The 109543-nt window shown below is 69.1% G+C and carries 109 protein-coding genes and 1 tRNA gene (2 of these 110 running past the window's edge); 54 read left to right on the forward strand and 56 right to left on the reverse strand.

Annotation, left to right across the window (positions count from 1 at the left end; genetic code table 11):
• The 4 genes from msrA to BLW27_RS06860 all read left to right on the forward strand — a co-directional run.
• A protein-coding gene (gene msrA, locus BLW27_RS06845) for a peptide-methionine (S)-S-oxide reductase MsrA (RefSeq protein WP_089881320.1) crosses the window boundary here: on the forward strand, positions 1 to 221 show its 3' portion. The gene continues 289 nt to the left of window position 1, outside the view; only the last 221 of its 510 coding nucleotides appear in the window; its start codon lies off the left edge, out of view; it ends in the stop codon at positions 219 to 221.
• 223 nt (positions 222 to 444) lie between these two features.
• On the forward strand, positions 445 to 2457 hold the full coding sequence (locus BLW27_RS06850; protein WP_089881325.1) for an NADPH-dependent 2,4-dienoyl-CoA reductase: 2013 nt from the start codon (positions 445 to 447) through the stop codon (positions 2455 to 2457).
• Positions 2458 to 2576: 119 nt separating this feature from the next.
• The gene (locus BLW27_RS06855) at positions 2577 to 3137 is read left to right on the forward strand and encodes a type 1 glutamine amidotransferase domain-containing protein (RefSeq protein ID WP_089881328.1); all 561 of its coding nucleotides are present in this window, start codon (positions 2577 to 2579) and stop codon (positions 3135 to 3137) included.
• A gap of 225 nt (positions 3138 to 3362) precedes the next feature.
• Positions 3363 to 4268: a LysR family transcriptional regulator gene (locus BLW27_RS06860; RefSeq protein ID WP_089881330.1), complete on the forward strand. Its 906-nt coding sequence runs from the start codon at positions 3363 to 3365 to the stop codon at positions 4266 to 4268.
• Positions 4269 to 4319: 51 nt separating this feature from the next.
• Here the strand turns inward: BLW27_RS06860 and BLW27_RS06865 are convergent, their stop codons facing one another.
• The 4 genes from BLW27_RS06865 to BLW27_RS06880 all read right to left on the reverse strand — a co-directional run bounded on the left by BLW27_RS06865 (position 4320) and on the right by BLW27_RS06880 (position 7339).
• The gene (locus BLW27_RS06865) at positions 4320 to 5237 is read right to left on the reverse strand and encodes an OmpA family protein (protein WP_245710803.1); all 918 of its coding nucleotides are present in this window, start codon (positions 5235 to 5237) and stop codon (positions 4320 to 4322) included.
• Complete coding sequence (locus BLW27_RS06870; RefSeq protein ID WP_089881338.1) at positions 5227 to 5796, reverse strand: peroxidase-related enzyme; 570 nt, start codon at positions 5794 to 5796, stop codon at positions 5227 to 5229. The genes BLW27_RS06865 and BLW27_RS06870 overlap by 11 nt, the downstream gene beginning before the upstream one ends.
• Before the next feature lie 68 nt (positions 5797 to 5864).
• Positions 5865 to 6620 (reverse strand): GNAT family N-acetyltransferase, encoded by a 756-nt coding sequence (locus tag BLW27_RS06875; RefSeq protein ID WP_089881342.1) that lies wholly within the window; start codon positions 6618 to 6620, stop codon positions 5865 to 5867.
• Positions 6617 to 7339 (reverse strand): competence/damage-inducible protein A, encoded by a 723-nt coding sequence (locus tag BLW27_RS06880; protein ID WP_089881345.1) that lies wholly within the window; start codon positions 7337 to 7339, stop codon positions 6617 to 6619. Before BLW27_RS06880 ends, BLW27_RS06875 begins: the two co-directional genes overlap by 4 nt.
• 48 nt (positions 7340 to 7387) lie before the next feature.
• On the opposite strand from BLW27_RS06880, the gene sfsA reads away from it, so the two are divergent.
• On the forward strand, positions 7388 to 8092 hold the full coding sequence (gene sfsA, locus BLW27_RS06885; RefSeq protein WP_089881348.1) for a DNA/RNA nuclease SfsA: 705 nt from the start codon (positions 7388 to 7390) through the stop codon (positions 8090 to 8092).
• A gap of 63 nt (positions 8093 to 8155) precedes the next feature.
• Positions 8156 to 8995, forward strand: coding sequence for a type I methionyl aminopeptidase (gene map / locus BLW27_RS06890; RefSeq protein WP_245710804.1), 840 nt, complete (start codon positions 8156 to 8158; stop codon positions 8993 to 8995).
• Between the two features lie 184 nt (positions 8996 to 9179).
• Here map and BLW27_RS06895 read toward each other — a convergent pair whose 3' ends face one another.
• The 3 genes from BLW27_RS06895 to BLW27_RS06905 all read right to left on the reverse strand — a co-directional run bounded on the left by BLW27_RS06895 (position 9180) and on the right by BLW27_RS06905 (position 11997).
• Complete coding sequence (locus BLW27_RS06895; RefSeq protein ID WP_089881354.1) at positions 9180 to 10172, reverse strand: MBL fold metallo-hydrolase; 993 nt, start codon at positions 10170 to 10172, stop codon at positions 9180 to 9182.
• Positions 10173 to 10240: 68 nt separating this feature from the next.
• Positions 10241 to 10798, reverse strand: a complete 558-nt coding sequence (gene rsmD, locus BLW27_RS06900) for a 16S rRNA (guanine(966)-N(2))-methyltransferase RsmD (protein WP_089881357.1) — start codon at positions 10796 to 10798, stop codon at positions 10241 to 10243.
• On the reverse strand, positions 10795 to 11997 hold the full coding sequence (locus BLW27_RS06905; protein ID WP_089881360.1) for an NAD(P)/FAD-dependent oxidoreductase: 1203 nt from the start codon (positions 11995 to 11997) through the stop codon (positions 10795 to 10797). Before BLW27_RS06905 ends, rsmD begins: the two co-directional genes overlap by 4 nt.
• A 77-nt stretch (positions 11998 to 12074) precedes the next feature.
• Here BLW27_RS06905 and BLW27_RS06910 point away from each other — a divergent pair, with 77 nt between their 5' ends.
• Positions 12075 to 12563 carry a peroxiredoxin gene (locus BLW27_RS06910; protein ID WP_089881363.1) on the forward strand — a complete coding sequence of 163 codons (489 nt, stop codon included), beginning with the start codon at positions 12075 to 12077 and terminating at the stop codon, positions 12561 to 12563.
• Between the two features lie 72 nt (positions 12564 to 12635).
• Here the strand turns inward: BLW27_RS06910 and BLW27_RS06915 are convergent, their stop codons facing one another.
• The gene (locus BLW27_RS06915; RefSeq protein WP_089881365.1) at positions 12636 to 14042 is read right to left on the reverse strand and encodes a sensor histidine kinase; all 1407 of its coding nucleotides are present in this window, start codon (positions 14040 to 14042) and stop codon (positions 12636 to 12638) included.
• Positions 14043 to 14480: 438 nt separating this feature from the next.
• Positions 14481 to 14795 carry a DUF1244 domain-containing protein gene (locus BLW27_RS06920; protein ID WP_089881370.1) on the reverse strand — a complete coding sequence of 105 codons (315 nt, stop codon included), beginning with the start codon at positions 14793 to 14795 and terminating at the stop codon, positions 14481 to 14483.
• A gap of 432 nt (positions 14796 to 15227) precedes the next feature.
• Between BLW27_RS06920 and pyk the strand changes: the two genes are divergently transcribed.
• The 6 genes from pyk to BLW27_RS06950 all read left to right on the forward strand — a co-directional run bounded on the left by pyk (position 15228) and on the right by BLW27_RS06950 (position 23888).
• Complete coding sequence (gene pyk / locus BLW27_RS06925) at positions 15228 to 16673, forward strand: pyruvate kinase (protein WP_089881373.1); 1446 nt, start codon at positions 15228 to 15230, stop codon at positions 16671 to 16673.
• A 150-nt stretch (positions 16674 to 16823) separates the two neighbouring features.
• Complete coding sequence (rpmI, locus tag BLW27_RS06930; protein ID WP_089881376.1) at positions 16824 to 17024, forward strand: 50S ribosomal protein L35; 201 nt, start codon at positions 16824 to 16826, stop codon at positions 17022 to 17024.
• 15 nt (positions 17025 to 17039) lie between these two features.
• Positions 17040 to 17405, forward strand: a complete 366-nt coding sequence (gene rplT, locus BLW27_RS06935; protein ID WP_089881379.1) for a 50S ribosomal protein L20 — start codon at positions 17040 to 17042, stop codon at positions 17403 to 17405.
• 230 nt (positions 17406 to 17635) lie between these two features.
• Complete coding sequence (pheS, locus tag BLW27_RS06940) at positions 17636 to 18709, forward strand: phenylalanine--tRNA ligase subunit alpha (RefSeq protein ID WP_089881383.1); 1074 nt, start codon at positions 17636 to 17638, stop codon at positions 18707 to 18709.
• A 72-nt stretch (positions 18710 to 18781) separates the two neighbouring features.
• Positions 18782 to 21178, forward strand: a complete 2397-nt coding sequence (pheT, locus tag BLW27_RS06945; protein ID WP_089881386.1) for a phenylalanine--tRNA ligase subunit beta — start codon at positions 18782 to 18784, stop codon at positions 21176 to 21178.
• 556 nt (positions 21179 to 21734) lie between these two features.
• On the forward strand, positions 21735 to 23888 hold the full coding sequence (locus BLW27_RS06950; RefSeq protein ID WP_089881389.1) for a putative bifunctional diguanylate cyclase/phosphodiesterase: 2154 nt from the start codon (positions 21735 to 21737) through the stop codon (positions 23886 to 23888).
• Positions 23889 to 23962: 74 nt separating this feature from the next.
• Here BLW27_RS06950 and BLW27_RS21935 read toward each other — a convergent pair whose 3' ends face one another.
• Together BLW27_RS21935 and BLW27_RS06955 are read right to left on the reverse strand one after the other, a co-directional pair.
• On the reverse strand, positions 23963 to 24094 hold the full coding sequence (locus tag BLW27_RS21935; protein WP_281242727.1) for a hypothetical protein: 132 nt from the start codon (positions 24092 to 24094) through the stop codon (positions 23963 to 23965).
• 230 nt (positions 24095 to 24324) lie between these two features.
• The gene (locus BLW27_RS06955) at positions 24325 to 26013 is read right to left on the reverse strand and encodes an acyl-CoA dehydrogenase family protein (RefSeq protein WP_089881392.1); all 1689 of its coding nucleotides are present in this window, start codon (positions 26011 to 26013) and stop codon (positions 24325 to 24327) included.
• Between the two features lie 146 nt (positions 26014 to 26159).
• Between BLW27_RS06955 and BLW27_RS06960 the strand changes: the two genes are divergently transcribed.
• Positions 26160 to 26924 carry a sulfite exporter TauE/SafE family protein gene (locus BLW27_RS06960; protein ID WP_089881394.1) on the forward strand — a complete coding sequence of 255 codons (765 nt, stop codon included), beginning with the start codon at positions 26160 to 26162 and terminating at the stop codon, positions 26922 to 26924.
• A gap of 115 nt (positions 26925 to 27039) precedes the next feature.
• On the opposite strand, the gene BLW27_RS06965 is transcribed toward BLW27_RS06960, so the two are convergent.
• Positions 27040 to 27507 carry a GAF domain-containing protein gene (locus tag BLW27_RS06965; protein WP_089881397.1) on the reverse strand — a complete coding sequence of 156 codons (468 nt, stop codon included), beginning with the start codon at positions 27505 to 27507 and terminating at the stop codon, positions 27040 to 27042.
• Between the two features lie 99 nt (positions 27508 to 27606).
• Positions 27607 to 28779 carry a thiolase family protein gene (locus tag BLW27_RS06970; protein WP_089881400.1) on the reverse strand — a complete coding sequence of 391 codons (1173 nt, stop codon included), beginning with the start codon at positions 28777 to 28779 and terminating at the stop codon, positions 27607 to 27609.
• A gap of 116 nt (positions 28780 to 28895) precedes the next feature.
• Between BLW27_RS06970 and BLW27_RS06975 the strand changes: the two genes are divergently transcribed.
• The 3 genes from BLW27_RS06975 (at position 28896) to ggt (ending at position 31489) form a co-directional block, all read left to right on the forward strand.
• Positions 28896 to 29231: an STAS domain-containing protein gene (locus tag BLW27_RS06975; protein WP_089881906.1), complete on the forward strand. Its 336-nt coding sequence runs from the start codon at positions 28896 to 28898 to the stop codon at positions 29229 to 29231.
• Positions 29232 to 29244: 13 nt separating this feature from the next.
• Entirely contained in the window at positions 29245 to 29700 is a 456-nt protein-coding gene (locus BLW27_RS06980) for an ATP-binding protein (RefSeq protein ID WP_143042217.1), read from the forward strand.
• Between the two features lie 202 nt (positions 29701 to 29902).
• Positions 29903 to 31489: a gamma-glutamyltransferase gene (ggt, locus tag BLW27_RS06985; RefSeq protein ID WP_089881407.1), complete on the forward strand. Its 1587-nt coding sequence runs from the start codon at positions 29903 to 29905 to the stop codon at positions 31487 to 31489.
• Positions 31490 to 31670: 181 nt separating this feature from the next.
• Here ggt and BLW27_RS06990 read toward each other — a convergent pair whose 3' ends face one another.
• The 3 genes from BLW27_RS06990 to BLW27_RS07000 form a co-directional block, all read right to left on the reverse strand.
• Positions 31671 to 33041 carry a glutamate--cysteine ligase gene (locus BLW27_RS06990; RefSeq protein ID WP_089881410.1) on the reverse strand — a complete coding sequence of 457 codons (1371 nt, stop codon included), beginning with the start codon at positions 33039 to 33041 and terminating at the stop codon, positions 31671 to 31673.
• Positions 33042 to 33236: 195 nt separating this feature from the next.
• Positions 33237 to 33312, reverse strand: a tRNA-Ala gene (locus tag BLW27_RS06995).
• Between the two features lie 92 nt (positions 33313 to 33404).
• Positions 33405 to 33731 (reverse strand): TIGR02300 family protein, encoded by a 327-nt coding sequence (locus BLW27_RS07000; protein ID WP_089881413.1) that lies wholly within the window; start codon positions 33729 to 33731, stop codon positions 33405 to 33407.
• A gap of 102 nt (positions 33732 to 33833) precedes the next feature.
• Here BLW27_RS07000 and BLW27_RS07005 point away from each other — a divergent pair, with 102 nt between their 5' ends.
• Entirely contained in the window at positions 33834 to 34526 is a 693-nt protein-coding gene (locus BLW27_RS07005; protein WP_089881416.1) for a M48 family metallopeptidase, read from the forward strand.
• Between the two features lie 57 nt (positions 34527 to 34583).
• The gene (locus BLW27_RS07010) at positions 34584 to 35234 is read left to right on the forward strand and encodes a GntR family transcriptional regulator (RefSeq protein WP_089881419.1); all 651 of its coding nucleotides are present in this window, start codon (positions 34584 to 34586) and stop codon (positions 35232 to 35234) included.
• 9 nt (positions 35235 to 35243) lie between these two features.
• On the opposite strand, the gene BLW27_RS07015 is transcribed toward BLW27_RS07010, so the two are convergent.
• Both BLW27_RS07015 and BLW27_RS07020 read right to left on the reverse strand, forming a co-directional pair.
• Entirely contained in the window at positions 35244 to 36206 is a 963-nt protein-coding gene (locus BLW27_RS07015; protein WP_089881422.1) for an acetyl-CoA carboxylase carboxyltransferase subunit alpha, read from the reverse strand.
• A gap of 72 nt (positions 36207 to 36278) precedes the next feature.
• Positions 36279 to 36872, reverse strand: a complete 594-nt coding sequence (locus BLW27_RS07020) for a LysE family translocator (protein WP_089881425.1) — start codon at positions 36870 to 36872, stop codon at positions 36279 to 36281.
• A gap of 81 nt (positions 36873 to 36953) precedes the next feature.
• Between BLW27_RS07020 and BLW27_RS07025 the strand changes: the two genes are divergently transcribed.
• On the forward strand, positions 36954 to 37397 hold the full coding sequence (locus tag BLW27_RS07025) for an Lrp/AsnC family transcriptional regulator (protein WP_425429279.1): 444 nt from the start codon (positions 36954 to 36956) through the stop codon (positions 37395 to 37397).
• Here the strand turns inward: BLW27_RS07025 and BLW27_RS07030 are convergent.
• Both BLW27_RS07030 and BLW27_RS07035 read right to left on the reverse strand, forming a co-directional pair.
• Entirely contained in the window at positions 37394 to 37987 is a 594-nt protein-coding gene (locus BLW27_RS07030; protein ID WP_089881431.1) for a LytS/YhcK type 5TM receptor domain-containing protein, read from the reverse strand. The genes BLW27_RS07025 and BLW27_RS07030 overlap by 4 nt on opposite strands.
• A 120-nt stretch (positions 37988 to 38107) precedes the next feature.
• Positions 38108 to 39067 (reverse strand): L-malyl-CoA/beta-methylmalyl-CoA lyase, encoded by a 960-nt coding sequence (locus BLW27_RS07035; RefSeq protein WP_089881434.1) that lies wholly within the window; start codon positions 39065 to 39067, stop codon positions 38108 to 38110.
• 315 nt (positions 39068 to 39382) lie between these two features.
• On the opposite strand from BLW27_RS07035, the gene dgcN reads away from it, so the two are divergent.
• The 3 genes from dgcN to BLW27_RS07050 all read left to right on the forward strand — a co-directional run bounded on the left by dgcN (position 39383) and on the right by BLW27_RS07050 (position 42358).
• Positions 39383 to 40384, forward strand: a complete 1002-nt coding sequence (dgcN, locus tag BLW27_RS07040) for an N-acetyltransferase DgcN (RefSeq protein ID WP_089881436.1) — start codon at positions 39383 to 39385, stop codon at positions 40382 to 40384.
• An 89-nt stretch (positions 40385 to 40473) separates the two neighbouring features.
• Positions 40474 to 41439, forward strand: coding sequence for an N-acetyl-D-Glu racemase DgcA (dgcA, locus tag BLW27_RS07045; RefSeq protein WP_089881439.1), 966 nt, complete (start codon positions 40474 to 40476; stop codon positions 41437 to 41439).
• A 55-nt stretch (positions 41440 to 41494) separates the two neighbouring features.
• Positions 41495 to 42358, forward strand: a complete 864-nt coding sequence (locus BLW27_RS07050) for a D-amino-acid transaminase (protein ID WP_089881444.1) — start codon at positions 41495 to 41497, stop codon at positions 42356 to 42358.
• An 84-nt stretch (positions 42359 to 42442) separates the two neighbouring features.
• On the opposite strand, the gene BLW27_RS07055 is transcribed toward BLW27_RS07050, so the two are convergent.
• Positions 42443 to 43636, reverse strand: coding sequence for a TIGR03862 family flavoprotein (locus tag BLW27_RS07055; RefSeq protein ID WP_089881448.1), 1194 nt, complete (start codon positions 43634 to 43636; stop codon positions 42443 to 42445).
• A 42-nt stretch (positions 43637 to 43678) separates the two neighbouring features.
• Here BLW27_RS07055 and BLW27_RS07060 point away from each other — a divergent pair, with 42 nt between their 5' ends.
• The gene (locus BLW27_RS07060; RefSeq protein WP_089881451.1) at positions 43679 to 43987 is read left to right on the forward strand and encodes an HNH endonuclease; all 309 of its coding nucleotides are present in this window, start codon (positions 43679 to 43681) and stop codon (positions 43985 to 43987) included.
• 47 nt (positions 43988 to 44034) lie between these two features.
• Complete coding sequence (ybgC, locus tag BLW27_RS07065) at positions 44035 to 44412, forward strand: tol-pal system-associated acyl-CoA thioesterase (RefSeq protein ID WP_089881454.1); 378 nt, start codon at positions 44035 to 44037, stop codon at positions 44410 to 44412.
• Here ybgC and BLW27_RS07070 read toward each other — a convergent pair.
• The 4 genes from BLW27_RS07070 to glyA form a co-directional block, all read right to left on the reverse strand.
• On the reverse strand, positions 44409 to 44816 hold the full coding sequence (locus BLW27_RS07070) for a (R)-mandelonitrile lyase (RefSeq protein WP_089881457.1): 408 nt from the start codon (positions 44814 to 44816) through the stop codon (positions 44409 to 44411). The genes ybgC and BLW27_RS07070 overlap by 4 nt on opposite strands.
• A gap of 78 nt (positions 44817 to 44894) precedes the next feature.
• Positions 44895 to 46505, reverse strand: coding sequence for a GMC family oxidoreductase (locus BLW27_RS07075; protein WP_245710805.1), 1611 nt, complete (start codon positions 46503 to 46505; stop codon positions 44895 to 44897).
• Positions 46502 to 47350 carry a fumarylacetoacetate hydrolase family protein gene (locus BLW27_RS07080; RefSeq protein ID WP_089881463.1) on the reverse strand — a complete coding sequence of 283 codons (849 nt, stop codon included), beginning with the start codon at positions 47348 to 47350 and terminating at the stop codon, positions 46502 to 46504. The genes BLW27_RS07075 and BLW27_RS07080 overlap by 4 nt, the downstream gene beginning before the upstream one ends.
• A 188-nt stretch (positions 47351 to 47538) precedes the next feature.
• The gene (gene glyA / locus BLW27_RS07085) at positions 47539 to 48834 is read right to left on the reverse strand and encodes a serine hydroxymethyltransferase (RefSeq protein ID WP_089881467.1); all 1296 of its coding nucleotides are present in this window, start codon (positions 48832 to 48834) and stop codon (positions 47539 to 47541) included.
• Positions 48835 to 49004: 170 nt separating this feature from the next.
• Between glyA and BLW27_RS07090 the strand changes: the two genes are divergently transcribed.
• On the forward strand, positions 49005 to 49766 hold the full coding sequence (locus BLW27_RS07090) for an NAD kinase (protein WP_089881469.1): 762 nt from the start codon (positions 49005 to 49007) through the stop codon (positions 49764 to 49766).
• Positions 49767 to 49780: 14 nt separating this feature from the next.
• Positions 49781 to 50182 carry an SMU1112c/YaeR family gloxylase I-like metalloprotein gene (gloA2, locus tag BLW27_RS07095; protein ID WP_089881474.1) on the forward strand — a complete coding sequence of 134 codons (402 nt, stop codon included), beginning with the start codon at positions 49781 to 49783 and terminating at the stop codon, positions 50180 to 50182.
• 45 nt (positions 50183 to 50227) lie between these two features.
• Here the strand turns inward: gloA2 and BLW27_RS07100 are convergent, their stop codons facing one another.
• From BLW27_RS07100 to BLW27_RS07115, 4 genes are all read right to left on the reverse strand, one after another.
• Complete coding sequence (locus BLW27_RS07100; protein ID WP_089881477.1) at positions 50228 to 50950, reverse strand: Crp/Fnr family transcriptional regulator; 723 nt, start codon at positions 50948 to 50950, stop codon at positions 50228 to 50230.
• A 342-nt stretch (positions 50951 to 51292) separates the two neighbouring features.
• Positions 51293 to 53188: a propionyl-CoA synthetase gene (locus BLW27_RS07105; protein WP_089881480.1), complete on the reverse strand. Its 1896-nt coding sequence runs from the start codon at positions 53186 to 53188 to the stop codon at positions 51293 to 51295.
• A gap of 350 nt (positions 53189 to 53538) precedes the next feature.
• A complete protein-coding gene (locus BLW27_RS07110) occupies positions 53539 to 55818 on the reverse strand; it encodes an NADP-dependent malic enzyme (RefSeq protein WP_089881483.1) in 2280 nt (759 codons plus the stop codon).
• A 144-nt stretch (positions 55819 to 55962) separates the two neighbouring features.
• Positions 55963 to 56169, reverse strand: a complete 207-nt coding sequence (locus BLW27_RS07115; RefSeq protein WP_245710806.1) for a DUF3072 domain-containing protein — start codon at positions 56167 to 56169, stop codon at positions 55963 to 55965.
• 110 nt (positions 56170 to 56279) lie between these two features.
• On the opposite strand from BLW27_RS07115, the gene BLW27_RS07120 reads away from it, so the two are divergent.
• From BLW27_RS07120 to BLW27_RS07145, 6 genes are all read left to right on the forward strand, one after another.
• Positions 56280 to 56672, forward strand: coding sequence for a cytidine deaminase (locus BLW27_RS07120; protein WP_089881486.1), 393 nt, complete (start codon positions 56280 to 56282; stop codon positions 56670 to 56672).
• Positions 56669 to 57964 carry a thymidine phosphorylase gene (locus BLW27_RS07125; RefSeq protein WP_089881489.1) on the forward strand — a complete coding sequence of 432 codons (1296 nt, stop codon included), beginning with the start codon at positions 56669 to 56671 and terminating at the stop codon, positions 57962 to 57964. The genes BLW27_RS07120 and BLW27_RS07125 overlap by 4 nt, the downstream gene beginning before the upstream one ends.
• Positions 57961 to 59163, forward strand: coding sequence for a phosphopentomutase (locus BLW27_RS07130; RefSeq protein ID WP_089881492.1), 1203 nt, complete (start codon positions 57961 to 57963; stop codon positions 59161 to 59163). Before BLW27_RS07125 ends, BLW27_RS07130 begins: the two co-directional genes overlap by 4 nt.
• Positions 59164 to 59234: 71 nt before the next feature.
• The gene (locus BLW27_RS07135; protein WP_089881496.1) at positions 59235 to 60266 is read left to right on the forward strand and encodes an adenosine deaminase; all 1032 of its coding nucleotides are present in this window, start codon (positions 59235 to 59237) and stop codon (positions 60264 to 60266) included.
• A complete protein-coding gene (gene upp, locus BLW27_RS07140; protein ID WP_089881499.1) occupies positions 60263 to 60895 on the forward strand; it encodes a uracil phosphoribosyltransferase in 633 nt (210 codons plus the stop codon). The genes BLW27_RS07135 and upp overlap by 4 nt, the downstream gene beginning before the upstream one ends.
• Positions 60896 to 60976: 81 nt before the next feature.
• On the forward strand, positions 60977 to 62104 hold the full coding sequence (locus tag BLW27_RS07145) for an SPOR domain-containing protein (protein WP_089881503.1): 1128 nt from the start codon (positions 60977 to 60979) through the stop codon (positions 62102 to 62104).
• 9 nt (positions 62105 to 62113) lie between these two features.
• Here BLW27_RS07145 and BLW27_RS07150 read toward each other — a convergent pair whose 3' ends face one another.
• From BLW27_RS07150 to BLW27_RS07160, 3 genes are all read right to left on the reverse strand, one after another.
• A complete protein-coding gene (locus BLW27_RS07150) occupies positions 62114 to 63136 on the reverse strand; it encodes a hypothetical protein (protein WP_089881506.1) in 1023 nt (340 codons plus the stop codon).
• Positions 63137 to 63329: 193 nt separating this feature from the next.
• Positions 63330 to 64955 carry an AMP-binding protein gene (locus tag BLW27_RS07155; protein WP_089881510.1) on the reverse strand — a complete coding sequence of 542 codons (1626 nt, stop codon included), beginning with the start codon at positions 64953 to 64955 and terminating at the stop codon, positions 63330 to 63332.
• A 129-nt stretch (positions 64956 to 65084) separates the two neighbouring features.
• A complete protein-coding gene (locus BLW27_RS07160; protein ID WP_089881513.1) occupies positions 65085 to 65717 on the reverse strand; it encodes a ribonuclease T2 family protein in 633 nt (210 codons plus the stop codon).
• Between the two features lie 133 nt (positions 65718 to 65850).
• Between BLW27_RS07160 and BLW27_RS07165 the strand changes: the two genes are divergently transcribed.
• Positions 65851 to 66618, forward strand: a complete 768-nt coding sequence (locus BLW27_RS07165) for a DUF1013 domain-containing protein (RefSeq protein ID WP_089881516.1) — start codon at positions 65851 to 65853, stop codon at positions 66616 to 66618.
• Positions 66619 to 66696: 78 nt separating this feature from the next.
• On the opposite strand, the gene recR is transcribed toward BLW27_RS07165, so the two are convergent.
• From recR to rbfA, 7 genes are all read right to left on the reverse strand, one after another.
• On the reverse strand, positions 66697 to 67293 hold the full coding sequence (recR, locus tag BLW27_RS07170; protein WP_089881519.1) for a recombination mediator RecR: 597 nt from the start codon (positions 67291 to 67293) through the stop codon (positions 66697 to 66699).
• 37 nt (positions 67294 to 67330) lie between these two features.
• Positions 67331 to 67675 carry a YbaB/EbfC family nucleoid-associated protein gene (locus BLW27_RS07175; protein ID WP_089881522.1) on the reverse strand — a complete coding sequence of 115 codons (345 nt, stop codon included), beginning with the start codon at positions 67673 to 67675 and terminating at the stop codon, positions 67331 to 67333.
• A gap of 112 nt (positions 67676 to 67787) precedes the next feature.
• Entirely contained in the window at positions 67788 to 69569 is a 1782-nt protein-coding gene (locus BLW27_RS07180) for a DNA polymerase III subunit gamma/tau (protein WP_089881525.1), read from the reverse strand.
• A gap of 129 nt (positions 69570 to 69698) precedes the next feature.
• Positions 69699 to 70472, reverse strand: a complete 774-nt coding sequence (locus tag BLW27_RS07185) for an inositol monophosphatase family protein (RefSeq protein ID WP_089881529.1) — start codon at positions 70470 to 70472, stop codon at positions 69699 to 69701.
• A complete protein-coding gene (locus BLW27_RS07190; protein WP_089881533.1) occupies positions 70459 to 71805 on the reverse strand; it encodes a TldD/PmbA family protein in 1347 nt (448 codons plus the stop codon). The genes BLW27_RS07185 and BLW27_RS07190 overlap by 14 nt, the downstream gene beginning before the upstream one ends.
• 94 nt (positions 71806 to 71899) lie before the next feature.
• Positions 71900 to 72643 (reverse strand): phosphodiester glycosidase family protein, encoded by a 744-nt coding sequence (locus BLW27_RS07195; protein WP_089881911.1) that lies wholly within the window; start codon positions 72641 to 72643, stop codon positions 71900 to 71902.
• A gap of 37 nt (positions 72644 to 72680) precedes the next feature.
• On the reverse strand, positions 72681 to 73079 hold the full coding sequence (gene rbfA, locus BLW27_RS07200) for a 30S ribosome-binding factor RbfA (protein ID WP_089881535.1): 399 nt from the start codon (positions 73077 to 73079) through the stop codon (positions 72681 to 72683).
• Positions 73080 to 73162: 83 nt separating this feature from the next.
• On the opposite strand from rbfA, the gene dapB reads away from it, so the two are divergent.
• Together dapB and BLW27_RS07210 are read left to right on the forward strand one after the other, a co-directional pair.
• The gene (dapB, locus tag BLW27_RS07205; RefSeq protein WP_089881540.1) at positions 73163 to 73990 is read left to right on the forward strand and encodes a 4-hydroxy-tetrahydrodipicolinate reductase; all 828 of its coding nucleotides are present in this window, start codon (positions 73163 to 73165) and stop codon (positions 73988 to 73990) included.
• 105 nt (positions 73991 to 74095) lie between these two features.
• A complete protein-coding gene (locus tag BLW27_RS07210) occupies positions 74096 to 74449 on the forward strand; it encodes a dihydrodipicolinate reductase (protein ID WP_089881545.1) in 354 nt (117 codons plus the stop codon).
• A 22-nt stretch (positions 74450 to 74471) separates the two neighbouring features.
• Here BLW27_RS07210 and BLW27_RS07215 read toward each other — a convergent pair whose 3' ends face one another.
• A complete protein-coding gene (locus BLW27_RS07215) occupies positions 74472 to 74675 on the reverse strand; it encodes a DUF1674 domain-containing protein (RefSeq protein ID WP_089881549.1) in 204 nt (67 codons plus the stop codon).
• Between the two features lie 113 nt (positions 74676 to 74788).
• On the opposite strand from BLW27_RS07215, the gene BLW27_RS07220 reads away from it, so the two are divergent.
• From BLW27_RS07220 to BLW27_RS07250, 7 genes are all read left to right on the forward strand, one after another.
• Positions 74789 to 76051, forward strand: a complete 1263-nt coding sequence (locus BLW27_RS07220; RefSeq protein WP_089881553.1) for an RsmB/NOP family class I SAM-dependent RNA methyltransferase — start codon at positions 74789 to 74791, stop codon at positions 76049 to 76051.
• Positions 76052 to 76150: 99 nt separating this feature from the next.
• Positions 76151 to 77890 carry a heparinase II/III family protein gene (locus BLW27_RS07225; protein WP_089881556.1) on the forward strand — a complete coding sequence of 580 codons (1740 nt, stop codon included), beginning with the start codon at positions 76151 to 76153 and terminating at the stop codon, positions 77888 to 77890.
• A gap of 20 nt (positions 77891 to 77910) precedes the next feature.
• Positions 77911 to 79500, forward strand: a complete 1590-nt coding sequence (purH, locus tag BLW27_RS07230; RefSeq protein ID WP_089881558.1) for a bifunctional phosphoribosylaminoimidazolecarboxamide formyltransferase/IMP cyclohydrolase — start codon at positions 77911 to 77913, stop codon at positions 79498 to 79500.
• Positions 79501 to 79532: 32 nt separating this feature from the next.
• On the forward strand, positions 79533 to 80015 hold the full coding sequence (lspA, locus tag BLW27_RS07235) for a signal peptidase II (protein WP_089881914.1): 483 nt from the start codon (positions 79533 to 79535) through the stop codon (positions 80013 to 80015).
• 50 nt (positions 80016 to 80065) lie between these two features.
• The gene (locus BLW27_RS07240) at positions 80066 to 80593 is read left to right on the forward strand and encodes a DUF3035 domain-containing protein (protein WP_089881917.1); all 528 of its coding nucleotides are present in this window, start codon (positions 80066 to 80068) and stop codon (positions 80591 to 80593) included.
• Positions 80594 to 80677: 84 nt separating this feature from the next.
• The gene (locus tag BLW27_RS07245; protein WP_089881561.1) at positions 80678 to 82033 is read left to right on the forward strand and encodes a M16 family metallopeptidase; all 1356 of its coding nucleotides are present in this window, start codon (positions 80678 to 80680) and stop codon (positions 82031 to 82033) included.
• On the forward strand, positions 82030 to 83346 hold the full coding sequence (locus BLW27_RS07250; protein ID WP_089881564.1) for a M16 family metallopeptidase: 1317 nt from the start codon (positions 82030 to 82032) through the stop codon (positions 83344 to 83346). The genes BLW27_RS07245 and BLW27_RS07250 overlap by 4 nt, the downstream gene beginning before the upstream one ends.
• A 67-nt stretch (positions 83347 to 83413) precedes the next feature.
• Here BLW27_RS07250 and BLW27_RS07255 read toward each other — a convergent pair whose 3' ends face one another.
• Positions 83414 to 85360: a lytic transglycosylase domain-containing protein gene (locus BLW27_RS07255; RefSeq protein WP_089881567.1), complete on the reverse strand. Its 1947-nt coding sequence runs from the start codon at positions 85358 to 85360 to the stop codon at positions 83414 to 83416.
• A gap of 122 nt (positions 85361 to 85482) precedes the next feature.
• Here BLW27_RS07255 and dapA point away from each other — a divergent pair, with 122 nt between their 5' ends.
• Positions 85483 to 86358 carry a 4-hydroxy-tetrahydrodipicolinate synthase gene (dapA, locus tag BLW27_RS07260; RefSeq protein ID WP_089881570.1) on the forward strand — a complete coding sequence of 292 codons (876 nt, stop codon included), beginning with the start codon at positions 85483 to 85485 and terminating at the stop codon, positions 86356 to 86358.
• Positions 86359 to 86486: 128 nt separating this feature from the next.
• On the opposite strand, the gene BLW27_RS07265 is transcribed toward dapA, so the two are convergent.
• Both BLW27_RS07265 and mnmC2 read right to left on the reverse strand, forming a co-directional pair.
• Positions 86487 to 87353 (reverse strand): DMT family transporter, encoded by an 867-nt coding sequence (locus BLW27_RS07265; RefSeq protein WP_089881573.1) that lies wholly within the window; start codon positions 87351 to 87353, stop codon positions 86487 to 86489.
• A gap of 12 nt (positions 87354 to 87365) precedes the next feature.
• Positions 87366 to 88061 (reverse strand): tRNA (5-methylaminomethyl-2-thiouridine)(34)-methyltransferase MnmC2, encoded by a 696-nt coding sequence (gene mnmC2 / locus BLW27_RS07270; RefSeq protein ID WP_089881576.1) that lies wholly within the window; start codon positions 88059 to 88061, stop codon positions 87366 to 87368.
• Positions 88062 to 88105: 44 nt separating this feature from the next.
• On the opposite strand from mnmC2, the gene BLW27_RS07275 reads away from it, so the two are divergent.
• Positions 88106 to 89137: an NAD(P)/FAD-dependent oxidoreductase gene (locus BLW27_RS07275; RefSeq protein WP_089881579.1), complete on the forward strand. Its 1032-nt coding sequence runs from the start codon at positions 88106 to 88108 to the stop codon at positions 89135 to 89137.
• A gap of 121 nt (positions 89138 to 89258) precedes the next feature.
• Here the strand turns inward: BLW27_RS07275 and BLW27_RS07280 are convergent, their stop codons facing one another.
• The 6 genes from BLW27_RS07280 to mutY all read right to left on the reverse strand — a co-directional run bounded on the left by BLW27_RS07280 (position 89259) and on the right by mutY (position 94540).
• Positions 89259 to 89702: a MaoC family dehydratase gene (locus BLW27_RS07280; protein ID WP_089881583.1), complete on the reverse strand. Its 444-nt coding sequence runs from the start codon at positions 89700 to 89702 to the stop codon at positions 89259 to 89261.
• A 97-nt stretch (positions 89703 to 89799) separates the two neighbouring features.
• Positions 89800 to 90672: a TIGR01459 family HAD-type hydrolase gene (locus BLW27_RS07285; protein ID WP_089881586.1), complete on the reverse strand. Its 873-nt coding sequence runs from the start codon at positions 90670 to 90672 to the stop codon at positions 89800 to 89802.
• A gap of 100 nt (positions 90673 to 90772) precedes the next feature.
• Positions 90773 to 91162, reverse strand: coding sequence for a SpoIIAA family protein (locus BLW27_RS07290; protein WP_089881589.1), 390 nt, complete (start codon positions 91160 to 91162; stop codon positions 90773 to 90775).
• 74 nt (positions 91163 to 91236) lie between these two features.
• A complete protein-coding gene (locus BLW27_RS07295; protein WP_089881592.1) occupies positions 91237 to 92157 on the reverse strand; it encodes a manganese-dependent inorganic pyrophosphatase in 921 nt (306 codons plus the stop codon).
• Positions 92158 to 92259: 102 nt separating this feature from the next.
• Positions 92260 to 93411: an alkane 1-monooxygenase gene (locus tag BLW27_RS07300; RefSeq protein WP_089881595.1), complete on the reverse strand. Its 1152-nt coding sequence runs from the start codon at positions 93409 to 93411 to the stop codon at positions 92260 to 92262.
• A gap of 61 nt (positions 93412 to 93472) precedes the next feature.
• Positions 93473 to 94540: an A/G-specific adenine glycosylase gene (gene mutY / locus BLW27_RS07305; protein WP_245710807.1), complete on the reverse strand. Its 1068-nt coding sequence runs from the start codon at positions 94538 to 94540 to the stop codon at positions 93473 to 93475.
• A gap of 96 nt (positions 94541 to 94636) precedes the next feature.
• Between mutY and BLW27_RS07310 the strand changes: the two genes are divergently transcribed.
• The 3 genes from BLW27_RS07310 (at position 94637) to BLW27_RS07320 (ending at position 97068) form a co-directional block, all read left to right on the forward strand.
• Positions 94637 to 95152, forward strand: coding sequence for a DUF721 domain-containing protein (locus tag BLW27_RS07310; RefSeq protein ID WP_089881599.1), 516 nt, complete (start codon positions 94637 to 94639; stop codon positions 95150 to 95152).
• Between the two features lie 123 nt (positions 95153 to 95275).
• Positions 95276 to 95950, forward strand: a complete 675-nt coding sequence (locus tag BLW27_RS07315) for a DsbA family protein (protein WP_089881602.1) — start codon at positions 95276 to 95278, stop codon at positions 95948 to 95950.
• Complete coding sequence (locus BLW27_RS07320) at positions 95947 to 97068, forward strand: CaiB/BaiF CoA transferase family protein (RefSeq protein ID WP_089881605.1); 1122 nt, start codon at positions 95947 to 95949, stop codon at positions 97066 to 97068. The genes BLW27_RS07315 and BLW27_RS07320 overlap by 4 nt, the downstream gene beginning before the upstream one ends.
• A gap of 70 nt (positions 97069 to 97138) precedes the next feature.
• Here BLW27_RS07320 and BLW27_RS07325 read toward each other — a convergent pair whose 3' ends face one another.
• Positions 97139 to 97792, reverse strand: a complete 654-nt coding sequence (locus BLW27_RS07325; protein WP_089881609.1) for a peroxiredoxin — start codon at positions 97790 to 97792, stop codon at positions 97139 to 97141.
• Between the two features lie 188 nt (positions 97793 to 97980).
• Here BLW27_RS07325 and BLW27_RS07330 point away from each other — a divergent pair, with 188 nt between their 5' ends.
• The 4 genes from BLW27_RS07330 (at position 97981) to BLW27_RS07345 (ending at position 102394) form a co-directional block, all read left to right on the forward strand.
• Positions 97981 to 99438, forward strand: a complete 1458-nt coding sequence (locus tag BLW27_RS07330) for an aldehyde dehydrogenase family protein (RefSeq protein WP_089881612.1) — start codon at positions 97981 to 97983, stop codon at positions 99436 to 99438.
• Between the two features lie 215 nt (positions 99439 to 99653).
• Positions 99654 to 100835 carry an aspartate aminotransferase family protein gene (locus BLW27_RS07335; RefSeq protein WP_089881616.1) on the forward strand — a complete coding sequence of 394 codons (1182 nt, stop codon included), beginning with the start codon at positions 99654 to 99656 and terminating at the stop codon, positions 100833 to 100835.
• 75 nt (positions 100836 to 100910) lie between these two features.
• A complete protein-coding gene (argF, locus tag BLW27_RS07340; protein WP_089881620.1) occupies positions 100911 to 101840 on the forward strand; it encodes an ornithine carbamoyltransferase in 930 nt (309 codons plus the stop codon).
• A 92-nt stretch (positions 101841 to 101932) separates the two neighbouring features.
• A complete protein-coding gene (locus BLW27_RS07345; protein WP_089881624.1) occupies positions 101933 to 102394 on the forward strand; it encodes an NUDIX hydrolase in 462 nt (153 codons plus the stop codon).
• Between the two features lie 100 nt (positions 102395 to 102494).
• Here the strand turns inward: BLW27_RS07345 and BLW27_RS07350 are convergent, their stop codons facing one another.
• From BLW27_RS07350 to BLW27_RS07375, 6 genes are read right to left on the reverse strand one after another with little or no spacing between them, the layout of a single operon-like run.
• Positions 102495 to 103559 carry a TRAP transporter substrate-binding protein gene (locus tag BLW27_RS07350; RefSeq protein ID WP_089881628.1) on the reverse strand — a complete coding sequence of 355 codons (1065 nt, stop codon included), beginning with the start codon at positions 103557 to 103559 and terminating at the stop codon, positions 102495 to 102497.
• Between the two features lie 59 nt (positions 103560 to 103618).
• Positions 103619 to 104908 carry a TRAP transporter large permease gene (locus tag BLW27_RS07355; RefSeq protein ID WP_089881632.1) on the reverse strand — a complete coding sequence of 430 codons (1290 nt, stop codon included), beginning with the start codon at positions 104906 to 104908 and terminating at the stop codon, positions 103619 to 103621.
• Complete coding sequence (locus BLW27_RS07360; protein ID WP_089881636.1) at positions 104909 to 105571, reverse strand: TRAP transporter small permease; 663 nt, start codon at positions 105569 to 105571, stop codon at positions 104909 to 104911.
• Between the two features lie 51 nt (positions 105572 to 105622).
• On the reverse strand, positions 105623 to 106129 hold the full coding sequence (locus tag BLW27_RS07365; RefSeq protein WP_089881639.1) for a flavin reductase family protein: 507 nt from the start codon (positions 106127 to 106129) through the stop codon (positions 105623 to 105625).
• A 30-nt stretch (positions 106130 to 106159) separates the two neighbouring features.
• Positions 106160 to 107047, reverse strand: coding sequence for an aldo/keto reductase (locus BLW27_RS07370; protein ID WP_089881643.1), 888 nt, complete (start codon positions 107045 to 107047; stop codon positions 106160 to 106162).
• 32 nt (positions 107048 to 107079) lie between these two features.
• Positions 107080 to 108234: an LLM class flavin-dependent oxidoreductase gene (locus tag BLW27_RS07375; protein WP_089881646.1), complete on the reverse strand. Its 1155-nt coding sequence runs from the start codon at positions 108232 to 108234 to the stop codon at positions 107080 to 107082.
• A gap of 98 nt (positions 108235 to 108332) precedes the next feature.
• Between BLW27_RS07375 and BLW27_RS07380 the strand changes: the two genes are divergently transcribed.
• Both BLW27_RS07380 and BLW27_RS07385 read left to right on the forward strand, forming a co-directional pair.
• Positions 108333 to 109034 carry a GntR family transcriptional regulator gene (locus BLW27_RS07380; protein WP_089881649.1) on the forward strand — a complete coding sequence of 234 codons (702 nt, stop codon included), beginning with the start codon at positions 108333 to 108335 and terminating at the stop codon, positions 109032 to 109034.
• A protein-coding gene (locus BLW27_RS07385) for a Gfo/Idh/MocA family protein (RefSeq protein ID WP_089881653.1) crosses the window boundary here: on the forward strand, positions 109031 to 109543 show its start. The gene runs 597 nt beyond the window's last position; only the first 513 of its 1110 coding nucleotides appear in the window; its start codon is at positions 109031 to 109033; the stop codon falls past the right edge of the window. The genes BLW27_RS07380 and BLW27_RS07385 overlap by 4 nt, the downstream gene beginning before the upstream one ends.

Below are 109543 nucleotides of genomic sequence, written 5' to 3' on the forward strand. Positions count from 1 at the left end.
ACGTGGACGACGCGCAGCGGCAGGAAGCGCTGGACACCATTGCCGATGTCGAGGCGTCGGGCATCTGGCCGGGTCGCGTCGTGACCGAGGTCGAGCCGGTGGGCGATTTCTGGGAGGCCGAACCCGAGCACCAAGATTACCTCGAGCGGTTCCCGGGTGGCTACACCTGTCACTTCCCGCGTCCCGATTGGGTTCTGCCGCGCCGCGACGCGGCAGAGTGAGGCACGGGGCCGCGTTCGCGGCCAGATGATCTGAAGATGGATTATGGGGCGGAGGCCGATGGGTCGCCGCCCTTTTTCGATTTGCTCGGCGCTGGTGCTGCGATGCCCCCGATCAACACCGGTGGCCCACCCGCTCACCGCGCCGGACCCGCTCTGACGTCACGTGTCGCGTGACAGGGTGCGCGCGATCATGTGAGGTTCCGCAAAACCGAAAGGCCCTTCGATGACCGCCTATCCGCACATGCTCGCCCCGCTCGACCTTGGCTTCACAACGCTGCCGAACCGGGTGCTGATGGGATCGATGCACACCAACCTCGAGGAAAAGGGCGACTGGAACCGCGTGGCCGAGTTCTACGCCGCCCGCGCGCGCGGCGGTGCGGGGCTGATGGTCACGGGCGGCATGGCGCCCAACGTCGAAGGCGGAGTGTTTCCGGGCGCGGCGGGTCTGTTCACGGCAGTCGATCTTGCCAATCATCGGATGGTGACGGACCGCGTGCACGATGCGGGCGGCAAGATCGCGATGCAGATCCTGCACGCCGGGCGCTATGCCTACGGGCCGAACTGCGTCGCACCATCGGCGATCAAGGCGCCGATCGCGCCCTTCAAGCCCATCGCGCTGGACGAGGCGGGGATCGAGAAGCAGATCGGCGACATCGTCACCGCCGCCGCCCGCGCGCGCGAGGCGGGCTATGACGGCGTCGAGGTGATGGGCTCGGAGGGATATTTCCTCAACCAGTTCCTGGTGACGCATACCAACAAGCGCACCGACCGCTGGGGCGGGCCCTACGAGAACCGGATGCGCCTTCCGGTCGAGGTGATGCGTCGCGTGCGCGCCGCCGTGGGCGACGATTTCATCGTGATCTTCCGGCTGTCGATGATCGATCTGGTGCCTGACGGCTCGACCCATGACGAGGTCGTGCAACTGGCGCAGGCGGTCGAGGCCGCGGGCGCCACGATCATCAACACCGGGATCGGCTGGCACGAAAGTCGGGTGCCGACCATCGCCACCTCGGTCCCCCGCGCGGCCTTCGCCTGGGTGACTAGGAAGCTGATGGGCAAGGTCGGCGTGCCACTGATCGCCTCGAACCGGATCAACACGCCCGAGGTGGCCGAGCAGGTGCTGGCCGACGGTTGCGCCGACATGGTCAGCATGGCGCGGCCCTGGCTGGCGGACGAGGCCTTCGTCAAGAAGGCGGCGACGGGCCGTGCGCACCTGATCGCGCCCTGCATCGCCTGCAACCAGGCGTGCCTGGACCATACCTTTCAGGGCAAGGTGTCGTCGTGCCTGGTGAACCCGCGTGCGGCGTTCGAGACCGAGATCGTGATCGAACCGGCGGCCGAGCCGAAGCGCGTCGCGGTCGTGGGCGCCGGGCCGGCGGGCCTGTCGGCGGCGATCACCGCGGCGCAGCGTGGCCACGCGGTGACGCTGTTCGATGCCGAGGGCCGCATCGGCGGACAGCTGAACATGGCGCGCGCGATCCCCGGGAAGGAGGAGTTCCACGGCCTTGTCCATTGGTTCGACGCGATGCTGGACGAGGTCGGCGTGACGCGCGCGCTGGGCCGCATGGTCGGGGTCGAGGATCTGGAGGAATTCGAAGAGGTGATCGTCGCCACCGGCGTCACTCCGCGCGACCCGCGGATCCCGGGACAGGACCACCCGATGGTGGTGGGCTACGCCGACGTGCTGCGCGGCCGCGTCACGCCCGGTCAGCGCGTCGCCGTGGTGGGCGCAGGTGGCATCGGCTTCGACGTGTCCGAGTTCCTCGTGACCGACGAAAGCCCGACGATGCACTTGCCGGACTGGATGCGCGAATGGGGCGTGACCGATCCCGAGACGCGGTCGGGGCTGGCGCCGGAAGGCCCACGCCCGGACCGGCCGGCGCGGCAGGTCGTGCTGCTGCAGCGCAAGGTGGAAAAGCCCGGGCGGCGGCTGGGCAAGACCACCGGCTGGATTCACCGGTCGAGCCTCAAGATGCGGGGGGTCGAGATGCGCTCGGGCGTGACCTACGAGCGCATTGATGACGCGGGTCTGCATGTCACCGTGGATGGCGAGAACGAACTGATCGCCTGCGACACGGTCGTGCTGTGCGCCGGGCAGGAAAGCGCCCGCGGCCTCGCCGATGCGTTGCAGGCGGCCGGACGCGACTGCCACGTGATCGGCGGAGCGGATGTGGCGGCGGAGCTGGACGCCAAGCGCGCGATCGACCAGGGCGTACGGCTGGCCGCGACGCTGTGACGAATGCCGCCGCGCGCTCACGCAGACGCGATCAGTGCGGTGGAACAGACCGCGGAGGGGTCCGGTTGGCGGGGTGACAGCAGCGACGCGCTGCCCGACACACGCAAAGGAGGTTTCCAATGACCGCCATCGCAAATGCACGCATCCTGATCATGGCCACCAACGGCTTCGAGCAGTCCGAACTGGAAGTGCCCCGCGACACGCTGCGCGACCACGGCGCAACGGTCGAGATCGCCAGCACCGACGGCAAGGCGATCAAGGGCTGGGACAAGACGGACTGGGGCCGCGAGGCCGAGGTCGACCTGAAGATCGAGGACGTGGACCCGAACCGCTACGACGCGCTGGTCCTGCCGGGCGGGCAGATCAACCCCGACATCCTGCGCACGCACGCGCCCGCCGTCGCCGCGATCAAGGCCTTCGCCAAGCAGGACAAGATCATCGCCGCGATCTGCCACGCCCCGTGGCTGCTTATCGAGGCAGAGCTGGTCGCCGGCCGCGAGCTGACGTCCTATCACTCGATCAAGAACGACGTCGTCAATGCCGGCGGCCGCTGGATGGACGAAGAGGTCGTTGCCGACCACGCGCTGATCACCTCGCGCAATCCCGGCGATCTGGAGGCGTTCTGCAACAAGATCGTCGAAGAGATCGAAAGCGGACACCACGCCCGCAAGGCCGCCTAAGCGCCTAGTGGGCAACGCGCCCGGCGCGGAACGATTGCCAGCCCCGCACGGCTTTCCGTGCGGGGCTTTCGCGTTGCAGGCCGGCTTTGCGGGCGCGCTGTGCGGCACTTCTGTTTCCCCGCCCGTGACAGCCCGGCAAACTCCCTTCAATTGTCTGCGTCGCGCCACGGTTCAGCCCGATTCCGCCGCCATACCAAACGCAACGACATGCATGGGGAGACGGGCATGGATCGCCTGACCGAGATGGAGGCTTTCGCGACGGTGGTGGACCAGGGGGGCTTCACCGACGCCGCAAAGAAGCTGGGCATCTCGAAATCCGCCGTGTCCAAGCACGTCTCGAGCCTCGAGGCGCGGCTGGGCGCGCGGCTGCTGAACCGCACCACGCGCCGCGTCAGCCCGACCGAGATCGGCCTTGCCTATTACGACCGCGCGCGCCGCGTGCTCAACGACGCCGGAGAGGCCGATGCGCTGGTCACCTCGATGCAGTCGGCGCCTTCGGGGCTGCTGCGGATCAGCGTGGCCACCGATTTCGGCGTCAACCACCTGTCGCCAATGCTCGGCGAATTCCTGTCCGAATTCCCCGACATCACGGTGAACATGGTCCTGAACAACCGCTACGTTGAGCTTATCAGCGAGGGTTTCGACATGGCGATCCGGATCGGCGATCTCGAGGACAGCACCCTGCGCGCGCGCAAGTTGACCGAGACGACCAAGCGGATGATCGCCGCGCCTTCCTATTTCGAAAGGTTTGGCCGTCCCGCCCGGATCGACGACCTGAACGAGCACAAGCTGCTGCACTACTCCAACCAGTCTTCGGGCAATGTCTGGAAGGTTACCGCGCCCTCGGGTGAAAAGCGCCAGGTGCGCACCGCCGGCTGGCTGTCGGTCAACGACGGGCAGTCGCTTCTGAACGCCTGCGTGGCGGGCCTGGGGATCGCCTACCTGCCGTCGTACCTGTACCACGACGCGATGCGCAAAGGTCTGGTCGAGGATGCGATGCCCGATCTGCCGGTCGAGACGCAGGGCATCTATGCGGTCTATCCTCCGGGCCGGTTCACGCAGCCCAAGGTGCGCGCCTTCATCGATTTCCTCGCGCACGCCTTCGCCGACAAGGGGCCGCAGGTCTGGTGATCGGCTACGCGACCTCGGCCCGTCACCGTCCCTGAAGCGGTGCTGACGGTCTCACTCGGCCGGAAGCAGCACCGCGTCTATGCGCCGGTTGGCCTGCCGTCCCGCCTCGATCAGGTTCGACGCGATGGGCGCGAGGTAGCCCGCCCCCTCGGCCGCGATCTGCCCCTGCGTGGTGGCGTGGCGGCTTCTGAGGTAGTCCACCGCCGCCAGCGCACGCTGCCGCGAGAGGGCGCGGTTGGCCTCCAGCGAGCCGGTCGCGTCGGTGTGGCCCACGAGCAGCACGCGGCGGTCGGGGTTCTCGTTCAGGTACTCTGCCAGCAGGTCGAGCGACTCGACCGCCCCCTCGCCCAGGCCGGCATCGCCACTTGCGAAGTCCAGGTCGCGCAGCGTGGCGCGGCCGTCGCGTTCGAGCCGCGTGATCAGGCCGGCCGCGTCGTCGGGCGCGGGACTTGCCTCGACGGCGACGGCGGGCGTTTCCTCGGTCGTGTCGGCGCGGATGATCTGCAGATAGCCTGCCCCGGGATCGACGCTGGCGAGGGCGGACACGCCGGACCCGTCCGGCGCCAGGGCTGACACGGCGCGAAAATCGCGCAGGTCCACGAACATCGCCGGAGCGGGAATGACCCGCGTGTTGAAGCGGAAATCAAAGCCGCCGCACTGCTCGGCCGCGCAATCCAGCACGATTGTCCAGCCGGCATCGCGCAGCGCCTCGCGAATGGGGCGGATGATCTGCTGCGGCGTCAGGCCCGGAGGCACGCGCCAAGCGGTTTCCTCCACGGTGCCCTCGATCACCTTGACGGGAATGCCTTCTTTTACGCTCCACGGTCCTACGGGCAGGGAGTAGCGACCGTCGGGCACGCTTTGCGTCTGCGTCAGGCTGGCCCCGCGCGGCAGCGGAAGGCTTTGCGCTACCGCCGCGCCCGCCCATGCCGCGGCCAGCGCCGCCGCGGCAAGCGCCCTAGCGGTCAAGTCCGTGATAGGCGTCGTTGGGACGCATGTCGGTGGCGCTGGCGACGCGGTTGGTCATGTTGAAGAAACCCGCCACGTTGGCGATGTCCCAGATATCCGCATCCGAAAAGCCCGCGTCGCGCAGCGCCTCGCGGTCGTATTCGGCGATCTGGGCCGAATTCAGGGTCATCTTCTCCGCGAAGGACAGCATCGCGCGCTGCCGGTGGTTCAGGTCGGCGACGCGCCAGTTCATCACCAGCATCTCGCCCAGCTTCGGGTCGCCCGACAGCGCCCGCACCGCCTGACCGTGCGCCGTCAGACAGTAGAAGCACCGGTTCACGGCCGAAACGACAACGGCGATCATCTCGCGCTCGAGCTTGCTCAGCCCGCTGTCGGCCAGCATCAGCTGGTTGTAGATCGCGCTGAAGGCGTTCAGCTTGTCGATGTCGTGGGCATGGGCCTTCAGCACATTGGGCACGAGGCCCAGCTTGTCCTGGCAGACGTCGAAGTACTTTTGCGTCTGCTCGGGCAGCGGATCGACCACGGGCAGGTCGAGCGCGGTGGGGTTGTCGTCGCTCATGGTCTTTCCTCCGCTGCGCCGTCGGTCATGCGCCGCCGGCGCACGAATGGTCACGCGTCTCCGGCGCGCTAACCGTCACATGCCTCCGGCGCGATGCGGTAATGGTAGCCGCCAGCAAGCTCCATCCGCAACCGATCATAGAGGGCGTTCGCGCCCGCATTGGCCTCGGTGCACAGGACCGCCATCCAATCAGCGCCATTGTCGCGCGCCCAGAAAGCCGCCTGCCGCATCATCCACGCACCCAGGCCCCGGCGGCGGAAGGGGGGTGCAATCTCCAGAGCGTGAACCATGGCGATGCCGTCATGGATCGCGCAGAACCCTGCGCCGGCGGGCTTGTCCAGCGCGCGCCCGAACAGGCCGGTCTTCGGGGAGGCTGCGCGCTCCATCACGCGCAGGCGCGCAGGGCCGATGCCACCCGCGGCCCAGATCTCGCGCATGATCGACAGCGGCTCCCAGACGCAGAAGGCGGTCAGGTACGGCACCGGCAGGTCGGTCAGCCGCTCGACCGGGCAGAGCCAGAGCGCCGTCAGATCGGCCACCGCGTAGCCGCGCGCCGCAAGCGCCGTGTCAAGCGTGTCCGCGCCCGCCGGCACCATGAACAGCGCGGGTTGCCCCGCCTCGCGCATCGCCGCCTCGACCCGCGCGATCGCGTCGGCAAGTCCACCTTCCGCCGTACCCGTTGCCGCGCCGTCCCACGTGGCGCAGGACACGCGTTTGCCGCCGCCATCGCCGTCGCGCAACGTGAAGCCGGCCACCGACCATGTCCGCGCCGCGGGCCATGTCGCGTGGATCGCCGCGAACAGCCGGCCCGTGTCGGGCGTCATTCGTCCATCAGCCGGGAAAGCCGCGTCATCGCGGCGTCGATACGCGCACCGTCGGTGCCGCGCACCACCACGTTCGCGCCGTAGACGCCGTTCTTCTGGAACGGGTACGAGCCGAATTGCAGATCGCCGAACTCGGCCGCAAGCGCGCCGAGCGGGCCGGCGATGTCGCCCTCGCCGCGCTCGATGCGTAGGGTCTGGGACAGCAGCGGCTCACCGCCCTTGAGCGTCGGCAGCACGGTGGCGACCATCGCTTGGAACACCGCCGGCACGCCCGCCATGACGTGCACGTTGCCGAGGGTGAAGCCCGGCGCGGCCGAGACGGGGTTGTCGATCAGCGTTGCCCCGTCGGGAATGCGTGCCATGCGCAGCCGCGCCTCGTTCATCTGGTTGCCCTGCCGGTCGTAATGCGCCTGCAGGATCGCACGGGCGTCTTCGCGCACGTCGATGCCCACGCCGAAGGCACGCGCGACGCAGTCGGCGGTGATGTCGTCATGCGTTGGCCCGATCCCGCCCGAGGTCACCACCGTGTCATGGGACGCGCGCAGGTCGTTCAGCGCCGCGACGATGGCGTCGGGATCGTCTGCAACGAAGCGCACCTCGCGCAGGTCAACGCCGGTACGGGTGAATTCCTGCGCCAGGAAATGCATGTTCGAGTCGCGGGTGCGCCCGGACAGGATCTCGTCTCCGATCACCAGCATGGCGGCGGTGGGGTTGGGCATGGGTCGCGCTCCTTGCGGGCTTCCGGCCTTCGGTATAGGCCGCGCGCCATGCGTTTTCAAACCCCGCTGATCCGCGCCCGGCTTGTCCGCCGCTACAAGCGGTTCCTGGCCGATTGCGTGCTGGAGGACGGCCGCGCGGTGGTGGCGCATGTGGCGAACCCTGGCGCGATGCTCGGCCTCGCCGACCCGGGACTGACCGTGTGGCTGGAGCCGAACGACGACCCCCGCAAGAAGCTGCGCTTCGCCATGCGGTTGGTTCAGGACGCGCGCGGCGCGCTGGTCGGCGTGGATACCGGCGCCGCGAACCGCATCCTGCGCCCTGCGCTTCAGGCCGGGGCAGTGCCCGGACTGAATGGCTACGACGCGGTGCGCCCGGAAGTCTGCTACGACGAAGGCAGCCGCGTCGATTTCCTGCTGACAGCCGAAGGCCGCCCCGACGCCTATGTCGAGGTCAAGTCGGTGACCCTGTCGCGGGCGCCGGGCCTGGCCGAGTTTCCCGATTGCGTCACCGCCCGCGGCACGCGGCATCTTGGCGCGCTGGCGCGCATGGTCGGGCAAGGGCACCGGGCGGTGATGCTGTACCTTGTGCAGCGCGACGACGCGCAGCGAATGGCGCTGGCGGCCGATCTGGACCCGGCCTATGCCGCCGCGTTCGATGCGGCCAGTGCCGCCGGAGTCGAGGCGGTGGCGCTGGGCTGCACGCTGGGACGCGAGGGCATAGCGCCCGCGGCGCCGCTGCCTTTCGTGGCCTGAGGATCGCGGCGTGCGACGCAATGCTGCACTGCCGCACTGGCAAAACGCCACAAGAGGCGCTAAATGAGGGACAAACGCAAGGGAATGCACGTCGTGAACCATGATACCGGTGGCCGTCTCACCCGGGACGGCATCCGCATTTACCAGAGGGACGACTTCGCCGGGATGCACCGGGCGGGCGAACTGGCCGCGCGCATCCTCGACGAGGTCGCCGAACTGGTCGAGGTCGGCCAGACCACCGGCGCGCTCGACGAGTTCATCCGCAAGCGGGTCGAGGAGGCAGGGGCCACCTCGGCCACGATCGGCTACAAGGGCTATCAGCACGCCAGCTGCATCAGCGTGAACCACGTGGTCTGCCACGGCATCCCCGGCGACAAGAAGCTCAAGGACGGCGATATCCTGAACATCGACGTGACGGTCATCGTCGACGGCTGGTTCGGCGATACCAGTCGGATGTACGTTGCGGGCAAGCTGCCCCGCAAGGCCGAGCGGCTGATGGACGTCACGCACGACGCGCTGATGCGCGGCATCGAGGCGGTCAAGCCGGGGAACACCTTCGGCGATATCGGCCACGCCATCCAGACCTACGTCGAGGCGCAGCGCATGTCGGTCGTGCGCGATTTCTGCGGCCACGGGCTGGGCCGCGTATTCCACGCGCCGCCCAACGTGCTGCATTACGGCCGCCCTGGCACCGGTCCGGTTCTCGAAGAGGGCATGTTCTTCACGATCGAGCCGATGGTGAACCTTGGCCGCCCCGAGACCAAGGTGCTGACCGACGAATGGACCGCCGTGACCCGTGACAAGTCGCTGTCGGCGCAGTTCGAGCACTCGGTCGGGGTGACAGCGGACGGTGCCGAGATTTTCACGCTTTCACCGGCGGGGCGCTTCCACCCGACCTATTGATGCGCGCGGGACCGGACGCGACGTCCCGTGCATGAGCGGGGCCGACGTCGCGCCCGATTGGGCGTCCGAGGCCGATCCTTTTCACGCTCGGACGCGCCGCGCGACCAGGCGGGCGGCAGCGCCTCCGCAGCGCTGCTTTTCCTGCTGGTCGGCCTCGGGTTCCAGATCCGGCGCCGTGCCCCCCTTACCAGCGCCAGAGCGCCGGAATGAAGCGGTAGGCGTCGCCCTCGGGCTTGACGTGGCCCACGCCGGGGAACGGGAAGTGGTAGCCTAGCACGGCCATCTCTTCTGTCGCTGCCATCTCCAGCAGCCGGCGCCGGGTTTCCACGGTCTGTGCGCCGTCCATGTCGAATTCGTTGTACCATTCGGGGTGAACGAAGTTCGTCCAGACGTGGCTCATGGCGTCACCCAGCGCCAGCAGGGGGCGGTCACCGGTGTCGACCAGCACCGACATGTGGCCCGGCGTATGGCCGGGTGTGTCGATGACGCGGATGCCGGGCGCGACCTCGTGGTCGTTCTCCATCAGGGTCCAGTCGGCGCCATCGACCTCGATGGAGTTCCTGGCCCCAAGCACGAATTGCTGCATCTCGGCCGGAACCTGGTCGACCAGCCCGTCCTGCATCCAGTAATTGCGCTCGGCGCGGCCAATGAAGTATTGCGCGCCGGGCACGATCGCTTCGTCGAAGCCGTCGCGCACGCCCCAGATATGGTCGGGATGCGCGTGGGTGATGATCACGTGCGTGATGCTGTCCCGGTCGATGCCGGCCGCCTCCATGTTCTCCCACAGGCGCCCTGCGGTGGGCAGGAACCGGTCGCCCGAGCCGACGTCGACCAGCACCTTGGCGTCGCCGCGTTCGATCAGCAGGTGGTTGGTGTGCGAATAATTCTGCTCGGTCGACAGGGCGTAGGAGCCAAGAAAGGCGCGCACTTCGTCGCGATCGGCATTTACCGCCAGGCCCGAGACCGGCAATTCCAGGTGCCCGTCCGAAATGACGGTCAGCGTGGCATCGCCCAGGGTGAACGAGAAGTGCGCCGGATTGCCGGCAGGCGGTGGCCCGAGTTGCGCCCGCGCGGCCACCGGAAGGGTCAGCGCGGGCATGGCGGCGGCCATCGACAACAGGTCACGGCGGGTCGGTCTGTAGATCACGGCATCCTCCCTGAATTCACGTATTCGCATAAGAGCGTAGCATCTGACGGGAAAAGCGCCACGCGAAATCTTGCGGACATGGGCGCCGGGCGGCGCCCTTACTCAGCGCGCAGAAGTGAAACCGTCGTGTCGCCGTAGCGCCGGGACTCGAGCGCCCGGAACCCCTCGGGCGCGATCTGCGGCACCGAATCCTCCCAGACGACCAGCGCCTCGGGCGCGATCCAGCCACGCGCGCGCGCCGCGGCAAGCGCCGGCGCGCCCAGACCCTTGCCATAGGGCGGGTCGAGGAAGATCAGCGTGCAAGGCGCATCCGCCGCGGGCAGGCGCGCGGCGTCGCGCGCGATCAGCTGCGTCTGTCCCGCCACGTCCAGCGTAGCGATGTTGTTGCCCAGCAGGCGGCCGGCGACGCGCCCGTCATCGACGAAGGTAACGTGCGCCGCGCCGCGCGACAGCGCCTCGAGCCCCAGCGCGCCGGTGCCGGCGAACAGGTCGAGGACGCGCGCGCCCGCGACCGGCTCTCCGAAGCGGCCGCCCTGCAGCATGTTGAACAGCGCCTCGCGCACGCGGTCGGTGGTGGGACGAAGATGCGCGGCGGCGTCGCCCTTGCCCAGGGCGGCTAGCTTGCGGCCCCGGTGCGTGCCGCCGACGATCCTCATGCCTTCAGCAGCGCCTTGAGGTCCGTGTCAGGGTCGGCCACGGCATCGGGATCGGGCGACTTTCCCGCCTCGATCAGCCGCTTTCCAACCATGTAGGCGCGGCTGTCGTTCATCGCGTCGATCGCCAGCAGCCTGTCGCCCGCGTAGTACCAGTGCGACCGGCCCGCGCCCTCGCGCACCACGACGCGGTCGTAGCCGGTGTTCAGGCCCGCGATCTGCAGCTTGACGTCGTACTGGTCCGACCAGAACCACGGCGCGGCGCGGTAGTCGCGCGCCTCACCCATGAGATTGTCGGCTACCAGTTCGCCCATGTCGATCGCGTTGCCCACCGATTCCAGCCGCATCGCACCGTCCGTGCCGGGGAAGGACGCGCAATCCCCCGCCGCCCAGACATGCGGATCGCTGGTGCGGCCCTGCGCGTCGACCGCGATGCCGTTCTCGACCCGCAGGCCGGCGGCTTCGGCCAGCGCGGTGCAGGGGGCGATGCCCACGCCGACCACGACGAAATCGACGTCCAGCGTTCTGCCGTCGCTCAGCAAGGCGCCCGAGACATGGCCATCACCGGTCAGGCGCGCCAGCCTGGTCCCCTCTCGGATGGTGACGCCGTGGGATTCGTGCAGGGCGCGGAACCAGGTGGCGGTCTCGGGGGAGGCGACGCGCGACAGGATGCGATCGGCGGCCTCGACCAGCGTGACCTCCAGGCCCAGTTTCGCGGCGACCGCCGCGGCTTCGAGCCCGATATAGCCGCCGCCGACGACCAGCACCCGGGCGCCCTTGGTGAAGCGCGGCGCCATCGCGTCCACATCGGCCAACGTGCGCACCACGTGTACGCCGTCCAGATCGCCGCCGATCTTGGCCGGCAACCGCCGCGGAGCCGAGCCCGTGCACAGGATGAGGTCGCCATACGGGACGGTGTCGCCGCCGGCGGTCACGGTTCGCGCTTGGGTGTCGATTGCCGTCACGGGTTCGCCCAGTTTCAACGTCACCGCGTTGTCGCGATAGAAGGCCTCCGGCCGCAGGAACAGGCGGTCCAGCGCCATGTCGCCCAGCAGGTAGGTCTTGGACAGGGGCGGGCGCTGGTAGGGCGGCACGGGTTCGTCGCCGATCAGCGTGATCGACCCGTCGAAGCCCTTCGCGCGCAGCCGCGCCACCGCCGAGGACGCCGCCTGTCCACCGCCCACGATCACCACATCCGCCATCGTTGCCTTCTTTCCCTTTGACAGGCAGACCCTATAATTTCGTGCCACAGAGTTGCAAACCAAAGGAACGGACCGGAATGAGCATTTCAGTGGGACAGGCGCTGCCGGAGGCGACGCTGGTGCGGATGGGTCCTGAAGGGCCCGAGCAGGTCAAGCTGGGCAGCTTGACCAAGGGCCGCAAGCTGGCGATCTTCGCGGTGCCTGGCGCCTTCACGGCGACCTGCTCGATGGCGCACGTCCCCAGCTTCATGCGCACGCGCGACCAGTTCATGCAGAAAGGCGTGGACGAGATCGTCTGCATCTCCGTCAACGATCCGTTCGTGCTGCAGGCCTGGGGCGAAAGCACAGGGGCTACGGATGCCGGCATCACGATGCTGGGCGATCCGGAATCGACCTTTACCACGGCGATCGGCATGGACTTCACCGCGCCGCCAGTGGGCCTGATCGCGCGGTCCAAGCGCTATGCCATGCTGGTCGAGGACAACGTGGTGAAGGTGCTGCACGTGGAGCAAAGCCCCGGCACCTGCGAGGCGACCGCGGGCGAGTCCCTGCTGGCGGAGGTCTGAAGGGCAGGCGGAGAGGAGGGGCTGCTCGTCCGCTCATCGGACGTCACGTGCGCCGTGCCGCCTCTCTGCCGCTCATGACTCCCCGGCAGCCTGCGCCTGTACCGCGTCGAGGGGAATCCGAAACGACACCTTCAGCCCCTCCGGTCCGAAATCCCGGTCGACGCTGCCGCCGAACTGCAGGTTGATCGATCGGTCGATCACAGTGCTGCCGAAGCCGCGGCGCGACGGTGGTCGAACCGGAGGGCCGCCGCTTTCGACCCAGTCGATCCAAAGAGAAGGCGGGGCTTCGCCGTTCTGTATCTTCCACGCGACCTTCAACTCGCCTTTGGCGCGACTGAGCGAGCCATACTTGGCCGAATTCGTCGAGAGTTCATGGAACACCAGCCCCAGTGCAGTCGCGGCCTGCGGGGATAGCCGTACCACCTCTCCCTCAATGTCGACGCGGCTCCGCTCGGAGCCGGCATATGGCGTCAGTTCGGACCTCAGCAGTGACCGCAATCCGACCGAATGAAAGCCCTCCTTCATCAGAAGCGCGTGGTTCTGCGCCACCGCGGACAAGCGCGACTGCAGCGAGCTTTGCAAATCGTCGACGCTGTCACTGTGCGCGGCGCTCATCCGTACGAGCGACTGAGCGACCATCATGATGTTGCTGATCCGGTGACTCAGTTCCTTCGTCAGCAACTCGCGCTGTTGTTCTGCTTTCCAGCGGCGCGTCACGTCGAAGCTCACGCCGATGATCCTTTTGCCTCCGTTCCCGGCTTCGATTGCGGTCCCCGTCGAAAAAATCCGTTTCGTAGTCCCACCCACATCGAGGCCGAACTCGCACTCGAAGCTCGAAACCTTCTCGGAGCTGTCCGAAAGCGCGCGCTGCAGGCGCGGAAGATCTTCCGAACAGACAAGGTCGAACGCGCGTTCGACAGAAACTGAACCCTCGCTTTCGAAGTCGAACAGTCTGCGCGTTTCCGCGTCCATTGCCACCTCGTCTCGGTCGAGGTCCCACTCCCAAACGCCCATCCGCCCGCTTTCCAGCGCCAAGCGCATCCGCCGCTCGCTTTCCTCCAAGGCGCTAGACTTCTCCTCGAGTTGCCGTTCAAGAGCCCTGCGTTCAGAGATGTCTCGAACGACCGCCGTCAGGACCGTTTCCCCTTCGATTTGGCGACGCGAGAGCGACGCCTCGACCGGGAATTCTTCGCCATTTGCGCGGCGTCCCCAAACCTGGCTTCGATGCCCCATGAGTATGTGGGCCTCGCCCGCTTCGTCAGCGAAACCGGCGACAAGCGCGGCATGCCCGGCGCGGAACCGTTCGGGCAGGAGAATATCGAGCGTCTTTCCCACGATGTCTTGCGCCGCGTATCCGAACATGGCTTCGGCCGGCGGACTGAAGAAGACTATTCGCCCGGTTGCGTCGGCGCTGATGACCGCGTCAGCGGCAAGGGCCATGGCTTCGATGGCGCTGATTGTCGAAACAGAGTTGGGCAACTGCAGATCCGTAGACAAAGGTGCCGGCGGTAGAAGCCGCCACACATGACTGAGTACAACCGGAACCGGTGCCGGCAAATTTAAAGGCGGCGCCACGTGTCGGACGCCCCTGTCCTTTCGCTTGCGCCGTGGCACATGGCAAATTCATGCATGACACGGGCGTCATCGGTCAAGACCGGGTGCGTCGGAGACCCGCCTCAGCGGGCTTTCCGCGTCCCCGCCTGCCCGTATCGAACCCGTCCGGTGGTCGTTCCGCCTCTCGGCGAACTCTGCCAGCCGTGCGCCGGCCAGCACCGAGCCGACGGAAGGGGCCAGGGAGCGCCCCGCCAAAGACAGCGGGCCTAAAACCCGCCGACATCCGCGGACGCGAACATGACGCGGGCGCTGACGGCCCGAGTACAGCCGATCGCCAGCGCCCCCCTTTGCCAACGCCGTTGGTCAGCCCTTGTCGGTCACGTTCTCCTTGAACGCCTTCTGGAATGCCGCCTGCTGTTCAGGAGTGGCGTCAGCCTGGCTTTGCGCCTTCCACTGGTCGTAGGGCATGCCGTAGAAGATCTCGCGCGCGTCTTCCTTGCCCATCTCGATGCCGCGCTCGGCCGCGGCCTCCTGATACCAGCGCGACAGGCAGTTGCGGCAGAAGCCCGCCATGTTCATCAGGTCGATGTTCTGCACGTCGGGGCGGTCCTGCATCAGGTGCTGGCGCAGCCGGCGGAAGGCGGCGGCCTCGAGTTCGGTGCGGGTGGCGTCGTCCATGGGTGTCACTCCTTTGCGGGTGTCGGGTCTGCGATTGTCGGTGCGCGTTCCGGCGGTGCGCGGCCCGCGCCTGCTGGTCATATCGGGGCACTCGGACAGGATGTCGAGCAGCGGATTCCTATGCCGCGGCCCCTGTCGGGCCTCGCTTTCGAGGTGCTAGGCGGTGTATGTGACGGCATCTTCGTCCTTGGCCAGGCGGCATAGGACGTCGCCTCGGCAATGGGAATTGCGGTTATGGCGCTTGCCGTGCTACCGGGAAGCGAAGATCGTTAGCGTTAACGCGGCCAAGGAATGGGTTCGTTAGGTTGAAACCGGCGCAAAGCGAATGAAAATGGTGGCCAAGCGAACATCGTTGGCGACCGCTTGCGCCGTGCGAGGGCACCGGCGCGGTGCCGCGCGGTCGTCCGAAATGCCGGGCAAGGAGACAGGAACATGAAGCGCAACCGAAGAGTGAAGATCGTCGCCACGCTGGGGCCGGCATCCTCGACCTATGAAATGATCCGCCAACTGCACGAGACCGGGGCGGATGTGTTCCGCCTGAACATGAGCCACGGCACGCATGCCGAGATCGCCGAGCGTCACGCGATCATACGGCAGGTCGAGAAGGACCTCGACAGCCCGATCGCCATCCTCGCCGACCTGCAGGGCCCGAAGCTGCGGGTGGGCGAGTTCGCCAACGGCGCCGAGGAGCTGGAATGGGGCGCATCCTTCCGGCTGGACCTCGACCCGACGCCGGGCACGCAGGAGCGGGTCTGCCTGCCGCATCCCGAGATATTCGCCGCGCTGGAACCCGGCGCGCACCTGCTGGTCAACGACGGCAAGCTTCGCCTGCGGGTCGAGGAATGCGCCGAGGATCACGCCAACTGCACCGTGATCGCGGGGGGCACGATCTCGAACCGCAAGGGCGTGAACGTGCCCGACGTGGTGCTGCCGCTGGCGGCGCTGTCGGAAAAGGATCGCAAGGATCTGGAGTTCGTGGCGGGACTGGGCGTCGACTGGCTGGCACTGTCCTTCGTGCAGCGCGCCGCCGACGTCGAGGAGGCGCGAGAGCTGTGCGGCGGCCGCGCGGCCATCCTGTCGAAGATCGAGAAGCCCGCCGCCGTGAAGGCCTTTGAAGAGATCCTGGCCGCGTCGGATGGCATCATGGTCGCGCGCGGCGACTTGGGCGTCGAGCTGCCGGTGCAGAACGTGCCGCCGATCCAGAAGCGCCTGGTCCGCAAGTGCCGCGCCGCGGCCAAGCCGGTGATCGTGGCGACGCAGATGCTCGAGTCGATGATCGAGAGCCCGATGCCCACCCGCGCCGAGGTCAGCGACGTCGCCACCGCGATCTACGAGGGCACGGACGCCATAATGCTGTCGGCGGAATCCGCGGCCGGGAAGTACCCGATCGAAGCGGTGGCCACCATGGACAACGTCGCCCGCGAGGTCGAGAACGACCCGACTTATGCCGAGGTGATCGAGTCGAGCCGCATGGCCAACCGCGAATCGGTGGCCGACGGAATCGTCGCCGCCGCGCGGCAGATCGCCGAGGCGACCGACATCAAGGCGATCTGCTGCTTTACCTCGTCGGGCGGGACCGCAGCGCTGGTCGCGCGCGAACGGCCTTGGGTGCCGATCATCGCGCTGACCAGCCTGCGAGGCACCGCGCGGCGACTGTCGCTGACCTGGGGCACGCATTGCGTGATGACCGGCGAGCTGGAGCGCTTCAAGCAGGCGGTGGTCAACGCAGCTCGCGCCGCGCGCGCCGAGGGTTATGCCGACGTGCACGACCAGATCGTCGTCACCGCCGGGGTGCCCTTCAACACCAGCGGGACCACGAACATCCTGCGCGTCGCGCCCTGCGACGAGCGACTGATCTACCGCACCGATCCCGGTTGATCGGCCTTGGGGGGCAACTGGCCGAGGAATCGGGCCGTCCCCCGCTTGCCAAGCGCGCCGCATGTGCCTATACGGCGCCTCTGATCCGCGCGGCCGGCCGAAGTGGCATGCCGAGTCGCGCGATGCGGGTCGAACGAGAAGGAGACCGAAATGCCCAAGATGAAGACCAAGTCGAGCGCCAAGAAGCGCTTCAAGGTGAGCGCGACCGGCAAGGTCATCGCCGGCCAGGCCGGCAAGCGCCACGGCATGATCAAGCGCACCAAGAAATTCATCCGCGACGCGCGCGGGACGACTGTCCTGAGCGAACCCGACGCCAAGATCATCAAGGGCTTCATGCCCTACGACCGCTGAGAAGGAGGATAACAGATGTCCCGAGTCAAAGGCGGAACCGTCACCCACGCACGTCACAAGAAGGTCATCAAGGCGGCGAAAGGCTATTACGGCCGTCGCAAGAACACCTTCAAGGTCGCGGCCCAAGCGGTCGACAAGGCCAACCAGTACGCCACGCGCGACCGCAAGAACCGCAAGCGCAATTTCCGCGCGCTGTGGATCCAGCGGATCAACGCCGCCGTGCGCATGCATGACGAAAGCCTGACCTATTCGCGTTTCATCAACGGCCTGTCGCTGGCCGGGATCGAGGTGGACCGCAAGGTCCTCGCCGATCTCGCCGTGCACGAGCCCGAGGCGTTCAACGCGATCGTCGACCAGGCGAAGGGCGCGCTGGCGGCCTGAGCCGTTCAGCCCCTGTCGAATGAGATGGCCGCGCCTGCCGGGCGCGGCCTTTTTCGTGCGTGTTGCCAGAAGGGGCGGGGCTGCGCCCCGCGCCGGTTCAGCCCGTTTCCGCCTTCGGCGGAGTCCGGGCCGCTGGCGCCCGGCCGCGTGAGGTCTGCGCCACGGCGAGCGGCAGGCTTGCACCTTCCCGCCCGTATGGTAGCTAGCGCCCGACCGGGATGGAGCGTGCGATGGAAGACCTGCGGAAGAAGTATCTCGACCTGATCGGTGCCGCCTCGGACGAGGGCGCGCTGGAGTCGTTGCGCGTGCAGGCCGTCGGCAAGAAGGGCGAGATCAGCCTGAAGATGCGCGAACTTGGCAAGATGAGCCCCGAGGAGCGCCAGACGGCCGGCCCCTCGCTCAACGCGCTGAAGGACGAGATCAACACCGCCTTGGCCGCCAAGAAGGCCGCGCTGGGCGATGCCGCGCTGAACGAGCGGCTGCAGGCTGAATGGCTGGACGTGACGCTGCCGGGCCGGACCCGGCGTGCCGGCACGATCCACCCGATCAGCCAAGTGACCGAGGAGGTGACCGCGATCTTCGCCGACATGGGCTTCGCCGTGGCCGAAGGCCCGCAGATCGACAGCGACTGGTACAACTTCGACGCTTTGAACATTCCCGGCCACCACCCGGCGCGGGCCGAGATGGACACGTTCTACATGCACCGCGCCGAGGGCGACGCCCGCCCGCCGCACGTGCTGCGCACCCATACCTCCCCGGTGCAGATCCGGTCGATGGAGAAGCAGGGCGCGCCCATCCGCGTGATCGCGCCGGGCCGCGTCTACCGCGCCGACTACGACCAGACGCACACGCCGATGTTCAACCAGATCGAGGGGCTGGCGATCGACCGCGACATCTCGATGGCTAACCTCAAATGGGTGCTCGAGGAGTTCTTCTCGGCGTTCTTCGAGGTGGACGGGATCAAGACCCGGTTCCGCGCCTCGCATTTCCCGTTCACCGAACCCTCGGCCGAGGTCGACATCCAGTGTTCCTGGGTCGACGGCCAGCTGCGCATAGGCGAGGGCGACGACTGGATGGAGGTTCTCGGCTCGGGCATGGTGCACCCGAAGGTGCTGCAGGCGGCGGGCGTCGATCCATCGCAATGGCAGGGCTTCGCCTTCGGCATGGGGATCGACCGGATTGCGATGCTGAAATACGGCATTCCCGACCTGCGCGCCTTCTTCGACAGCGACCTGCGCTGGCTGCGGCACTACGGCTTCGCCTCGCTGGACGTGCCGACGCTGCATGGCGGGCTGAGCCGCTGAGTTTCGGGCCGACACGGCCCTGCCGATTGCCGCGGGCACGATGCGCCCGACCGACCTGATAGGACCCGACCGATGAAATTCACCCTTTCCTGGCTGAAGGACCACCTTGACACGACGGCAAGCGTGGACGAGATCACCGACGCGCTGACGGACCTGGGCCTTGAGGTCGAGGGCGTCGAGAACCCGGCCGAGCGGCTGTCGGCCTTCACCATCGGCAAGGTCCTGCGCGCGGAGAAGCATCCCGACGCGGACAAGCTGCGCGTCTGCACCGTGCAGACCGACACGGGCGAAAGCCAGATCATCTGCGGTGCGCCCAACGCGCGCGAGGGGATCACCGTCGTCGTGGCCAAGCCGGGGACCTACGTGCCCGGCATCGACACGACGATCCAGGTCGGCAAGATCCGCGGCATCGAGAGCCACGGCATGATGTGTTCCGAGCGCGAGATGGAGTTGTCCGAGGAGCATGACGGGATCATCGAGCTTCCCTCGGGCAAGATCGGCCAGCGCTTCACCGACTGGCTGGCGCAGAACGATCCGGCGAAGGTCGACCCGGTGATCGAGATCGCCATTACCCCGAATCGGCCCGATGCGCTGGGCGTGCACGGCATCGCGCGCGATCTGGCTGCGCGGGGGCTGGGCACGCTGAAGCCGCTGAAGGCTGAGAGCGTGCCGGGCACCTACCCGTGCCCGGTGGCGGTGACGATCGAGGATGACGCCAAGGACGGCTGCCACGTCTTCGCCGGCCGCCTACTTCGTGGCGTGAAGAACGGACCCAGCCCGAAATGGCTGCAGGACCGCCTGCGGGCGATCGGGCTGCGGCCGATCTCGGCGCTGGTCGATGTCACGAATTTCTTCACCTACGATCGCAACCGCCCCCTGCACGTCTTCGATGCGGACAAGGTGGCCGGCAGGTTGCGCATCCACCGTGCGCACGAGGGCGCCACGCTCACCGGCCTCGACGAGAAGGAATACGCCTTCCACGGTGGCGAGGTCGTGATCTCGGACGACAACGGGATCGAGAGCATCGCGGGCATCATGGGCGGGCTGGCCACTGGCTGCACCGAGGAGACGGTGAACGTCTTCCTCGAGGCCGCCGTCTGGGACCACGTGCAGATCGCGCATGCGGGCCGTGGGCTCAAGATCAACTCGGACGCGCGGTATCGCAACGAGCGTGGCATCGACCCGGCCTACAACCGCCAGGCGGTCGAGGATGCGGCGGCGATGATCCTCTCGCTGTGCGGCGGCGAGGCGTCCGAGGTCACGGTCGCGGGCGTAGCGCCCCACACCGACCGCGCCTACAGGCTGGACCCGGCGCGGGTTGTCAGCCTCGTCGGCATGGACATTCCCGAGGCCGAGCAGCGCGCCACTCTGGAGGCACTCGGCTTCCGGCTGGAGGGCGACATGGCGCATGTGCCGTCCTGGCGGCCCGATGTCATGGGCGAGGCGGACCTGGTCGAGGAGGTGGCGCGCATCGCCTCGCTGACCAAGCTGGAGGGCAAGCCGATGCCGCGCGCGCGGGCCGGCGTGCCGAAGCCGATCCTGTCGCCGATGCAGCGGCGCGAGCAGGCGGCGCGGCGGACCTCGGCGGCGCTGGGCTACAACGAATGCGTGACCTACAGCTTCATCGATGCCGAGGCGGCGGCGCTGTTCGGCGGCGGCGACGACGCGACGATGCTTGCCAACCCCATCAGTTCCGAGATGAGCCACATGCGCCCCGACCTGCTGCCGGGGCTGCTGCGGGCGGCGGCGCGCAACCAGGCGCGCGGGTTCATGGACCTGGCGCTGTTCGAGGTCGGCCAGGCCTTCTTCGGCGGCGAGCCGGGCGAGCAGCGCCTGCAGGTTGCAGGGCTTCTGGTCGGGCGAACCGGGCCGAAGGACGTGCATGGAGGATCGCGGCCGGTGGACCTGTTCGACGCCAAGGCGGATGCCGAGGCCGTGCTGGCCGCGATCGGCGCGCCGGCGAAGATGCAGGTGCTGCGCGAGGGCCCCGAATGGTGGCACCCCGGCCGGCACGGGCGCTTCTGCCTGGGACCGAAGAAGGTGCTGGGCGTCTTCGGAGAGTTGCACCCCAAGGTGCTGCGCGCGCTGGACGTGAAGGGGCCGGCAGTGGCCTTCACCCTGTTCCCCGAGGAGGTGCCACTGCCGCGCAAATCGGGCTCGACCCGGGCGGCGCTGACGCTGGCGGATCTTCAGCCGGTCGAGCGGGACTTCGCCTTCGTGGTCGATGCGGACGTGCAGGCGCTGGACGTGGTCAACGCGGCCGCGGGGGCGGACAAGGCGCTGATCGAGAGCGTGCGGATCTTCGACGAGTTCATCGGCGGCAGCGTCGGCGAGGGCAAGAAATCGCTGGCCGTGACGGTGCGGATGCAGCCCGTGGAAAAGACCCTGACCGAGAAGGACATCGAGGCCGTGGCCGCGAAGATCGTCGAGAAGGTCGGCAAGGCCACGGGCGGCACGCTGCGGGGGTGAAAGCGGGTGTCCCACGGTGGGACACCCTTGTGACCTAGCGAAATCAATGGCTTGCAGAGACGGATTCACCGCGCGTTAACGTTCCGGGATCCCGAGCCGCGCCGGCACCGGTCGCATCGCGCCTGCGCTTTTTGAGCGAGGGAACGGCGTGCAGACGTGTCGGCTCGGTCCGCCTTCGGCGGCAATGGTCGGTTTCGCCGTCGCGCGGGCGTTCCGCACGCGGGGCGGAAGGACGCGAAAGGCAGCGTGCAATCCTGCGCCGGTGCGTGTCGAACCCGACACAGGTCCGCGCCCGGCTTCGCGTTGCGCCTGACCAACAAGATTCGATTAACGTTTTGCGTGGTAACACTGGTTTAATGTCACTTTCATATATCCATGATGGGTTTGGAGCGTGACCGATGCGCCAGGAACGAATGAAGAGCGGCGCCTGCACGGACCCGCTGATCACGTCCATCATGCGTGCCGGCACTTCTTCATCGGCGCGACAGAGGATCACTGCCGTCAGTCAGCGCCTCTTGTCACTGCCGGGCATCGAGTCCGCCAGCGGGAATAGTCGATGAAGAGGCCTGACGGCACCGAACTCTCGAACGTCCCCGACGATCGCGCCAGGCAACCCGAGGGCGAGCCCTTCTGGGAAACCGCTGTCCTGAGTGCGAACCAGGCCGTCTGGGACCATGATTTCGAACTCAACCGGCACCATCTGTCAAAGACTTGGCGTGACCTGCGTGGCATGAGCGCCGACGATCATATTCACACCAACACAGAAGCCTGGTTGAAGACGGTTCACGAGCACGACGTTGCCCATATCGTCGAAGAGTGGCAGCGGATCGACAGCGGGGAAACCGATGTCATCAACTACAAGTTCCGTCAGCGGCACAAGGACGGGCACTGGGTCTGGTTCCTGAGCCGCGGACGGGTTGTGCGCCGGAATGCCGAAGGGTTGCCGGTGCGCATCGTCGGAACCGACACCGACATCACGGACATCAAGACGGTCGAGCTTGAAAGCCAGCGGATGGCGCAACGTCTGGACGTGGCCATGGGGGCTGCGGGTATGGGACGCTGGGAGTTGAACGTCGAAACCGGGCAGGCCTATTGGGACGACCGCATGCTGCAAATGCTGGCCATCAAGGACGGGATCCACAACAGGCCCGGAGACGATTGGCTGCAATTCGTTCATCCCGACGATCGCGCCGAAATATACCCGTACTTGAGTGACTGCGTCGCGAAACGACAGGATATCGCCCGGGATTACCGCGTGCTCACCGCCGAGAGAGAAACGATCCACATCAGGGCGCGGGCGAAATACGTCGACGATCTTGGATCGGGCCCGCATTACTATGGCGTGAATTTCGATATCACCCGCGACAAGCTGCAGGCCGAGGAGCTGGAAAGAGCGAGGGCGCTGCTCGAGCACGAAAGCCGTCACGATGCGCTGACGGGGCTCGCCAATCGCAGGAAGCTGGACGAGGTCTATCTGGAGAATGCCCGGCATAACAGCGGGGCCGTCGCCGTGCTGCATTTCGATATCGACCATTTCAAGCAGATCAATGACACGCTGGGGCACAATGCGGGCGATGCGACGCTTAGACATGCCGCGGATGTCCTGATGCGAAAGGCACCTGACAAGGCCCTCGTCTCCCGTGTCGGTGGGGATGAATTCGTCGTGCTGTTGTTCGATGCCCCGGACGATCAGGCCCTGCAACTTGTCGCGGAAGACTTCATCCTGGAGATGTCGCGCCCCTTCCACTATGGCGCGCAGAAATGCAGTATCGGCACGAGCATCGGGATCGCGAGATGCGCAAGCCCGCGCGACTTCGACGAAAACCTCTTCATCAACGCCGATCTCGCGCTCTACGAAGCCAAGAAGGCCGGTCGGGGGCGTTACCGCTTCTACTCGTCTTCGATGAAAGAGGAAGCGCGCAGGCGGAAGAGGTCGTTCGACGCGCTGACCGCCGGCGTCGAGAAAGGCGAGATCACCTGCCATTACCAACCGCAATTCGATGCCGTCACGCTGGAAGTCAGCGGCCTTGAGGCGCTCGTACGGTGGGAGAGCGAGAAATTCGGCCTGATGATGCCGCAGGAGTTCCTGCCTGTCGCGGAAGACATGGGGATCTTGCCGGAGTTCGACGATCTGGTGCTGCGCCGGGCCCTGCACGACATCCGGACGTGGCACAACGCCGGGCTTCACGTGCCGCCGGTCTCGGTGAACGTCTCGGCGACCAGGCTGAAAGACCCGATGCTTGGAGAGCAACTGGGCACCCTGGACCTGCCGCCGGGCATATTGTCGTTCGAATTGCTGGAATCCACGTTCCTGGATGCGCGGAACGAGGTGATCGAGAAAAACCTCGCCGCGATAAACGCACTGGGAATAAGCATCGAGATCGATGATTTCGGCAGCGGCCATGCGTCCATTGCCAGTCTTCTGGAGATCGCCCCGGCGAGGCTCAAGATCGATCGTGCTCTCATTCGACCGATCGTCGATTCCGAGCGTCAACGGGAGCTGGTGAGAACCATCATCGGGATCGGGCACATGCTCGGGATCAGGGTCGTCGCGGAGGGCGTGGAGACCGATCCGCATATCCAAATCCTGCAGGAGATGAACTGCTGTTTTCTGCAGGGCTTCGGGTTGGCGCGCCCGATGGACAGCGCGAATGTCGCGCATTTCCTGTCGAGGGCGGCGCCGAGCGCAAGAGCAGGTCGCGAAGCGTAGAGACGGACCGGGCTTCCTGGGAAGCAGGCCGGGCAGGGGGCGGGCGGGGCCGCGGCGCCCGCCCGGCCGAGGCTCTAGCGGGTCTTCTTCTCGCCCAGCGAGAGCGGTTTGACCGCGCCAGAATTGGCGGTCGCGAGGACCTTTGCCTTTTCCTGCTTCGGCTTCTTCACTTCCTTGTTTCCGCGCCTGTTGTTGCCTTTTCCCATCACGACCTCGCATGGTGAATCCGGTCCGGCGACATGCCGGACGGGCCGTATCCTCAGGAAAATCAGGGTTGCCTGGCGGGCCTGGTGCCCGTCGCCAGGGCGATGACTCTCGATGAGCCGCGCGCGGCGCCCGTCGGCGCCGTCGCGTCTGTCGAAAGTATGCCTGTCCGGGCGGCCCCGCAAGAGCCTGCACGGGCGCGCGGGGGCTGGACGCGAAATATTCGTGGCGCCTATCCCAGCAGGCGGCGGGCGATGACCTGGGCCTGGATCTCGGCGGCGCCCTCGAAGATGTTGAGGATGCGCGCGTCGCACAGGATGCGGCTGACCGGGTATTCCAGCGCGAAGCCGTTGCCGCCGTGGATCTGCAGCGCGTTGTCGGCCGCGGCCCAGGCGACGCGGGCGCCCAGCAGCTTGGCCATGCCGGCCTCGAGATCGCAGCGACGGCCGTGGTCCTTCTCCCACGCCGAGAAGTAGGTCAGCTGGCGCGCGATCATGATCTCGACGGCCATCATCGCCAGCTTGCCGGACACGCGCGGAAAGTCGATGAGATTGCGGCCGAACTGCTTGCGGTCGAGCGCGTATTGCATCCCGGCGTCCAGTGCCGATTGCGCGACGCCGATGGCGCGGGCGGCGGTCTGGATGCGGGCGCTCTCGAACGTCTCCATCAGCTGTTTGAAGCCGCGACCCTCGGTTTCGCCCAGCAGGTTGTCGCCGGCGACGCGGAAATCGTCGAAGTTGACGGTGTATTCCTTCATGCCGCGATAGCCGAGCACCTCGATCTCGCCGCCGGACAGGCCCGGATCGACGAAGGGTTCTTCGTCGGTGCCGGGGGTCTTTTCGGCCAAGAACATCGACAGGCCTTTGTAGTCGTCGGTGCCGGGCGCGGTGCGCGCGAGCACGGTCATCACGTGGGTGCGCGCGGCGTGCGTGATCCAGGTCTTGTTGCCGTTGAGCACCCAGTCGCCGTTGTCGTCACGCGTTGCCCTCGTACGCAGGCTGCCGAGGTCCGAGCCGGTGTTGGGTTCGGTGAAGACGGCGGTGGGCAGGATTTCCCCGGAGGCGAGGCCCGGCAGCCACTTTTCCTTCTGCGCCTGCGTGCCGCCGGCGATGACCAGCTCGGCCGCGATCTCGGACCGGGTGGCGAGGGAGCCGACGCCGATATAGCCGCGCGAGAGTTCCTCGGACACGACGCACATCGATGCCTTGGACAGGCCCAGGCCGCCGAATTCCTCGGGGATGGTCAGGCCGAAGACGCCCATTTCCGACAGCTCCTCGATGATCTCCATCGGGATGAGGTCGTCGTTGAGGTGCCAGTCGTGGGCGTGGGGGATCACGCGGTCGGTGGCGTAGCGGCGGAACTGCTCGCGGATCATGCCGAGTTCGTCGTCGAGACCGGTATGGCCGACGGTGATCTCGGCCATGCGGTCCTGCATCAGCGCCACGAGGCGCGTGCGGGCGGCCTGGCTGTTGGCTTCGGTCATCAGGCGCTTGACCGGATCGGTCACCAGCGCGGCGGATTTGTCCGCGTCGAGGCCGAGGTCGTGCAGGCGGACGATCTCGGCCTGGTTCATCTGGATGCCGCCGGCGATCTGCGACAGGTATTCGCCGAAGGCGATCTGGTGGATCAGCGCCTCGACCTCGCCGAATTTCCCCTGCTCGGTCAGGCGCTGCGCCCAGGCCTGCATCTGGCGCAGCGACTCGAGGTAGGTTGCCAGCCAGGCAAGCCCGTGGGCGGAGGTCTGCTCCGCCTCGATCAGCGCGCCCGAGACGCGGCCGCCTTCGGTGACGCGCGCGCGCACCGCGTCGCGGGCGGCGGCGAAGATGCCTTCCACCGCGGGCAGTGCCGCCGCGGTCAGCGACAGCAGGTCGGGCAGGATCGCGTCGGTTTCAGGGGTGTCGAGGCTTTGTCCGTCGGCCATGATCTCGTCCTTTTCCTGTCGGGTCCCGGCTTAGCGCCTTCGCAGGTGCAGCGCAACTTTTTTGCGAATGATGCCTCTTAATGTTCCGGTTCTTGCGTCGTAATTTTGCGGATGCGGCGGGCGAAGACGCAAGGTAAAGCGCAGGAATGGACCTGCCTTTTCCCGATCTGACGCCGCTTGCAATCGCACTTTCGCTGGGCATCACGCTGCTGGCGGGCGTGGTCAAGGGCGTCGTCGGCTTCGCGATGCCGATGATCATGATCTCGGGGCTGTCGAGCGTGCTGGCGCCCGAGGTGGCGCTGGCGGGCCTGATCCTGCCGACGCTGGTCACCAACGGGATGCAGGCGCTGCGGCAGGGGCCGCGGGCGGCCGCGGGCTCGATCACGCGGTTCCGGCTGTTCCTGCTGGTTGGACTGGTGGCGCTGCTGATCTCGTCGCAGCTGGTCGCCGTGCTGCGGACCGAGGTGATGCTGCTGGCGATCGGCGTGCCGGTGGCCGGCTTCGCCTGCCTGCAGTTGGCGGGCTGGCAGCCGCGCCTTGGCGGCCAGACGCGCGGGCTGGACATCGGCATTGGCGCCTTCGCCGGCTTCATCGGGGGGCTGTCGGGCGTCTGGGGGCCGCCGGTGGTGGCGTACCTGACCGCGATGGACACGGAAAAGCGCGAGCAGATGCGCATCCAGGGCGTGATCTATGGCCTAGGTGCGGTGGCGCTGACCTTCGCGCACATGCTGTCGGGGGTTTTCGACCGGGCCGGCGCGGTGTTCTCGGCCATGCTGATCGTGCCGGCCGTGCTGGGCATGTGGCTGGGCGGCAAGGTGCAGGACCGCATCGACCAGCGCGCATTCCGGCGCGCGACGCTGGTGGTGCTGCTGGTGGCGGCGGCGAACCTGATCCGGCGGGCCTTGTTCTAGGCGCGCGTGCGGGTCGAGCCAGGCGCGGATGGTCGTCCGGTGGCGCGAGTTGCCACGCCGATCTGAACGAACCTTTCCACGAGATGCCCTGCCTGCTCGGAGGCGCCGTGAGCGTCTAGGCGTCGGCGGCCTGCCGCGCGAAAACCGAATCGAGGATCGCCTGAAGCGCCGTCGCGTCGGCGGCGGTGAAGGCGGCGGGACGGTCGCTGTCGATGTCGAGCACGGCGATCAGGCGCTCGGCGCCATCGCGGACCGGCAGCACGATTTCCGACCGGGTCGAGGACGCGCAGGCGATGTGGTCGGGAAAGGCGTCGACATCGTCGACCAGCTGGACCTCGCCCGTGCGGGCGCAGGCGCCGCAGACACCGCGGTCGAACGGGATGACCAGGCAGCCATGCCCGCCCTGGTACGGCCCGATCTTCAGCAGGCCGGGCTCGGTCACGCGGTAGAACCCGGTCCAGTCGAAGCGGTCGTCCGCGTGGTGAAGCTCGCAGGCGAGGGTGGCCATGAGCGCCACCGCGTCGGTCTCGCCCTCGGTGAGGGCGGCGATGGTCTTGGTCAGGGTGGCGTAATCGGCTTGCATGGCGCGCCTCTTGTCTGCTGTGGGCGTGAGGGACCGGCCCCTCGCGCTCTGCGGGTTTTCGGCGGAGTGAGCGGGCGGGGCCGGCTCTGCGGGTGAGGATCAGGGGCGCTCGATCGCGATGGCGGTGCCTTCGCCGCCGCCGATGCAGATCGCCGCGATGCCGCGCTTCAGCCCGCGCGATTCCAGCGCGTGCAGCAGCGTGACCATGATCCGGGCGCCCGAGGCGCCGATCGGGTGACCCAGCGCGCAGGCGCCGCCGTGCACGTTCACCACATCGCGCGGCAGGCCCAGTTCGCGCATGAAGGCCATGGGCACCACGGCGAACGCCTCGTTGACCTCCCACAGGTCGACGTCCGAGACGCGCCAGCCCAGCCGGTCGAGCAGCTTGCGGGCCGCCGGCACCGGCGCGGTCGGGAAGTCCTTGGGCGCCTGCGCGTGGCTGGCATGGCCGAGGATGCGGGCGCGCACCTGCGCCTCGGCCCTGTCGGCGGCCTCGCGGGTGGACAGGATCAGCGCCGCCGCACCGTCCGAGATCGACGAGGAATTGGCCGCCGTCACCGTGCCGTCCTTGCGGAAGGCGGGCTTCAGCGTCGGGATCTTCTCGGGGCGGGCGCGGCCGGGCTGTTCGTCGGCGGTGATTACGTCCTCGCCGGTGCGGGAATGGATCGTGACGCCGGCGATCTCGGCCTTGAAGAGGCCCGTGCGCTCGGCCTCGAGCGCGTTCGACAGCGAGGCCAGCGCGTAGGTGTCCTGCGCCTCGCGGGTGAACTGGAACGCCTCGGCGCAATCCTCGGCGAAGGTGCCCATCAGGCGGCCCTTGTCGTAGGCGTCTTCCAGCCCGTCGAGGAACATGTGGTCGATGACCTGGCTATGCCCGATCCGCGCCCCGTCGCGCATCTTGGGCAGCAGGTAGGGGGCGTTGGTCATGCTTTCCATGCCTCCCGCGACGATGGTGTCGGCATGGCCCAGCGCCAGCCGGTCCCAGGCCATCATCGCGGCCTTCATCCCCGAGCCGCACATCTTGTTGAGCGTGGTGGCCGGCACCTCTTCGCTCAGGCCCGCCTTGAAGCCCGCCTGCCGCGCCGGGGCCTGACCCTGGCCCGCGGGCAGGACGCAGCCCATCAGGAGCTCGTCGATCGCCGGCGCGCCGGCGCCCTTCAGCGCGGCGCGGATCGCGACGCCGCCCAGTTCGGCGGCAGAGGCACCCGAAAGGGCGCCCTGAAAGCCACCCATCGGCGTTCTGGCGGCACCCGTGATCACGACGTCCTGCATGCGATGTCCTCCGGCTTGCTTGGGCACGACCCGGGCAGAGCCGCGCGCTGGCGCAAGAATACCGAAATGTAACCATTGGGGTCTAGGGTCCAAGTGGTATGAGTTGCGAGGTTGCGATGAAACTGAACGGGCGCCAGCTGGGCGATGCCTACCTCGTGACGGTCGACGTGCCGCGCATCGACGCCGCCGTGGCGATCCGCTTCCGCGAGGAGATGCGGGAACAGATCGAGGCGTCGACCGGGACGCTGATCCTGGATCTCGGGCCGGTCGGGTTCATCGATTCCAGCGGGCTGGGCGCGATCGTCGCGGCGATGAAGCTGATGCCGAACGGCCGCCGGATGGAACTGGCCGCGCTCGGTCCTGTCGTCGACAAGGTGTTTCGCATGACCCGGATGGATTCGATCTTCCGCATCCACGCCTCGGTCGACGAGGCGACGGCCGCGCACGGCTAGGCTTGCGGCGGGCGTGAAACCTCCTTCCGGCAAGCCCGACCACCACCACAGGGTCGCCGCGCGCCACGAGGCGGTGACCGCGTGCCTGATCGCGCTCCGCGACGAGATGGTGGACGCCCATCCCTTGGCGGCGCGAGACGATGCGTGGGAGATCGTGCTGGCCGAAGCCTGCACCAACATCGTCGAACATGCGCTTGCAGAGCGGCCGGGCGCGGCCTTCACCCTTTCCGCATGGCTGCGCGACGACGCGATGTATGTGCGCCTGCGCGATCGCGGTCTTCCGATGCCCACCGGTTATCCGCCCCCGCCATGCGCCGCGCCGCCGCGCGCCGACACGTTGCCCGAGGGCGGTTTCGGCTGGTCGATCATCGGCCGGCTGTGCCGCCGCGTCCGTTTCGCGCGGCGCGCGGGGGAAAATCGACTCGACCTGGTGATCCCCTTCTTTGCCGCCGCCCGCGCCCGAAAATGACCGACCGACGCCATCGCGGCGCCGGATTCGGACGCGATGTCAGGGGGTGTAGCTGTCATGGCTCGCCTCGGCGTCCCGCCGAAACTGCCCCCGCCGTGCGGGGCGCCGAGGAAATCGCGTTGCGCGCCGGCCGGTCCCTCCACACTCGTTTGACTAGCCCCCGCCGGTGCCTAAGATGCGCGCGACCGACAGGGGAGAGCAGATGCGCGATTTTCAACGACCGGGCCGTTCGGCCGTCCTGGCGAACAACGGGATGTGCGCGACGTCGCACCCGCTGGCCGCGGGGGCCGCGATCGACATTCTCAAGCAGGGCGGCAACGCGATCGACGCGGCGATCGCCGGCGCGGTGGTGCTGGGCGTGGCCGAGCCGCAGATGACGGGCATCGGCGGCGACTGCTTCGCGCTGATCTCGCCCGCCGGGGGCGACGACGTGATCGCGGTCAACGGCTCGGGGCGGGCGCCCGCCGCCGCCGACGCGGCAGCCCTGCGCGAGCAGGGGCACGACACCGTCCCGCTGCAATCGGCGCATGCGGTCACGATCCCCGGCGCGATCGACGCCTTCTGCGCGATGTCCGAACGCTGGGGCAAGCTGGGCCTTTCGGACAGCCTCGCGCCCGCGATGCGCTACATGGACGAGGGCGTGCCTGTCAGCCCGCGCGTCGCCTTCGACTGGGAGGACAGCGAAGACACGCTGTCCGAGAGCGGCCGGCGCCACTACATGCACGCCGACGGGTCGCGCCCGAAGGTGGGCGATGTCTTCCGCCTGCCCGGGCAGGCCGAGGTGCTGCGCCGGATCGCGCAGGACGGCCGCAAGGCGTTCTACGAGGGCGAGGTCGCTCAGGACATGCTGGCCACGCTGAACGCGCTGGGCGGCGTGCATACCGCGGACGACTTCGCCAACGTCGCCTGCACCATCGCCGACCCGATCACCGCGATGTACAAGGAACGCGAGCTGCTCGAGCATCCGCCCAACGGTCAAGGGGTGATCGCGCAGCTGATGCTGAACATGCTGGCGCAGTTCGACATCGGGTCGATGGACCCTTTCGGCGCACAGCGCGCCCATATCGAGGCCGAGACCGCGAAGCTCGCCTACGACGCGCGCAACCGCTTCCTGGCCGATCCCGAGCACATGGGCGGCCGGATCGAGCACCTTGCCGACCTCGAGACGGCAGAGAAGCTGGCCGCGCTGATCGACCCACGGCGCGCGATGGCCAAGTCGCCGACCGCTCTGTCCGAGGCCGTGCACAAGGACACGATCTACATCACCGTGGTTGATCGCGACCGGATGGCGGTGTCGCTGATCTATTCGATCTTCCACGGCTTCGGATCGGGGATCGCGTCCGACAAGTACGGCATCCTTTTCCAGAACCGCGGCGCGGGCTTCTCGCTGGCCGAGGGGCATCCGAACGAGCTGAAGGGCGGCAAGCGGCCGATGCACACGATCATCCCCGCCATGCTGCGCGAGGGCGGGCGCGTGACGATGCCGTTCGGCGTCATGGGCGGGCAGTACCAGCCCAACGGTCATGCGCGGGTGCTGTCGAACATGGTCGATTTCGGCATGGACCCGCAGGCGGCGATCGACGCACCGCGCAGCTTTGCCGAGAAGGGCAAGCTGCAGCTGGAACGCGGATATTCCGACGCGGTCCGTGCCGAGTTGGCCGACATGGGCCACGAGATCGAGACGCCCAAGGTCGCGATCGGCGGCGCGCAGGCGATCCGCATCCACGAGAACGGCGTGCTGGAAGGCGGGTCCGACCCGCGCAAGGACGGCTGCGCGCTGGGTTACTGACCGACGTGGGCGGCGTCCGCGCCGCCCGCCCGCACGGCCGTTCGTGCCATCGCGCACGGCGGACTGCGCGTTCCGCCAGAGCGCCGACGCCGTTTGCCACGGCGTCCGCTTCTTCGTTCGGGTTCAGGGTCTCCGGAAGAGTCCGCCGCAGGCGGGCGGGGGCAGCGCCCCGGCCGCCCGGTCAGTAGCTGTATTCGTCGTAGATGCGGCTCAGGTCGCCATTCCAGTCGCCGTGGTAGCGGCGCAGCAGCTCGTCGGCGGGCACTTCGCCGCTTTCCACGCTTTCCTTCAGCGCGTTGAGGAAATGCGTCTCGTCCGGAACCAGCCCGCCGGCGCCGGGACGGGCGCGGGCCTTCAGGCCGGCCTCGGCGATCTTCAGAACCTCGCGCGCCAGCGCGTGCATCGAGATGCCGTTCACCTCGGCCTGCAGCCCGTCGACCGATGCGGCGACGCGCAGCGCCTCGCGCGTCTCGGCGTCCCAGTTCTTGACCAGGTCCCAGGCCGCGTCCAGCGCGCCCTGGTCGTAGATCAGCCCGACCCAGAAGGCCGGCAGCGCGCAAAGCCGCCGCCACGGGCCGCCGTCGGCGCCGCGCATCTCGATGAACTTCTTCACGCGCGCCTCGGGGAAGACCGTGGTCAGATGGTCCGCCCAGTCCGACAGGGTCGGCTTCTCGCCCGGCAGAGCCGGCAGCTCGCCCTTCAGGAAATCGCGGAAGCTTTGCCCCAGCGCGTCGATATACTTGCCGTCGCGGTAGACGAAGTACATCGGCACATCCAGCACGTAGTCGACCCAGGCCTCGAACCCGAAGCCGTCGTCGAAGGCGAAGGGCAGCATGCCGGTGCGCGCCTCGTCGAGATGGCGCCAGACTCGCGCGCGCCAGCTTTTGTGGCCGTTCGGCTTGCCCTCGAAGAAGGGCGAATTGGCGAACAGCGCCGTCGCCACCGGCTGCAGCGCCAGCGCCACGCGCATCTTCTGCACCATGTCGGCCTCGGACGCGAAATCGAGGTTCACCTGCACCGTGCAGGTGCGCCGCATCATCGTGGTGCCGGCGGTGCCCACCTTCTGCATGTAGCCGTCCATCAGGGCATAGCGCCCCTTGGGCATCAGCGGCATGTCGTCGTGCGACCATTCCGGCGCGGCGCCCAGCCCGATGAAGCCCACGCCGATCTCGTCGGCGATGTCCTTCACGTCGGCCAGGTGCGCGTTCACCTCGTCGCAGGTCTGGTGGATCGTCTCGAGCGGCGCGCCCGACAGTTCCAGCTGCCCGCCGGGTTCCAGGCTGACGTTGGCGCCGTCCTTTTCTAGGCCGATGATCTTGCCGCCCTCGCGCACCTCGGACCAGCCGTGGCGGTCGCGCAGGCCCTCGAGCACCGCCTTGATCGAGCGGGCGCCGTCATAGGGCAGGGGGCGGTGGCTGTCCTTGCAATAGCCGAACTTCTCGTGCTCGGTGCCGATGCGCCACTGATCCTTCGGCTTGCAGCCCGCGGCGAGATATTCGGCCAGCTGCTCATGGCGTTCGATCGGCCCGCCGCCGGATTGAGGGATCGACATGTCTGGGCTGCTCCGGTGTTTCCTGCCGCAAAGGTCTGGATGGGCGCAAAGCCAGCCGGTGTCAATGTGGGCCCCGCGCTGGGTCGGTGCGCGGATTGCGGGACTTCGCGCGCATGCGCAGGGTTCGGCGGCCAAGCGCGCAAGACATGCAGCGGCGGCCGGGTGGCGCGAATCGGCAACGGATCGGAGGGGGGATGGTGGAGCCTAGGGGGATCGAACCCCTGACCTCTTGCATGCCATGCAAGCGCTCTCCCAGCTGAGCTAAGGCCCCATCGGTGCGCCTGTCAGCGCCCGTGTGGGCGGGTGACTAGGCGATGGCGCGGGCGGGATCAAGCGGAAAAATCACCGCCCCGCGCCGTTTTCTCAGGACTCGTCCTTCTCGTCGGACACGTCGGTGATGTCGTCGAGCGACACGTTGTCGTCGTCTTCGTCCTCGAGCACGGTATCGTCCTCGATATCCACGTCGACGTCATCATCGTCCAGCAGATCGACATCATCGTCGTCGTCCTTCTTGGACTTCGCCTTCGACGCCTTGTCGGCTTGGTCTGCGGCGATCATGCTGGCCTTGCCGGTCTGGAGGTTCACCACCTCGCCGGTATAGGGGCTGACGACGGGATCGCGGTTCAGGTCGTAGAACCGCTTGCCGGTCGTGGGGCACAGGCGCTTGGTGCCCCATTCTTCCTTGGGCATGGTGTCCCCTTCAACTGCTGGTCTTGGCACGATCCGCGTCCCCTGCCATAACGGTCGGAAGCTGTCAAAGCCTTAAACGCGGATGCCACGGAAGCCATTCATATGGGACAGATCCGCCTGCCCGGCAACCCCGACATCGACGTCATTCTTCGCCGCTCGGCCCGCGCGCGGCGGCTGTCGCTGCGCCTGTCGCAGCTGGACGGCCGGGTGACGCTGACGCTGCCCCGCGGCGTGACCGAGGCGGCGGGGCTGGCCTTCCTGCGCGACCGCGAGGATTGGCTGCGCGGGCATATCGACCGGCACGAGGGGATGGTCGACGTGACCCACGACAGCGTCCTGCCGATCGAGGGGGTCGAGCGGCGCGTCCAGCCGGGGGCGGGACGGTCGGTGCGGGTCGAGGGCGGCGCGCTGCTGGTGCCGGGTGCTGCGGCCGATGCGGGCGCGCGCCTGCGCGGCTGGCTGCGTGCCCGAGCACGCGACCGGCTGGCCGAGGCCTCAGACCGCCACGCGGCAGCACTTGGCCGCGGCTACGCGCGGCTGACGCTGCGCGACACGCGCTCGCGCTGGGGGTCGTGCACGGCCGATGGCGGGCTGATGTATTCATGGCGGCTGATCCTCGCCCCGCCCGAGGTGCTGGACTACGTCGCCGCGCACGAGGTGGCGCACCTGGCGCAGATGAACCACTCGCCGGCCTTCTGGGCGGTGGTCGAGCGGCTTTACGGCGACTGGCGCGCGCCCCGGCGCTGGCTGCACGACAACGGCGCGACGCTGCACCGCTACCGTTTCGACACCTGATCGGGCCGCGCGCGAAGCCGCATTGACGCCGCTCGCGGCTGTGATCACAGTCGCGCCATGCAGGTCCAGCCCCGTATCCCCGACTCGGCCCAATCGGCGCATGACAAGGTCTATCGCGGGCTGCGCACGCGCATCCTGCACGGCCAGATCGCGCCGGGGGCTGCCCTGACGCTGCGCGGCATCGGCCGCGAGTTCGGCGTCTCGATGACGCCCGCGCGCGAGGCGGTGCAGCGGCTGGTCGCCGAGGGCGCGCTGTCGATGTCGTCCTCGGGGCGGGTCGCCACGCCCGAACTGTCGAACGAGCGGATCGAGGAACTGGCCGCCCTGCGCGCCCTGATCGAGGTCGAGCTGGCGAGCCGCGCGCTGCCGCGCGCGCACATGGCGTTGATCGACCGGCTGCAGGCGATCGACCACCACATCGCCGACGTGGTCAGCAACCGCGACGCGGTGGGCTACATCCGCGCGAACCTCGAATTCCACCGCACGCTGTACCTGCGGGCGCAGGCGCCGGCGATGCTGGCCATGTGCGAGACGGTATGGCTGCAGCTGGGCCCGACGATGCGGGCGCTTTACGGGCGGCTGCGCCGGACCGAGCCGCCGCAATACCACCGGCTGATCGTCGCGGCGCTCAAGGCCGGGGACGAGCCCGGGTTGCGGCTGGCGGTGCGCTCGGACGTGACGCAGGGCCTGCGGATGCTGGCAAGCTGAGGCGCCTGCTCAGGCGGCCAGGCCCTTGTCGCCGATATGCAGGAACTTCTCGCGCCGCGCCTTGACCAGCGCCTTGGGGTCCAGCCCGTCGAGATCGGCCAGCATGGCGGCGATCGTCTCGCCCACATGCGCGATTGCGGTGGCCGCATCGCGGTGCGCGCCGCCCAGCGGCTCGGGAATCACCCGGTCGGCGACGCCCAGCTTGTGCAGGTCCTGCGCGGTCAGGCGCAGTGCCTCGGCCGCCTCGCGCATCTTGTCGGAATCCTTCCACAGGATCGACGCGCAGCCCTCGGGCGAGATCACCGAGTAGACGGAATGCTCCAGCATAGCCACGCGGTTCGCCGTGGCGAAGGCCACCGCGCCGCCCGAGCCGCCCTCGCCGATGATGACCGAGACCAGCGGCACGCCGATCTGCAGGCACTTCTCGGTCGCGCGGGCGATCGCCTCGGACTGGCCGCGTTCCTCGGCGCCCTTGCCGGGATAGGCGCCCGGCGTGTCGACCAAGGTCACCACCGGAAGGCCGAAGCGGTCGGCCATGTCCATCAGGCGCACCGCCTTGCGATACCCCTCGGGCCGGGCCATGCCGAAGTTGCGGTGGATGCGCGATTGCGTGTCGTTGCCCTTCTCGTGGCCGATGACCACCACTGGGCGGTCGTTGAGCCGCGCAAGGCCGCCCATCACCGCGGCGTCGTCGCCGAAGGCGCGGTCGCCGCACAGCGGAGTGTATTCGGTGAACAGCGCCTCGATGTAGTCGCGGCAATGGGGCCGGTCGGGGTGGCGCGCGACCTGGCATTTCCGCCAGGGCGTCAGTTTCTTGTAGAGGTCGACCAGCATGGCGTCGGCCTTGCGGTCCAGCGCCGCGGCTTCGGATTCGACGTCCATCTCGTCGTTGCCGCGGGCCATCGCGCGCAGTTCCTCGGCCTTGCCCTCGATCTCGGCCAGGGGTTTCTCGAAGTCGAGGTAATGCGTCATGCCCGTCTCTCCTGCGTTGCAGGGCTGTATGCCGCTTGGGCGGGGCGGATGCAACATCGCGCCCGCACCGGCTCAGCCCAGCAGGACGGGGATCATCGATGCGACCAGAAGCGCCGCCATCGTCCAGTTGAACGCGCGCAGGCGCATCGGGTTGGTCAGGATGCGGCGCACCTGCTGGCCCAGCACGATCCAGGTCGACGTTGAGACGACCGAGACCGCCACGTAGGTCGCCGCGACCCACAGCACCGCCGACAGGTCCCGTCCCGGCGCGTAGAGCGTGATCGCCCCCAGCGCCATCGACCACGCCTTGGGATTGACCCACTGGAACCCGGCGGCCTGGAGGAAGCTGAGCGGGCGGCCCGTCGCCTCGGCGCGTCCCGGCGGGGCGGCGTTGGCGATCTTCCAGGCGAGGTACAGCAGGTAGAGGATCGACACCGTCAGCAGGATCGTCTGCGCCATCGGCCAGACCTGGAAGACCCGCATCACGCCGACACCGACCAGCGCGACCATCGCCGGAAAGCCCAGGCCCACCCCCGCCATGTGCGGGATCGAGCGGACGAAGCCGAAATTCGCGCCCGATGCCATCAGCATCAGGTTGTTCGGCCCCGGCGAGATGACGGTGACGAAGGCGAAGGCGAGAAGGGCGGCGAACAGGTCAAGGGTCATTGCGCAATCATCGTAGCGTAGGCGCGGTCAGGAATTGCAAAGGTGCCTCGGGAAGTCGATAGTGCGCAACATATGACGAGCATGGACGACATGGACGCGCGGATATTGCAGGTGCTGTCGCGCGAAGGGCGGATCAGCAACCTTGCCCTGGCCGAGCGCGTGGGCCTTTCGGCCTCGGCCTGCCTGCGGCGGGTGGCGGCGCTCGAGAAGGCGGGCGTCATCAAGGGCTACCGCGCCGTGCTCAGCCCCGAGAAGACGGGCATTCGCTTCGTTGCCTATGTGACGGTGGGGCTGGGCCAGCATACCAAGGCGGCGCAGCAGGCCTTCGAGCGCGCGATGGAGGCCGCGCCGCAGGTGCGCGAGTGTCACAACATCACCGGCGCGGTCGAGTACCTGCTGCGGGTCGAGGCCGAAAGCCTGGCCGCCTACAAGCATTTCCACACCGACATCCTGGGCGCGCTGCCGCAGGTGAACACGCTACAGACCTTCGTGGTCATGGGCTCGCCCAAGGACTTGCGGGCCTAGAGCGTCGCGCGCAGCCGGCGCGGGACCGGCGGCATGCGGGCCCCGTCAAGCAGGAAGGCCGCCGGCGGCAGGACGAGCATGTTCAGCAGCACCAGCGGAAGCGCGGCCGTCAACACGCCGATGGCGGCTTGGGTCGGCAACAGCACGATTGTCCAGAGCCCCAGGCTGACCATCGCGGCAAGCTGCAGGTAGTCGCGCGCCGACCGTTCGGCGGGTCGGGTCTCCTGACTCCAGGCGAAGCCCGCGATCGCGCCGAACAACAGGGCCGCAATCCCGGCACCGGTTCCGATGCCACCGATCCACAGGCGCATCGCGATCGCCATGAACAGCGCCACGGCACCGCCCCGCAGCCCGAGGAACGCGGCCGCCAGCGCGACGGGGACGGCCCGCATGTCGACGATCACGCCGTCGGCGATGCGCAGCGGCATCGCCATGAGCAACACCGCGACCGCGCCGAACGCGCACCCCGCGCCAAGCTGCAATAGCCGCCGTTCGCCCGGGGCGCGCGCGTACCGGCCATAGCCCGCGGCCACCACGAACAGCGGCGCAAGCAGGCCCGCCCAGCCGGCAAGGAATGGATATTCGATCATGTCAGGCCCCCACCTGGTTCGGATCAGGGCCCATGGTGGCGATGCGGGGTTAACGAGTGCCTGTCATGTAAAGAGCGACTAGAATGCGCGGTATTAATTGTCGGCGGATGGACAATCCGGTCAACGCGCGGCGATCATCTCGGACTGCTTCACGATCACCTCGGCCTGCTTGATCGAGGCGATGTCGACCAACCGGCCCTTGTAGACGGTCGCGCCCTCGCCCCGTGCCTTGGCCTGCTCCATCGCGTCGAGAATCTCGCGCGCCTCGGCCACGGCCGTGTCCGAGGGGGTGAAGACCTCGTTGGCCAGCGCGACCTGTTTCGGGTGGATCGCCCACTTGCCGACCATGCCCAGCGTGGCCGAACGCAGCGCCTGCGCGCGAAACCCGTCGTCGTCCGAAAAGTCACCGAAGGGCCCGTCGACCGGCAGCACGCCGTGGGTGCGGCAGGCCGCGACGATCGCCGCCTGCGCCCAGTGCCAAGGGTCGGACCAGTGCTTCTGTCCCTCGTGCAGCATGTAGTAGTTTTCCTGCGTGCCGCCGATGCCGGTGGTGGCCATGCCCATCGAGGCGGCGAAATCCGCGGCGCCGAGGCTCATCGCCTGCAGGCGGGGCGAGGCGGCGGCGATCTCCTGGACATGGGCGATGCCGGCGGCGGATTCGATGATGACCTCGAAGGCGATGCGCTTCTTGCGTCCCTTCGCGGCCTCGACGGCCGTCACCAGCGCATCGACCGCGTACAGATCGGCGGCACAACCGACCTTGGGGATCATGATCTGGTCGAGCCTTTCGCCCGCCTGCTCCAGCAGGTCGATCACGTCGCGGTACCAGTAGGGCGTGTCCAGCCCGTTGATCCGCACGGACAGGGTCTTCGCGCCCCAGTCGATGTCTCCGATCGCCTGCACGATGTTCGCCCGCGCGCCCGGCTTGTCGTCTGGCGACACCGAATCCTCGAGATCAAGATTGATTACGTCGGCTTCGCTTTTCGCCATCTTCTCGAAGATCGCCGGGCGGGAACCGGGGCCGAACAGCTGGCAGCGATTCGGGCGGGCGGGAGGCTGGGGCTGGATGCGAAAGCTCATGAGAGGGCCTGTGCGTAAGGAAATTACGTATCGGTTATTTCACGGGTTATTAAATTGCCGAATGCTGCGCAAGCGAAAAGGGCGTCGTCCGGGTTCGCCCGCGATGCCCGCGCGGCGTGCAAGCATCTTCGGAGCGATGGGAAAAACCGGGCATGATCTTGCGCGCGACGGCGGAAAGCTGCGAAGGAAGCAAAGCATTTGTCCGCGCGCCGGCGCATCGTCGCGCGAAACCGTCGCGCCCCGATATGTTCGTGGACGCGTGCTGCTGGATGACCGCGCGCCGGAAGGCGCGCCCCGAAGATGTAGGAGACCGCGATGATCGAGACCCCGTACCTGCTGTTTCTGGGCGACGCGCCCGATTCCCTTGCCGCGAAGGTCGCGCAGGGCATCAAGGACTGGCGCCCCGGCAATTGCGTCGGGCAGTTCCGGCTGGAGGGCTGCAAGGCCGATCTGGGCCTGCCGGACATGGACTTGGCCGAGGCGCGCGAGGCCGGCGCCAAGACGCTGGTGATCGGCGTCGCCAACCGCGGCGGCGTGATCGGGCCCGCCTGGAAGAAGGTGCTGGTCAACGCGCTCGAGGAAGGCTTCGACCTTGCCTCGGGCCTGCACAACCTGCTGCGCGACGAGCCCGACCTGGTCGCGGTGGCCGAGGCGACCGGCCGCGCGCTGCATGACGTGCGCGTCCCGGAGGTCGAGTATCCGATCGCCGACGGCGTCAAGCGGTCCGGCAAGCGCGTGCTGGCGGTGGGCACCGATTGCTCGGTCGGAAAGATGTACACGACGCTGGCCGTCGATGCCGCGCTGCGCGAGAAGGGCGCCAAGAGCAGCTTCCGCGCCACCGGCCAGACCGGTATCCTGATCACCGGCGAGGGCGTGCCGCTGGACGCGGTCATCGCCGACTTCATGGCCGGGTCGATCGAGTGGCTGACGCCCGACAACGATCCCGACCACTGGGACGTGATCGAGGGGCAGGGCAGCCTGTACCACGTCAGCTATTCCGGCGTGACGCTGGCGCTGATCCACGGCGGCCAGCCCGACGCGCTGATCCTGTGCCACGAGCCGACGCGCACGCATCTGCGCGGGCTGCCGGGCTACGGCCTGTCCAGCCTCGAGGACCTGCGCGACCTGTCGCTGCAGATGGCGCGGATCGCGAACCCGGGCTGCCAGGTCGTGGGCGTGTCGATCAACACGCAGCACCTGTCCGAGGACGAGGCCCGCGCCTATTGCGCCGAGGTCGAGGGCCGGATGGGCTTGCCGACGGTCGATCCGTACCGCCACGGTGCGGATCGCCTGGCCGACGCGCTTCTGGCGATGTGACGGGCTGGCGGGACGGACGCTCGCGCGCTGGCGCGCGCATCGCCCCGCCCGCCATCCCGCAGACCCCACCCGACAGCAGGAGCAAAGCCATGACCATCACCGTCACCCGCGACGTGTTCCGCTTGGCGCAGGCGTTCACCATCAGCCGCGGCTCGCGCACCGAGGCGCGCGTGCTGACCGTGTCGATCACCCGCGACGGCGTGACCGGCCGGGGCGAATGCGTGCCCTACGCCCGCTACGGCGAGACGCTGGACAGCGTCGCCGCGCAGATCGAGGGGCTGGATGCCGGCATCGACCGCGCGGCACTGCAACAGGCGCTGCCGGCGGGCGCCGCGCGCAACGCCGTCGATTGCGCGCTGTGGGATCTCGAGGCGAAGGCCGCTGGCCGCCGCGTCTGGGAGCTGGCCGGGCTTCCCGCGCCGGGGCCGGAGATCACCGCCTATACGCTGTCGCTGGATGAACCCGACGCGATGGAGGCGCAGGCCCGCAAGCATGGCGACCGCCCGCTGCTGAAGGTCAAGCTGGGCACGCCTGACGACATGCCCCGGCTCGAGGCCGTCCGGCGCGGCGCGCCCGCAACGAAGATCATCGTCGACGCAAACGAGGGCTGGAGCGCCGAGATCTACAGCGAACTCGCGCCGCATCTCGCACGGCTGGGCGTGGCGCTGGTCGAACAGCCGCTGCCCGCCGGCGACGACGACGCGCTGATCGGCCTCGACCGGCCGGTGCCGCTTTGCGCCGACGAGAGCTGCCACGACCGGGCCTCGCTGCCCGAGCTCGAGGGCAAGTACGACGTGGTGAACATCAAACTCGACAAGACCGGCGGACTGACCGAGGCGCTGGCCCTGCGCGAGGACGCGCTTGCCCGCGGCTTCGACGTCATGGTCGGCTGCATGGTCGGATCGAGCCTGGCGATGGCGCCGGCGGTGCTGGTGGCGCAGGGCGCAATGGTGACCGATCTCGACGGGCCGCTGCTGCTGGCCGAGGATCGCGACCCGGCGCTGCTGTTCGACGAGAACGGCGTGTACCCGCCCGAAGCCGCCCTCTGGGGCTGATCGCGCCGCTGACGACCTTCCGGATCGCGTCCGATCCGCCCCTATGGAGACTGGAATGACCCGCACCGTCTATCTCAACGGAGAATACCTGCCCGAGCACGAGGCGAAGGTGTCGATCTTCGACCGCGCCTTCCTGATGGCCGACGGCGTCTACGAGGTGACCAGCGTGCTGGGCGGCAAGCTCATCGACTTTCCCGGCCACGCCGCGCGGCTGGACCGCTCGCTGACCGAACTGGGCATGCGCAACCCGGTGAGCACGGACGAATTGCTGGAGATCCACCGCGAGCTGGTCCGCGCGAACGACCTCGACGAGGGGCTGATCTACCTTCAGATCACCCGCGGCGCGCCCGGCGACCGCGACTTCGTCTTTCCCGACCCCGAGACGACCGAGCCGACGATCGTGCTGTTCACCCAGTCGAAGCCCGGCCTCGCCGACAGCCCGTCGGCGAAAAAGGGCCTGCACGTGATCTCGATCGCGGACGAGCGCTGGGGACGGCGGGACATCAAGACGGTGCAGCTGTTGTATCCCTCGATGGGCAAGATGATGGCGAAGAAGGCCGGCGCCGACGATGCTTGGATGGTGCAGGACGGCTTCGTGACAGAGGGGACCAGCAACAACGCCTATTTCATCAAGGGCAACCGGATCGTGACTCGGCCGCGGTCCTACGACATCCTGCACGGGATCACCCGCGCGGCGGTGCTGCGCTTCGCCGCCGAGGCGCAGATGGAGGTCGAGGAGCGGCCGTTCACCGTCGACGAGGCCAAGCAGGCGGACGAGGCGTTCATCACCTCGGCCTCGGCCTTCGTGACGCCGGTGGTGCGGATCGACGACACCCCCGTGGGCGACGGCACGCCGGGGCCGAAGGCGCTGCGGCTGCGGGAAATCTACCTCGAGGAAAGCCTCAAGGCGGCGATCTGAGACCGGTTCCGGGAGGTGTCCCACGGTGGGACACCTCCCGGCCCTATAGAAAACAATGGCTTGCAGAGGCGGATTAACGATTCGTCAGGAATTGCCCCACCGGGCGGCGTGACGGCCGGCCCACAGCCCGGTGGCCAGGCAGGCGTTCAGAAGGTAGCCGCCCGTCGGCGCCTCCCAGTTGATCATCTCGCCGGCGCAGAACACGCCCGGATGGTCCGCCAGCATCAACCCTTCGTCCAGCGCCGCCCACGACACGCCGCCGGCGGTCGAGATCGCCTCGTCCAGCGGGCGCAGGCCCGCATGCGACACGGGCAGCGCCTTGACCAGCGCCGCCAGCGCCTGAGGGTCGTCGGGCAGCGGGCGCGCGAATTCCGTCAGCAGCGCCTGCACCTGCGGCGGCAGGTTCAGCACGCGGCGGATGTGATTGCCGAGACTGCGCTTGCCGCGCGGTCGGGCCAGCCGCGCGGCCACGGCGTCGGCATCCACGTCGGGCATCAGGTCGAGCACCAGCGGCGCGCTGGCCCGCAGCGCGGGCGACAGCGGGTAGACGCCGCCGCCTTCCAGCCCGCGCGCCGAGATCACCGCCTCGCCGCGCGACGCGATGCCCCCCGCGCGGAACCCCACGTTCTTCAGCGGCGCACCGAAGTGCTGCCGCATGGGCGCGGACCAATTCACCCTGATGCCCGCGTTTGCCGGCGCGAAGGGCGCGACGTCCACGTCCGCGCGGCGCAACCGATCGGCCCATGCGCCGTCCGAGCCGAGCCGCGCCCAGCTTGCGCCGCCAAGGGCCAGCACGGCGACGCGCGGCAGCACCCTCACCGCGCCCTCGGGCGTGTCGAAGACGAAGCCGTCCTGCCAGCGGGTCCAGCGCCAGCGGGTGCGCCGGTCCAGCCCGGCCGCGTCCAGCCGCGTCAGCCACGCGCGCAGCAGCGGCGAAGCCTTCATCGCGGTGGGGAACAGCCGGCCGGTCGAGCCGGTGAAGGTGTCCTGCCCCAGCGCCTCGGCCCAGCCGCGCACATCCTCGGGGCCGAGCGCGTCCAGCATCGGGCGCAAGCGGTCCGCCGCGCCGCCGTAGGCCGCCAGCGTGGCGGCGCGGTTCTCGATCCTGGCGAGGTTGAGGCCCGACTTGCCCGCCATCAGGAATTTCCGCGCGACGGAGGGCTTCGCCTCGGCCAGCAGGACGCGGCGGCCCTCGGCCAGCAACGCCTCGGCCGCCATCAGCCCGGCCGGGCCGCCGCCGATCACCAGCGCGTCGTGTTCTTGAACCGCGTCCGTCATGGCCTAGCCTTCTGATCGGTCGAGGGAGCACGCACAAGCGCGATGGAACAGGATGATCCGGTCTGCCCGCTCTGCCTGCGTCCGATCCCGCCGCAGGCCAGACAAAGCCTGCACCACCTGACGCCCAAGCTGAAGGGTGGCAAGGGCGGGCCGGTCGTGCGCGTGCACCAGATCTGCCACAACGAGATCCACGCCACCCTGACCGAGGCCGAGCTGGCGCGCGAATACGACACGCCGGAAAAGCTGCGGGCGCATCCCCGGCTGGCGAAGTTCGCGGAATGGGTGCGCAAGCGGCCGCCGGGCTTCCACAGCCGCAGCGCCGGTGGACGGCGCAAGCACCGGACGCCTTGAAACGCGCGGCCGGGTCGGTAGGGTCGGCCCGACCAGGGAGGCCGCGCATGACCCATAGCTTTCCCGTCCGCGTCTACTACGAGGACACAGACATGGCGGGGATCGTCTACCACGCCAACTATCTGAAATACGTCGAGCGTGCGCGCTCGGACTGGGTGCGGGAACAGGGGCTGGACCAGAACGCGATGCGCGAGGCGGGCGTGGTCTTCGTCGTGCGGCGGATCGAGTGCGACTACCTCGCGCCCGCGCGCTACGACGACGCGCTGGAGGTGCGCACACAGGTCGAATCGATGACCCGCGTGCGGCTGGTGATGGTGCAGGAGGTGCTGCGCGGCGACGCGGTGCTGTTCCGCGCCCGCGTCACCGCCGCCTGCGCCACGATGGAAGGCAAGCCCACGCGCCTGCCCGCGGGGCTGGCGCCCTAGTCCGCGCGCGCGGCGGAATACTCGTCGTCGCTGACCTTCTCCATCCATTCGGCGGTCTGCCCGTCGACCGCCTGCTGGATCGCCAGGTGCACCATGGCGCAATCGGGTGCGGCGCCGTGCCAGTGCTTCTCTCCGGCCGGAAACCAGACGGTGTCGCCGGGGCGCAGCACCTCGACCGGCCCGCCCTCGCGCGCGCAGAGGCCGAGGCCCGAGACGATGTGCAGCGTCTGGCCGGCGGGGTGCGTGTGCCAAGCGGTGCGGGCGCCGGGTTCGAACGTGACCATCAGCGCCTTGACCGGCGAGGGATCGTCGCCGGACACGACCGGATCGAAGCGCACGGTGCCGGTGAAGTAGGCGGCGCTGGGGGATTGCGACGGGCGGGCGCCCGCACGGTGGATCTGCATGGGAAACCTCCGGTTGTCTGCGCGCAGCATGACCGGGGGCGTCCGCCGGGGGAAGCCGCGGCGCGGAAAAAAGCGTGGCTACCGGCCGGACAGGATCATGTCGGCGGCCTTCTCGCCGATCATCGTCGCGGGTGCGTGGGTGTTGCCCGACACGATCGTCGGCATGATCGAGCAATCCGCCACCCGCAGGCCCGACAGGCCGTGGACGCGCAGCCGGGAATCGACCACGGCCATGGCGTCGTCGCCCATCCGCGCGGTGCCGACGGGGTGGAAGATCGTGGTGCCGACCTGTCCCGCGGCCTCGACCAGCTCGGCGTCGGTGTCGCGTTCCGGTCCGGGCAGCACCTCCTGCGGCCGGTAGCGGCGCATCGTCTCGGTGTGCATCAGGCGGCGCGCGGCGCGCAGGCTTTCGACGGCGACGATGCGGTCGCCTTCGGTCGAAAGATAGCGGGGGCGGATCTCGGGCGCGCCCTTGGGGTCGCCCGCGCGCAGGTGCACGCTGCCGCGGCTTTCGGGGCGCAGGTTGCAGACCGACACGGTCATGCCGGGATAGCTGTGCAGCGGCGAGCCGAAGGCGTCGAGCGACAGCGGCTGGACGTGGAACTCGATGTTGGCGCTGTCCTCGCGGTCCGACGAGCGGCAGAAGATGCCCAGCTGGCTGGGCGCCATCGACATCGGCCCCGAGCGGCGCAGCATGTATTCCAGCCCGATCATGGCCTTGCCGTAAAGGCTGGCGACGCGGTCGTTGAGCGTCTTGGCGCCGGTGATCTTCCAGACGCTGCGCAGTTGCAGGTGGTCCTGCAGGTTCTCGCCCACACCGCGCAGGGCGTGGCGCGTCTCGATTCCGTGGTCGGCCAGCAGGGCGGGGTCGCCGATGCCGGACAGTTCCAGGATCTGCGGCGTGCCGATGGCGCCGGCGGAGAGCACCACCTCGCGCCCCGCGGACGCGCGGCCGGCCTCGCCCTGCACCGTGTAGGCGACGCCGGTGACGCGGGTGCCGTCCAGGATCAGCCGGTCGACATGGGCGTCCGTCTCGATCCGCAGGTTTGGGCGGCGCCGCGCAGGGTCGAGGAACGCCTTGCGCGCGTTCCAGCGGATGCCGCGGCGCTGGGTGACGGGGAAATAGCCCGAGCCCTCGTTGTCGCCGTCGTTGAAGTCTTTGGTGGGCGGGATGCCGATCTCCTCGGCGGCCTCGGCCACGTGGTCGAGGATCGGCCAGTTCAGGCGCTGCTGCTCGACGCGCAACTCGCCCTCGGTGCCGTGATTCTCGTCCGCCGGGCCGAAGTGGTGCTCGGACTTGCGGAAGTAGGGCAGGACGTCGTCCCAGCCCCAGCCCGCGTTGCCCATCTGGCGCCACTGGTCGTAGTCGCGGGCCTGCCCGCGCATGTAGATCATGCCGTTGATCGACGAACAGCCGCCCAGCAGCTTGCCGCGCGGGTAGTTCAATGCGCGGCCGCCGAGGCCTTCCTCGGATTCGGTGCGGAAGCACCAGTCCATCGACGGATTGCCCATGGCGTAGAGGTAGCCCATCGGCACGTGGACCCAGAACCGGTTGTCGCTGCCGCCCGCCTCGAGCAGCAGGACGCGGTTCTTCGGATCGGCGCTCAGCCGGTTGGCCAGCACGCAGCCGGCCGAGCCGGCGCCGACGACGATGTAGTCGTAGCTGCCCCGGTCGGTCCTGTCGCTCACGCCTTCGTCCGCACGCATTTCTGTTCCTGAACGCCCAACTTGTCGATTTCCAGGCGCATCACCTGCCCGTCCTGCAGCCAGACCTGCGGGCGCATCCCAAGCCCCACGCCCGGAGGCGTGCCGGTGGTCACCACATCCCCCGGCTCAAGCGTCATGAAGCCGCTGAGATAGCTGATCAGGTGAGGGATGCCGAAGATCAGCGTCCGGGTCGAGCCGTTCTGGCGGCTTTCGCCATCGACCGTGAGCCGCATGCCAAGATCGTGCGGGTCGCCGACTTCGTCCGCGGTCACCAGCCACGGGCCCATCGGCGCGAAGGTGTCGTGGCTCTTGCCCTTGGTCCACTGGCCCTGGCGTTCCGCCTGCCAGGACCGTTCCGAGACGTCGTTGAGGATGCAGTAACCGGCAACGTGCGACAGGGCGTCGGCCTCGGGCACGTTCTTGGCGCGGGTGCCGATGACGAAGGCTAGCTCGACCTCCCAATCGACCTTTTCGGCGCCGGCGGGCAGTTCGACATCATCGTTGGGGCCGCAGATCGCGCTGGTGGCCTTCATGAAGATGATCGGCTCGGGGGGCACGGCCATGCCGGCCTCGGCCGCGTGATCGGAATAGTTCAGACCGATGCAGATCAGCTTGCCCACGCGGCCGACGCAGGGGCCAAGGCGGGGGGTGCCGTCAACCTTTGGCAGCGCCGTCGAGTCGAGCGCGGCGAGCGCGCGCAGGCGGTGCGGTGCGAGGACGCTGCCGTCGATGTCGGACACCTCGCCCGACAGGTCGCGCAGCGTGCCGTCATTGTCGATCAGGCCGGGCCGCTCTTCTCCGCGGTTGCCGTAACGCACCAGTTTCATTCGGTCTGCCTTTCGCTTTTCGTGAAGTCTCGGGGCCGCCGGTTCCGAGGTCAAGAGACCGCGATCTGCGGGACGCGCGCTGGCGGAATGCCGACAGCTGTTCGCGGAGCGACCGGCGGGCGCGCCGGCGGCCCGCCCATGCAAAACGGGCGCGACCGAGGCCGCGCCCGTTCGGACAGGTCAGGCGATCAAAGCGCCGGGTAGATCGGGAAGCGCGCGCAGAGCGCCTCGACCTCGGCGCGGACCTTCGATTCCACCGCCTCGTTGCCGTCCTCGCCATTCTCGGCCAGCCCGTCGACCACCTCGATGATCCAGTCGGCGATCTGCCGGAACTCGGGCTCGCCGAAGCCGCGGGTGGTGCCGGCGGGGCTGCCCAGCCGGATGCCGCTGGTGACCGTCGGCTTTTCGGGATCGAAGGGCACGCCGTTCTTGTTGCAGGTGATGTGCGCGCGGCCCAGGGCCTTTTCGGTCGCGTTGCCCTTCACGCCCTTGGGGCGCAGGTCGACCAGCACGACGTGCGTGTCGGTGCCGTGGGTCACGGTGTCGAGCCCGCCCTTGATCAGCTGATCGGACAGCGCCTGCGCATTGCGGATCACGCTCGCCTGGTAGTCCTTGAACTCGGGGCGCAGCGCCTCGCCGAAGGCGACGGCCTTGGCGGCGATCACGTGCATCAGCGGACCGCCCTGGATGCCGGGGAAGATCGCGCTGTTGAGCTTTTTCGCCAGCGATTCGTCGTCGGTCAGGATCATGCCGCCGCGCGGGCCGCGCAGGGTCTTGTGCGTCGTGGTCGTCGCGACGTGCGCGTGCGGGAAGGGCGACGGGTAGAGCCCGGTCGCAACGAGGCCGGCGAAATGCGCCATGTCGACCAGCAGGTAGGCGCCCACGCTGTCGGCGATCTCGCGCATCTTCGCGAAGTCGATGATTCGCGGGATGGCAGAGCCGCCGGCGATGATCATCTTCGGCTGGTGCTCGGTCGCAAGCTGCGCGATCTGGTCGTAGTCGATCAGGTTGTCCTGCTGGCGCACGCCGTACTGGATGGCGTTGAACCACTTGCCCGACTGGTTCGGCTTGGCGCCGTGGGTCAGGTGGCCGCCGGCATCCAGGCTCATCCCCAGGATGGTGTCGCCGGGCTGCAGGAGCGCGGTGAAGACGCCCTGGTTGGCCTGCGATCCGGAGTTGGGCTGTACGTTGGCGTAGGCGACGCCGAACAGCTTGCAGGCGCGCTCGATGGCGAGGTTCTCGGCCACGTCGACCCAGTCGCAGCCGCCGTAGTAGCGCCGGCCGGGATAGCCCTCGGCGTACTTGTTGGTCATCACGCCGCCCTGCGCCTCCATCACGGCGGCCGAGACGATGTTCTCGGATGCGATCAACTCGATCTCGTCGCGCTGGCGGCCCAGTTCGCCGCGCATGGCGGCGGCGATCTCGGGGTCGCGGGTCTCGAGACGTTCGGTGAAGAAGCCGTCGTCGCGGTGCGGTGCGTTCATGGTCCTGCTCCTGTCGGATTCGCGTTGGGGGCGTGGATAGCGGAACACGGGCCGCAAACCCAGCACGTAAACCGCCGCAGGGGCGGGCGCGCTGGCGTTTCGCGGCGCGGCGTGGTTGGGTCGGGGACGAAACGCGCCTTTCGGAAACCGCAGGAACTCCAGGACCGCCCATGTCGCTTCGCATCGCCTTCTGCGCCTCGAACGCACCCACGGCGCAGGCCGCCCTTGCCGCGCTGACGCGGCGCTACGGCGACCACGCCGAGGACGGCGCCGACGTGATCGTCGCGCTGGGCGGCGACGGGTTCATGCTGGCCACGCTGCACCGCACGCAGGACAACCCCGCGCCGGTCTACGGCATGAACCGCGGCACCGTGGGCTTCCTGATGAACGGCTATTCCGAGCACGACCTGCCCGCCCGGCTGGAGGCGGCCGAGGAGGCGGTGATCAACCCGCTGGCGATGCGCGCCGCGCGGCTGGACGGCTCGGTCCACGAGGCGCTGGCGATCAACGAGGTGTCGCTGCTGCGCGCGGGACCGCAGGCCAGCCGGCTGCAGATCCACGTCGACGGCAAGGTGCGGATGGCCGAACTGGTCTGCGACGGCGCGCTGGTCGCGACGCCGGCGGGGTCGACGGCGTACAATTATTCCGCCCACGGGCCGATCCTGCCAATCGGATCGGACGTGCTGGCGCTGACGGCGATGTCGGCCTTCCGGCCGCGGCGCTGGCGCGGCGCGCTGCTGCCCAAGACCGCGCAGGTCACCTTCGAGGTGCTGGAGCCCGAAAAACGCCCCGTCATGGCCGAGGCCGACGCCCGCGCGGTGCGCGACGTGGTGCGCGTCGACATCCGGTCGGAACCGAGCGTCGCCCACCGGGTGATGTTCGATCCCGGTCACGGGCTGGAAGAACGGCTGATCCGCGAACAGTTCGTCTGAGGCAGGAGACCCTGATGGACCTTCTGGGCGTGCATCACCTGGCCATCATATGCGGCGACTACGACCGCAGCCGTGCCTTTTATACCGAGACGCTGGGCCTGCCGGTGATCGACGAGACGTTCCGCGAGGCGCGCGACAGCTGGAAACTGGACCTGGGCCTGCCGGACGGCACGCGGCTGGAGCTGTTCAGCTTTCCCGGCGCCCCCGAACGCCCCTCGCGCCCCGAGGCGCAGGGCCTGCGGCACCTGGCCTTCGCGGTGGCGGACGTGGATGCGGCGCGCGCCGCGTTGCAGGCGAAGGGCGTCGCGGTCGAGGATATCCGGGTGGACGCGCTGACCGGCCGGCGGTTCACCTTCTTCGCCGATCCCGACGGCCTGCCGCTGGAATTGTACGAAAGCGATCCGTCCGCGGACTAGATCGCGTTCCCGGTCAGGCCCCAAGCGAAGCCGATCCGGAAGCGATCACGCCATGGGATGGGCATGCACGGCAAGGCCCGCCGGGTCCAGCAGGACGAAGGATGCGCCGTCGCGCCGCAGGATGCCATCGGTTTCCCATCGGCGCAGGTGGCGGTTGACGGTTTCGCGCGTCAGCCCGCACATGTCGCCCAGGTCGGTCTGGGAAAAGCCCGCCTCCATGCGGATCTCGCCCGGCTTGTCCGGCTTTCCCCAGTCCACGAACAGCCGCTCGAGGCAGCGGGCCAGCCGCGGCCCGGCCTCGAGCGTGGTGCGGTCCGACAAGACCTCGACGGTCAGCCGCAGCCGGGCGCAGACCGCCTGCATGACGGCGATCGCGGCGCGCGGGCGGGTTTCGAGGAAGCGCAGCAGGTGCGCCCGGTCGACCAGCCGGCCGGTCACGTCGACCGCCGCCGTGGCGGTGGTGCTGCGCGGCCGCCCGTCCAGGGCCGCCATCTCTCCGACCACCGCGCCCGGGCCGAGCTGGGCCAGGATCCTGCGGCGCCCCTCGGCCGAGTTCAGGCTGATCTCGACGCGGCCGGTTTCGATGATCAACAGGTTCGAGTCCTCTTCGCCCTCGATGAAGAAGGTGCGCCGTGCCGGGAAGCGCACCGGCCGGCCCATCGTGCGCAGCGTCCGGGCATCGTCCTGCGACAGCGCCCCGAACAGCAGCCCGCCTTGGCCGGGCCCGGGACGCAGCGCCGGGTTCGCAGGGGCGGTCCAGTCCGTCATCTCGCACCTCGCACGCCTGAAACGCCTCGCGATGTGATCCCTGTCACAGCATGGTAACGCATTCGTGCCATGATCGGAATCGTGAGGTGGCCGGGACCATCACGCAAGTATAGTCATGTTTCCTTTTTTCCCCGGCCCCCTCCGTTGCGTAACGAGTGTGCACGGCGCCACAATTTTCGGCGTTTCTCACGCATCCGCGGGCCGCGGCGACGAGAGTCATCGCGCGGCGGGTGCGGGCCCGGCGCCGGTCGGCACCGTCTCGTCATCCTCGGACTGGCGGTTCCGGCCGGTGGCGGGCGTCTTCATGTCATGGCCGCGGCCGCCTTGGCCGCAGCCAGCGGTTCAGCCCCGATTCGGATATCCCAGCCCGGCCAGCGCCGCGCGGATCTCGTCGAGGATGGCGGGATCGTCGATCGTCGCGGGCGGCTTGAACTCGGCGCCGTCGGCGATCTGCACCATCGTCCGGCGCAGGATCTTGCCCGAGCGCGTCTTGGGCAGCCGGTCGACCACCGCGCAGAGCTTGAACGCCGCCACCGGGCCGATCTTGTCGCGCACCAGCGCCACGCATTCGCGCGCGATCTCGTCATGTGGACGATCCACGCCCTTGGTCAGGCAGACGAATCCCATCGGCAGCTGGCCCTTGAGCGGGTCCGCGACGCCGATCACCGCGCATTCGGCCACGTCCGGGTGCGCGGCCAGCACCTCCTCCATCCCGCCGGTCGACAGGCGATGGCCGGCGACGTTGATGACGTCGTCGGTGCGCGCCATGATATAAAGGTAGCCGTCCTCGTCGATCAGGCCGGCATCGCCGGTCTCGTAGTAGCCGGGAAAGCGCGACAGGTAGGATTTGCGGAAGCGGTCCTCGGCGTTCCACAGGGTGGGCAGCGCGCCCGGCGGCAGCGGCAGCTTGACCGCGATGGCGCCCAGCGCGTCCGGCGGGAGGGGCTGGCCGTCCTCGCCCAGGATCTGCACGTCCCAGCCCGGCATCGGCACCGACGGGCTGCCGATCTTGACCGGCAGCTTCTCGATCCCGGCGGGCATGGCGACGATGGGCCAGCCGGTCTCGGTCTGCCACCAATGGTCGTAGACCGGCTTGCCGGTGACGCCCTGCGCCCATTCGATCGTGTCAGGATCGGCGCGTTCACCGGCAAGGTAGATCGCCCGCAGTCCCGAGATGTCGTGCTGCGCCAGGTACTCGGCCTTGGGATCCTCGCGCTTGACGGCTCGGAACGCCGTGGGCGCGGTGAAGAAGGATTTCACGTCGTGCTCGGCGATGATGCGCCAGATGGTGCCGGCATCGGGCGTGCCGATGGGCTTGCCCTCGAACACGATGCTGGTGTTGCCGTGGATCAGCGGCGCATAGGTGATGTAGCTGTGTCCCACGACCCAGCCCACGTCGGACGCGGCCCAGAACACCTCGCCCGGCTGGACGTCGTAGATGTTCTGCATCGTCCAGTTCAGCGCCACCAGGTGCCCGGCGGTGGGGCGGACCACGCCCTTGGGCGCGCCGGTCGTGCCGCTGGTATAAAGGATGTAGGCCGGATGTGTGCCCTCGACCGGGACGCAATCGGCGGGCTCGGCAGCGGCGCAGGCGTCATGCCAGTCGGTATCGCGGCCCTCGATCAGCTCGGCACGCGCCTGTTCGCGCTGCAGCACGATGCAGAACTCGGGCTTGTGCTTCGCCTGCTCGATCGCGGCGTCGATCAGCGGCTTGTACGCGACGACGCGGCCCGGCTCGATCCCGCAGCTGGCGGCGAGGATGGCCTTTGGCCGGGCGTCGTCGATTCGCACGGCCAGCTCGTTGCTGGCGAAGCCGCCGAACACGACCGAGTGGATCGCTCCCAGCCGCGCGCAGGCCAGCATCGCCTCGACCGCCTCGGGGACCATCGGCATGTAGATGATGACGCGGTCGCCCTTCTCGATGCCGCGGGCGCGCAGGGCGCCGGCCAGGCGGGCGACGTTGTCCTGCAATTGGGCGTAGGTGACGGTCCGCTGGGTGCCGGTGATCGGGCTGTCGTGGATCAGCGCGGCCTGGTCGCCGCGCCCGGCCTTCACGTGGCGGTCGACGGCGTTCCAGCAGGTGTTCACGCGCGCGTCGGCGAACCATTCGTAACGGTCGTCGCCCCGGTCGAACAGCGCGCGGCTGGGTGCGGTGTCCCAGTCGATGGCCTGTGCCTGTTCCATCCACCACCCCTCGGGGTCCGCCTTCCAGGCGTCGTAGACCTCGCGATAGCCCATGCTGTCCTCCTCTCGATCCTCCGGCTACCGGGATAGGCGGCGAGGCAAGGGGGCAGCAAGCGTGATAGCGCCGGACAGTCGGAATGCCGCATCCGGCGCAGGTCCGCGCGGCGTGAATTCGACATGCGCCGCGTCGAAAACCGGCAAGCGGAGCGCGGGCGCGGGCGTAGGCTGAGGGTGCGGGCGGCAATCCCGCCGCCCCGAACGGAGCACGCGCCGAAATGGCCGACACCAAGAAGAAGCCCGCCAAGGAAGCCGGCGGCAAGCCGAAGAAGTAACCTCGTGCGCCGCCGCGGTGCGTCCGGGGGACGGCCGCGGCGGCATCGCGTTCCGGATGCGCGATCGCGCGCCTAGCCGTACTTCGCCACCGGCGTTCCCGCGATGGCCGCCATGTTCAGCAGCCCGCGCGCGGTTATCGACGGGGTGACGATGTGGGCGCGGTTGCCCATCCCCATCAGGATCGGCCCGACCTCGAGCCCGCCGGCCTTCGCCTTGAGGATGTTGCGCGTGGCCGATGCCGCGTCGGCATGGCCGAAGATCAGCACGTTGGCCGCGCCCTGCATCCGGTTGTCGGGCAGCAGGCGGGCGCGCAGCTCGGCGTCGAGTGCGGCGTCCACGTTCATCTCGCCCTCGTAGCTGAAGTCGCGCGGTTGCGAATCCAGCAATGCGATCGCCTCGCGCAGGCGCAGGCCCGACCCCTCGGGCTGGTTGCCGAACTGGGACTGCGAGCACATGGCGATGTTGGGAGTGATCCCGAAGCGGCGCACGTGGCGCGCGGCGGCGATGGCGGTCTCGGCCAGCTGCTCGGGGCTGGGGCGGGTGTGGACGTGCGTGTCGGCGATGAACAGCGGGCCGTCCTCGAGGATCATCAGCGACAGCGCGCCGTGCGGGCGCAGCGTGCCGTGGCCCAGCACCTGCGTGACGTAGTTCAGGTGCCAGCGGAATTCGCCGAAGGTGCCGCAGATCAGGCTGTCGGCCTCGCCGCGATGGACCATCACGGCGCCGATCGCGGTGGTGTTGGTGCGCATGATCGCGCGGGCAAGGTCGGGCGTGACGCCGCGACGGGCCATCAGCTTGTGATAGCTTTCCCAGTAGTCGCGGTAGCGCGGGTCGTTTTCGGGGTTCACGATGTTGACGTCGCGGTCGGGCCGGATCTCCAGCCCCATGCGCTCGCACCGCATCTCGATCACCTCCGGCCGGCCGATCAGGATCGGCGTCTCGGTGGTCTCCTCGATGATCGCCTGCGCGGCGCGCAGCACGCGCTCGTCCTCGCCCTCGGCGAAGACGATGCGGCGCGACGCGGTGGCGGCGGCCTCGAAGACCGGGCGCATCAGCAGGGCGGATTTGAACACGCTGGCGTCCAGCTTGCGCTTGTACTCGGCCACGTCCGCCAGCGGGCGCGCGGCGACGCCGGTCTCCATCGCGGCCTTGGCGACCGCGGTGGCGACGACGCCCGACAGGCGCGGGTCGAAGGCCTTGGGGATCAGGTAGTCGCGGCCGAAGGTCAGCTGCTCGCCGCGATAGGCGGCGGCGGCCTCGGCGCTTGTGGTGGCGCGGGCCAGCGCCGCGATCCCCTCGACGCAGGCGATCTGCATCTCGTCGTTGATCTCGGTCGCGCCCACGTCCAGCGCGCCGCGGAAGATGAACGGGAAGCACAGGACGTTGTTGACCTGGTTCGGGAAGTCGCTGCGCCCGGTGGCGATGATCGCGTCCGGGGCGACCGCGCGCGCGGCGTCGGGCATGATCTCGGGGTTGGGATTGGCCAGCGCGAAGATGATCGGACGGTTGGCCATCCGCTCGACCTGCTCGGGCTTGAGCACGTTCGGCCCCGACAGGCCCAGGAACAGGTCGGCGCCCTCGATCACGTCGTCCAGCGTGCGCTTGTCCGAGGCCTGCGCGAACGCCGCCTTGTGCGGGTTCATGTCAACCTCGCGGCCTTCGTAGACGAGGCCGTGGATATCGCACAGCCAGACGTTCTCGCGCTTCACGCCCAGCTTCAGCAGCATGTTGAGGCAGGCGATGCCGGCCGCGCCGCCGCCGGTGCTGACGACCTTGACGTCCTCGAATTTCTTTTCGGCCAGCAGCAGCGCATTGGTGGCCGCGGCCGACACAACGATGGCAGTGCCGTGCTGGTCGTCGTGGAAGACGGGGATGTTCATCCGCTCGCGGCAGATCCGTTCCACGATGAAGCAGTCCGGCGCCTTGATGTCCTCGAGGTTGATCGCGCCGAAGGTCGGCTCGAGCGCACAGACGATCTCGGCCAGCTTCTCGGGGTCGCTCTCGTCCAGCTCGATGTCGAAGCAGTCGATGTTGGCGAACTTCTTGAACAGGACCGCCTTGCCCTCCATCACCGGCTTGGAGGCCAGCGCGCCGATGTTGCCCAGCCCCAGCACCGCCGAGCCGTTGGACACCACCGCCACCAGGTTGCCGCGCGCGGTGAAGCGCGCCGCGTTCAGCGGGTCGTCGCGGATGTCGAGGCAGGCCTCGGCCACGCCGGGCGAATAGGCGCGGCTGAGGTCGCGGCCGTTGGCCAGCGGCTTGGTCGCGCGGATCTCGAGCTTACCTGGCTTGGGGAACTCGTGGTAATCGAGCGCCGCCTGGCGCAGCGTGTCGCTTGGCGAATCGGACATGCACGGACCCTTCCGGATAGCGAAGTCTGAACGGTCCGGCGGCGCGCCGGAAACCCTGCGGCGCGGGTAGCAGGTTTCGCGTGCGCTTGTAAATCACGTGACGTCAAGGCGCCGCCCCGTCGGGGGCGGGCGCAGGGAACGGCCTCAGTCGGCCAGCTCCTCGAGATAGGCCAGCCGGCGCGACGCCTGGTACTTGGTCAGCGCGGTGTCGAACGGCTCTCCGGTGCGCTCGCACAGCTCGCGCAGGCGCACTGCCTGCTGCTCGGTCATCGGTTCCTTGTCGCGGGCGGCAAGATCGTCCTCGGCATTCACGCCGAGGGTCTTGGTCGTCATCGTTTCCGTCAGTTTCATGGCGCGTCTCCTTTGGTCGGAAAACGCCTGCGGTTGCGGCGCGGTTCCGTGTTGCAATCGGCGCGGCACCCTTCCAGATTGAGACTCCGTTCACGCCGACAGGAGCTTCCATGTCCCTCAAGGATGCCGCGCGCGCCGTGCGCGAAAATGCCTACGTGCCCTATTCGCGCTATAAGGTCGGCGCGGCGATCCGGACGCCCTCGGGCGCCGTGCACGTGGGTTGCAACGTCGAGAACGTGGCCTACCCCGAAGGCACCTGCGCCGAGGCCGGCGCCATCGCCGCCATGTGCGCGGCGGGCGAGACGCGGATCGCCGAGGCCTACGTCGTCGCCGACGCGGCCGAGCCGGTGCCGCCCTGCGGCGGCTGCCGGCAGAAGCTGGCGGAATTCGCCGGCGCGGATGTGAAGATCACCCTGGCCACGATGGACGGCACCGAGAAGGTCATGACCGTGGCCGAGCTTCTGCCCGGCGCCTTCGCCCGCGACCACATGGACCGCGCATGACCGACGCGCGCAGCGTCATCGCCGCCCTGCGCCGGGGCGACGCGCCCACGCCCGAGGCCTTGGCATGGTTCGCGCAGGGCCTCGCCGACGGCACGGTCAGCGACGCGCAGGCCGGGGCCTTCGCCATGGGCGTGTGCCTGCGGGGCCTGCCGGACGCGGGCCGCGTCGCGCTGACCCGCGCGATGCGCGACAGCGGACACGTGCTGGACTGGGATCTCGACGGGCCGGTGGTCGACAAGCACTCCACCGGCGGCATCGGCGACTGCACCTCGCTGGTGCTGGCGCCCGCCTTGGCGGCCTGCGGCGCCTATGTGCCGATGATCTCGGGGCGGGGCCTTGGCCATACCGGCGGCACGCTGGACAAGCTCGACGCGATCCCCGGTTACGCCACGGCCGCGGACGAGGCGCGCTTTCGCCGCGTTGTCGCCGACGCCGGCTGCGCGATCGTCGGCGCCTCGGCCGACATCGCGCCGGCGGACCGGCGGCTCTACGCGGTGCGCGACGTGACCGCGACGGTCGAAAGCCTCGACCTCATCTGCTCGTCCATCCTGTCGAAGAAGCTGGCCGCCGGGCTTCAGGCGCTGGTGCTCGACGTCAAGGTCGGCTCGGGCGCGTTCATGAAGACGGCCGCGGACGCCGGCGCTTTGGCCCGCGCCATGGTCGACACCGCCAACGCCGCCGGCTGCGCCACCGCCGTCCTGATGACGCGGATGGACGAACCGCTGGCGCCCAGCCTGGGCAACGCGCTCGAGGTCGACGCCGCGATGCGCGTCCTGACCGGGGTCGCGACCGGGCCGCTTCACGACCTCTCGGTGGCGCTGGGCGCCGAGGCGCTGGACCGCGCCGGCATCGCGGAGGGCGAGGCGAAGCTGCGCGACGCCATCGCCTCGGGCGCCGCCGCCGAGCGTTTCGCGCGGATGATCTACGGCCTTGGCGGGCCGAAGGACTTCGTCGAGGACTGGACCCGCTTCCTGCCCGAGGCGACGGTGATCGAGGAAGTGCCCGCGCCCGACAGCGGCATCGTCACCGCCATCGACGGCGAGGCGCTGGGCCTTGCCGTGGTGCGTCTGGGCGGCGGGCGGCAGGTGGAAAGCGACCGCATCGACCCGGCCGTGGGCCTTTCGGACGTGGTGCGCCTTGGCGCCCGCGTCGAGAGGGGCCAGCCGCTGGCCAAGGTCCACGCCGCGCGCGAAGGCCAGGCGCAAGAGGCCGCGCGCGCCGTCGCCGCCGCCGTGACGCTGGGCGACAAGGCGCCGAAGGCGGCGCCGCTGGTGATCGAGAGGGTGGCATGACGCGCGCCTTCCTCGTGGTCATGGATTCGGTCGGCATCGGCGGTGCGCCCGACGCCGACGCCTATTCCAGCGGCCACGTGCCCGATACCGGCGCCGACACGCTCGGTCACATCGCGCAGGCCTGCGCCGAGGGGCAGGCCGACACCGGCCGGCAGGGGCCTTTGCGTGTGCCGACCCTCGCGCGGCTGGGCCTGTTCCACGCTCACGCGCAGGCCATCGGCGCGCCGCAGCCCGACCGGCAGGCCGAGGGGCTGTGGGCGGCGGCGACCGAGCATTCCCACGGCAAGGACACGCCCTCGGGGCACTGGGAACTGGCCGGGCTGCCGGTGCCGTGGGACTGGCACTACTTCCCCGAAACCGTGCCCGCCTTCCCGCCCGAGATCACCGAGGCCGTTTGCGAGATCGCCGGCTGCGACGGCATCCTCGGGGATTGCCACGGCTCGGGCACCGACATGATCGACCGCTTCGGCCCCGAGCATATCCGCACGGGCCGGCCGATCTGCTACACCTCTGCCGACAGCGTGTTCCAGATCGCCGCGCACGAAGGCGCCTTCAGCCTCGACCGGCTGCTGGACCTGTGCGAACGCATCGCCCCCCGGCTGCACGCGATGCGCGTGGGCCGGGTGATCGCGCGCCCCTTCGTGGGCGAGCCGGGCAGCTTCCGGCGCACGTCGAACCGCCGGGACTATGCCATCGCCCCGCCCGAGCCGGTGCTGACCAACTGGGTGCAGCAGGCCGGCGGCCGCGTCCACGCGGTGGGCAAGATCGGCGACATCTTCTCGATGGCCGGCATCGACACCCTGCGCAAGGGCGACGACGCGGCGCTGATGGGCCACCTGTCGGACCTCGTGGAAACCGCCGAGGACGGCAGCCTCACCTTCGCCAACTTCGTCGAATTCGACAGCCTTTACGGCCACCGCCGCGACGTGGCGGGCTACGCGCGCCAGCTGGAATGGTTCGATGCCGAGCTGGGCAAGGTGCTGGCGAAGCTGCGCGACGGTGACCTGCTGGTCGTCACCGCGGATCACGGCAACGATCCCACCTGGGCCGGCACCGACCACACCCGCGAACGCGTTCCCGTGCTGATGGCCGGGCGCGGCGCGGGGGGCTTGGGGGACATGGCCTTCGCCGACGTGGCGGCGTCAGTGGCGGCGCATCTGGGCGTGCCGGGGCAGGGGCCGGGCGTCTCGGCGCTCTGATCCGGGCGCGATCCTATGGCGCAACGCGGCCCGCGATGCTATCCGCTCCGAAACGCCACAGGACCGCCGCCATGAGACATCCCGACGACCGCCCGCCGCTCGACGACGAGGCGCTGGACCGCATCGCCCGCCTGCCCAAGGCCGAGCTGCACACGCATTTCGAGGGCGCCGCCCCGCCGGAGTTCATCCGCGACCTCGCCAAGAAGCGCAGCGTGGACCTGTCGGGGATCTTCCGCCGCGACGGCTCGTACGACTACCGCGACTTCGTGCACTTCCTGTCGGTCTACGAGGTGGCGACCAGCGTTCTGAAGACGCCCGAGGATTTCGGCCGCCTGTGCACCGCCTTTCTGGAAAAAAGCGCCGAGAACGGCGTGGTCTATTCCGAGACCTTCCTGTCGCCGGATTTCTGCGGCGGCGGCGACGTGAGCGCCTGGCGCGAATACCTGCACGCCATCCGCGAAGCGGCCAAAGCAGCCGAGCGCGACATGGGCGTCACCCTGCGCGGCATCGTCACCTGCATCCGCCATTTCGGCCCCGACCAAGCGAAGCGCACCGCCCGCTGCGCGGCCGAGACCGCCGACGACTGGTTGACCGGCTTCGGCATGGGCGGCGACGAGAACAAGGGCAAACAGGGCGACTTCGCCTATGCCTTCGACATGGCGCGCGAGGCCGGGCTGCGGCTGACCACCCATGCCGGCGAATGGCGCGGCCCTTCGGAAGTGCGCGACGCGCTGGCGCTTGGGGTCGAACGCCTCGGCCACGGCGTGCGCGCGTCCGAGGACCCGGCGCTGGTCGAGGAACTGGCCGAGCGCGGCACCACGCTCGAGGTCTGCCCCGGCTCGAACGTGTTCCTGGGCGTCTACGACACGCTGTCGAAGCACCCGATCGACGCGCTGCGCGACAAGGGCGTCAACGTCACCGTGTCCACGGACGACCCGCCTTTCTTCCACACCACCATGCGCCGCGAATACGTGAACCTCGCCCGGACCTTCCACTGGGACGAGGCCGTGTTCACCGACCTCAACCGCACCGCGATGGCGGCCGCGTTCTGCGACGACGCCACCCGCGAAAAGATCCTCAAGAAACTGGAGCCCGCAGCATGACCCGGCACCTGACCATCGTCGACCACCCGCTGGTGCAGCACAAGCTGTCCATCATGCGCGACAGGACCACCTCGACCGCGTCCTTCCGGCAGCTGCTGCGCGAGATCAGCCACCTTCTGGCCTACGAGGTCACGCGCGACCTGCCGATGACCACCCGCACGATCGAGACGCCGATGTGCGAGATGGAGGCGCCGATGATCGAGGGCAAGAAGCTGGCCCTGATCTCGATCCTGCGCGCGGGCAACGGGCTGCTCGACGGCATCCTCGACCTGATCCCGGCGGCGCGCGTGGGCTTCGTCGGCCTCTACCGCGACGAGGAGACGCTCCAGCCGGTGCAATACTACTTCAAGGTTCCCGAGAACCTGGGCGACCGGCTGACCATCGTGGTCGACCCGATGCTGGCCACCGGCAATTCCTCGGCCGCGGCGGTGGACCTGCTGAAACAGGCGGGCGCGCGCGACATCATCTTCCTGTGCCTGCTGGCCGCCCCCGAAGGCGTCGAGCGGATGCGCCAGGCGCACCCGGACGTTCCGGTCGTGACCGCCGCGCTGGACGAGAAGCTCAACGAGCGCGGCTACATCCTGCCGGGCCTGGGCGACGCGGGCGACCGGATGTTCGGCACGCAGTAGCGCGGAACCCGTCAACGGCACGGAAACTTTACAAGTTGTCGTGGATAGGTCACCGTCCACGCACGAGACAGGGGTCGCGCCATGCCGTTCACGTCGCTTCGAAACCTCGCGCTGATCGCCGCCGCGTGCGGGGGCATCGCCGCCCCGGCCGGGGCGCAGCAGGCCTTCGTGGCCGAGCCGGTGAACCTGCCGCCCGCCGACTTCACCGGCGACCAGTTCGTCGACAACGACGGCTGCATCTTCGTACGCGCCGGGTTCGACGGGAAGACCACCTGGGTTCCCCGCGTCACCCGCTCGCGCGAGCCGGTCTGCGGGCAGGAGCCGACTTTCGCCGCGGCCGCGGTGCCCGAACCGGCCGAGGAGCCTGCGGTCGAGACGGTCGAGGCACCGTCGGCCTTGGCGGCCGTCGAGGCGCCGAAATCGCCGCGCGCCGCCGCCCCCGCGACGGCTGCCTCTCCCGCGGCGCAACCCGCTGCCGCCGCGACCCCGGCACGCAGCGCCCGGCCGCAGGCCTCGGTGCCGCCCCGCATCGTCCGCAGCGCACCGCCGCGCGCGCCCGTCGCCGCCGATGCGCGCTGGGACCGGCCCGCGCCACGGATCGCGCCCTCGGCCGAGGTGATCCCCACCGCGGGCGGCGGCACCATGGTGGTCGCGGAGTCGTCGTGGATCGTGCCGGACCAGGTCTTCGAAAGCCGGGTCGAGCGCGGCGTCACCATCCCGCCCGGATACGAGCCCGCCTGGGAGGACGGCCGCCTGAACCCGTGGCGGGCCTGGCAGAAGGTCGCCGGTTTCCGCGCGACCCAGCGCGTCTGGACCAGCACCGTGCCGCGCATCGGCATCCCCGAAGGCGTGCCCGCAACCGTGGAGGACCCGGTCGCGGTCTATCGCACCACGGCCCCCGCGCCGCGGACCGGGACGGGTGTGCGCTACGTGACAGATGACGGGCGCCGTGCGGTCGTCTCGACCAGCGGCGCGGCCGCGCAGCCGGCGCGCTTCGTGCGCGTCGGCCTGTTCAGCAGCCAGGGCGGCGCCGACGCGGCGGCCAGGCGCCTGCACTCCGCCGGCCTGCCGGTGCGGTTCGGCACGCAAAGGCATGACGGCCGGTCGCTGCGGGCGGTGCTGGTCGGGCCGTTCACGTCCGACGCGGCCCTGCGCGACGGGCTGGCGCAGACACGGCGCGCCGGGTACGCGGACGCCGTCGCGCACTAGGCGGCGGTCTTACGCGCCGCAGACGCCCTGCAGGCGCACCCAGTCGGAATCGCTGGCGACTGGCGCACCGTCGCCGGCGCCGGGATCGGCCTCGATCAGCGGCAGCGTGGTCTCGCCGGTCGGATCGATGGCGTAGGCATAGGGCGTGCTGCGCATCTGCGCCGCCTGGAAGGCGCCCAGCAGCGCGTCGTTCGGGGCCGGGCGCTGCGGCGCGGTCAGCACCTGCTCGGCATAGGACGACAGCGCCTCCTCGGGCAGGCTGCCGGTGGTCAGCAATTGCAGCGTCGCGATCAGCCCCGCGTGGTCCAGCACGTCGCGCAGCGGGTCGTCCAGCCGCGCGCGCAGCGCCTCGGCCAGGATGTAGCCGGCGGCGATGTCCGGGTCCTCGTGGTCCTCGAAGACCTGCCGGCCCAGCAGGATCACCCCGCCGGGCAGGTGGGCGCTGTCGCGCGCCGCCGTGGGCAGCACCACCAGCGCGTTCGCCCGATCCGGGCCCAGCACCCGCGCCGCCAGCCGCCGCAGCGGCGCGCGCGCGTCGCGCCCGCGGCAGGGCTGGCCGGTGACGCGCGTCATGTGCGCCAGCACCGCCTGGCCGATCTCGGCGCGCTTGGCGGGCGGCACGACGGTCGTGGCATAGCGTTCCAGCGCGCCGGGCAGCCAGACCAGCACCGCCAGCGCCAGCGCCGCGGCCACCGACCCGCCAATTGCGAAGCGCAGCTTTCCCGGCCGCGGGCGCCGCCGCTCGATCGCGCGCAGCACGCGGTCGATGCCGTCGATCATCGCGGTCTCGTCCTCGGGGATCTCCAGCGTCTCGCCCGGTTCGCCGTCGAGGTGATACAGCGCCGGCCGGGCCGTGCCGTTGGCGCGCACCATCGCCGCGACCGACCAGTGCGTCAGGACCGCGCCGCTGATCTCGGTCAGGGTCAGCGTGGCATCGCCCAGCGAGACGATCACCTCGCGCCGCTGTTCGCCCGGCGCGGGACGCCAGAGGCCGGTGGCCTCGAGCCTGTCGTACTCTTTCAACGCGGTCATTCGGGACTGTATGCGCCTTGTCGCTTTCCCAAGGGTCTACCGCGCGGCGCGGAATGTGGAAAGCCCGGTCGTGTGTTCGGCCGTCGCCGCGGGGCGAAACCTTGACGAATCATGAATCCGCCTCTGCAAGCCATTGATATTCTTGGCGCGGATTCCTGTCCCACCGTGGGACACCTCGCGCGGCCCCCGCCGGTCACAGGTCCCGCGCCAGGCTGCGCAGCTCGAACTTCTGGATCTTTCCGGTCGAGGTCTTGGGCAGATCCCGGAACACCACCCGCTTGGGCGTCTTGAACCCCGCCAGCCTCTCGCGCGCATAGGCGATCAGCTCGGCCTCGGTCGCGTCGGCTCCGTCCTTCAGCTCGACGAAGGCGCAGGGCACCTCGCCCCACTTCTCGTCCGGTTTCGCCACCACGGCACACAGCGACACCGCGTCGTGGCCCATCAGGCAGCCCTCGACCTCGACCGAGCTGACGTTCTCGCCGCCCGAGATGATGATGTCCTTGGCCCGGTCCGCGATCTGGACGTAGCTGTCGGGATGGATCACCGCGATGTCGCCCGAGCGGAAGACCCCGCCGGCGAAGGCCTCGGCCGTGGCCTCGGGGTTCTTCAGGTAGCCCTTCATCACGCCGTTGCCTCGGAACACGATCTCGCCCTTGGTCGTGCCGTCGCGGGGCACCGGACGGTCCTCGTCGTCCCACACATCCACCGGCTCCATGAACGGCATCGCGACGCCCTGCCGGGCCTTCACCGCCGCGCGGTCGGCGCCCTGCAGGTGATCCCAGTCCGCCGACCAGCAGCACTCGGTCGCGGGGCCGTAGGTTTCGGTCAGCCCGTAGACATGGGTGATGTTGAAGCCCATCGTCTCGATCTTTGCCAGCGTAGCGGGGGCCGGCGGCGCGCCGGCGGTGAACACCTCGACCACGTGGTCGAATGTCCGCCGCGCCTCGGGCGGCGCGTTCACCAGCGCGTTGAGCACGATCGGCGCGCCGCCGAAATGGGTCACGCCCTCGTCCGCGATGGCGTCGAAGATCGGCTTGGCCGCGATGTCGCGGCAGCAGACCAGCGTCCCGCCCAGCACGGGCATCATCCAGGTGTGGCACCAGCCGTTGCAGTGGAACAGCGGCACGATGGTCAGGTAGACCGGGTGCAGCACCATCCGCCACGACAGCACCTGACCCATCGCGTTCAGGTACGCTCCGCGGTGGTGATACACGACGCCCTTCGGCCGCCCCGTCGTGCCCGAGGTGTAGTTGAGCGCGAGGCTTTCCCACTCGTCCCCGGGCATGATCCAGGCGAGATCCGGATCGCCGCGCGCCAGCAGGTCCTCGTATTCCAGGTGCTCGCTGGCCGCGGGCGCGCCGCCGTGGCGGTCGGCCACCTCGATCACCTGCGGGGCGGGGCCCTCCATCCGCGCCATGGCGGCGGTCAGCATGTCCATGAAGTGCGGATCGCACAGCACGACCTTCGCCTGCCCGTGATCGAGGATGTAGGCCACGGTGTCGGCGTCGAGCCGCGTGTTGATCGCGTTGAGCACCGCGCCGCAGGCGGGCACGCCGAAATGCGCCTCGGCCTGCGCGGGGATGTTGGGCAGGATCGTCGCCACCACGTCGCCCGGCCGCACACCCATCCCGGTCAGAGCCGAGGCCAGCCGCGTGACGCGCTCGTGATACTCGGCATAGCTCTTGCGGTGCGGGCCGTAGATCACGGCCGTGCGGGTGCGAAACACCTGCGCCCCGCGTTGCAGGAACGACAAGGGCGTCAGCGGCACGTGGTTCGCGGCGTTCCTGTCCAGCCCGGTCTCGTCGGCCATCCACCCCATGATGCGTCTCCCCCTCGCACACTCGGTCGTGCCATGAATAGCATTGCCGCGCGGGAAATCTCGTGGAAATCCGGCGCCGAAGCTGCGAATTCCTGGCTCCGCGCGTCTCGTCGAAGACGCGGCGGGCGCTCAGTCCCCGCCGATCGGCACCAGCAGCGCGTCGTCCAGCGTGCAGTCGCGCACCACGTCCGCGCCGCAGGTCACCGGCTTCAGGTCGCGCGACAGGCACAGGCGAACCTCCTGCACCTGCCCGTCGCGGCAGGTGACGGTGACGCCGTCCGGGGACAGTGCCGGGTTCGCCTTCAGGAAGGCCTCTTCGACGACGCGGGCGGGCAGGCGCACCGGATCGCGCAGGTCGCGGAAGACCTGCGGGCGCGTGACCGCATCGTAGGCGTCGCGCGACAGGCCGAAATAGGCCTCGGCCGACAGGCCCGAACAGGCGCCGTGCTTCTTCCACTGGTGCCAGGCCAGCCCGGCGATGCCCATGATGTCGGCCATCGCGGCGGTCTGTGCGCGCGACGGCGGCGCGGCGCCCGTGGGGCAGTAGGACGGCCAGCCGCGATCGTATTGCGGCCATAGCCCGTGCAGCGACCAGCCCAGTCCGCGGCCGCATTGCTCGGACCCGCGCGCAATCCCCTCGCGGTCGCACCAGCCGGGCGACCAGCTGAGCGCCATCACGTAATAGTCGAAATCGCCCGCGCGCTCGCCCTCGGCGTGGGCCAGTCCCGCGACCAGAAGAAGGACCGCCAGGGCTGCGCGCATTTTCTCTTTCCTCGTGATGCCAAGGCGATTATATAGCGCGCGAGTTTCCCGACAACGGTAACTGTCCCGGATGGCCGGGACCGCCTGGCCAGACCGCCACGGCGCGGGAAGGACTATTGCAAGGAGACGTGTTATGGCCAAGCTGCTGCACCCCAAGGCGACCGCCGTCTGGCTGGTGGACAACACCACCCTCAACTTCAAGCAGATCGCGGATTTCACCGGCTATCACGAGCTGGAAGTGCAGGGCATCGCCGACGGCGACGTGGCCGGGGGCGTCAAGGGCTTCGACCCGGTCGCCAACAACCAGCTCGAGCAGGAAGAGATCGACCGCGCCGAGAAGGACCCGCTTTACAAGATGAAGCTGAAGTTCAACCCGGCCGCGCTGGACGAGGACAAGCGCCGGGGCCCGCGCTACACGCCGCTGTCCAAGCGCCAGGACCGTCCCGCGGCGATCCTGTGGCTGGTCAAGTTCCACCCCGAGCTTGCCGACAGCCAGATCAGCAAGCTGGTCGGCACGACCAAGCCGACGATCCAGTCGATCCGCGAGCGCACGCACTGGAACATCCAGAACATCCAGCCGATCGACCCGGTCGCGCTGGGCCTGTGCCGGCAGTCGGAACTGGACGCCGCGGTGGCCAAGGCCGCCAAGAAGCAGGACGCGGTGATGAACGACGACGAGCGGCGCAAGCTGGTCTCGACCGAGCAGAGCCTCGGCATGGAGGCCGAGCCGCGCCTGCCTTCCGCGATCGAGGGACTGGAGACGTTCAGCCTGTCGGGATCGTCGCGCGACGAGGACGAGGAGAAGAAGGCCGCGCGGAAGGACTATTCCGACGCGGACAGCTTCTTCAACCTGCCCGACGAGTCGTCCGACGACGACGACGAGGACGACGACCGGAAATAGGGCGCACCTTGCGCGCAAACGGATCGGGCGGCCAACGGGCCGCCCGTTTTCGTTTCCGGCATCGCTGTGCGCGCTTTCCTAGAACCGCTTGCGCGCGTTCAGCGCCGCGGTGATCGTGCCGTCGTCGAGATAGTCCAGCTCGCCCCCGATCGGCACGCCCTGCGCCAGCGACGACAGCGCGACGTCACGGTGCTCCAGCTGGTCGGCGATGTAATGCGCGGTCGTCTGCCCGTCGATCGTGGCGTTCAGCGCCAGGATCACCTCGGTCACGTGTTCGGCCGACAAGCGGTGCAGAAGCTGCGGGATGCGCAGGTCGTCGGGGCCGATGCCGTCGAGCGCCGAGAGGGTGCCGCCCAGCACGTGGTAGCGGCCCTTGAAGACGCCGGCGCGTTCCATCGCCCACAGGTCGCCCACGTCCTCGACGACGCAGATAAGCCCGGTCGCGCGGGTCTCGTCGGCACAGATCGCGCACAGGTCCGCGGTGCCCACGTTGCCGCAGTTGAGGCACTCGCGCGCGGTGTCGGCGACGCGCTGCATCGACTGTGCCAGCGGGCCCAGCAGCTGGTCCCGCTTGCGGATCAGGTGCAGCACCGCCCGCCGGGCCGAGCGCGGCCCGAGCCCGGGAAGCCGGGCCATCAGCGCGATCAGCCCGTCGATGTCTTTGTCGTGCTTCACCTGCCGCCTTTCGCCTTGCCCGGCCCGACCGGGCGCCTCAGAACGGCAGCTTCATGTCGGCGGGCAGGCCCATCGCCTCGGTCAGCTTGCGCATCTCCTGCTGCGAGCGTTCCTGCGCGCGGCTCTGCGCGTCCTTGATCGCGGCGAGGATCAGGTCCTCGACCACTTCCTTGTCGTCGCCGTTGAAGATCGACGGGTCGATGTCCAGCGCCTTCAACTCGCCCTTGGCGGTCGCCGTGGCCTTCACGAGGCCCGCGCCGGATTCGCCCACGACCTCGATGCTGGCCATGTCTTCCTGAAGCTGGGCCATCTTGCCCTGCATCTCCTGCGCGGCCTTCATCATCTTGGACATGTCGCCCAGTCCGCCCATACCCTTGAACATCGCGTGTCTCCTGCTGTCTTTGCCGACCCGGGCCGGGCGGCTTGTCTGGCTTCAATATCGCAACGCCGGGGGCGTGCCACAAGGCGCGGGCGTCAGTCTTCCTCGGCCGACGTCAGTCTTCCTCGAACGGGTCCCACTCGTCCTCGACTTCCGGAAGGGCGTCGGCCTGCGCCTCGGCGCGGGCGGCTTCGGGCGTGCGGATCTCGTGGATGGTGGCGCCGGGAAAGGCCAGCAGCGCGGCCTTGACCAGCGGATGCTCGGCCGCCTTGGCCTGCAGCGCCAGCTTGTCCGCGTCGCGCTTCTCGACCACGGTGGGCTCCTCGCAGCCCGACACGACGCTGACCGCCCAGCGATTGCCGGTCCAGCGCTGCAGCGCGGTGCCCAGCCGCTGGGCAAGGTCACCCTCGGCGGTCTCGGTCGGGGTGAATTCGATCCGTCCGGGCCGGTAGGCGGCCAGGCGCAGCGTGCCCTCGACCTCGACCAGCAGCTTCACGTCGCGATTGGCGCGGATCAGCTCGATCACGTGTTCGAAGGTGGGGAAGCGCGCCAGCGCGGCCTCGGTGGCCTGCGCCACGGCGGCCTGCGCGCCGCTGCCGGCGACGCGTGGCGCGGGGCCCGCCGAGGCCTGCGGACCGTGCAGCGCGCCCGACGGCGCCCCGGCGCTGCCGCGCACGTCCGTCCCGGCATGGTGCGGCCCCTGACCGCCGCCGCCACCGGAGGGCGGAGGCGGGGGCGGCGTGTCGCCCAGCTTGCGGATCAGTTCCTCGGGCGAGGGCAGCTCGGCCACGTGGGTCAGGCGGATCACCGCCATCTCGGCCGCCATCATCGCCGACGGCGCGCGCGAGACTTCCTCGATCGACTTCAGCAGCATCTGCCACGCGCGCGCCAGCGCGCGCATCCCCAGCCCGTCCGCGAAGGCCAGTCCGCGGGTGCGTTCGTCGGGCGCGATGGTCGGATCCTCGGCCGCGTCGGGTGTGATCTTGACCACAGAGACCCAGTGCGTGAGTTCCGCCAGATCGCGCAGCACGGCCAGCGGGTCGGCCCCGTCGGCGTATTGCGCCGACAGTTCAGTTAGCGCGCCGGCGGCGTCGCCGCGCATCACGCGCTCGAACAGGTCCATGACGCGGCCCCGATCGGCAAGGCCCAGCATCGCGCGCACCTGGTCGGCCGTCGTCTCGCCCGCGCCGTGGCTGATCGCCTGGTCCAGCAACGACGTCGCGTCCCGGGCCGAGCCTTCGGCCGCGCGGGTGATCAGCGCCAGCGCGTCGTCGGCGATCTCGGCGCCCTCGGCGGCTGCGATGCGCTTGAGAAGCGCGATCATCACCTCGGGCTCGATCCGGCGCAGGTCGAAGCGCTGGCAGCGGGACAGGACCGTCACGGGCACCTGCCGGATCTCGGTCGTGGCGAAGATGAACTTCACATGCGCCGGCGGTTCTTCGAGCGTCTTCAGGAGCGCGTTGAATGCGCTTTTCGACAGCATGTGGACTTCGTCGATGATGTAGATCTTGTAGCGCGCGCTGGCCGCCCGGTAGTGCACGCTGTCGATGATCTCGCGGATGTCGCCGACGCCGGTGTGGCTGGCCGCGTCCATCTCCAGCACGTCGACGTGCCGGCCCTCCATGATTGCGGTGCAGTGTTCGCACCGGCCGCAGGGTTCGGTGGTTGGCCCGCCGGTGCCATCCGGGCCGACGCAGTTCATGCCCTTGGCGATGATCCGGGCGGTCGTGGTCTTACCGGTGCCGCGGATGCCGGTCATGATGAAGGCCTGCGCGATCCGGTCGGCGGCGAAGGCGTTCTTCAGCGTGCGCACCATCGCATCCTGCCCGACGAGATCGGCGAAGGTTTCCGGGCGGTACTTGCGGGCGAGCACCTGGTATTGCGGGCTGTCGGACATGTGCGGCCTGTGTCGGGAGTCGGAGGCAAGGTAAGGGGTGACGCGCCGGGCGTCCACCGGGGATGGGGGCGCTGCCCCCGCCGCATCGCGGCTTCCCGGAACATTCTTGTCAGGACGAGCCTGGCGGCTTCAGGTCATGCGGTCGAGGAAGGCGGCATGCAGCGCCGGGTTGGCGCCCAGCATCCCGTCGGTCTGCGGATGCGGGCGGTTGAAGCGCAGCGGCCCGCCGCGGCGGTCGGTCACCGTGGCGCCGGCCTCGGCCATGATCAGGCTGCCGGCGGCGATGTCCCATTCCCATGCCGGGCGCAGCGTCAGCATCGCGTCGAAGCGCCCCTCGGCCACGAGGCCCAGCCGGTAGGCCAGCGACGGGCGGTGCGCGCGCTTCACCGCCGGCACGCCGCGCGGCCAGTGCCGCGCATCGAGCGTGGGCTTCGTCGCCAGAACCTCGGCCGCGTCCAGCGTATCGGTGCCGCTGACGGAGATGGGCCGGCCGTTCAGATGCGCGCCCGCGCCGGTGGTCGCGGTGTAGAGCAGGTCGAGCATGGGCAGGTAGACCACGCCCGCCGTCACCACGCCGCCCCGCGCCACGGCCAGCGAATGCGCCCAGGTCTTCTGTCCGTCGATGAAGGCGCGCGTGCCGTCGATCGGGTCGACGATGAACGTCGCCTCCTGGTCCAGGCGGGCATGGTCGTCGGGGGTTTCCTCGGACAGCCAGCCGTAGCGGGGCCGCGCGTCCAGCAGGCTTTCGCGCAGCATCCGGTCGACGGCGAGGTCGGCGCGCGTGACCGGGCTGTTGTCGGCCGCCTTGTTCTCGACCCCGAGATCGCGGCCGATGAACGCCTTGGCTTCTTCGGAGGCGCGGCGGGCGGCGTCGATCAGGAGGGAAAGATCATTCTCCGGCAAGCGTCAGCCCCTCGACCAGAAGCGACGGCACGACGCGGGACAGCCACGGGCGCGCGTCGTTCGCCGGACGGATCGTGCGCAGCATGTCGCGCAGGTTGCCTGCGATCGTCACGCCCGACACCGGGTAGGCGATCTGGCCATTTTCGACCCAAAGCCCCGCGGCGCCGCGGGAATAGTCGCCGGTGTTCGGGTTGATGGTCGAGCCGATCATCGATGTCACGATCAGGCCGGTGCCCATCTCGGCGATCAGGTCGTCGCGCGATTGCGCGCCCTGCGTCAGTTCCAGGTTCCAGTTCGACGGCGACACCCCGCCCGAGACCGAGCGCGCCGCGTTGGCGGTGCTGTCCATGCCCAGCTTGCGCGCGTTGGCAAGGTCGAGCGTCCAGCCGGTGAGGACGCCCTTGTCGATGATGGCGCGGCGGCGCGTGGCAAGCCCTTCGGCATCGAAGGGGCGCGATCCCATGACGCGGGCGCGGTGCGGGTCCTCGATCAGGCTGATCGCATCGGGCAGGACCGGTTCGCCGAGCGCGCTGCGCAGCCATGACGCGCCGCGCGCGATCGTCGCGCCGTTGATCGCCGACACCAGATGCCCGATCAGCGAGGACGAGACGCGTTCGTCGAACAGCACCGGGTAGGCGCCGGTCTTGGGGCGGCGCGGGTTCACGCGCTCCAGCGCGCGCCGGGCGGCGGTGTCGCCGATGTCCTCGGGGCTGCGCAAGTCGGACTGGAAGATGCGGTTGTCGCCGTCGTGGTCGCGCTCCATCCCCAGCCCTTCGCCGGTGATCGCGACGCAGGACAGGCTGCGCGAGGTGCGCCGGTAGCCCCCGGAAAACCCGTTCGTCGCCGCCAGGTGGACGTGCTGCGCGCCGTAGCCGGCCGAGGCGCTGTCGATCTGGCGGATGCCGTCATGCGCCAGCGCGGCGGCCTCGGCGCGCCGGGCGTCCTCCTGCAGCGCGGCAGGATCGGGCTCGGGCGCGGGGTCCGACAACTCCAGCAGCGTCGGGTCCATGCTGCCGCCCAGCTGTTCGGGATCGGCAAGACCGGCATGGGGGTCCTCGGGCGCCTCGCGGGCCATGGTCACGGCCCGCTCGGCCATGGTGCGGATGGTCTCCTCGCGCGTGTCCGAGGCCGAGACGATCGCGCTGCGCCGCCCGACGAAGACCCGCAGACCCATGTCGGAGCCTTCCGCGCGCTGCGCCTCTTCCAGCGCACCCGCGCGCACGTCGATCGACAGCGAGGTGCCGTCGATGGCGATGGCGTCGGCCGCGTCGGCGCCGGCCTTGCGGGCCGCGTCCAGCAGGGCATGGGCAAGCGTTTCCGGCGTCTGGGACATGGGGCCTCCGGGTTGCGGGGATCGCAAGACAGGTAGGCCGGGGCGCGCGGAGGTGCAAGGGCGGCGGGAAACGGCCGCGGGCGTCAGGGGCGGCCTACTCGGCCGCTTCGGTCACCGCCACGATCGGCCCCATGCGGCGCCCCATATCGTCGCGCCCCAGCTGCGGCGCGTAGAGCCGCGAGACGTTGCCGTCGAAGAACAGCGCCTGCGGCAGGCCAAGCCCGTCGCGGAAGAAGCGCGCGAACTCGTGGAACGTCACCGGGTTGTCGGAGATCGCGAAGACCGCGCGGCTGCCGTCGGCGGTGGTGCCGACCCCGTTGCGGATGTAGCGCGAGGTGCTGTCGGGCAGGAAGCGCGGATGCAACTTCCCGTCGATCACCAGCATCGGGCCGGACTGGGTGGCGTGGCGGCAATCGGGGCGACGCTCGAGGTAATCGCGGGTCTCGAACACGCGGGCCGAGGTCTTCTCGATGCACAGGATCCCGTTGGGCAGCAGGCCGAAATTGCCCGGGCCGGGCGTCGGGATCACGCGCATGATCTCGGTCCCGTTCTCGACGTAATGGCCCACGGGATCGCGATCGGCGTGATACATGCCGGCATTCATCGCGAAGACCAGGTCGCGGCCCTGCGCCTCCAGCGCGGCGTCCAGCGTCGCGAAGTGGCCGATCGGCGTGCCGGTGGTGTCGTGCAGGAACAGGCGCAGGTTCTCGGCGGCGGGATCGACGCTGCACACTGCGTACTGGTTGCCGTCATGCTCCTGCCGCGAACACTCGACCGCGCGCGCCGGTGCGGCGGCCGCGAAGCCGATCAGCAGCGTCAGCCCGATCAGCAGGGGCATGGCGCGCGACAGGCGCGCCGTCAAGGCGCGGAGCGGCCTACTGGTCATCCACATCCCGGCGCACCGCGTCCTGCGCGAACAGGCGCCGGGCCTCGTCGAGATGGTCGAAGGTCTCGTCCAGGCGGAACCGCAGCTCGGGGGCGAACTTCAGCTCCAGCCCCTTGGCGACGGCGCGGCGCAGCTCGCCCTTGTTGTGGGCCAGGCGCTCAAGCATCTCGTCCGAGCCCTTGCCGCCCAACGGCACCACGTAGGCGGTCGCCACCTTCAGGTCGGGCGAAACGCGAACCTCGCCCACGGTGATCGACAGGCGGTTCAGGTCGGGGTCGTGGATGTCGCCGCGCATCAGCACGTCGGACAGCCGGCGGCGGATCACCTCGGCGACCTTGCGCTGGCGCTGGCTGGGGCCGTCGCCCTCTTGGAATCGGTTGCGTGCCATGGGCCAGACTTATGCGCGCCGGCAGGCTTTGCCAAGCGGCGCGGCGCGGGCTATCAGACCGCAACGCAGCGAAGGAGACGGGCATGACCGACAGACCGGGCGTCGTGGTGACGGGCGTATCGGGCCGCATGGGCCGTATGCTGGTGCACGAGATCGAGCAGGACGGGCGGCTGGCGCTGACCGGCGCGTTGGAGCGGTCCGGCCACGACTGGATCGGGCGCGACCTGGGCACCATGCTGGGCGGCGCCGAGACCGGCGTCATCGTCTCGGACGACGCTGACAAGGCTTTCGCGAAGGCGCAGGCGGTGATCGATTTCACCGCGCCCGCCGCAACCGTGGCCTTCGCCGAAAAGGCCGCGCGGGCCGGCGCGGTCCACGTGATTGGCACAACGGGGCTGTCATACGATGACCTGAAAACCATCGCGGCCGCCGGGCGTCGCGCGGTGATCGTGCGCGCCGGCAACATGAGCCTAGGCGTGAACCTGCTGACGCAGGTCACCCGCCAGATCGCGCAGGCGCTGGGCGACGAGTGGGACATCGAGATCGTCGAGGCGCATCACAACCGCAAGGCCGACGCGCCCTCGGGCACCGCGCTGATGCTGGGCGAGGCCGCCGCCGAGGGCCGCGGCGTGTCGCTGGCCGACGTGTCCGACCGAGGCCGCGACGGCATGACCGGCCCGCGCAGGCGCGGCGACATCGGCTTTCACGCGATCCGCGGCGGCGACGTCGTGGGCGAGCACGAGGTCATCTTCGCCACCGCCGGTGAGCGCATCGCCGTCCGCCACATCGCGTCCGACCGGGCGCTTTTCGCCCGCGGCGCCGTGCGGGCCGCGCTGTGGGGCCAGGACAAGGCGCCCGGAGAATACGACATGCTGGACGTGCTGGGGCTCAAGCCCGGGCGGGGCACGTAGCGCCGGCGGCCCCACGCTCGCGTGATCGCGGGCCGGCGGCACGGGCTTGAACCCGCCGCTGCCGCGCTAATTTCCTGTCGATCGATGCGAGACAGGAGGCCGGACATGCTTCGTTCGTTGGCGATCTGCGGAGTTCTGATGCTGGCGGCGCTGCCCGCGCGCGCCGAATTCGCGACGGTGCAGGACCGCGCTACATTTCTCGATCTGGTGGCGGGGCGCACGCTGTCGCGCCCGATGGTGACGCTCAAGGTCACGCCTGACGGCGCAATCTCGGGGCAGGGCGCGCTGTGGCAGGTCACCGGCGCGTGGACCTGGCGCGAGGGCTATTTCTGCCGCGACCTGAACTGGGGCGGCGACGCGCTGGGATACGACTGCCAGGTGGTCCTGGCGCGCGGCGACACGATCCGTTTCGTGGCGGAGCGCGGCCGGGGCGATCAGGCCGAATTCAAGCTGCGCTAGACGCTCGCGAGGGTGGCGGCGGTCAGAAGTCGACCGCCAACCCCTTCTTCTCCCAGTCGCCGTAGCGCACCGGCTCGGGGCCGTCCCGGCCGCCCAGTTCGACCGGGCGCGGATTCGCCTGCTCCTCGGCCATGGCCTCGGCGCGACGCTCGGCCGCCTCGGCCAGCGCGCGCTGCGCGGCGGGGGGCAGGTCGGTGTGCGGCGTGTCGGTCTTTTGCTCGGTCATCGGCGTCTTCCTGTCGCGTCCTCCCCCGCGGAGCCTTTTCCTGCGGGGGCGCCCTTGATATACGCCGCGCGTCAGGCGGAACAAGGGTTTCGCGCCCTCACCCACAGGATCCCATGCCTAAACCCGTCGATCCCGCCCGCCGTGCCGCCGTCGACCTCCTGGACGGGGTGCTGGGCCGGAAGCAGCCGCTGACCGAGCTTTCGGGCGTGTTGGATCCGCTCGCGCCCGCCGAGCGCGCCACCGCGCAACGGCTGGCGCTGTCGGCCTTGCGGTCGCTCGACCGCGCCGACCGCGTGCTGAAGCCGCACCTGCGCAAGAAGCCAGTCGCGCGGGTGCACAACATCCTGCGCCTCGGCGCGACCGAGCTTTGCGAGGGCGGTGCCGCGCACGGCGTGGTCGATGCTTGCGTGACGCTGGCCGCCGAAGGCAAGCGCACCGCCGGTGCGAAGGGGCTGGTGAACGCCGTTCTGCGCAAGGTGGCCGAGGACGGCCCCGCGCTGTGGCCCCGGCTGCGGCCCGCGCGCCTGCCGAAATGGCTGCGCGCGCCGCTGGTCGAGGCGTGGGGCCCGGAAGCCGTCGGTGCAATGGAGGCCGCCCATGCCGCGGGCGCCCCGCTGGACCTGACGGCCAAGGGCGACCCGGCGGCGCTGGCCGAGGCGGTGGGGGGCTCGCTGCTGCCCACCGGATCAGTACGGATCGACGCGGGCGTGCAGGTGACGGCGCTTCCAGGCTACGACGACGGCGCCTTCTGGGTGCAGGACGCCGCCGCGGCGCTTCCCGCGCGGCTTCTGAGGGATGTCGAAGGCCTGCGCGTGCTGGACATGTGCGCCGCACCGGGCGGCAAGACGCTGCAACTGGCGGCGGCGGGCGCGCAGGTCACCGCGGTCGATCTGTCGCAGGCTCGGCTGGCGCGGGTCGAGCAGAACCTCGCCCGCACCGGGCTGCGCGCCACGCTGATCGCCGGCGACGCGCTGAAGCATGCGGGCCGCTACGACGCGATCCTGCTGGACGCGCCGTGCTCGGCCACCGGCACGATCCGCCGCCACCCCGACCTGCCGCACGTTCATCTGGGTGAGCGCATCGGCGAGCTGATCGCGCTTCAGGCCGCGCTGCTGGATCACGCGGTCGACTTGCTGGCGCCGGGCGGGCGGCTGCTGTTCGCAACCTGTTCGCTGCTGCCGGACGAGGGCGAATGCCAGGTCGAGGAGGCACTGGCCCGCCATCCGGACTTGAGGGTGCTGCCGCCTGAGGCGCCGGGGCTCGACGAAACCTGGCGCACCGCCGAGGGCGGGCTCAGGCTGCGGCCCGAGTTCTGGCCCGAGCGGGGCGGGATGGACGGGTTCTACATGGCGGTGCTGCAGAAGGCCGGCGGATGAGACACCGGCGATGACACGGGGCGGCAAGCCGGCTATCGTGTCGCGCAGACGCCGCCCGGACAACGGGCGCCCCGAGGCGACAGAGCACGAACCCGAGCGATGGCCCGACTGAACGACTGGCGCGCGACGCAGGCGCGATGGCTCGACCGGCTGCACGCGCGTCTTGCAGCGCGGGCCAAGCCGTCGCGCGGGTTCACGGTGCAGCCCGAACCGCGCACGATCGGTTTCCACGCCCGCGGCCGACAGCTGATCGCGGGAAACCTGCTGTTCGCGGGCCACCTGGTCGAGGCGCCCGACCGCAGCCTCTGGGATGTCGACATGCCGGACGCGGCGTTCCGCGACGCGCTGCACGGGTTCACCTGGCTCGACGACCTCGCGGCAGTGGGCGACGTGCAGGCGCGCACGCTGGCGCAGGCTTGGGTCCGGGACTGGATAGACCGCTACGGCCGGGGCAGCGGGCCGGGCTGGACGCCGGAACTGACCGGCCGGCGGATGATCCGGCTGGTGCATCACGGCCTGCTGCTGCTGCGCGGCGCGGACGCCGCGCAGGCGCGCCGGCTTCATCAGGTGCTGGCGGCGCAAACGCGGTTCCTGTCGGCGCGTACCGGCTCCGCGCCGCCGGGCCTGCCGCGGTTCGAGGCGCTGACCGGGGAGCTCTACGGGGCGCTGACGCTCGAGGGACTGGACCGTTTCGTCGAGCCGGCGCGCCGGGGGCTGGCGGCGGAATGCGCACGAAGGATCGATTGGGGCGGTGGTCTGCCCAGCCGCAACCCCGAGGACCTGCTTGACGTGTTCACCCTGCTGACCTGGGCGCAACTGGCGTTCGAGCAGGCGGGCCGGCCGCCCGACGCGGCGCTGGGCGACGCGATCGCCCGCATGGCGCCCACCCTGCGCGCGCTGCGCCACGCGGATGGCGGGCTGGCGCGCTTTCACGGAGGCGGGCGCGGCGCCGAGGGGCGGCTGGACGCCGCACTCGCCGCGTCCGGCGTGCGGCGCAAGCGGCGCGACGGTCTGGCGATGGGGTTCTCGCGATTGGCGGGCGGGCGCACCACGGTCATCGCCGACGCGGCGCCCCCGCCCTCGGGACGCGCCTCGGCCGCGGCACATGCCTCGACCCTGGCGTTCGAACTGACATCGGGACGCCGTCCGCTGATCGTCAATTGCGGCGCGGGCGACGATTTCGGCGAAGGCTGGCGCCGCGCCGGGCGGGCCAGCCCGTCGCATTCGACGCTGTGCCTGAACGCGCGGTCCTCGGCCCGGCTGGTGCCGGCGCGGCGCGGGCGCGGGGAATGGCTGGCGCAGGGGCCGGGTACCGTGCCCGCGCAGTTCAGCCGCAGCGCGCAGGCCGAGATCTTCGAGGGCGGGCATGACGGTTACGTGGCCGAGTACGGGCTGACCCACGCCCGCTGCCTTTCCCTGGGCCTGGACGGTCGCAGCCTTCGCGGCGAGGATTATTTGGTTGCGCTGGACGAACCGGGAAAGCGCCGCTTCGCCGCCGCGCTGGGCAATGCCGAACGTTCGGGCCTGCCGTTCCGAATCCATTTCCACCTTCATCCGGATGTCGACGTGGCGCTGGAGACGGACGGTACCGGCGCGAGCATGGCGCTCCGTTCGGGCGAGATGTGGGGCCTGCGCTTCGACGGTGCCGCCGAGATCGCGGTCGAACCGTCGGTTTACCTCGAGCATGGCCGGCTTCAGCCGCGCGCGACGAAACAGGTCGTTTTATCCGGCCGCGCGATGGAGTATGCGACGCGCGTCCGGTGGACCCTGGAAAAGACGCAGGACACGGCGCTGGCCGTGCGCGACCTGGTCCAGGACGAGGCGGACGAATACGTTTGACCCATCCCCGAGGAGCCCCGATGCCCGACCTTCAGCCGATCCGCCGCGCGCTGCTTTCCGTTTCCGACAAGACAGGTCTGATCGACCTCGGTCGCGCGCTCGAGGCCCGCGGGATCGAGATCCTGTCGACCGGCGGCTCGGCCCGTGCGCTACGCGACGCCGGCATCGCCGTGCGCGACGTGGCCGAAGTGACGGGCTTTCCCGAGATGATGGACGGCCGGGTCAAGACCCTGCACCCGATGGTGCATGGAGGGCTGCTGGCGCTGCGGGACGACGACGACCACAAGGCGGCGATGGAGCAGCACGGCATCGGCGCGATCGACCTGCTGGTGGTGAACCTCTACCCGTTCGAGGAGACGGTGGCCAAGGGCGCCGACTACGACACCTGCATCGAGAACATCGACATCGGCGGCCCGGCGATGATCCGCGCGGCCGCCAAGAACCACGCCTATGTGAACGTGATCGTGGACGTGGAGGATTACCACGCGCTGGAGGCCGAGCTGGACGCCCATGACGGGCAGACCTCGCTGGCCTTCCGCAAGCGGCAGGCGCAGATCGCCTATGCCCGCACCGCCGCCTACGATGTCGCCGTCAGCACCTGGATGGCCGGTGCCATCGACGAGGCCACGCCCCGCCGCCGCGCCTTTTCCGGCACGCTCGCGCAGACGCTGCGCTACGGCGAAAACCCGCACCAGGCGGCCGCGTTCTACCGCGACGGCTCTGGCCGTCCTGGCGTCGCCACGGCGCGCCAGCTTCAGGGCAAGGAGCTGAGCTACAACAACATCAACGACACCGACGCCGCGTTCGAGCTGGCCAGCGAATTCGCGCCCGCAGACGGTCCGGCCTGCGCAATCATCAAGCACGCCAACCCTTGCGGCGTCGCCACCGGCGCCACGCTGGCCGAGGCCTACGCGCGCGCCTTCGACTGCGACCGGACCTCGGCTTTCGGGGGAATCGTGGCGCTGAACCGGCCGCTGGACGCCGAGACCGCGCAGGCGATCACCGAGATTTTCACCGAGGTCGTCATCGCCCCCGGCGCCGACGACGCGGCGCGCAAGGTCTTCGCCCCCAAGAAGAACCTGCGCCTGCTGGTCACCGATGGCATGGCCGATGCCCGTGCGTCGGGCCGCCGTTGGACGCAGGTTTCGGGCGGGTTCCTGGTGCAGGACCGCGACGGGGGGTACGTCGAGGCGGCAGACCTGAAGGTGGTCACGAAGAAGGCGCCGACGCCCGAACAGATGGCCGACCTGCTGTTCGCCTGGCGCGTGGCCAAGTACGTCAAGTCGAACGCCATCGTCTACGCGAAGGACGGGCAGACGGTGGGCGTCGGCGCCGGACAGATGAGCCGGCTGGACAGCGCGCTGATCGCTGCGACCAAGGCGCAGCGCATGGCCGACGCGCTGGGCTTGGGCGAAAGCCCGGCCATCGGCTCGGCCGTGGCGTCGGACGCGTTTTTTCCGTTTCCCGATGGTCTGCTGGAGGCCGCGCAGGCGGGTGCCGCCTGCGTCATCCAGCCCGGCGGCTCGATGCGCGACGACGAGGTCATCGCCGCCGCCGACGAGGCCGGGCTGGCGATGGTCTTCACCGGCATGCGGCACTTCCGGCATTGAGCGCGTCGTCGAACCCCGCCTTCGGCGCGGCGATGAAGCGCGTGGCACTGGTGTCGGTGCTGGTCTTCGTGCTGGACCAGGCGACCAAGTTCTGGATCGTGCACTGGATGCGGCTGGACGCGCGGGGCGCGATCGACGTGTGGCCGCCCTTCCTGAACCTGCGGATGGCGTGGAACTACGGGATCAACTTCGGCCTGCTGTCCGGGCAGGCCGACATGACCCGCTGGATCCTGATCGCGGTCGCGTTGGGCATCGTGCTGTTCGTCCTGGTCTGGATGCGGCGCGACCCGCCGGGCCCGTGGGGCGCGGCATCGGCCGGGCTGCTGATCGGCGGCGCCCTGGGCAACGTGGTGGACCGGCTGCTCTACGGCGCGGTGGCGGACTTTCTCAACATGTCGTGCTGCGGCATCGACAATCCCTACGCGTTCAACGTGGCCGACATCGCGATCTTCGCGGGGGCGGCGGGGCTGGTGCTGTTCCCGGGCGCCAAATCAGGCGGAGAAAAGCCCTCGTGACGGCGCCGGGCATATGCGATAGATCAGGCAACAGACTGGCGGAGGTGACGATGCGGGCTGCGCGTCTTTTGGGTGTACTTGCGTTCGGCGCACTGTTCAGCACGTTGGCCGCGTGCGGAGACCGCGACATCGGGCTGCGCGACCTGCGGTCCTTCGACCGCTCGCCGGAGGAATTCGGCATCGTCCCGAACCGGCCGCTGGAACTGCCCGAGACCACCGCGCTGCCGGCACCGACGCCGGGGGGCGCGAACCGCACCGACCTGAACCCCAAGGCCGACGCCGTCGCCGCCCTCGGCGGCAATCCGGCGGCGACCGTGGCGCGTGGCGCGGCGATCCCGGCGCAGGACGCGACGCTCGTCTCGGCCGCCAGCCGCTTTGGCCGCGATGCCGGTATCCGGGCCGAGCTTGCGGCCGACGATCTGGCCTTCCGGCAGCGCCAGTCGCTGTTCACCTGGTCGATCGTGCCGCGCGACGACTACGCCGCCGCCTACCGGTCGCAGACGCTGGACGCCTATCGCTGGCTCGAGGTCTACCGCCGCGCCGGCGCGCGCACCCCCACCGCCCCGCCCGAGGGCTGAGCCGGTCACGGAATCGTCACGGCGGTTGAACGCGGTCTCTCATATCGTAGCTTGTGAGGGACACCGACGATCCGGGGAGAGACCATGCTGAGACTGGCCAGCGCCGTTGCGCTGACGATCATCGCCGCGCTGCCGCTATCCGCGCAGGGCACGGCAGACCAGGTGACGACGTTCACGCTGGACAACGGGCTGGACGTCGTGGTGATCGAGGATCACCGCGCGCCGGCCGTCACGCACATGCTGTGGTATCGCGCGGGCTCTGCCGACGAACCGCGCGGCGTGTCGGGCGTGGCGCACTACCTCGAACACCTGATGTTCCAGGGCACCGACACGCTGGCGCCCAAGGAGTTCAGCCGCATCGTCAGCGAGCAGGGCGGGAGCGACAACGCCTTCACCAGCTTCGACTACACCGGCTATTTCCAGCGCGTCGCCGCCGACCGGCTGGGCCTGATGATGGAGCTCGAGGCCGACCGCATGAAGAACCTGCGCCTGTCGCCCGAGATCATCGATACCGAGCGCAACGTCATCATAGAAGAGCGCAACCAGCGGGTGGAAAACGATGCCGCCGCCCTGTTCATGGAGCAGCGCCGCGCCGCGCAGTACATCCACCATCCTTACGGCACCCCGATCATCGGATGGCGCCACGAGATGGACCGGCTGGGCCTGGACGAGGCGCAGGCCTGGTACGACACCCATTACGAGCCGAACAACGCCATCCTCGTCGTCGCCGGCGACGTCACGCCCGACGAGGTTCGCGTACTGGCCGAACAGCATTACGGCCCGATCCCGGCCGATCCCGATATCGGACCGCGCGAACGGGTGGCCGAGCCGCCGCACCGCGCCGAACGCCGCCTGATGTTCGACGATCCCCGCGTGGCGCAGCCCTACGTGATCCGCACCTACCTGGCGCCGGAACGCGACGCCGGCGCGCAGGAACAGGCGGCGGCGCTGACCCTGCTGTCCGAGATCCTCGGCGGCGGGCAGACCTCGGTCCTCAGCACCAAGCTGCAGTTCGAGGAGCAGAAGGCGGTTTATACCGGCGCGTTCTACGACGGCGTGTCCTACGACGACACGACCTTCGGCCTGATCATCGTGCCCGCCGAAGGCGTCACGCTGGAGGAGGCCGAGGCCGCGGTGGACGAGACGGTCGCCGAGTTCCTCGAAAACGGTGTCGACCCCGAGCAACTCGAGCGGATCAAGTTCCAGATGCGCGCGCAGCAGATCTATGCCCGCGACAACGCAGATGCGCTGGCGCGGCGCTACGGGGCGGCGCTGACCTCGGGCTTGACGGTCGAGGACGTGCAGGCCTGGCCCGACGTGCTTCAGGCCGTGACCGAAGAAGACATCCTGGCCGCCGCACGGATGGTCTTCGACCGCGACAAGGCGGTGACCGGCTACCTGATGCAATCCCAAACCGACGCGCCGGAGGCGACGCAATGAAGCTTTTGACATTCGCGGCCGCGCTGGTCCTCGCGGCCACTGCCGCCCGCGCCGACATAGAGATCAAGGAAGTCACCAGCCCCGGCGGCATCGAGGCCTGGCTGGTCGAGGAACCGTCGATCCCGTTCGTCGCGCTCGAATTGCGCTTCCGTGGCGGCGCCTCGCTGGATGCCGAGGGCAAGCGCGGCGCGACCAACCTGATGACCGCGCTTCTCGAGGAGGGCGCGGGCGACCGCGACGCGCGCGAATTCACCACCGTGGCCGAAAGCCTCGCGGCGCGCTTCAGCTACGACGTGGGCGACGACGCGGTGTCGGTCTCGGCGCAGTTCCTGACCGAGACGCAGGACGAGGCGGTGGCGCTGCTGCGCGAAACGCTGGTATCGCCGCGCTTCGACCAGGACGCGATCGACCGGGTGAAGGCGCAGATCCTGTCCTCGATCCGGTCGGACGCAACAGACCCGAACGCGATCGCGGCGCAGACCTTCGACCGGCGCGCCTTCGGCGATCATCCCTATGGCAGCGACTACCAGGGCACGATCGACAGCGTCGGCGCCCTGACACGCGACGACGTGGTGCAGGCCTTCGACCGCACCATCGCGCGGGACCGCGTCCACGTCGCCGCCGCCGGCGATATCAGTGCCGAAGAGCTGGGCGTGCTGCTGGACGAGTTGCTGGGCGATCTGCCCGAAGAGGGCGCCCCGCTGCCGGGCGAGGCCGAGGTCGCGACCACCGAGGGCGTGACCGTGGTGCCGTTCGACACGCCGCAATCGGTGGCGATGTTCGGGCACGAAGGTATTGCCCGGGACGATCCCGATTTCTTCGCGGCCTACGTGCTCAACACGATCCTCGGTGCCGGCGGCTACGATTCCCGCCTGATGGAAGAGGTGCGCGAGAAGCGCGGCCTGACCTACGGCGTCTATTCCTATCTCGTGCCAAAGGATCACGCGGCGCTCTACATGGGGCAGGTCGCGTCGGCGAACGACCGCATCGCCGAGGCCATCGACGTGGTGCGTGCGGAATGGGCGCGCATGGCCAGCGACGGCGTGAGCGAGGACGAGCTGGCGCGGGCCAAGACCTACCTGACCGGCGCCTATCCGCTGCGCTTCGACGGCAACAGCCAGATCGCCAGCATCCTGGTCGGCATGCAGCTCGACGGGCTGACGCCGGAATACGTCGAAACGCGCAATGCCATGATCGAGGCCCTGACGGTCGAGGATATCAACCGCGTCGCCGCGCGCCTGCTGAAGCCCGAGGCGCTCCGCTTCGTGGTCGTCGGTCAGCCCGAGGGGCTCGAAGGCGACCCGACGCAGTAACGCGCGGCGGGTCCGGCCCGAAACGACAAAGCCCCGGCAATGCCGGGGCTTTTCATCTTCGGCGCGCTCAGTTCGTGGCGAGCGTCGCGCCGGCCAGTTCCTGCGAAAACGGTACCGGGTGCGGGTCCTTGCCCAGCCGTGCGCGGTAGACCGGCAGGCTTTCCGCCACGCGCATCACGTAGTTGCGCGTCTCGTCGAAGGGGATGAACTCGATCCAGTCGATCACGTCCACGCCGCCGCCGCGCGGATCGCCGAAGCGTTCGATCCACTGGTACGGGCGGCTGGGTCCGGCATTGTATCCTGCCGCCATCATCACGACGTTTCCGCCGAAGCGTCGCGCCAGGTTCGCCAAGTATGCCGCGCCCAGCTTGGCGTTGTAGACCGGGTCCGACAGCAGCCTGTCCACGTCGTATTCCAGGTCCAGCCACCCCGCCACGTCCTTCGCCGTGCCCGGCATCAGCTGCATGAACCCTCGTGCGCCCGCGCCCGAGATCACCACCGGGTCGAACTCGGATTCGCGCCGGGCGATCGACAGGACCAGCTCTCGCGGGACCGGGTATTCCGCCTGCGCCACCAGAGGGTGCACCGCGTAGTAGGGGCCGGGGATCTCGTGGCCGAACTGCGCGGCGCGCTTGCCCAGCATGACCTGCATGTGCGGGCGGCCCATCTCCTCGAACATGGCGCCTATCTGGCCCATCCCGTCGCGATCCAGCGATTCCGCGAGATGCGTCAGGAAACGCTCTCCCAGACGGTTCTCGCCGGCCTCCAGCAGCAGCATGCCCGCCTTGAAGACGCTGCTTTCGGTCCAAGGCGCGGTCTTCCAGTCGCCGAAGCTTTCGGTGCCGGCCAGCGCCGGATCGACCGGCAGTCCGGCACGTTCCGCCGCGAGCAGCCCGTAGAAGGTGGTCTGGTACCGGGCGCCCATCGCGTAGGCGGTCGCCGCGGCTTCGGCATTGTCCAGCGCCTCGTGCGCGCGGCCCAGCCAGTAACCGGCGCGCCCCAGCGAGATCGGCGTGTCGATCGCGCCGTGGAACGCCTCGAAATGCTGCAATGCCAGGTCCGGCCGGTTCAGGAAGCGCAGGGCGAGATAGCCCGACAGCCATTCGAGATCGGGGAAGTCCGACCCGTCGACCAGGTAATGCGTGGATGCCACCCGATAGGCCTGGACCACGTCGCCCTCGCGCATCAGGTCGCGCGCCAAGTCGCTCCGCGCGTCGGCCCAGGCCCACGGCTCGCCCAGCGCGGCGGCCGAGGTCGAGCGTTCCAGAAGCAGGTCCGTCGCGTCCTGCGCACGGCCCTTGCGCACGCGCCAGAGGAAGCGTTCATGCGCCAGTCCGGGATGATCCGACAGACGGTCGGGCACCCGCGCGATCAGCCCGTCCACACCGGCGGCATCCGCGCGCAGGCCCATGCGCGCCTCGGCCAGCCGGCGCCAGCCGTCGTCGACCAGCGGCAGCATCGCGCCGGCATTCGCCGTCCAGCCGCGCCACAGCGCCATGTCCAGCCGTGCCTCGTGATGCGGACGAAGCAGATCGCCCCAGTGGTCCAGAAACGCCTTTCGGCCGTCGCCGTCCAGCGCCAGCGTGCGCCACGCCAGCACCACCAGCACCTCGGCCGGCCCGGTCTCGCCGGCGGCCAGGTGCGCCTGCGCCAGGGCCAGCGCGCCGTCGCCCGTCTGCGGCGTGCGGTCATCGAAGAAGGCGCGGACAACGGCGGGATCGGCGCCGGCGATCACCGGCTCGGCCCGTTCGCGCAGGTAGGGCAGGCCGGGCCAGTCGGGGTTGCGGGTGAGGAAATCGGTCACCTCTTCGGGCGTGCCGCGTCCGGCTCGCAGTGCGTGCCACGTCACGATGTCCGACCCGATCTGCCCCGCACCACGCACGGTCGAGCGTGCATCGTCCCAGTCGCCGGCCCGCACCGCGTCCATCGCCCGGCCAAGCGCGGCGGCCCCGTCCTGTGCCGCGGCGTGCGTCGACAGCACAAGCGCCAGGCAAAGCGTCAGAATGCGCGTCATGGCTTGCATTTCCCATCTCGAAAAGGAATAGACCCGCGCAACACATTACCCGGGCCGCGGCGGTCGTCCAATCACGACCGCTTGGGCGGATCCCCGGTAAACCACAGTGGAAGGAGCGTGTCATGCTGAAGGGATCGATGCCCGCACTGGTCACGCCGTTCAAGGACGGCGCAGTGGATTTCGGCACGCTCAAACGCCTGGTCGACTGGCACGTGGAAGAAGGCAGCCACGGCCTCGTGCCCGTTGGCACCACCGGCGAAAGCCCGACGCTCAGCCACCAGGAGCACGAGCAGGTCATCGAATGCGTGGTCGAGGCCGCCGCCGGCCGCCTCCCCGTGATCGCCGGCGCAGGCTCGAACAACACGTCCGAGGCGATCCGCTTCCTGCAGCACGCCGAACGCGTGGGCGCGGACGCGGCGCTGGTGGTGACGCCCTACTACAACAAGCCGACGCAGGCCGGACTGATCGCGCATTTCACCGCGCTGCACGATTGCTGCAACCTGCCGCTCGTCATCTACAACATCCCCGGCCGCTCGGCTGTGGACATGACGCCCGCGACGATGGGCGAACTTGCCAAGCTGCCGCGCATCGTCGGCGTCAAGGACGCGACGGCCGATCTGGCGCGCGTTTGCCAGCAGCGCATCACCTGCGGCCCGGACTTCCTGCAGATCTCGGGCGAGGACGCGACCGCGCACGGCTTCAACGCCCAAGGCGGCGTCGGCTGCATCTCGGTCACCGCGAACGTGGCGCCCCGCCTCTGCGCCGAGATGCAGGAGGCGTGCCTTGCCAGCGATTACCCGAAGGCGCTGACGCTTCAGGACCGGCTCATGCCGCTGCACCACGCGATCTTCACCGAGCCGGGCCTGTGCGGCGTGAAATACGCCATGTCGCGTCTCGGCCTGTGCGCCGAGGAGATGCGCCTGCCGCTGCTGCCGGTGACGCCGCCGACGCGCGAAAAGCTGGACGCAGCGCTGCGCCACGCGGGCCTGCTGAACTAGCGCTGCGGCCACGCGCGCGGAAACGACTCGCGCGAGGCTGAAACAGCCTTTCGATCCGGAAGTAGCGCGCGGGTGAATTGCCTCGCCGGCGCGAGGGAGGCCGCTGCGCCTCTGCCGCGTCGCGGATATCAGCTGCGCGCGACGCGGGCCCGCCACAGGGTGAACAAACCCGCCGCGACGATGATGCCCGCGCCGATCACCACGTTGCTGCGTAGCGTCTCGCCGAAGACCAGCAGGCCCAGTGCGGCGGCGAAGGGAAGCTGCAGGTAGGCGAAGGGCTGAACCGCGCTGGCCTCGGCCACCTCGTAGGTCTTGATCAGCAGGAAGTGACCCGTGGCACCCGTGATGCACAGCGCGCCCATCCAGACCCAGTCCGGGGCGGTCATCGGTTCCCAGAACCAGATGCCGATTGCCGTGGCGGCCACCGCGCCGGTGGTGCCGGTCCAGAAGAACGAGGTCGCGGCGCTGTCGACGCGGCCGACATAGCGCGTCAGCAGGCCGTAAAGCGCGAACATCAGCGCAGCGATCAGCGGGATCACCGCATAGGGCGAGAACACGCCGTCGTCGGGCTGCAGGATGATGATCACGCCGACGAAGCCCAGCGCGATCGCGACCCAGCGCCGCCAGCCGACGAACTCGCCCAGAACCGGCCCCGACAGCGCCGCGACCAGCAGCGGGTAGACCGCGAAGATCGCGTGGCTTTCCACCAGTCCCAGGTAGACGAAGCTCAGCACCATCACGTTGATCTCGAGCACCAGCAGCACGCCGCGAAAGGCCTGCAGCCAAGGCAGGCGCGTGGCGGCGGCTGCGCGCAGGCCCGCCTTGCACGCGGCGACGGCGATCACGAAGGCGGCGAAGAACCAGTACCGGATCATCACCACCATCAGGACGTTGTATTCCGACGCCAGGTGGCGCGAGATCCCGTCCTGCATGGCGAAGACGAAGGTGGTGGCGACCATCAGAAGGATGCCCAGCCTCGTGTCCTGCTGCGCCATGGTCGGGGTCCTTCAGGGCTTGCGCGCCACCGTCATGTGACGTTTCCGCCCATATCCGGGCAGCCGGGCCACCTCAAGCCCCGCCGCCGCCAGCGCGCGGCGCACGTGGCCGGCCGCCGCGTAGGTCGCGGCCGAGCCGCCCGGCGTCATGTGCGTTGCGACCTGCGCCATCAGGTCGTCGCCCCAAAGCTGCGGGTTGCGCGCGGGCGCGAACCCGTCGAGGAACCAGGCGTCGGCGCGGCCGCCCCACGCCGGCAGCGTCTTGCGCGCATCGCCCTCCATCAGGGTGAAGGCTAGGTCGGGCAGCGCGATGCGGCGCGTGCCCTCGTTCCAGTAGGGGCGCAGGTCGTCGGCCACGGACGCAAGCTCGGGAAAGGCCGCCTGCGCGCGGATCATCGCTTCGGGCGCAAGCGGATATGCCTCGAACGTGGTGAAATGCAGCACGCCCTGAACACCGCTGTCGCGCCAGGCCTGCAGCGCGGCCAGCAGGTTCAGCCCGGTGCCGAAACCAAGCTCGGCGATGTGAAAGCCGTCGCGGAACCGCGCGGGCAGGCCGTTGCCCTGCAGGAAGACGTGGCGCGTCTCGGCCAACCCGTTCTGCAGCGAGAAGAACGGATCGTCGAAGCGCCGCGAGACCGGTACGGCGTCGCGCCAGTCCACGGGATGGCCGGCGGGATGGCTCTGGTCGGTGTCGCAATTGTCTGGCATCACGGCCTCCGGTTCGGATGGGGCAATGCCGGGAGGCGCGCACAATGGCAAGGGTCGACGTGACGGTGCGCGGGGCGGGGATCTTCGGCCTGTCGATTGCCTGGGCCTGCGCGCAACGCGGCGCGCGCCTGCGCGTGGTCGACCCGCACGGGCCGGGCGCGGGAGCGTCTGGCGGCATCGTCGGCGCGCTGGCGCCGCACGCCCCCGAGAACTGGAACGAGAAGAAAGCCTTTCAGCTCGAAAGCCTGCTGATGGCCGGCGCCTTCTGGCAGGGCGTCGAGGCGGCCGGCGGCGTCAGCCCCGGCTATGCCCGCACCGGCCGGCTGCAACCGGTCGCGGACGACGCCGCGCTGACGCTGGCGCGCACGCGCGCCGAGGGTGCGGCCGCGCTGTGGCAGGGCCGGGCTTCGTGGGAGGTCGTCCGTGCCGAGGATGCGGGCGCGTTTGCGCCAATGTCACACTCCGGCTGGCTGATCCACGACACGCTTGCCGCGCGCCTGTACCCGCGCATGGCCTGCGCGGCGCTGGTCGCGGCGCTGCGCGCGTGCGGGGCCGAGATCGCGCCCGAGGCGGCGGACGAAGGCGCGGTGATCTGGGCAACCGGGTGGCGCGGCCTGCACGACCTCTCGGACGCGCTTGGTCGCAAGGTAGGCGACGGGGTCAAGGGACAGGCCGCGCTGCTGCGCTTCGACGCCCGGCAAGCGCCGCAGTTGTTCGTGGACGGCCTGCACGTGGTGCCGCACGCGGACGGCACAGTGGCGATCGGCTCGACATCCGAGCGTGACTTCGACACCGGCGATGCGGTCGATGCGCAATGCGACGCTCTGGTCGCGCGGGCGCGCGCGGCGGTTCCGGCGCTGGTCGGCGCCGAGGTGATCGCCCGCTGGGCGGGGGTCCGGCCGCGCGCGCGCAGCCGGGCGCCGCTGCTTGGCGGCTGGCCCGGCCGTCCAGGGCATTGCGTGGCCAATGGCGGTTTCAAGATCGGTTTCGGCATGGCGCCAAAGGTGGCCGAGGTGGTGGCCGACCTGGTGCTGGAGGGGCGCGACGCCATCCCCGACGGGTTTCGCCTGACCTGAATTCTGGCAAGCGGAGCGCGCCTGCGGCGCGCGCAGATTACTCGGCTCCCGCCTTCGGCAGGGGCTTCGGACTGGCGCACGACCGCGGCCGGTGCGCTCCTGCCCCTGGCGGTCGTGCGGGTCAGGCCGGCGCGCGGGTCGGCGCCATCACCGTCGCTTCGCCCACCAGCACCGGCTTGCCATCGACGGTGCACCGGCAATCCAGTGTCACGCGGCGCTTCGCGATGTCGATGCCGGTCACCGTGACCTCGGCGCGGACCATTTCGCCCGGGCGCACCGGCGCGAGGAACCGCAGCGACTGCCCGAGGTAGACCGATCCGTGCCCCGGAAGCTGTTCGCCGATCACGGCCGAGATCAGCCCGGCGGTCAGCATGCCATGCGCGATGCGCCCCTCGAAGATCGTGTCGCGGGCGTATTCGTCGTCCAGGTGGACCGGGTTCCGGTCGGTCGAGATCCGGGCGAACAGCTCGATATCCTGCTCGGTCACCTGCTTCTGCACGTGGCGCGCCATGCCCATCTCGATGTCCTCGATGCAGATCGTTCCGCGCGGCAGGGTGTCCAGCATCTCGCTTCTCCAGGTCCCTAAGGGTAATTAAACAGCGTCCCGATAACGTAACGCGTAATTTAATTACCTAGCGGACGCAGAAAGTCAAGCGAGAAGACTAGCGCAGACGTCCGATCGAGTAGGTGGGCGCGATGCCTTCGGCAGCGAGGTAACGCTGCAGCGCCTCGGGGTCGGGATCGGTTTCCGTCGCTGTCTCGAGTCGTGCGAGCCCGCCGGTGATGAACAGCGAATCGATCTTCTCGCCCATGGCGCCCAGCACGTCGGTCTGCGGACCGTCGCCGATGGCCAGGATCGCGTCGTCGGAAACGTGGCCCGCGTGATCGGCCAGCCGCCGTCGCGCGAGGTCGTAGACCGGCGGATGCGGCTTGCCGAAATACAGGCTTTCGCCGCCCATCTCTGTGTAGAGCCGCGCCATCGCGCCGGCGCACCACTCGCGGGTGTCGCCCCGGTCCACGACGATGTCGGGATTGGCGCAGAGCAGCTTCAGCCCCCGCTGCTTGGCCGCCAGGAACTGCGGGCGGTAGACGGCCGGGTCGGCATGCGGATCGAACGGGCCGCAGCAGACGATGCCTTCGGCCTCGTCCAGGTCCACGCGCTCGACCGCGACGGGATCGGAGACAAGCTTGAGCGGGTCGAAGAAGGACAGGTCGTGTTCCTGACCGATGAACCAGACCTTGCGGCCCACCGCGCCGGTGAACATGGCCGCGCGCGCCGAATCGCCGGACGTGGCGATATCGTCCCAGGCGTCTTCTGGTACGCCGAACCGCTCGATCTGGCGGGCGACCTCGTGGCGCGGGCGCGGGGCGTTGGTCAGCAGGATCACGCGGCCGCCGCGCGCCCGGTAGGCCTGCAGCGCCTCGATCGCCGAGGGAATTGCCGCGACGCCGTCATGCACGCAGCCCCAGAGATCGACGAAAAGCGCGTCGTAGTTCCGCGACACGTCGGACAGGGCGGAGATGATCTGCGTCATGGGCCGGGTTCCTTCTTGCGGGGTCGGCTCAGCTATGGCGCAGGCGGGCGGCCTCTGCCAGCCCTTGCTGCGCTCGGCCCGCCGGCGCCCTTCCCGGCGCTCAGCCCTGTGGCGCGGGTTGCGCACGCAGCCAGTCCAAAGCCTCGGCCTCGGTGTCGAAGGCCCGCGCTTCGACCGGCATCAGCTTGCCCATCGTCTCGACCATGTTGCCCGCCCGGTCGGGGGCTTGCGCGACAACGTAATTGCGCACCTTGGCCAGGGATTCGACCTGCGCCTTCATCGAATCCATCGACAGCGACGCGCCCGGTTCCGAACTCGTGCCGGTCTCGAAGACCAGCAGCATGTCGACCTTCGAATGCGCATCGAAGACGGCCAGCATGCGCTCGGCCATGGCCGCCATGTCGTCGCGGGTCACGGCGCCGGTGATGCGAAAGGCGTAGGTGGCCGGCAGCCCGGCATCGAATTCCGTGATGTTGGCCGTGTTCAGCATGGCGTTCTCCTCGCTTGCGCCGAGGGAACGCGGCCCCGGGGACGATGTTCCCCGGGGCTGGTCGTGGTCCGGTCTCAGACCTTGAGGTTCGGGATGATCTGCTTCTTGCGGCTCATCACGCCGGGCAGCACGACCGTGTCGCCCTCGACCGTCGCGCCGAAGCTCTTCTCGGCCACGGCCTTCACGCGGTCGTTCGGGACCAGCAGGGTCGCTTCCTCGTTCAGGATGTCGACCACGAACAGCAGCACCTCGTCCACGTCGTCCTCGGACGCGACGGTCTTCATCGTCTCCATCAGGCTGTCCTTGCGCGACAGCGGCATGTCGGGCGCGGTGGTCTCAAGCACCGAGACGCGGAACTTGGTGCCGTCGACCTCGTATTCCTTGCTGTCCATGCGCAGCAGCTCGGCATCCGAGAAGGCCGAGACATCGGACTTGGCGGCGAACATCTGAGCCGCGAAATCCTTCAGGTCCACGTCCAGGTCCTTGGCGAGGCCGAAGGCAATCGCCTTGTCCTCCTGCGTGGTGGTGGGCGAGCGGAATTCCAGCGTGTCGGACAGGATGCAGGTCAGCATCGCGCCCTTGATCTCGCGCGGGGCCTGGGCGAGGTCGTCGCCGATCATCTTCCACATGATCGTGGCGGTGCAGGCCAGCGGCTCGATCCGGATCTCGATCGGCGCCTTGGTTTCCAGCCCGGCGACCAGCTTGTGGTGGTCGATGATGCCGCGGATGTCGGCCTTGTTGATCGACTTGGGCAGCTCGGCGGGGTTGTTGGTGTCGACGATCACCACCGGCGCGCCCTCGGCCACGTCCTCGATGATCTCGGGCTTGTCGAGACCCCAGTGCGACAGCATGAACGCGGCCTCGGTGTTGGGCTCGCCCAGAAGCACGGGCTTGGCGTCCTCGCCCTTGATCTGGTTGAGGTACCACGCCCAGATGATCGGGCTGCCGGTGCTGTCGGTGTCGGGGGATTTGTGTCCGAAAACCTGGATCGTCATGAGAACCCTCGTGCGTTGGCTGCAACTGTCGCGCGCCTTCTAGCGACGGCCGCGCCGAATGTCACCACGGCACGTGCTGCGGTGCCGCACGGGGTGCGCCGCTCAGCGCGGCAGCGGGGTCTCGGCCCTGTTGTAGGGTTTCCAGTCCGTGATCTCGGGGTAGAAGCGCCGCCGCCAGGCGCGCACGCGCGGGTTCATCACGCGCCGCCACAGGGGCGGGACCATCGCCGCCATCGTCATCACCGGGTAGCCGTAGGGCAGTTGCGGGGCCTCGTCTTCGGGATAGGTCTGCAGCAGGGGAAAGCGCCGGTCGGGCTTGTAGTGGTGGTCGGAATGGCGTTGCAGGTTGATCAACAGCCAGTTCGACGCGCGGTGCGAGGCGTTCCAGCTGTGGCGCGGCAGGACGTGCTCGTACTTTCCGTCGCCCAGGTGCTTGCGGGTCAGGCCGTAATGCTCGACGTAGTTCACCAGTTCGAGCTGCCAGACTGCGACGCCCGCCTGCAGCGCGAACAGGCCAAGGCCGACCCAGCCGCCAAGCACCGCCGCCAGCGCCAGTGCCGTCGCCTGAAGCGCCCAGTAGGTCCAGAACGGGTTCGAGCGATGCCACCACGGCAGCCCCTTGCGCGCCAGCATCGCCGCCTCGGCGCGGAAGGAGGACACCAGGCACTGCCGCAGCACGCGCGGATAATAGCGGTGGAACCCCTCGTTGTAGCGCGCGCTGACCGGGTCGCGCGGCGTGCCGACATAGCGGTGATGCACCAGCAGGTGCTCGGACCGGAAGTGCGAGTACAGCACCATCGCCATCAGCAGGTCGGCCAGCCGACGCTCCAGCCGGTTGCGCTGGTGCATCAGCTCGTGCGCGTAGGTGATGCCGACGGTGCCGGTCATCACGCCGACGCCGATGAACACGCCGACCTTCTCCCAGGCGGTCAGGTGCGCGGCGTCCGAGACGAACCAGATCAGGCCGAACAGGCTGATGATCTGCAGCGGCACCCAAGCGGCGGTGATGGCCTTGTAGAGGTGAAGCTGGTCGTCCGGCGTCAGCGGGTCGGCGTTGTCCTGGTTCAGCCCCAGCGCCGCGTCGAGGATCGAGAACAGGTACCACGTCGACACGATCGGCAGCGCGATCCACCAGCCGCCCCACAGCGCCGCCACCCAGACCATCGGGATCAGCATCAGCGACAGCGCGAAGGGCGCAACGGCGGTCAGCCGCGCAAGGTCGGGTGTCGTCGAAACGGGTGTCGCGTCGCTCATCGAAGCCTCCGAAAGCTGCGCCCGATCCTACGGCCGGATCGCGCATCCGCCAAAGCGGCGATCAGCCGCGTGACGCAAGGTCGAACGCCTTGCGCATCACCGTTGGCAGGTCGGCGGGGCTGAAATCGGGCAATTCGATGAATTTTCCGCGCGCGGGTGCGCGATCCATCGGCACAAGGGCGGTCTTCACGACCAGCCGCAGGTGGAAATGCGTGAAGGTGTGCAGCGCTTCCTCGGACAGGGTGCGCCATTCCGCGCGAATCGGCGGCGCGTCGGCGGGCGTATCGGACCAGTCGCTGCCCGGCCAGCCCAGCATCCCGCCCAGCAGCCCCTTGTCCGGGCGCCGTTCCAGCAGCCAGGCGCCGTCGACGCGGCGCGCCAGGTAGACGATGCCGTGGCGCGTCGGCTTGCGCTTCTTCGGTGCCTTCTTCGGCAGGTCCGCCTGCGTTCCGGCCGCCCACGCCGCGCAGGATCGCCGCCAGGGGCACAGCCCGCAGGCCGGCCGCTTCGGCGTGCAGATCGTGGCGCCAAGGTCCATCACCGCCTGCGCGTAGCAGCCCGGCCGGTCAGCCGGCGTCAGCCGCGCCGCCATGTCGGTCAGCACCGGCTTGGCCTGCGGCAGCGGCGTGTGCTCGTCGTGGACGCGCGCCATCACGCGCTCCACGTTGCCGTCGACCACCACCTGCGGATCGTCGAAGACGATGGCCGCGATCGCCGCGGCGGTGTAGCGCCCCACGCCGGGCAGGGTCAGCAGCGTTTCGTGGTCGCCGGGAAAGCGCCCGCCGTGATCTTCCACAACGACGCGCGCGCATTTCAGCAGGTTGCGCGCCCGGGCATAATAGCCAAGGCCGGCCCAGGCGGCCATGACGTCGGCATCCTCGGCCGCGGCCAGCGCCTGCACATTCGGCCAGCGGGTGGTGAACGTGGCGTAGTAGGATTTCACCGCCGCTACGGTGGTCTGCTGCAGCATGATCTCGGACAGCCAGACGCGGTAGGGGTCTGGCCGCTCGCCACGCACCCGCGCCGCCGGGCCCACGCGCCACGGCAGCGCGCGGGCGTGGCGGTCGTACCATTCCAGCAGGTCGGCCGACATCTCGGCGGCACTCGCGCGCTCGCGCAGGTCTGACATTCGCTTGATCGCTCTCGCACAGGGACGGATTGGGGTGGCCGTGGCGGCCGCGGTCAGTAGAATAGCCTCGAGACCGCAGAGACAAGGCAACACCCCGTGAAACGGCGCAGCACCACGACCTACGGCTTCGCGCGGACCTCGAAACTGCTCGAGGAGCGGGTGCGCAAGGCCTCCGAATCGCGAGGCTTCGCACAGTCGCGCGTGCTGACCCACTGGGAGGAGATCGCCGGCGCCGACCTCGCCGCGATTACCCGGCCCGTGGAGATCCGCTATGGCAGGGGCGGCTTCGGCGCCACGCTGACGGTGCTGACCACGGGCGGCAACGCCCCGATGGTCGAGATGGCGCGCGAGACGCTGCGCGAACGCATCAACGGCATCTACGGTTACAACGCCATCGCCCGCATCCGCGTGACCCAGACCGCGCCCACCGGCTTTGCCGAGGGGCAGGTGGATTTCGTCCATCGACGGCCCGAAGCCCCGCGCGGCCCGTCCCCGCAGGCGCAGCAGCAGGCCCGCGCCGTGGCCGAGGGCGTCGGCGACGAGGGGCTGCGCGCGGCGCTTGAACGCCTGGCGGCCAACGTCATATCCAGAACCGAGACGCGCCGGGGCTGAGGCCCGGTCGGGCACGGGCCCGCGAACGACATCCGGGCGCATGGCGCCCGCAGCAGCAGGGCGCCGACCGCCCGACCGACAACAGGGCGCAGCGCGCCCGCAGGCAAGAAAGTGAGACCGGACATGAAAACGCATCTCTCCGCAGTGGCGCTGGCCGCGGCAATCGTCGGCGGCGGCTGGTGGGTCGCAGGACAGGGCACCGCCCCCGGTGCGACGATCGCGCTGCCGGGCGCGGCCTCGGCCCAGGAGGCGACGACGGAAACCGAAGCCGTTGAGATCACCGAGATGACGCTGGGTGCCGAGGACGCGCCGGTCGAGGTGATCGAATACGCCTCGTACACCTGCCCGCATTGCGCGACCTTCCACGAAGACGTCTTCCCGCAGCTCAAGGAAGACTACATCGACAGCGGCAAGGTCCGCTTCACCTACCGCGAGGTCTATTTCGACAAGTACGGCATGTGGGCCAGCCTGGTCGCCCGCTGCGGCGGCGAGGACCGCTTCTTCGGCATCACCGACATGATCTACGACACGCAGGGCGAATGGTCGCGTGCCGGCTCGGACGCCGCCATCGCCGACGAGCTGCGCAAGATCGGCCGCATGGCAGGCCTCGACAACGACCAGCTGGAAAGCTGCCTGACCGACTCGGCCAAGCTGCGCGCGCTGGTGGAATGGTACCAGGCCAACGCCGAGGAGCATAACGTCCGCGCAACGCCCACCTTCGTGATCGACGGCGAGACCCGCTCCAACATGAGCTACGCCGAGTTCTCGGACATCCTGGACGAGCGCCTGGGCGAATGAATTCGGCACCGCGCGGACCCCTCGAAGGGGTCCGGGTGATCGAGCTCGCGCGGATCCTGGCCGGCCCCTGGGCCGGTCAGACACTGGCCGACCTCGGCGCCGATGTTCTCAAGATCGAAAGCCCAAAGGGTGACGACACGCGCGCCTGGGGCCCGCCCTTCATCGATCGTGACGGCGATCGCTCGGCCGCCTATTTCCATTCCTGCAACCGCGGCAAGCGGTCCGAAGTCGTCGACATCGCCAGCGAGGCCGGTCAGGCCCGCATGCACGACCTGATCGCCGGGGCCGACATCCTGATCGAGAACTTCAAGGTCGGCGGCCTGAAGAAGTACGGGCTGGACTACGACAGCGCCGCGGCCACCAATCCCGGCCTGATCTACTGCTCGATCACCGGTTTCGGACAGGATGGCCCCTACGCGCACCGCGCGGGCTACGACTACATCATCCAGGGCATGTCGGGCCTCATGTCCATCACGGGCGAGCCCGACGGCCAGCCCCAGCGCGCAGGCGTGGCGGTCACCGACCTGTTCACCGGGCTCTATTGCGTCTCGGGTATCCTCGCAGCACTTCACCAGCGGCACCGCACCGGCCGCGGCCAGCACATCGACATGAGCCTGCTCGACTGCGCCGTGTCGGCCACCGCGAACCAGGCGCTGAACTACCTCAGCACCGGCACGCCGCCGGGCCGCACAGGCAACTACCACCCCAACCTCACGCCCTACCAGGTGTTCGACTGCGCCGACGGCCATATCATCATCGCAACCGGCAACGACGCACAGTATCGCCGCCTCTGCACCCTGCTGGGCCTGCACGACATGGTCGAGCATCCGGACTACGCCACCAATGCCGACCGCGTCGCCAACCGCGAGACGATGATCGCCCGGCTGATGGCCGAGACCCGCAAGCGGAGCAAGGCCGACCTCCTGCAAGGCTGCGAGGCAGAGGGCATCCCCGCCGGGCCGATCAACGACATGGCCGAGGTCTTCGCCGACCCGCAGGTCGCGGCGCGGGGCCTGCGCATCGCGCCCGAAGGCGTGCCCGGCGTGCGCGCGCCCTTCCGGTTCTCGGACGCGGACCTCGTTCTGGATCGCCCCGCCCCGAAGCTGGGCGAAGGCTGAGTCCCCATCCCCGCAGACGAAACGGGCGCCTCGCAAGGCGCCCGTTAAATGAACTCTCGGGAGGACCCGCTCAGGCCGGCAGCTTGGCCGTCCGCAGGTAGGGTAGCACGGTGTCGATCTTGCCGTACTTGGCGATCGCGTCCTCGTCGCTGACCGCCACCGGCACGATCACGTCCTGGCCCACGGTCCAGTCGGCCGGCGTCGCCACGCCCTCGCGGCTGGTGGTCTGCAGGGCGTCCAGCGCGCGCAGCACCTCGGCGAAGTTGCGGCCCACCGTCATCGGGTAGGTCATCGATAGCTTCAGCTTCTTGTCGGGCCCGACGATGAACACCACGCGCACGGTGGCCGAATCCGCGGGTGTGCGCCCGTCGGGCAGCGCGTATTCCGCCGGCAGCATGTCGAAGGCCTTGGCCATCTCCAGCCCGTCATCGGCAACGATCGGGAAATCCGGCGCCGCGCCGCCGGCCTTCTCGATGTCGGCCTTCCACTTCACGTGATCCTCGACTCCGTCGACCGAGATGCCCAGCACCTTGGTGCCGCGCTTCTTCCATTCCGCCGAGAGCCGCGCGACCGCGCCGAACTCGGTGGTGCAGACGGGGGTGAAATCCTTCGGGTGCGAGAACAGGATCGCCCAGTCGTCGCCGATCCAGTCGTGCAGGCTGAACTCGCCCTGGTCGGTCTTGACCGTCAGGTTCGGGATCGTGTCGTTGATGCGAAGCGCCATGTCCTTGTCCTTTCCTGAAATGGCGGCGAACCGCGCCGCTTTCGATGCTGAGATACGCTCTGGAAGCGCTTTGTAAACCCCGCCTTGCGGGCGCATGGGCGCGGTGACACAGTATCGGCCAAGGGCCGGCCTACACGCCGGCCGGAAGGACACGGACCGGCTCGCGCCGGCTTCAAGGAGGGTACATCATGCAAGAGCGCAAGCAATTCTACATCGACGGCCAGTGGGTCGATCCGAAGGATGGCCGCGATCACGCCGTCATCAACCCGTCCGCCGAAGAACCCTGCGCCACGATCAGCCTCGGCGGGCAGGCCGACACCGACGCCGCCGTCGCCGCCGCGCGGGCCGCGCTGCCGGGCTGGATGGCTACCCCGGTCGGACAGCGCATCCAGGCGCTGGAACGCGTCCTCGAGGTCTACAAGACCCGCGCCGAGGATCTCGCCCAGGCGATGAGCCTCGAGATGGGCGCGCCGCTGGATCTGGCACGCAGCGACCAGGTCGGTGCCGGCGTGGCCCACTTCAAGGGCTTCATCCGCGCGGCGAAGGAATTCCCGTGGGAGGCGCCGCTGTCCGACAAGCATCAGGACACCCGCATCATCCATGAGGCTGTGGGCGTCTGCGCAATGATCACGCCGTGGAACTGGCCGATGAACCAGATCACGCTGAAGGTCGGCGCCGCGCTGGTGGCGGGCAACACGATGGTCCTCAAGCCCTCCGAGGAAAGCCCGCTCAACGCGATCATCTTCGCCGAGATCATGCACGAGGCCGGCCTGCCCAAGGGCGTCTTCAACCTGGTGAACGGCGACGGCCCGGGGGTCGGCAACCAGCTGTCGTCGCACCCCGACGTCGACATGGTCAGCTTCACCGGCTCGACCCGCGCCGGGCGGCTGATCTCGATCGCCGCGGCCGACACGCTCAAGCGGGTGCACCTCGAACTCGGCGGCAAGGGCGCGAACCTGATCTTCGCCGATGCCGACGACGAAGCCGTCAAGCGCAGCGTCGAGCACATGATGGAAAACTCCGGCCAGTCCTGCAATGCGCCATCGCGGATGCTGGTGGAATCCTCGGCCTACGACCGCGTCGTCGAGGAGGCGGCCGAGGTGGCGAAATCCATCCAGGTCGGCCCGGCATCCAAGGAAGGCCCGCATATCGGCCCCGTCGTGAACAAGGTCCAGTGGGACAAGATCCAGGACTTGATCCAGAAGGGCATCGACGAGGGCGCGCGCCTGGTGGCCGGCGGCCCCGGCCTGCCCGAGGGCTTCAACAAGGGCTTCTACGTCCGTCCCACGGTCTTCGCCGACGTCACCAACGACATGACCATCGCCCGCGAGGAGATCTTCGGCCCAGTCCTGTCGATCATGAAGTTCGAGACCGAGGAGCAGGCCGTCGAGATCGCCAACGACACGCCCTATGGCCTCACCAACTACGTGCAAAGCCAGGACGGCGCCCGCCGCAACCGGCTGGCGCGGGTGCTGCGCGCCGGCATGATCGAGATGAACGGAAAGAGCCGCGGGCCGGGTTCGCCCTTCGGCGGCATGAAGATGTCCGGAAATGGCCGCGAGGGCGGCTCCTGGGGCATCCACGACTTCGTCGAGGTCAAGGCCGTGTCGGGCTGGGACGTGGACGCGCCGCAGGCGGCCGAGTGAGCACCGGCGCCGTCCCGTCCGGGGCGGCGCCTTCGCTTTTCCCTTGCGTCATGCGCCAAAGCCGCTAAGAGCGATCTCATGAAAACGCACGCGACCATCCGACGAGCCTGAGCTTTTCTCCGCACCCGATGGTGCGGCCGTCGCCCGCGTTTTCTGCTCTCCCGACCATACCGGTGCCCCGCGCACCCCGGGACAACCCCCGAAAGGATACCGCCATGATCCCGTCCGTCCTGCCGACCTACAACCGCGCGCCGCTGAGCTTCGTGAAGGGCGAAGGCGCCTGGCTGATCGAGGCCGACGGGCGACGTTTCCTCGACCTCGGTGCCGGCATCGCGGTCAACGCGCTGGGCCACGCGCATCCCGCGCTGGTGGCCGCGCTGACCGAGCAGGCGGGCAACCTGTGGCACGTCTCGAACCTCTACCAGATCCCGCAGCAGCAGAAGCTGGCCGATCTGCTGGTCGAGCACACCTTCGCCGACACGGTGTTCTTCACGAACTCCGGGACCGAGTCCTGCGAACTGGCCGTCAAGATGGCGCGCAAGTACTGGTACGACAAGGGCCAGCCCGACAAGACCCGCATCGTCGCGTTCGAGGGCAGCTTCCACGGCCGCTCCTCGGCCGGGATCGCCGCCGCGGGCTCCGAGAAGATGACGAAGGGCTTCGGCCCGCTGCTGCCCGGCTTCACCCACCTGCGCTGGGGCGATCACGACGCGCTGCAGGCGATCGACTTCACCGACGTGGCCGCCATCCTGATCGAGCCCGTGCAGGGCGAGGGCGGTATCCGCCCGCTGCCCGACCAGTGCCTGAAGGGCCTGCGCAAGCTGTGCGACGACAACGACGTGCTGCTGATCCTGGACGAGGTGCAGTGTGGCATGGGCCGCACCGGGCGCCTGTTCGCGCATGAATGGGCCGGCATCACGCCCGACATCATGATGGTCGCCAAGGGCATCGGCGGCGGCTTCCCGCTGGGCGCCGTGCTGGCGACCGAGGATGCGGCGTCGGGCATGACCGCCGGCACCCACGGCTCGACCTATGGCGGCAACCCGCTCGCCTGCGCGGTCGGCTGCGCGGTGATGGAACACGTGGCGGACCCGGAGTTCCTGTCCGGCGTCAACGCCCGCGCGGGGCTGTTCCGCCAGCGCCTCGAAGGGCTGGTCGCGGCACACCCGGACATCTTTGAGGGCGTCCGCGGCATGGGCTTCATGCTGGGCCTCAAGTGCCGCGCGATGAACACGGACGTGGTCAAGGCCGGCTACGACGCGCAGGTGATCACCGTCCCGGCCGCCGACAACGTGGTGCGCATCCTGCCGCCGCTCAACCTGACCGAGGACGAGATCGCGGAAGCGATCGACCGCCTCGGCAAGGCCGCCACCGCGCTGGAGCAGGCCACCGCCTGACCCGTTTCCGAATACCTGGGGTCCGCGACGCGGACGGGGCCGCGCCCCAACCCCGCCCGACGAAAGCACGTTGCGATGAATCATTTCCTCGACATCCACAAGATGGACAAGACCGCCCTGCGGGCCATCATCAACCAGGCCCGCGCCATGAAGGACGCCCGCGACGGCCAGCCCAAGGCCGCGCCGGACGCCGAACAGCCGCTGGCCGGCCGCATGGTCGCGCTGATCTTCGAGAAGCCTTCGACCCGGACCCGCGTCAGCTTCGACGTGGGCGTGCGCCAGATGGGGGGCGAAACGATGGTCCTGTCGGGCAGCGACATGCAGCTTGGCCATGGCGAAACCATAGCCGACACCGCCCGCGTGCTGTCGCGCTACGTCGATCTGATCATGATCCGCACCTTCGACGAGACCGTGCTGGAAGAAATGGCCGAATACGCCAGCGTGCCGGTGATCAACGGGCTGACCGACCGCACCCATCCCTGCCAGATCATGGCCGATATCCTCACCTATGAGGAGCATCGCGGACCGATCGCCGGCAAGAAGGTGGTCTGGTCCGGCGACGGAAACAACGTCTGCGCGTCCTTCCTGCACGCGGCCGGGCAGTTCGGGTTCGACCTGACCTTCACCGGGCCGGTGCAGCTGGACCCCGAGATGGAGTTCGTCGGCTGGGCGCGCAACGCCGGCGCCGCCGTCACGATCGAACGCGACGCCGAGAAGGCCGTGCAGGGCGCCGACCTGATCGTCACCGACACCTGGGTGTCGATGCATGACAGCCAGTCCTCGAAGGAACGGCGCCACAACATGCTGCGCCCCTACCAGGTCAACGCCCGCCTGATGGCGCAGGCGAAACCGGACGCGCTGTTCATGCACTGCCTGCCCGCCCACCGCGAAGAGGAAGTGACATCGGACGTGATGGACGGCCCGAATTCGGTCATCTGGGACGAGGCCGAGAACCGGCTGCACGCCCAGAAGGCGATCATGCGCTGGTGCCTCGGGCAGGCGTGACGCCGCGGATCGCGTTAAAAGCGGTTGCCAAGTCGATGAATCGGCTTAATTATGCGTTACGCATACAAGTGCAGATCGAGTGAAGGTCAGACATGCCGGTGACGGGCGATCAGATCGCCGCGCTTCCCCTGCGGTGGGAAGGCGACGGCAGCGTAAGCGTGCTGATGGTGACGTCGCGCGATACCGGCCGCTGGGTGATGCCCAAGGGCTGGGAAATGGACGGCAAGAAGCCGTGGCACGCCGCCGAGATCGAGGCGCTGGAGGAAGCCGGCGCCAAGGGCCATATCGGCCGCGACTGCATCGGCACCTATCGCTATCCCAAGATCATGGGCGACGGGCGGGTGATCCCCTGCAGGGTGCGCGTCTACCCGATGGTGGTGGAAGAGTTGCTGCGCGACTGGAAGGAGCGCAAGCAGCGCGTGCGCAAGTGGTTCACGCCCAAGGCGGCGGCCAAGCGGGTCGACGAACAGGAACTGGCCGACCTTCTGATGACCCTGCACAAGAAGCCGACCCGCCAGTCCGCCCTCCGCACGCTGCTCAAGGCGGTCGGATAGCCCGATCCGACCCACGGCCGTCGGCGCAAAAGCCTGCGCGTTCCGCCGTGGCGACCGGGCCGGGGCAGGGCGCGCATCACTGGACGCGCGCCCGCGTCGCTTACTCGATGTCGGCGCCGCGAACCTCTTCCAGCTTGGTCTCGACCTGCGATACCGCCTGCGTCAGCGCGTCATAGGCTTGCTGGCCGCCCTCGACATTGGTGGTGAACCACTCGAAGACCGGCTGCGCGGCCTCGCGGAAGGCTTCCTTCTCGACGGGCGTCGGCACGTAGAGATCACCACCGCCGGCAACGAAGTCCTCGTAGGCCTGGATCGACTTGCGCTTGGGGCTGGCGAAGGTCGCCTGCTGCAGCTGGTAGAACCCGTCCACCACGACGCGACGCAGTTCCGGCGGCATCGACATGAACTTCTCGTCGTTCATGAACCACAGCGCCGCCATGTAGGCGTGGCCGTCCAGCGTCAGGTACTGCAGGCCCGCCTCGGGGAACTTCATGCTCATGATGTCGGTGATGCCGTTCTTGGTGCCCTCGACCACCCCGGTCTGAAGCGAGGTGAACAGTTCGGGCCACGGGATCGGCGTCGGCGACGCTCCCAGCGCGCGGGTCAGCTCCTGCGGCAGGTCGGCGACCACGGTGCGGATCTTCAGGCCCTCCAGGTCCGCGGGCGTCTGCACGCGGCGCTGGGTGTTGGCGAAGTTGCGCCAGCCGCCGGTGTTGCCGATGGTCATCAGCCGGATCGCCCCGCCCGAGGTTTCCTCGACCATGTCCTGCATCGTGGTCATGAACGGGCTGCCGGATTCCAGCACCGCCTCGGCCACGCGGTCGTCGGCCATCAGGTAGGGCAGGTCCAGCACCTGCACGAAGGGAAAGATCCCCGACGTGCCGCCGCTGGTCGCGATGAAGATGTCGATCGAGCCGTCGGCCACGCCTTGAAGGCACTCCGTCCCGTTCGAGCACAGCTGCGTGCCGATGAACAGCTCGACCTCGATCGCGCCGTTGCTGGCCTGCTCGACATAGTTCTCGAACACCACGAGGCCGTCGTAATCCTCGTCGTTCTCGTTCGAATTGGCGGTGGCGCGCAGCGTGAACTCCTGCGCCACTGCGGCGGTGGCACCGCCGATCGCGAGCGTCGCGATCATCGCGGCTCTGGTCAGACCTTTGAGCATGTTCTCTCTCCCTGTTGCTTCTTTCGGTCGGTATCGGCCCTGCGGCCGGGTGAAACGGGTCAGTCCGCGAAGCCGAACAGGCGCGGGACGGTCATGGATACCTCGGGGATGAACGTGATCAGGAAGATGACGATGATCTCGACCAGCAGGAAGGGCAGGATTGCGCGGGCGATGGTCTCGACCCGCTCTCCGGACACGCTGGATGCCACGAACAGAACCAGCCCCATGGGCGGCGTGGCCAGCCCCACGGTCAGGTTCACCGACATGATGATGGCGAAATGGATCGGATCGACGCCCAGGCTGACGAAGATCGGCCCCAGGATCGGCCCCAGGATGATGATCGCCGGCCCCGCGTCCAGGAACATGCCCACCACGAACAGCAGCAGGTTGATCAGGAACAGCAGCACCAGCGGGTTCTGCGACAGCGACAGGATGTAATCCGCCAGGATCTGCGGCGCGTAGGACAGGCTGACCACGGTCTTGAAGGCCATCGCCGCGCCCACTAGCAGCAGCACCACCGCGCTGGTCATCGCCGAGCGCATGAGCACGTCCGGCAGGTCCGAGGGCCGCAGAGTGCGCAGCACGAACATCCCGATGACGATCGCGTAGGCCGCGGCCACCGCCGCCGCCTCGGTCGGGGTGAAGACGCCCGCGAGAATGCCGCCCAGAATGATCACCGGCGTCAGCAGCGGGAAGAACGCCTTCAGCGACGCCTGCCCCCGCTCGCCCCACGTGGCCTTGCCGCGCGATGCCGGAAAGCCGTAGCGGTCGGCCATCAGCTTGACTGCGATCATCAGGCCGACGCCCACCAGGATGCCCGGCACGATCCCCGCCAGGAACAGCGCGGCGACGGACTCGCCCATCACGTAGGCGTAGATGATCATGATACCTGACGGCGGGATGATCGGGCCGATGACCGAACTTGCGGCGGTGATCGCGGCGGCGAAGCGGCGGGTATAGCCCTCGCGCTCCATCGCCGGGATCAGCATCGACCCCAGCGCCGAGGTGTCCGCCACGGCCGATCCCGACAGCCCCGCGAACAGCATCGAGGACAGCACGTTCACATGCGCCAGCCCGCCGCGGAAATGGCCCATCAGCGCTTGTGAGAACTCGACGAGCCTCAAGGTGATGCCGCCGCGGTTCATCAGTTCTCCGGCCAGCATGAAGAACGGGATCGCCATCAGCGGAAAGCTGTCGATGCCGTTGTAGACGTTGCGGTAGAGCAGGGCGAGGTCGCGCTCCTGCCCGTTCATCCACAGCAGCAGGCCGGGTGCCGCCAGCATCCCGAAGAACACCGGCAGGCCCAGCAGCAGGAACAGCAGGAACAGCGGCAGGAACCAGACGAGCATCTATTCGCCCCCCACCGGCAGGTCGGTATTCATCAGCGGACGCATCCGCGCCTCGCCGCCCGTCAGCGCGATAAGCGATCGCAGGATGAGCTCAACATTGACGGCCAGCAGCATCAGCGCGCCGACCCACAGGCTGAGGAAGGCCAGCGGCAGCGGTACCTTCGTCCAGCCCCACTCGAAGCCGAAGGCGGGCGAGGCGCGCGTGCACAGCGTCAGGTCCAGCCCGGTGAACGGCACCGGCAGCGCGAAGCGCAGCTCGAACGGCAGCCACAGCGAGGAGGACTTGAACAGGCAGCTGCCGAAGACATGCGCGTGGCCCAGCCGCACCGCCATCACCAGCACGCCGCCCGAGATCACCAGCAGCACCAGCCCCAGCAGGTGCGACGCCCGGCCCGGCAGCGCGGCCTGCAGCATGTCGATGGCGACGAAGCCGCCGCGCCGGTAAGCCGCCGGCGCGATCAGCCCGGTCATCCACAGCATCAGGAAGCGCGCCGCTTCCTCGGGCCAGGGCAGCGCGTTGTTCAGCGCGTAGCGGAAGAAGACCTGCAGCAGGATGCACACGACCATCAGGCCGATGGACAGCGTCGCAAGCCCCTTGCCCGCGCGCAGAAGGACGTCGTTGACGGCCTGCACCGGGCGCAGAAGCGCCAGCAATAGGACCATGGTCCCGGTCTCCTCCCTGACGCGCCCGTGGTTGTTGTTATCGGGCGCGCGTCACGACGCCGGGTCGAAAGTCCCGTAGGCGCCGCCGAAAAACAAGAGCGGTTCGCCCGCCCGCGTGGTCACGCGCGTCACCCGCGCCACGATGATCGAATGATCGCCGCCGTCATGCGTGGCGGTGGTGGCGCACTCGAAGCACGACAGGCTGCCGCTGATCAGCGGCACGCCACCTTCGCCTTCCTCCCAGGCGATCCGGTCGAAGGCGTCGCCGTCGCGCGCGAAGCCGCGGCAGGTGTCGAACTGGTCGCGCCCCATGACGTGGATCGCGAACCGCTCAGCGGCCATGAAATGCGGGTAGCGCGCGGACGACTTCGCCGGCGCCCAGAGCACCAGCGGCGGGTCGAGCGACAGGGACGAGAAGCTGTTCGCCGTGATCCCCAGCGGGCCGTCCCGCGTGGCGCAGGTGATCACCGTCACGCCGGTGCCGAAGCGGCCAAGCGCCTCGCGGAAGGCGCGCGGATCAGCCTGGTGCGGGTCGAAGCTGTCGGCCTTCGCGGTCATGGGCCAGGCTATCCTCTCGGCTTTCATGCGTCAGGCCACCTCGTGTCCCAGCGCCTCGGTGTACAGGTCGAACCACGTTTCCCGGCCAAGGTCCACCTTGACCGCGTCGCCGATGGCCCGGATCCGCTCCAGGTTGTTGGTGCCCAGAACGGGCAGGATGCGCGCGGGATGCGCCAGCAGCCAGGCGACCGCCACGGCGGCCTCGTCGACCCCGTGGCGCGCGCCCACTTCGGCCAGCTTCCGGCGCAGGCCCGCGTTCGCCTGCTGAAATAGGGTGCCACCGCCCAAAGGCGACCACGCCATCAGCGGTTCTCCGTTTTTCTGGTGAAACGCCACGTCGCCGTTGGTGAAGGGCGCGTGGTGCAGCAGGCTGATCTCGATCTGGTTGGTGACCAGCGGCGTCTTCATCCCCGATTGCAGCAGCTCCCAGTCCCAGCGCCGGAAGTTCGACGCGCCCACCGCGCGCACCTTGCCCCCCTTCACCAAGTTGTCGAGGGTCTCGCCCGTCTCGAAGTGGTCCATGAACGGGTCGGGCCGGTGGACCAGAAGCAGGTCGATGTGCTCGATCCCCATCAGCCGCAGCGATGCATCCACCGACGCCTCGATATGCGCGCGGCTTGTGTCGTAGTGCTTGACCAGCGCGCCCGCATGGCGCCCGGCGGGGGCGACAATGTCGCACTTGGTCACGATCTCGATCCGGTTGCGGATCTCGGGCGTCAGGGCGCGGCCCAGCACCTCTTCGGCCTCGTAGCCGCCGTAGATGTCGGCCTGGTCCATCGTGGTGATGCCCTGGTCGAGACAGGCGGCGATCTTGTCGCGCACACGGTCGGGGCTGGTGTCGGCATCGTTCCCCAGCCGCCACATGCCGTAGACAAGGAGGCTGAGTTCGACGTCGTCGGTCAGGCTGATGCGCTCCATCGGGTGGTCCTCGTTCCTGGGGCCGCGCGGGGTCAGTGGCGTTCGCCGGCGCCCAGCGGCGTCTGCGGTGTCTCCTTCGGCACGCGGCCGTATTCCTCGGGCAGCGAGCATGTCTTCATTTGCGGCAGAACCCGGCTGCCGAAGTGACGGCACTCGTCGATATGCGGATAACCCGACAGGATGAAGGCGCGGATGCCCATCTTGCGGTAGTCCTCGAGCTTGCTCAGCACCTGGTCGGTCGAGCCGACCAGCGCCGCGCCGCAGCCCGAGCGCGCGCGCCCCACGCCGGTCCACAGGTGCGGCTCGATGAAGCCCTCCATGTCGGCCAGTTCGCGGTTGCGCGCCTGGTGCGAGACGCCAAGGCTGGTCGCGTCGAGCGCGCGTTCGCGGATCGCGGTGCCCTTCTCGTCGTCAAGCTGGCTGACGATGTGCTGGGCCCATTCGCGGGCCTCGGCCTCGGTATCGCGGACGATGACGTGCACGCGCAGCCCGAAATCCAGCGTGCGGCCGTAACGGTCGGCGACCGCGTGGACCGCCTTCATGCGCTCGGTCAGCAAGTCCCTCGTCTCGGGCCACATAAGGTAGACGTCGCAGTGCTGGCCGCACAGTTCCAGCGCGTCGGGGGAATAGCCGCCGAAATACAGCAGCGGCCCGCCCGTCTGGTACGGCTTGGCCGGATCGGTCGTCAGCCCCTCGAAGTCGTAGACCTCGCCCTTGTAAGTGATCTCGTCCCGCGTCCACGCCTGTTTCAGGATCTCCACCACCTCGCGCGACCGCTGGTAGCGGAAGGCGCTGTCGGCCTTCTCGCCGGGGAAATCGCTGCTGATGATGTTCACCGTCAGGCGCCCTTCCAGCATGTGGTCCAGCGTGGCGATGGTGCGCGCCAGCATGATCGGCTGCATCTCGCCGCAGCGCACGGCGGCCAGCATGTTGATCTTCTCGGTGATCGGCGCGCAGCCCGCCACGAAGGACAGCGTGTCCTGCCCGACCTGGTAGGACGACGGGCACAGGATGTTGCGGAAGCCCTGTGCCTCGGCCTCCTGCACGATGGACGAGCAATGCGCGAAGGACGATCGCAGCCGACCCTCGGGGACGCCGAGATATTCGTAATCGTCCGAGCATAGAGCGGCGAACCACGACACCTCGGCCGCGTCGAGATCGGGGGAGGTGATGGGAACGACGGTCATGCGTGGCCTTTTCGGGTGCGACATTTTGACTTGCGTAGCATCCGCCTTGATGTAGATCAATAGTAGATCAATTTTCCCGCGCCGAGGCATTTTCGCCGATGACCGACCGCTACGCCCTGCCGCTGCATGTGCAGATCAGCGAGATGCTGATCCGCGACATCCATGCGGGCCGCCTGCTGGACGGCGAACGCCTGCCGCCCGAGCGCGCCTTCGCCGAGACGCTGGGCATCTCGGTGGGCACCTTGCGCAAGGCGCTGGCGGACCTGGCCGAGAAGGGGATGCTCGACCGCGTGCAGGGCTCGGGCAACTACGTGCGCGCACGCAGCGACGCGCCGTCGGTCTACAGCTTCTTCCGGGTCGAACTGCTGGAGGGCGGCGGGTTGCCCACGGCCGAGCTTCTGTCGGTGGAACGCCACCCCAAGCCCGCAGACCTGCCGGCCTTCGGCACCAGCACCCACGGCCACCGCATCCGCCGCCTGCGGCGCCTGTCGGGCACGCCTGCGGTGCTGGAAGAGATCTGGCTGGACGCGGGTTATGCCGAGACGGTCGCCGCCGCCGACCTGTCTGAATCACTCTACCTCTACTACCGCGAGGCGCTGGGCCTGTGGATCGGCCGCGCCGAGGACAGGCTGGGCCTTGCCCCGGTGCCCGACTGGGCGCCGCCGGCCTTCGGGCCGAAGGCGGGCGCGCAGGCGCTCGTGGCCACGCGCATCGCCTACGCGCAGGACGGGGCACGCGCCGAGGTCTCGCACAACTGGATCGACACGGAGGTCGCCGCGTACGTGGCGCGAATCGCATGAAGGACACAGGCTTGATACAGGACACCATCCGCTACGGCGTGATCGGCTGCGGCATGATGGGGCAGGAGCACCTGCGCAACATCGCACTGCTGCCCGAGGCCCACGTCGCCGCGATCTACGAGCCGAATCCCGCGATGGCGAAGGCGGCGCAGGCAATCGCGCCGGGTGCCAAGATGTGCGGCTCGCTGGCCGACCTGCTGGCGCATGAACGGCTGGACTGCCTGCTGATCGCCTCGCCCAACCACGTGCATGTCGAACAGTTTCTGGAAGTCGCGCGCACGCGACCCCTGCCGCTGCTGATCGAGAAGCCGCTCTACACCGACGCCGCCGACGAGACCGCGCTGCGGCGCCTTCAGGCCGGCTACCCCGCGCCGATCTGGGTGGCGATGGAATACCGCTACATGCCCCCCATCATGGCCTTCCTCGACGAATGCGAGGCGGCGACCGGCGGGCTAAAGATGCTGACGATCCGCGAGCATCGCTTTCCATTCCTCAACAAGGTCGGCGCC

Source organism: Citreimonas salinaria (assembly GCF_900107235.1).
GTDB lineage: Bacteria > Pseudomonadota > Alphaproteobacteria > Rhodobacterales > Rhodobacteraceae > Citreimonas > Citreimonas salinaria.

What these genes read in the sequence shown, in the direction of transcription:
- rsmD (WP_089881357.1), bottom strand. Translation starts at nt 10,798, where the DNA reads ATGAGGATCGTCGGCGGCACGCACCGGGGCCGCAAGCTAGCCGCCCTG.
- BLW27_RS07150 (WP_089881506.1), bottom strand. Translation starts at nt 63,136, where the DNA reads ATGACCGCGTTGAAAGAGTACGACAGGCTCGAGGCCACCGGCCTCTGG.
- BLW27_RS07255 (WP_089881567.1), bottom strand. Translation starts at nt 85,360, where the DNA reads ATGACGCGCATTCTGACGCTTTGCCTGGCGCTTGTGCTGTCGACGCAC.
- BLW27_RS07355 (WP_089881632.1), bottom strand. Translation starts at nt 104,908, where the DNA reads ATGCTCGTCTGGTTCCTGCCGCTGTTCCTGCTGTTCCTGCTGCTGGGC.
- dapA (WP_089881570.1), top strand. Translation starts at nt 85,483, where the DNA reads ATGCTGAAGGGATCGATGCCCGCACTGGTCACGCCGTTCAAGGACGGC.
- BLW27_RS07335 (WP_089881616.1), top strand. Translation starts at nt 99,654, where the DNA reads ATGATCCCGTCCGTCCTGCCGACCTACAACCGCGCGCCGCTGAGCTTC.
- BLW27_RS07155 (WP_089881510.1), bottom strand. Translation starts at nt 64,955, where the DNA reads ATGGGGTGGATGGCCGACGAGACCGGGCTGGACAGGAACGCCGCGAAC.
- BLW27_RS07130 (WP_089881492.1), top strand. Translation starts at nt 57,961, where the DNA reads ATGACGCGCGCCTTCCTCGTGGTCATGGATTCGGTCGGCATCGGCGGT.
- BLW27_RS07295 (WP_089881592.1), bottom strand. Translation starts at nt 92,157, where the DNA reads ATGACGATCCAGGTTTTCGGACACAAATCCCCCGACACCGACAGCACC.
- BLW27_RS07025 (WP_425429279.1), top strand. Translation starts at nt 36,954, where the DNA reads ATGGACGACATGGACGCGCGGATATTGCAGGTGCTGTCGCGCGAAGGG.
- BLW27_RS07060 (WP_089881451.1), top strand. Translation starts at nt 43,679, where the DNA reads ATGGAACAGGATGATCCGGTCTGCCCGCTCTGCCTGCGTCCGATCCCG.
- BLW27_RS07125 (WP_089881489.1), top strand. Translation starts at nt 56,669, where the DNA reads ATGACCGACGCGCGCAGCGTCATCGCCGCCCTGCGCCGGGGCGACGCG.
- lspA (WP_089881914.1), top strand. Translation starts at nt 79,533, where the DNA reads ATGAAGCGCGTGGCACTGGTGTCGGTGCTGGTCTTCGTGCTGGACCAG.
- BLW27_RS07010 (WP_089881419.1), top strand. Translation starts at nt 34,584, where the DNA reads ATGCAGGTCCAGCCCCGTATCCCCGACTCGGCCCAATCGGCGCATGAC.
- BLW27_RS07315 (WP_089881602.1), top strand. Translation starts at nt 95,276, where the DNA reads ATGAAAACGCATCTCTCCGCAGTGGCGCTGGCCGCGGCAATCGTCGGC.
- BLW27_RS07015 (WP_089881422.1), bottom strand. Translation starts at nt 36,206, where the DNA reads ATGACGCATTACCTCGACTTCGAGAAACCCCTGGCCGAGATCGAGGGC.
- BLW27_RS07020 (WP_089881425.1), bottom strand. Translation starts at nt 36,872, where the DNA reads ATGACCCTTGACCTGTTCGCCGCCCTTCTCGCCTTCGCCTTCGTCACC.
- BLW27_RS07110 (WP_089881483.1), bottom strand. Translation starts at nt 55,818, where the DNA reads ATGTCCGATTCGCCAAGCGACACGCTGCGCCAGGCGGCGCTCGATTAC.
- sfsA (WP_089881348.1), top strand. Translation starts at nt 7,388, where the DNA reads ATGCGTTTTCAAACCCCGCTGATCCGCGCCCGGCTTGTCCGCCGCTAC.
- BLW27_RS06965 (WP_089881397.1), bottom strand. Translation starts at nt 27,507, where the DNA reads ATGCAAGCCGATTACGCCACCCTGACCAAGACCATCGCCGCCCTCACC.
- BLW27_RS07360 (WP_089881636.1), bottom strand. Translation starts at nt 105,571, where the DNA reads ATGGTCCTATTGCTGGCGCTTCTGCGCCCGGTGCAGGCCGTCAACGAC.
- BLW27_RS07245 (WP_089881561.1), top strand. Translation starts at nt 80,678, where the DNA reads ATGCTGAGACTGGCCAGCGCCGTTGCGCTGACGATCATCGCCGCGCTG.
- glyA (WP_089881467.1), bottom strand. Translation starts at nt 48,834, where the DNA reads ATGAACGCACCGCACCGCGACGACGGCTTCTTCACCGAACGTCTCGAG.
- BLW27_RS07090 (WP_089881469.1), top strand. Translation starts at nt 49,005, where the DNA reads ATGTCGCTTCGCATCGCCTTCTGCGCCTCGAACGCACCCACGGCGCAG.
- dgcA (WP_089881439.1), top strand. Translation starts at nt 40,474, where the DNA reads ATGACCATCACCGTCACCCGCGACGTGTTCCGCTTGGCGCAGGCGTTC.
- BLW27_RS07115 (WP_245710806.1), bottom strand. Translation starts at nt 56,169, where the DNA reads ATGAAACTGACGGAAACGATGACGACCAAGACCCTCGGCGTGAATGCC.
- BLW27_RS07105 (WP_089881480.1), bottom strand. Translation starts at nt 53,188, where the DNA reads ATGGGCTATCGCGAGGTCTACGACGCCTGGAAGGCGGACCCCGAGGGG.
- BLW27_RS07180 (WP_089881525.1), bottom strand. Translation starts at nt 69,569, where the DNA reads ATGTCCGACAGCCCGCAATACCAGGTGCTCGCCCGCAAGTACCGCCCG.
- rpmI (WP_089881376.1), top strand. Translation starts at nt 16,824, where the DNA reads ATGCCCAAGATGAAGACCAAGTCGAGCGCCAAGAAGCGCTTCAAGGTG.
- BLW27_RS06870 (WP_089881338.1), bottom strand. Translation starts at nt 5,796, where the DNA reads ATGAGCGACGACAACCCCACCGCGCTCGACCTGCCCGTGGTCGATCCG.
- BLW27_RS07005 (WP_089881416.1), top strand. Translation starts at nt 33,834, where the DNA reads ATGGGACAGATCCGCCTGCCCGGCAACCCCGACATCGACGTCATTCTT.
- BLW27_RS07265 (WP_089881573.1), bottom strand. Translation starts at nt 87,353, where the DNA reads ATGGCGCAGCAGGACACGAGGCTGGGCATCCTTCTGATGGTCGCCACC.
- upp (WP_089881499.1), top strand. Translation starts at nt 60,263, where the DNA reads ATGACCCGGCACCTGACCATCGTCGACCACCCGCTGGTGCAGCACAAG.
- dapB (WP_089881540.1), top strand. Translation starts at nt 73,163, where the DNA reads ATGACCGACAGACCGGGCGTCGTGGTGACGGGCGTATCGGGCCGCATG.
- BLW27_RS07135 (WP_089881496.1), top strand. Translation starts at nt 59,235, where the DNA reads ATGAGACATCCCGACGACCGCCCGCCGCTCGACGACGAGGCGCTGGAC.
- pheS (WP_089881383.1), top strand. Translation starts at nt 17,636, where the DNA reads ATGGAAGACCTGCGGAAGAAGTATCTCGACCTGATCGGTGCCGCCTCG.
- pheT (WP_089881386.1), top strand. Translation starts at nt 18,782, where the DNA reads ATGAAATTCACCCTTTCCTGGCTGAAGGACCACCTTGACACGACGGCA.
- BLW27_RS07350 (WP_089881628.1), bottom strand. Translation starts at nt 103,559, where the DNA reads ATGCTCAAAGGTCTGACCAGAGCCGCGATGATCGCGACGCTCGCGATC.
- BLW27_RS06950 (WP_089881389.1), top strand. Translation starts at nt 21,735, where the DNA reads ATGAAGAGGCCTGACGGCACCGAACTCTCGAACGTCCCCGACGATCGC.
- BLW27_RS06955 (WP_089881392.1), bottom strand. Translation starts at nt 26,013, where the DNA reads ATGGCCGACGGACAAAGCCTCGACACCCCTGAAACCGACGCGATCCTG.
- BLW27_RS06920 (WP_089881370.1), bottom strand. Translation starts at nt 14,795, where the DNA reads ATGGACGACGCCACCCGCACCGAACTCGAGGCCGCCGCCTTCCGCCGG.
- dgcN (WP_089881436.1), top strand. Translation starts at nt 39,383, where the DNA reads ATGATCGAGACCCCGTACCTGCTGTTTCTGGGCGACGCGCCCGATTCC.
- map (WP_245710804.1), top strand. Translation starts at nt 8,156, where the DNA reads ATGAGGGACAAACGCAAGGGAATGCACGTCGTGAACCATGATACCGGT.
- BLW27_RS07375 (WP_089881646.1), bottom strand. Translation starts at nt 108,234, where the DNA reads ATGACCGTCGTTCCCATCACCTCCCCCGATCTCGACGCGGCCGAGGTG.
- BLW27_RS07050 (WP_089881444.1), top strand. Translation starts at nt 41,495, where the DNA reads ATGACCCGCACCGTCTATCTCAACGGAGAATACCTGCCCGAGCACGAG.
- rplT (WP_089881379.1), top strand. Translation starts at nt 17,040, where the DNA reads ATGTCCCGAGTCAAAGGCGGAACCGTCACCCACGCACGTCACAAGAAG.
- gloA2 (WP_089881474.1), top strand. Translation starts at nt 49,781, where the DNA reads ATGGACCTTCTGGGCGTGCATCACCTGGCCATCATATGCGGCGACTAC.
- BLW27_RS07070 (WP_089881457.1), bottom strand. Translation starts at nt 44,816, where the DNA reads ATGCAGATCCACCGTGCGGGCGCCCGCCCGTCGCAATCCCCCAGCGCC.
- BLW27_RS07290 (WP_089881589.1), bottom strand. Translation starts at nt 91,162, where the DNA reads ATGCTGAACACGGCCAACATCACGGAATTCGATGCCGGGCTGCCGGCC.
- BLW27_RS07030 (WP_089881431.1), bottom strand. Translation starts at nt 37,987, where the DNA reads ATGATCGAATATCCATTCCTTGCCGGCTGGGCGGGCCTGCTTGCGCCG.
- mnmC2 (WP_089881576.1), bottom strand. Translation starts at nt 88,061, where the DNA reads ATGCCAGACAATTGCGACACCGACCAGAGCCATCCCGCCGGCCATCCC.
- BLW27_RS07330 (WP_089881612.1), top strand. Translation starts at nt 97,981, where the DNA reads ATGCAAGAGCGCAAGCAATTCTACATCGACGGCCAGTGGGTCGATCCG.
- BLW27_RS07370 (WP_089881643.1), bottom strand. Translation starts at nt 107,047, where the DNA reads ATGGAGCGCATCAGCCTGACCGACGACGTCGAACTCAGCCTCCTTGTC.
- BLW27_RS07080 (WP_089881463.1), bottom strand. Translation starts at nt 47,350, where the DNA reads ATGAAACTGGTGCGTTACGGCAACCGCGGAGAAGAGCGGCCCGGCCTG.
- BLW27_RS07190 (WP_089881533.1), bottom strand. Translation starts at nt 71,805, where the DNA reads ATGTCCCAGACGCCGGAAACGCTTGCCCATGCCCTGCTGGACGCGGCC.
- BLW27_RS07035 (WP_089881434.1), bottom strand. Translation starts at nt 39,067, where the DNA reads ATGAGCTTTCGCATCCAGCCCCAGCCTCCCGCCCGCCCGAATCGCTGC.
- BLW27_RS07365 (WP_089881639.1), bottom strand. Translation starts at nt 106,129, where the DNA reads ATGACCGCGAAGGCCGACAGCTTCGACCCGCACCAGGCTGATCCGCGC.
- pyk (WP_089881373.1), top strand. Translation starts at nt 15,228, where the DNA reads ATGAAGCGCAACCGAAGAGTGAAGATCGTCGCCACGCTGGGGCCGGCA.
- BLW27_RS06880 (WP_089881345.1), bottom strand. Translation starts at nt 7,339, where the DNA reads ATGCCCAACCCCACCGCCGCCATGCTGGTGATCGGAGACGAGATCCTG.
- BLW27_RS07300 (WP_089881595.1), bottom strand. Translation starts at nt 93,411, where the DNA reads ATGAGCGACGCGACACCCGTTTCGACGACACCCGACCTTGCGCGGCTG.
- BLW27_RS07285 (WP_089881586.1), bottom strand. Translation starts at nt 90,672, where the DNA reads ATGACGCAGATCATCTCCGCCCTGTCCGACGTGTCGCGGAACTACGAC.
- BLW27_RS07100 (WP_089881477.1), bottom strand. Translation starts at nt 50,950, where the DNA reads ATGACGGACTGGACCGCCCCTGCGAACCCGGCGCTGCGTCCCGGGCCC.
- rbfA (WP_089881535.1), bottom strand. Translation starts at nt 73,079, where the DNA reads ATGGCACGCAACCGATTCCAAGAGGGCGACGGCCCCAGCCAGCGCCAG.
- BLW27_RS07000 (WP_089881413.1), bottom strand. Translation starts at nt 33,731, where the DNA reads ATGCCCAAGGAAGAATGGGGCACCAAGCGCCTGTGCCCCACGACCGGC.
- ggt (WP_089881407.1), top strand. Translation starts at nt 29,903, where the DNA reads ATGCGCGATTTTCAACGACCGGGCCGTTCGGCCGTCCTGGCGAACAAC.
- BLW27_RS07220 (WP_089881553.1), top strand. Translation starts at nt 74,789, where the DNA reads ATGCCTAAACCCGTCGATCCCGCCCGCCGTGCCGCCGTCGACCTCCTG.
- BLW27_RS07280 (WP_089881583.1), bottom strand. Translation starts at nt 89,702, where the DNA reads ATGCTGGACACCCTGCCGCGCGGAACGATCTGCATCGAGGACATCGAG.
- BLW27_RS07055 (WP_089881448.1), bottom strand. Translation starts at nt 43,636, where the DNA reads ATGACGGACGCGGTTCAAGAACACGACGCGCTGGTGATCGGCGGCGGC.
- BLW27_RS06975 (WP_089881906.1), top strand. Translation starts at nt 28,896, where the DNA reads ATGAAACTGAACGGGCGCCAGCTGGGCGATGCCTACCTCGTGACGGTC.
- BLW27_RS07210 (WP_089881545.1), top strand. Translation starts at nt 74,096, where the DNA reads ATGCTTCGTTCGTTGGCGATCTGCGGAGTTCTGATGCTGGCGGCGCTG.
- BLW27_RS07120 (WP_089881486.1), top strand. Translation starts at nt 56,280, where the DNA reads ATGTCCCTCAAGGATGCCGCGCGCGCCGTGCGCGAAAATGCCTACGTG.
- BLW27_RS07195 (WP_089881911.1), bottom strand. Translation starts at nt 72,643, where the DNA reads ATGCCCCTGCTGATCGGGCTGACGCTGCTGATCGGCTTCGCGGCCGCC.
- BLW27_RS07250 (WP_089881564.1), top strand. Translation starts at nt 82,030, where the DNA reads ATGAAGCTTTTGACATTCGCGGCCGCGCTGGTCCTCGCGGCCACTGCC.
- BLW27_RS07145 (WP_089881503.1), top strand. Translation starts at nt 60,977, where the DNA reads ATGCCGTTCACGTCGCTTCGAAACCTCGCGCTGATCGCCGCCGCGTGC.
- BLW27_RS06850 (WP_089881325.1), top strand. Translation starts at nt 445, where the DNA reads ATGACCGCCTATCCGCACATGCTCGCCCCGCTCGACCTTGGCTTCACA.
- BLW27_RS06895 (WP_089881354.1), bottom strand. Translation starts at nt 10,172, where the DNA reads ATGCGAATACGTGAATTCAGGGAGGATGCCGTGATCTACAGACCGACC.
- BLW27_RS07380 (WP_089881649.1), top strand. Translation starts at nt 108,333, where the DNA reads ATGACCGACCGCTACGCCCTGCCGCTGCATGTGCAGATCAGCGAGATG.
- BLW27_RS07165 (WP_089881516.1), top strand. Translation starts at nt 65,851, where the DNA reads ATGGCCAAGCTGCTGCACCCCAAGGCGACCGCCGTCTGGCTGGTGGAC.
- BLW27_RS07275 (WP_089881579.1), top strand. Translation starts at nt 88,106, where the DNA reads ATGGCAAGGGTCGACGTGACGGTGCGCGGGGCGGGGATCTTCGGCCTG.
- BLW27_RS07160 (WP_089881513.1), bottom strand. Translation starts at nt 65,717, where the DNA reads ATGCGCGCAGCCCTGGCGGTCCTTCTTCTGGTCGCGGGACTGGCCCAC.
- BLW27_RS07225 (WP_089881556.1), top strand. Translation starts at nt 76,151, where the DNA reads ATGGCCCGACTGAACGACTGGCGCGCGACGCAGGCGCGATGGCTCGAC.
- mutY (WP_245710807.1), bottom strand. Translation starts at nt 94,540, where the DNA reads ATGTCAGACCTGCGCGAGCGCGCGAGTGCCGCCGAGATGTCGGCCGAC.
- BLW27_RS06875 (WP_089881342.1), bottom strand. Translation starts at nt 6,620, where the DNA reads ATGACGCCCGACACGGGCCGGCTGTTCGCGGCGATCCACGCGACATGG.
- BLW27_RS06860 (WP_089881330.1), top strand. Translation starts at nt 3,363, where the DNA reads ATGGATCGCCTGACCGAGATGGAGGCTTTCGCGACGGTGGTGGACCAG.
- BLW27_RS06855 (WP_089881328.1), top strand. Translation starts at nt 2,577, where the DNA reads ATGACCGCCATCGCAAATGCACGCATCCTGATCATGGCCACCAACGGC.
- BLW27_RS07325 (WP_089881609.1), bottom strand. Translation starts at nt 97,792, where the DNA reads ATGGCGCTTCGCATCAACGACACGATCCCGAACCTGACGGTCAAGACC.
- BLW27_RS07215 (WP_089881549.1), bottom strand. Translation starts at nt 74,675, where the DNA reads ATGACCGAGCAAAAGACCGACACGCCGCACACCGACCTGCCCCCCGCC.
- BLW27_RS07240 (WP_089881917.1), top strand. Translation starts at nt 80,066, where the DNA reads ATGCGGGCTGCGCGTCTTTTGGGTGTACTTGCGTTCGGCGCACTGTTC.
- BLW27_RS06960 (WP_089881394.1), top strand. Translation starts at nt 26,160, where the DNA reads ATGGACCTGCCTTTTCCCGATCTGACGCCGCTTGCAATCGCACTTTCG.
- purH (WP_089881558.1), top strand. Translation starts at nt 77,911, where the DNA reads ATGCCCGACCTTCAGCCGATCCGCCGCGCGCTGCTTTCCGTTTCCGAC.
- argF (WP_089881620.1), top strand. Translation starts at nt 100,911, where the DNA reads ATGAATCATTTCCTCGACATCCACAAGATGGACAAGACCGCCCTGCGG.
- BLW27_RS06905 (WP_089881360.1), bottom strand. Translation starts at nt 11,997, where the DNA reads ATGGCGGATGTGGTGATCGTGGGCGGTGGACAGGCGGCGTCCTCGGCG.
- ybgC (WP_089881454.1), top strand. Translation starts at nt 44,035, where the DNA reads ATGACCCATAGCTTTCCCGTCCGCGTCTACTACGAGGACACAGACATG.
- BLW27_RS07175 (WP_089881522.1), bottom strand. Translation starts at nt 67,675, where the DNA reads ATGTTCAAGGGTATGGGCGGACTGGGCGACATGTCCAAGATGATGAAG.
- BLW27_RS06970 (WP_089881400.1), bottom strand. Translation starts at nt 28,779, where the DNA reads ATGCAGGACGTCGTGATCACGGGTGCCGCCAGAACGCCGATGGGTGGC.
- BLW27_RS07320 (WP_089881605.1), top strand. Translation starts at nt 95,947, where the DNA reads ATGAATTCGGCACCGCGCGGACCCCTCGAAGGGGTCCGGGTGATCGAG.
- BLW27_RS06990 (WP_089881410.1), bottom strand. Translation starts at nt 33,041, where the DNA reads ATGTCGATCCCTCAATCCGGCGGCGGGCCGATCGAACGCCATGAGCAG.
- BLW27_RS06910 (WP_089881363.1), top strand. Translation starts at nt 12,075, where the DNA reads ATGAGCATTTCAGTGGGACAGGCGCTGCCGGAGGCGACGCTGGTGCGG.
- BLW27_RS21935 (WP_281242727.1), bottom strand. Translation starts at nt 24,094, where the DNA reads ATGGGAAAAGGCAACAACAGGCGCGGAAACAAGGAAGTGAAGAAGCCG.
- BLW27_RS07345 (WP_089881624.1), top strand. Translation starts at nt 101,933, where the DNA reads ATGCCGGTGACGGGCGATCAGATCGCCGCGCTTCCCCTGCGGTGGGAA.